Source organism: Ruegeria sp. HKCCD4315, from assembly GCF_013112245.1.
Classification (GTDB): domain Bacteria; phylum Pseudomonadota; class Alphaproteobacteria; order Rhodobacterales; family Rhodobacteraceae; genus Ruegeria.
This window is the reverse complement of sequence record NZ_WVRN01000002.1, coordinates 115,115-230,457: the sequence shown is the minus strand read 5'-3', so window position 1 is coordinate 230,457 and position 115,343 is coordinate 115,115. Positions and strand designations below refer to the sequence as shown.

Here is a 115,343-nt window from a genome sequence, read left to right as displayed (position 1 = left end):
CCGTAGTTAGCAGGCAGGTTCGGCAGCTGAATGATCTCGGGGATGACGGCTACGGCGTGCAGTTCGGCACCGTAGAACTTGGCCTGTTCCAGCGCGAGCGGCAGGGCGTTCTTCCACGAGCGTTCGTCGGTGTGATCAATGGGCAGCAGGATTTTCGTGGCCATCACGTCTCTCCTCGAGATATGGAATTCTGTTTTAAAACCGGGGGGCCGGTGTGGCCCCCCGCATTCGTCAGGGCCGAGCTTATTCGGCAGCTTTTCCGCCGGGCTCTTCCGATTGACCGTTCGAGGCGAAGAACTCTTTCGTCAGCTTGAAGACGATTGGGCTCAGCAAGGCCAGAGCGATCAAGTTCGGGATAGCCATCATAGCGTTCAGCGTATCTGCCAGCAGCCAGACAAAGCCCAGATCTGCTGTTGCGCCGAAGTAGATCGCGACGATCCACAGGATGCGGTATGGCAGCAGGGATTTAACACCCAGCAGAAACTCAACGCATTTCTCGCCATAGAAGGACCAGCCCAGGATGGTTGTGAATGCAAAGATCGACAGAGCGATTGCAATCAGATACCCACCGATACCCGGCAGAGTGGTTTCAAAGGCCAGCGACGTCAGAGCTGCGCCGGAAATCGCTTTGTATCCTTCGGTTTCACCATTGGCCACGAAATCCGCAACCGACGCATCCAACGCGCCCGAAGCGATGATCGCCAGACCCGTGATCGAGCACACGATGATGGTGTCGATGAATGTGCCCAGCATCGCGATCAGGCCCTGATTTACAGGTCCCTTGGTCTCGGCTGCGGCATGGGCGATCGGGGCAGAACCCAGACCAGCTTCGTTCGAGAAGACACCGCGCGCCACACCAAAGCGGATGGCAAGCCACACTGCTGCACCAGCTGCGCCGCCCTTGGCAGCCCAAGGCGTGAACGCATAAGTGAACACATCGCTCAGCGCTGCGCCGATTGAACCGATGTTGATCAGCAGAACCAGCAGGCCCGCAACGATGTAGGCAATGGCCATAAACGGAACCAGTTTACCTGCAACAGCACCGATGCGAGTGATACCACCCAAAATAACGGCGGCGGTCAGGATCATCAGCACAATGCCTGTGATCGATTCATTGATGCCGAAGTTTGTTTCCAGAACCTGTGCAACACCGTTGGCTTGAACGCCATTGCCGATGCCGAAGGCCGCAATGCCGCCGAACAGAGCGAAGGCAACGCCCAACCAGGCCCATTTCGCGCCCAGACCATTTTTGATGTAGTACATCGGGCCGCCGACATAGTTGCCCAGCTCGTCTTTTTCGCGATATTTCACCGCGCAGACAGCTTCGGCATATTTGGTGGCCATGCCCACCAGGGCGGTCATCCACATCCAGAACAAGGCGCCCGGACCGCCCAGGAAGACAGCAGTGGCCACACCGGCAATGTTACCTGTACCGATGGTCGCCGACAGCGAGGTCATCAGCGCGTTGAACGGGCTAATCTGCCCTTCGCCCTGACCTTCCCGCCCTTTGAACAGCAGGCTGAAGCCCGTGCCAATGCGCAGGATAGGCATGAATTTCAGGCCCACCTGTAGGAAGAAGCCGACGCCAAGGATGAGCGCCAGCATCCACGGCCCCCATACGACGCCATTAATGGCCCCTGTGATTGAAGTTAACGCTTCCATGGTTTCCCTCCCATTTGCGTTTGGTTATGCCCTGTTTGCGATGGCCCGCTGGCGGGCTTGCTTAAGAGCAGCGAAGTCTTCGTCCGCGTGGAACGATGAACGGGTCAGCGGGGTTGCCGACACGTGTAGGAAGCCCTTGGAACGTGCGATCTGTTCCAGTTGGGCGAACTCCTCCAGTGACCAGAACCGGTCAATTGGATGATGTTTCGGGGTCGGTTGCAGGTATTGGCCGACCGTCAGAAAATCGACTTGAGCGGCGCGCAGGTCATCCATGACCTGCCGCACGTCATTCAGGCTTTCACCCAAGCCCACCATCAGGCCGGATTTGGTGAAAATCTCGGGATTGGCGCGTTTCGCATCATCCAGAAGACGCAGCGAAGCATAATACCGCGCACCGGGACGTACCGTTGGGTAAAGATGCGGCACAGTTTCCAGATTGTGGTTGAAAACATCCGGTGCCGCGTCAAATACTATATTTGAGGCAGAACCTTTTCCCAGAAAATCAGGGGTCAAAACCTCGACCGTGGTGCCCGGGTTCTGATGACGCACGGCGCGAATGGTCTGCGCGATATGTTCGGCCCCGCCATCGTCCAGATCATCGCGGTCGACCGAGGTGATGACCACGTGGCGCAGGCCCAATTTTTTCACCGCCGCGGCAACCCTACCCGGTTCAAACGCATCCAGCGCATCGGGACGACCCGTAGAGACGTTGCAGAAGGAACAACCGCGTGTGCAGACCTCTCCCATGATCATCATGGTGGCGTGACGCTTGGACCAGCACTCGCCGATATTCGGGCAGGCAGACTCTTCGCAAACGGTCGCCAGATTATGTTCGCGCATCAGGCGGCGGGTTGCGTAATACTCGGCGCTATCGCCCTTTTTCTTGCGAATCCACTTGGGTTTGCGCGGGATGACACTGTCAGCCTTTTTGGCCTTTTCAGGATGGCGAGGGCGAAGCTGGATAGTCATCTGGCTGTTCTTTCTTACGCGTGGATTGCGCGGCCCAGGGCGTCCAGGCAGGCTTCTTTGACCGCCTCTCCCATCGCCGGATGCGCGTGACTGGTTGCTGCGACCTCTGTCACGGTGGCGCCCTTGGTCATGGCCAGAACCAATTCAGCGATCAGATCGCCGCCATGCGCCCCGCAGATATGCGCGCCCAAGATTTTGCCGTTCGGGTCTGCCAAAACCTTGACCGCACCGTCTGTCTCACCGGTCGAGCGGGCACGCGAGTTGGCCATGAAGGCAAACTTGCCAACGGCGTATTCGGTGCCTGCCTCTTTCAAAGCTTCTTCGGTCAAACCGACAGAGGCGACCTCGGGGTCTGTGTAAACCACACCCGGAACCGTGTTGTAATCGACATGTCCGGCTTCCCCCGCAAGCATTTCAACACAAGCAACGCCATCTTCTTCAGCCTTATGAGCCAACATCGGTCCGGGGACACAGTCGCCGATGGCATAGATGCCCGGAACAGATGTCTGGAACTTGCCGTCCACTTCGATGAAGCCGCGCGGGTCGACTGCGACGCCAAGCTCTTCCAAGCCCAGTCCACGAGTTACGGGACGACGACCAACGGCGATCAGAACCTTGTCGGCTTCGATCACCTCTTCTTTGTCTTTACCGACGCGATCCACGGTCAATGTCAGACCAGTCGCGTTTTCTTCAACGGATTTCAGGGCACGCCCCAACTGGAACTTCAAACCGCGCTTGCTGAGCGCCCTTTGCGCCAATTTGGCAATTTCACCGTCAATGCCAGGAAGGATGCGGTCCAGATACTCAACAACCGTGACCTTCGCGCCCAATCGCGCCCAGACCTGACCCAGTTCCAGACCAATCACGCCAGCCCCGATCACCACCAGATGATCCGGCACGCTGTCCAGCGCAATCGCGCCAGTCGAACTCAGGACGTTCTGTTCGTCAATCTCGATCCCCGGCAATGGCGTAGGCTCGGACCCCGTAGCAATCAGGATGTTCTTGGTCTCATGAACCTCGTCACCCACTTTGACCTGTCCTGCCGCCGGAATGCTTGCCCAGCCTTCGATCAGATCCACGCCGTTTTTCTTGAACAGAAATGCGATGCCCTTGGTCAAATCGCCAACGATCTTGTCCTTGCGCCCCATCATTGCAGGGACGTCTATGCTGGCCTCCCCGACCTCAATGCCATGGGAGGAGAGATGGGAGAGTTCGGCAAATTTGGCCGAGGAGGTCAGCAACGCTTTGGAGGGTATGCACCCCACATTCAGACAAGTGCCACCCAGTGCCCCGCGCCCTTCGACACACGCCACTTTCAAGCCCAGCTGGGCTGCGCGGATGGCAGCAACATAACCGCCTGGTCCACCGCCGATGACAATCAGGTCATAAGTCATTTCATCGTCTTTCAGTAAATCGGATAGCTGGTGCAGAGCGCGCGGACTTGTTCGCGGGTTGCCCGTTCAACGGCGGCATCGCCTTCCGGTGATTTGGCCAGTGCATCCAGAACGTCACCAATCATGTTGCCGATCTGTTTGAACTCTTCTGGCCCGAAGCCCCGGCTGCAACCGGCTGCGGTACCCAGACGGATGCCGCTGGTGATGGTTGGCTTTTGCGGATCGCCGGGCACGCTGTTCTTGTTGCAAGTGAAACCCGCACGTTCCAGCGCGGCTTCGGCGTCTTTACCGGTTACGCCGATTGGGCGCAGATCGACCAGCATCAGGTGGTTTTCGGTGCCGCCGGAAACGATGTCGCACCCGCGCGCGATCATTACATCTGCCAGAGTCGAAGCACTGTCGACCACACGCTGCATGTAGTCCTTGAATTCAGGCTTCAATGCTTCGCCGAAAGCCACAGCCTTGCCTGCGATTACATGCATCAGCGGACCACCTTGCAGGCCGGGGAATACCGCCGAGTTGATCTTCTTTGCCAGCGCCTCGTCATTGGTCAAAATGATGCCGCCACGCGGGCCGCGCAGGGTTTTGTGCGTGGTCGATGTCACCACATGCGCGTGACCGATAGGCGAAGGGTGCAGGCCGGTTGCGACAAGACCCGCGATATGAGCCATGTCAGCCAGCAACCAGGCACCGACCTCATCAGCGATAGCGCGGAAGCGGGCGAAATCGATCTTTTGCGAATAGGCCGACGCGCCCGCAATTATCAGTTTGGGCTTTTCTGCTTTGGCCAGTGCCTCAACCTGATCATAGTCGATCAGGCCAGCTTCGGTCAGACCATATTGGATTGGGCGGAACCATTTGCCGGATTGGGCAGGTTTCGCACCATGGGTCAGGTGACCGCCGGCATCCAGCGACATGCCCAGAATGGTGTCACCGGGTTGCAGCAGCGCCAGTTTGACCGCGCCATTGGCCTGCGCACCTGAATGGGGCTGAACGTTCGCATATTCACAACCAAACAGCTTTTTCAGCCGCTCAATGGCTTCAGATTCGACTTCGTCGACATATTCGCATCCGCCATAATACCGACGGCCCGAATATCCTTCGGCGTATTTGTTGGTCAGGACAGAGCCCTGCGCCTCGATCACGGCCTGAGAAACGATGTTCTCGGATGCGATGAGCTCAATCTGCTCGGCCTGGCGCGCGCCCTCACGGTCAATCGACGCAGCGATGACGGGATCAGCCTCTTTCAGCGACGTTTTGAACATGGTTTCCTCCTCCGCTTTCGAATCCTGAACTCGAAACATTGTTTCCTATAGTGGAATTTCGCTCTTCTTAGCAACATAATTCTCATATTTGTGATATTGCGTGCGTACAGGGGAATCTGTAACCTGCGATAAATCGGGAGGAAATTGATGGGCGACGACCATTGGAATGAAGGTTCTGTCCAAGACGAAGAGGACGAAGGCGCGGCGTTGGGCCGGTCCATTCGCGATGCACGGCGGGAAAAAGGCTGGACTTTGGAAGAGGCCGGGCGCGCAGCGGGAATCGGTCGTTCCACCTTGTCAAAGATTGAAAACAACCAAACCAAGCCCAGCTTCGAGATCGTGCGCCGCCTGACCCAGGCGTTGGATATGAACCCACCACAGTTGTTCTTGGAAACAGGCCAATCCGGCATATCGGGCCGGCGCGATTTCACGGCCAAAGGTCAGGGCGAGACCCGGGAAACCGCGACCTATCTGCACGAACTGCTGTGTTCGGACCTGACCAGCAAACGCATGCTGCCCTATATTGCGACGATCCGGGCAAGAGATATGTCCGAGTTCGATCCGCTTGTGCGCCATTCCGGCGAGGAGTTCATGTATGTCCTAAGCGGTGAGCTGATCTTTCTGTCGGAACACTATCGGCCGCTGCCGATGAAGGCCGGGGATTCACTGTATTATGACAGCGGGATGGGACATGGATGTATTTCGACCAGCAAGGAAGACGCAAAGGTTCTATGGGTATCTCTGGATTGAACTCGCCCCGGCCCAAGAAATTGAGTGTTTCTAATTGAGCTCCGTAACCGCAAAATCGGAATAGGAACGTCTTGTTTTTCGACCCGCTCGGGATAATGGTCGCTTCACCGGGGCCGGAATTTGCGAGGACATTATTCCATGAGCCAGAGATTTGACGCGTTCGCCGCTGGCCTGCACTATGATGATCTGGCCGAAGAAGCACTGTGGACACTGCGCAGATCATTTCTTGATACGATGGGGGTCGCAGCCGTCGGGTCCACTACAGAACTGTCAGGTATCGCGCGTCGCGTTGCGCCGCTGATTTTTGGTGCAGGCGGGGCCGGAGAGTCGCGGATGCTTATGGATGGTCGGACGGTCAGCCCGGTTGGCGCAGCTATGGCCGGGGCGTTCACTGTAGACAGCATTGACGCACACGACGGCACAACACCCTGCAAGGGTCATGCGGGGTCAGCGATCTTTCCTGCCCTGATCGCTATGGCTCAAGCCAGCGCCCCACAAATAAGCGGTCGCCGCTTTGCCGAGGTGCTGGCCACCGCTTACGAAATCTCCTGCCGCGCCGGGTTGGCACAGCATGCGACCTGCGCTGACTACCACACATCCGGGGCATGGACTGCCGTCGGCGTTGCCGCAGCAGGGGTCAAGCTGCTTGGAGGAACGGCCAAGCAAATCCGCCAAGCGGCCGGCATTGGAGAATACCACGGCCCGCGCAGCCAGATGATGCGCTGCATTGATCACCCGACCATGGTGCGGGATGGGGTTGGATGGGGCGCACCGTCTGGTGTAACGGCGGCTTATCTTGCGATGGAAGGCTTTACTGGCGCCCCTGCCCTGACCTGTGAGGGTGAGGACGCAGCCCCGTTCTGGGCTGATCTGGGATCTGGCTGGCGGTTGGTCGATCACACGCATTACAAAGCGTATCCCTGTTGTCGCTGGGCACATCCGTCACTCGATTCCGTCAAAGAGATGATGCGACACCACAACCTGTCTCATACCCAGATTGAACGCGTCGAAATCCGCACCTTCCACTATGCCACCCGTCTGGCTGGGCATGAGCCCGCAAATCAGGACGAATTTGCTTATGCGATCGCGTTTCCGGTGGCTGCAATGATTGTGCGGGGCAAGGTCGGGATCGAAGAGCTCAGCGCAGCAGCTCTGCGCGACCCGGACATCCTGCGCGTCAGCCGCACCATTGAGCTGATTGACGACCCCGAGATGACCCGCATCAGCACCGACAAACGATGGGCTCAAGTCACTTTGGTGTTGAACGATGGCCGCCGCATCCAGGATGCTGCCCGAACGCCGCGTGGAGACGCGGATATGCCCCTCAGCGACGCTGAGATTCGAGCCAAATTCCACGACCTTGCTGACCCTGTGCTTGGCGCGGAACGTGCGCAAGAAACCGCAGAACTGGCGCTGCAATTCGACGGGCTTGATAACGCGGGTTTCAAACGACTGTTGGATCTCTGTTGTCTTCCGGTCTGAGCATTCCTGAACGACTGGCAAAGTGCCGGATTTAAACTGAAAGATTTGTCTTTGGCTCGTCGCGACATCCGCATGTCGCGGGATTGGTATATTCCAAATCTGATCCGCACTAGCCATTGGGCATGATACGCGCACTAAATGAAAACTGGGCACTGTTCTTAGGGATGCTCATGCTGATGGTAGCCAATGGCCTGTTGGCAACTCTGCTTACAATTCGCGGGGCAAGCCTAGGATTTAGCGACTTTACCATCTCTGTCATGCAGGCCAGTTATCCTCTGGGCGCGCTTGCGGGAACGGCGATGGCCCCGCGTCTGGTGGAAAACGTCGGGCATATTCGGGCCTTTTCAGCGCTTGCATCTTTGGTGTCCATCGCAGCAATCGTACACCTGCTGACCAGCGACGCCGTTAGTTGGAGCGTCATGCGTTTTTTGGGAGGGTTCTGTTACCCTGGGCTCTACGTGATCACCGAAAGCTGGCTGAACGCCAAATCCGAAAACAACACGCGTGCGCAAGTGCTGTCGCTTTACTTCATTATCCAGCTTGCAGGGCCTGCGTTAGGTACCGCGCTTGTTGGCTTTCCCGATCCGACGGGCAATCTGCTGTTCGGCACCGTCTCGATCCTTATTTCTTTGTCTATCGTACCGCTGCTTCTTTCCGGCAACAAAGCGCCAGACTATACGGTTCCGGAACGCATGCCTGTGACGCGATTATACAAGGTCTCGCCCATCGCTGTAATTGGCATCGTTCTGGTCAGCATCGGCGTCTCGGCACATTACATCACCTTGCCTTTGTACGCCTTGCAACAAGGGTTTTCGGCCGCACAGGCCTCGGGTGCCCTGGTGGCGGCACTGATTGCCGGTGCTGTTGTTCAATACCCTGTGGGCTGGATATCCGATCACACTGACAGGCGCTACGTTGTCATCGGCTTGGGTATTATCGTGGCGGTGTCTGGTGCATGGATGGCGGTCAACACGTCTCCCTCATATATCGTTTACGGCTTTGTAGCGATCGCCATCGGATTGTACCCGACCTATTCGATCCTGACAGCTCATGCGAATGATCAACTCCGATTGTCCCAAATCGTACCCGCCAGCGGCACCATGGTTCTGCTGCTGAACATTGGGCTATTGGTCGGAACCATGTTGGGCCCAAACGCGATATCATTGTTCGGAGGTCGCGGATTACAGGTGCTCTTGGCCAGTATCGGGCTGTCTGTAGCGCTGATTGCGTTAATCCGACGCTTTCAAGTCGCCGCACCATCTGAAACCGGTGAAGTGCAAGTTGTGGGTATTATCGGCGCGGCACAACCCGGTGTCTTGCAAGCTGAAACCTTGGTTCAGGAAGAAGAGGCAGGTTTTGACGGGGATGCACGCATAGATGACCCTGTTGAAAAAACCTAGCGCCCCGCACCTTAACCACTGTGCGCAACCGGGCGCTGCGCCACAGACGTACGGATTTCGTCGACAAACAGGTTGATTAGTCGCTTTCTGGGACTGTCGGCACGCAGCAAGACACCAAGCGCACGGGAAACGGGTTTGCCGTCCAAAGGTATCTTACGCAACCGCCCGAATTCCGGATCGGGCATACACAGGTTCGGCACGATAGAAACGCCCAAGTTATGCGCCACCATGCTTGTGAGATCCTCCAAAGATTTCATTTCCATGGCGTATCTCACCCGGATTCCGTTTCGGGCCAGCCAAGTATCGGCCAGAACACCCACCATCCCATCCCGGGCGTGACGCACAAAAGGCTGCTCTGCAAGGATTCGCGTCGGATCGGTATCGGTCACCTCGGGAGAGGTCACCAGCACCAGTTCTTCATCCGCAAAAGGGTGCCATTCCAGTTCTGTAGTTAGGGCTTCCGGCGAACTCAATACTGCCGCGTCGATCACGCCGCGTTCAACCTGTGTCTGCAAATCTCCGGACAAGGCCGAAGTTACGTGAACGCGAAGCTCTGGGTAGGTTTCCAACAAGCGACGGACAGTGGTTGGAATCAATCTGCGGATCGTCGAAGACACAGCTCCAAGATTGAACTCACCACCAAAAGCAGCGTCACCTGCTACGCCGTCCAGGATAGTATCATAGGCACGCACCAGCTCTTTTGCCTTCGGGACCAGCGCCCAACCGGTTTGATTGAGCCTGGGGGTGCGTTGGCTGCGGTCGAACAAAGTGATCTGCAGTTGATCCTCAAGCCGCTTCATCTGCTGCCCAATCGCCGCCTGAGACACATAGACCTTGTCAGCAGCCGCAGCAAAACTGCCAGTCTCAGCGATTGCGACAAGGGTTTTGTACAGCGTGATGCTCATGCAACCATTTCTTCTCGGCGTATGACTAAACTAAACCAAAACTTTATTCTAAATAAAGCATTTTTACATTGAGTAAAGCTTAGGTTTTGGGCGATATGAATGTCAGTGAACAGAGGAACCGACAATGTCCATCCACAGCAAAATCGTTGATGATCTGGTGGCCAATGACATCAGTTTCGTGACCACCGTACCCTGCAAGCAGTTGGCCGGTGTCATCGACGAGGTCGAAGCGCGCCCTGAGATCTTTCACATCCCCTCAAACAAAGAAGACGAAGGCATGGGCCTGTGTGCCGGGGCCTGGATGGGGGGCAAACGGCCCGCCATCATCATGCAGAACACCGCGATCGGCGTGACGATCAACACACTGGCCACGTTGATCCAGTACTACCGGATGCCGCTGCCGATGCTTATTTCATACCGGGGTGAGCTGCGCGAGCCAGTGGCCTGCCAGGTTGAAATGGCCGTGCACACCAAGGCGCTGCTGGCCCAGCTGAACATCCCAACCTATCACTTCCATAAGGAAAGCGACGCGGACGAACTGGATACGATCCTGAAATACACTTTCATGTGCAACAAGCCGGTCGCCATTCTGACCGACGCATCCTTCTGGGGAGGCTACGGAGACCAATGATCCGATCCGAGATTCTGAAAGAAATTGCTCCTGTCATCCGTGACCAGTTGGTGGTCTGTAATATCGGTATCCCCAGCCAGGAACTGCACGCCATCGACGATCAGCCCACCAATTTCTATATGCTTGGCACAATGGGCTTGGCATCCAGCATCGGCTTGGGATTGGCGCTTGCGCAGGACAAAAAGGTGATTGCCATTGATGGAGACGGCTCGGTTCTGACCAATTTCGGGACTTTGCCCACGATCGCCAACAATGTGGCGGACAATTTCATCCTGCTGATCGTTGATAACGGATCGTATGGCTCCACCGGCGATCAGCCGACCTATGCGGGGCAGAAAACCTCATTGGCGGCGGTCGCTTCGGCCTGCGGCTGCGAGAATGTGGTCGAATGCCGGGCCGAGGATACAAAACAGGCTGTCGAAGACGCGCTGGCCGGAGACAAGATGACCATCATCGTGGCCAAATGCGAAAGCGGCAATGCCAAAATGCCCGTCATCACCATGGACCCTGTGGTGATCCGTGACCGCTTCATGAAAGCTGTTCAGGCCTGAGGTCTCGACCATGCTGCCGTCCGGCCAGATCCATTCCAGCGCGGACGCCAGGCGGATCGCCCGCCGGCGTCTGCCTTGGATGGTGTTCGACTACATGGATGGTAATGCGGGTGAAGAGCACGGCGCGGAGTTGAACCGGCGCGCCTTGCAGGACATTCGCCTGCGCACACGGGTGCTGGTGAATGTCAGCGACCGTAGCCTGGACCTGCCCGTTTTTGACCATGCCGCTGCTAGGCCGTTTGGCATCTCTCCCATGGGTATGTGCAATCTGGCCGCGCCCGGGGCGGACCTAATGCTGGCACGTCTGGCGGCCGATTACGAAATCCCGCATGGGGTTTCGACCGTGGCATCGACTCCGTTAGAAAAGATCATCGAAGTGGCTGAAGGCCACGCGTGGTTCCAACTGTATTTCAGCGGCGATGGCAGCAGCGCCATGAAACTTGTGGAGCGAGCCAAGACGGCGGGCTATCGCACACTGGTTTTGACGCTGGACGTGCCCGAGGTCGGCCGTCGCCCGCGCGAGTTGCGTCACGGCTTCAAGATGCCGTTTCGGATCGGACCACGGCAATTTGTCGATTTCGCCATGCATCCACGCTGGTCGCTCAGCACTCTTTTCCGTGGCAAACCACAAATGGCGAATTTCCCCGACGGCACTTTTGACCGCACCGAATCTCGCGCCCGCGCAGATTGGGATTATCTCGCTCGCCTGCGTGACCGATGGGCAGGCAAGCTGGTTGTAAAAGGTGTCCTGGATGCCGAAGACGCGCTGCGGCTAAAACAGGCTGGCGTAGATGCCATTCAAATTTCCAGCCATGGCGGTCGGCAACTGGACTCAGCCATTCCCCCGGTTCTGGCGTTGCCTGACATTCGTCAGGCCGTTGGCCCGGATTTTCCCCTTTTCTACGACAGCGGTTTACGCAGTGGCGAGGACGTCGTGAAAGTACTGGCTTCGGGCGCTGATTTCACCTTTTTAGGGCGTATCCTGTTGTACGCAATTGCCGCGAAGGGCGAGGCAGGGCTGCGGGAATTGTGGGATGTGATATCACAGGAAACCAGCCTGACACTGGCCCAGATAGGTGCCACATCACCCTTGCCCGCTCTGCTTGGACAGAGTCTCGGCCGTTCCGACAGGTCCGCTCAAGGATCCGCAGCACAATAGACTTTTCTGAGTTCTGTCTGTCAGCCCTGCAATTTACCTAATGCTGGCGCAAACTTTGCCACAAAAAACCGACCAGAATTTGTATTCTAAGTTCCGACATCTTTAGCCGGGCCCAACCCGTGAAAGCCAACTGAGCGCATCTGTAATCGGGGCCAACGTAAATCTGCGCTAAAGCAACAATCCCAAAGATTGTCAGACAAGAGCCTAGATATCTCAACCGATTAGCGGTACTAAAGCACAATTCAAAGAAGACCAATTTACTGAAACATTAACTGCCACCAGCCCAATTAGGCTAAGGTGCTGACGTATAAATGTCTGAAGAACTGGATTTGAATCAAAGCACAGGATTTGTCTGAAGATGTCACCAATCGTTCCCTCCCTGTCCAGTTGGCTGGAACAAGCCGGGCTGGGGAAATACGCCGACATCATGAAAAAGGCCGCGATTGAACCGGATATGATCGGTGAGCTTACGGATGCCGACTTTATTGAGCTTGGAATTCCAATTGGAGACCGGTTGCGGTTCCGGCGGCATTACCGGGCGTCATTTGAAACCAAGTCTGACACCGCACCTATTCGCGGATTAGACACAAATGCAGAAACCACAACTGAGCATCGGCAGATAACGGTCCTTTTCAGCGATTTGGTTGGATGGACGGCGCTTTCAAATACGTTCGACTCAGAAGATCTGAGCGAGGCGATCTCGGAATGCCGGGCGCTGTGGACCGCTGCCGTCGAACGCTATGATGGGTTTGTGGCCTTTAGACTTGGAGATGGGATGATGGCCTTTTTTGGCCACCCGCATGCCTACGAAGATGGCGCTGAACGCGCAATTCACGCCGGGCTGGATATTGTCAAAGCAATTGAAAAATACAGTGAAGACTCAAATCTTGAAATCTCCAGAAGGCTGGCTGTGCGTGTTGGCATCGCAACTGGCAAGGTTCTGCTGAACAAGAAAACAACGGGAAAATCCGAAGATATTGATATCCTGGGCTTTACGCCGAACTTTGCAGCGCGACTTCAGGGTGCGGCGCAGCCGAATTCAGTTTTTGTAAGTTCCACGACAGCCTCCTTGGCGTGGCAGAGGTTCAATTTTCAGTTGCACGAAGGAATAACACTGCGCGGAATTGAAGAGCCCCAAAAAATCTACGAAGTGTTGGGAACTGTTGGCAGCAGCGAACGCCCCTCTCATCAAAGCAGAGAGTTCCCTCGTGAGATTATTGGCCGCGCCCACGAAATTGGAATTCTGAATGACTTGTGGGCGACAACTGTAGAAGGCGACGGGCAAATCGCAATAGTTTCCGGCGAAGCCGGGATCGGAAAGTCAGCCATCACAACCGCTCTTCTGACGCAGAGCGCATCAGTGAATGCTGAAACCGTGCAGATGGAATGTCGGTCCTACTACACCAACAGCTACCTTCATCCTGTGATGGACTACGTAGCCACGAAAGCGCACATAACCGACGCCGATACAGACAAAAAGAAACTGGAAAAGCTCTACGCGTTTTTAAGCGAAAAAGGCATCCACGATCACCAGGATCGTGAAACGATCGCAAATATGCTGTTTTTCGACACCCACAAGGACGCGCCTGCGGCCATGTCGACCGAAAGGCAGAAAGCCGAGAGCATCAGGTGCCTCGTCAAGATTCTTCTGCACTCCAATGATGGCCGACCAAAGATCATCCTTTTTGAAGATGCGCATTGGGCAGACCCCACGTCTTTGGAGCTTCTGCATGCCCTTGCTGCTGAAACTCCCAACCACAGGGCATTTCTGGTCATTACATCGCGGCAGGATGAAATCGGTGAAATCAATCGCCAGAATTCCGTTTCCAGTCTGAGGCTCAACCGGCTCTCGCGCGCACAAGGCATCCAGATCATTCGAAACTGGTCTCCGGGCATGCCCATATCAGAGCAACTGGAACAGCAGATTCTGCATAAGTCGGACGGTGTTCCATTCTTTCTTGAGGAACTGACCAAGACCGTCTGTGCCAACATGGCTTCAGACACAGGTGTAAAGCAGGGCACTTTCGGTCAGCGTGACTACGTGACGATCCCGGCAACACTGTACGACTCATTGCTTTCACGTTTGGACAGGTCACCCGAGGCGCGCAAACTCGTCGGCTGCGCTGCCGTCATTGGCCGGGAGTTCTCTGAACTTCTTTTGTCCAGAATTTCCAGAGTAAAACGCGACGAAGCGCGCCGCATTCTAGCAGTTTTGATCGACGCTGGCCTGTTGGTTGATGCTTCGGACACAGTGGACGGTGTATTCAAGTTCAAACACGCGTTGGTTCAGGACGCCATTTACGATGGCCTTACACGCAAGGCCCGGCGCGAATTGCATGCGCGCATCGGATTTGTTCTTGAGAACTCCAGCACTGAGTCAATCAAGAATTCACCGGAAATTCTGGCCCAACACTTTGGCAGGGCAAACAACACAGAAAAAGCGCTGAGGTATTGGGAAGCGGCCGGGCGCCGCGCGATGGAACACTCGGCCACGACAGAAGCGATAAGTCACTTTGAGCAAGCGCTTTCTTTGATCGATAACAAGCCGTCAAATCAACAAAAGAGACGTCAAAAAATCGAATTGCTTACGAACTATGGCGCAGCACTGACAAGCGTAAAAGGCTATACTGCGCCTGAAACTGTTCAGGCATATGAAGACGCCTGGCAGCTTACCAATTCCGGTGAAGACAAGACCTGTTTGCATGAAATTCTTTATGGAATGTGGAACTCAGCGCAGGTTGGGTCGGACTATGCACGCGCGCAGGAACTTGCGGATCTTTGTTTGGATTTTGCTAAGCAGCGAGATGACGAAGTCTCAAAACTGGTGGCCCGGAACCTGTGTGGAGTAACCTCTACACTACGGGGTGATCACCGACAGGCTGAAACACATCTGTCCAAATCTGTCGAAATTTATGATCCCACACGTTTTCAATCGCTGTCCATCCAGACCGGCGAGGACCCCGGCGTCGAAAGCTTGTGCTTTTTGTCGCTCAACCGTTGGTATATGGGTCGCACGAACGAGGCCGTTGAGTTCGCGGATCGGTCGCTGGAACTGGCAAAAGAAATCGCGTATAAACAATCGCTTGTGTACTCACTGGCGATGCGCGGAGTCCTGCTGCATTTCAGTTCCGAATATGATGCCCTGATTGAGGTATCAGACGAGATAATCGAACAATCCAAACGCCACAACTATCCTTTCTTTGTCGAGTGGAGCCTTAATCTGAAAGGCTGGGCACTTGCGAAAAAAGGGCTTCATGATGAGGGGCTGGCCCTTATGTCAAATACTTGGCAGCAAGGGTTTTGCACGTTGCTTGAGGCAAAGGTTCATCTTGAAACGGGTGAGAAAAACGCAGGGCTGGACTTGGTGGACGACATTATCACCAAACAACCCTGGCTATCGCCCGAAGCGCAGCGCGTCAAAGGAGAGCTTTTGTTGCTGGGTTCAAACCAAGACCGTGATGGCGCGCGCTCGTGCTTTCTTGACGCCTTCACACTTGCGGAAGAACAGGGGGCTAAAAGCCTCATGCTCAAAACCGCGCTCAGCATGGCAGATCACGCGTCGACCCAGGATCCGGGATGGCCCGATCTGGTGTTCCTCAAGCGGGCACTGGCCGCAGTCGACACAAGCAACCCTACAGTGGACCTGAAAAGAGCACAGAAGCATCTTGAGCGGTTAGGCGGGAGATCACCGAATGTTGCGTGAAAGACAAAGCGCAGACACCGCTCAATCGAAAGAGGACGTTCTGGCGTTTTTCCGCAAGCTCAAGAAGATCGATAACGCGCTTCGGTTCCCCGAAGGATCTGGGCAAAGGCTTTTGGACATTGAATTAAAGCCCGCTCCATTTCAAAAACGGCACCTGTTCGACAACATGGCCAAACAAGCCCCAGCGCTTTACCGGGATTTCCCTCAGCCCATGGCGCGTAAAAGCGACGGTGACATCGTCTGCACACCAGAGCAGTTGGCGACCCGGTTGAGTAAGTGCACTTCCTCAGAGACTTATCCGGTTCGATTGGGAACAAGTGACGAAAAGCGGGACCTGAGTATCGCGGAAATCCTGCAACGCTGGCGGCAGTCTGGCGTTATCATGGGCGTCACAGACCTCCCGGTTAGAGACAGCGCGCTCTCCGAGTTCTTTGACGTGGATTTCCTGCAACCGTGGAATCTCATGTCCGGTGCTTCCGAAAACATTCGCGAATTGGAAATGCTGACTGCAGTGTTCAGCACAGCTGGTAAACTGACCGACTCTCATTCAGATGATATGGCGGTTTGCAATCATTGCTGCATCGGAAGCAAATTGTGGCTGGCATGGGACACTTATGAAGGGCTTGCAGCTGGTCTGGACGATGTTGAACGGATCAGTGTGACAACCCGCGCCCGGTTCGATGCCGAGGCTTTTTTTTCTCTGAAAAGTGCCTGCTGGTTCGTCATCCGCCCTGGTGAAACCCTGTTCTTGCCCGGAAAGTTCACACATCGCGTTTATACGCTAGAGAACTATATCGGCGTTGGAAGCTTTTATGTGGGCTTTAGCAACCTGTTGCACACAGCCCGCCGCTGGATGACCCATGGCTCGCTATGGGACCCGGAGCCCGACGGGCCAAAAGGGCAACGCGCGGACGACTTGCTTACGTTTGGAATGTCTTCCCTAAAGACCGTTTTGCATTCAGGTGGCGCAAATCAGCAGGACTATGGCATCGCAGAAATTGCCACGGCACTTGACCATATTGATTGGTCAGATCCTGTTGTAGCCACCCTGCTACGTGATCGACCAAATTTTGCACGAGCGGCGGACATGCTGCGCAAAGCCACCGCTCAGACATCTTGACCGGGATCAGCCTTTGTTGTTCGGGTTTTTCTTAACACCACCACCGCCATCGCGTCTTTGGCGGTTGTCGTTGATCAGCTTGATCGCTGTTGTGATGTTTTCCAGTTGCTGCACAGCGCTATCCTGCGAACGCAAAAGAATTTCTTCAATCTTGTTGAGATGGGCAATGGGCAGTTCATTCAAATCAGCTTCTTGTACAAATACAGTTAAATCACTCATGGTATCTCCCTTTCTGATCAGGAGAATGAGCTTGCGCATCCAATCGGTCAAGGTTTTAGTTTCTATCCCAGATGCCCAGTCAACGTTCTGAACGCATGCCGATATTCAATATTTCTCTGCCAGAGGCAGAGACCACACAGCAAACTTTAAGGGGGAAAAATGGCAGCCAACTACGATTGCAGCAAATGCCCCGGGTTTTGTTGCACCTACGATGAAATCGACCTGCTCGCCCCCGACGTCACCAGGCTGTGTTCGCATTTGGGCATCTCGGAAGAGAAACTGATCTCAAAATACACCAAGTTTGGGATGTTCAGTGGGCGCAGCCAATATCCGTTGAAGCTTAAGCATAAAGTTGATCGCGTTTACAAAAAGATATGCGTGTTTTTCGACCAGGACCTGCGCGTCTGCACAGTATACGACGCGCGGCCCAAGGCTTGCCGCGCATATCCACATGGTGATCGGTGCGGGTACTATGACTTTCTGTCATTTGAAAGAAATCTGCACAGTGACGAAGATCATATCCCGTCTACCTGAAAGGCGACTGACAAAGAGCAAAGTATCTCTGAACCCAGCCCGAGCAGATCGGGCTTGGCCACGATAGGTCAGAATTGCTTGGTAAAGACACTCAATTGAAGAAGTACTTTAATCCAAAGTAGGGCCCGTGTTGGGTCACATCATAGGCAAACGCACCCGTGCTCAGTGTGTCACTGTAGTCAACGCTGAAATAGCGATATCCAAATATGATCGATGTTCTGTCCCAGGGTTGATAATCGAAACCGACATTCGCGCCGATCTGAAGATCATTTCCCCCAGCCCCGAAACCACCAAGGTCGATTGACGTAACTGCCGTCCATCGTTCGTTCAATCGCCACATGCCGCGCGCACCGATGACCGGTTCGACCCAGCCTTGATCCCCTCCCAATACAGGTGGAGTGGTTGGCCCTGGTGTTGTGATGTCGATCTCTTGCCGGATCGAGTTGTATCGAATGCCACCCTGAAGATCGACAGTATAGCGTTGATTGGCGGTGCCATAGGTGCCGTCTGCAATTCGATAAGCGCCTAAGACCGCAAACCACTTTTGCCGAACGTCTACATTCACCGAAGACCCGAGCGGCCCTGGCAGCGTCGCGTCCTCTTCTATTCCCACATAGTTGGCATCAACGATAATCCCCAGGTCACCATTCCAGGCTTCGTAACGCCCGGCCGCCGCGAAATCGAGAACTTCCAAGACGTCGCCCAGATCAAGATCAAGATCAGCCGAAAGACCTGCAACCGTGGACGTTCCTGTGGTTCTGAGTGGTGTGAATAAGTAAAATCCAAGGGTATGCCGCCAGCCTTCGTCATCTTGCCCCGGCGCAGGAAGCGATTGAGCGGACGCGCCAAAAGCAAGCAGATAGGACAGAGTTATCGTGCTGACGGCGCAAGCAGGTGTATTTAAGTTCATTTACCGATCTCCTAGCTTTTCACTTCCACAGGAACAGGCCACGCTGGCGATGCTTGGGCAAAACGCACCTCATTTGCTTACCGAGGATTGCTTGATTTTGAATGCCTCAACTGCCGCGGCGGTTTCAGGGCGAATGTTTTCAATCCCCTCATAAGGGATGCCGAACGCGGGCTTCTCGTCAGGGAATTTTTCCTTCCGGGCTTGGTGACGAGCGAGAATTCGAACGAATTCCTGACCTCCCCAAGCACCGACTTCAGTCGAGACAGGATACTTTTCGTGAGTGTCGCGATAAATGTCTATGAAGTCTGCCAAAATACCGTTTGTTAGGTCCTTCGGCAGGTTCATTCGGAATTTATCCTTAATGATCGCTCCGGGTTTATCAATGTTATACACGATCAACGAGTCTCGGCGACCTTTGGATTCATCAGCGAACAAAATCGATGCTGACTGATCGACGCCATCTACCAGCCGATCGCGCGGGATGAACCCATCTGCACCAGCAATACGTGACAGTGTCGTATAGAGATCGGAGACGTGTAAGATGTTGTTAACCATTGAATCTGGGCCGATAACACCAGGCCAGCGAATAAAGGCGTCAACTCGAACCCCGCCTTCGGTGGTGTCGCCTTTGCCACCTTTGTAGATCATCGGTGTGAAGCCGGATTGAGGTGAGTATTTGGTGAAATGTCCGTTGTCACCCATGACAACAACGACAGTGTTATTGGCGACGTCCAGATTTTCCATTTCGGCGAAGATTTCCCCGAGGTATTCATCGAGCAACTGGAGCTTATCGGCGTAGAGGCCCCCATTGGGTGACTCTGGCCCAGTTCGTCCAGTACGCGTGTTATGTAGTGGGATCATCGGCCAGTATTGAAGGAAGAATGGTTGCTCACCGGTAGCAAGACGTCTTAGCTCTTCTATCGTTTTGTCTTGATACGCTTGGTTCATCTCATCGTATTTCAATGCGCCCCAACGCTCGCCTGGTTGCATTCGAATCTCCATGATTGGTCCACCTGCCTCGCCTTCGATGACGGTCATCATTGCTGAAGCGTCTGGGCGGAACCACTCGTCGAGCACGTAATCAGGTACAAAATCTCCGATACCGACTGAGACTTGCTCGCGAATGGCATCGTCGTTGAAAATCGTAAGCTGACCTTGTTGGTGGATCGCATGTTGTGCGTAATCGAAACCCTGGTTCATCGCCCAGCTCTCAGCGATGTCACCCATGTGCCATTTACCTACATGGCTGGTGGCATAGCCAGCTTCTTTAAGAACCTCAGCAAGAGTGACTTCCTTTCCTGGAAGACCGAAGCCGGCTATATCCACAGTCGTGTTGCCCATTCCCATGCGTACTGGAAGACGCCCAGTCATTTGAGCAACCCGTGTCGGAGTACAGGATGGTTCGGTGTACATTCGCACCATCCGCATACCTTCGTCCGAGAATTGATTGATGTTCGGAGTTTCAATGCCTCGTACTGCGTTGAGTTCCGGTATACCCATATCCCCGAAACCAAGATCATCAATCAGGATGGAAACGATATTTGGCGGATTGCCATTATTGCGCTCCCGGAACTCGGAAAGCAGCGCGTCAACCGCAGCATCATCCTCGGCCCATTTTTCGGCGTGTTGGGCTTGCAGTATGTAATACTCGGCGTCGTGAATGATCGGCGCCTCCTGCGCCGTTAACACTTGAGCTGCGATACATATGCTCGCGGATAGACAAACCACTTGTCTCATGTCGCCTCCACTCATTGGCTTTGTTTCGGTTCTGTTTCGGGTTCGGATACTGGAGGCTTCTGAATTTGGACTGCGTCCAATGTTTCAGTCCCTACGCGGTTGATGTCTGTAGTCGGAAAGAACTCGACCCAGACATGCCAGAACATCCCCGATCTCAGGGTTTCGACACGGCTGAGCTTTCCGTGATTTGAATTGCCGAAGAAATCAATTTTCGTTATCGGAGCGCCGCCGTCATTGTACCAGACACCCACGCTTTCATAGACCGGGTCATAGGCAACCACGACATCTCGGCCCCCAACGTTTGCATTGATCAACCCTTGATGCTCAGCAATGAAGTCATCGGTCCAGCAGACAGCATCGTCAGCTATTGTAACGCCCCAAACGTAGGTTTTGTTGGGCAACCGGTCATCACTATGGCTCATGTTATCCATGACCGGCGCTGACTCCTGATGCTGCTTCGCAATCCCCGAGGCGAAAACGGTCTCGGTGAACAGATCGAATAGCCGCAAGAAAGGGTTTGAAGAGGGTTTGTTCAAAAACACTTCGCCATCTGGATATGCCTTTTGGAAGCCTCGAAAACTCATCCGAAAGGTAGGCCAGGGCTGCATAGCAGATTGATCGGACGGATCATTGTCAAAACGGCCGTAAATCTGCTGAATGGGCTCGCCTGTCGTGTTGTCCCGCAGGATCAGGTTGTTGCCATGCTGGGCCATGACTTCAAGATCAAGCCGTTTGCCATTAATCTGCGGTTTGTAAGCCAGACCCAGATTGGCCATGGCGCAGTATGTCATCACAATATCGTCGCCACCCAGCCCCTCAGAATTTCCTGCCAAATGCGGGCGCATCAACTGCGCATCGGAATGGGCGCGGGCATGTCCGTTGTTTTCGATCACAAGAACGCTTGCCGAAGGGTTTATGAATTGCTTGGCTTCCGAGATAGGGAAGTAACGGGCGCTGTCTTGCTGGTTTCGCAGACCAACGTGTACCCAGATCCAAGGGAAAACGAACAGGAAGACTATAAGAAGCGTTACGGCAGGCGCGCCGAGGAAGAACAACCAACCCGGACCGCCGCCCATCAGATGACCCAACAGCATCAAAGCCAACCCGCCAACACCAACTGCGATATAAGTGTTTTCGTTTCGAATGAACCGGATCATATTGTTCCGCTTCACCTTCAACACCATCTGGCTGATATCCCCCAGGTCGCGGAAATACATAAAGCCGATAGACAACGATACGACCAGACCCAAATAAAACAACAAGTTAGCCAGCATTTGGATCACCTTTCCTGCGGTTTGTTAGCCTTCGGAGGAATTTGATTTGGACGCGAGGTAGAGCCGAATTTCGTCCTCAAGCCCCCGAAGGCTATCAGTTAAATCTGTGTAGGTTGGATCGCTGGCATCGCAGGGCAGCAGCGCTGTCAAGCTTTCATAGTCGGCACAGATTTGTGCAAACACTGTATCCGAACTGCGTAGCCGGCCGATTTCGTTCGTTTGTTCCGGAAACACTAATGTCAATGAAACCATGTCGATCCCCAAGGTACCTGATCTCGCTTAGGCCTCAGCGAAAAGGCTATTCCCCCTCCTTTCCAGTTAAGTATCGTCGAAATTCATTTACATATTCAGGTATCTTAACGTATGTTACGTCGTAACATGTTTATTTTCAGATGCTTACGAAAAGCGTGAAAGCGGCTGATGTGGTGACATCTAGGGGGTTACACTCAGAATCGGGCCGTGATCCGATTCCGAAAAACCTGACGGATCCTGAGATCCGGCAGGCATTGGATGCCATATTGAACAGCCCGGAATTTGAAGGGGCTGAGCGGTTACAGTCTTTTCTACGATATGTCGTTGAAACTCTTTTGGCTGGGCACGGGGACAACATCCGGGCCAAGTCGATTGCCGAGGATGTCTACGGCAGATCACTGGGTGGGCGCGGCGATCCAATGGCCGTGGTGCGCGTAGATGCCGGCCGTATGCGGCGGCGACTGGCAAACTATTACTCGAATTCCGGCAAGGATGAGTGTTTGCGCATTCACGTGGATCCCGGAGGATATGTACCCCGGTTTGAGGTGATTTCGGCCAACCATGAAAACGGCACGCCTTGGACACGTCGCAATTGGTTGCGCAGTGTTGCACTGATGGGCGTTCTGCTGTTATGCGCCACCGGATTGTACCTTCAATTCAACCCTCAGCAGTCGACGAGCGTCTCAGACCCATCCGAAGCCGCGAGAAAACAACAAGCTGTCCGGGAAGCTCTGTTTTCCACCAATCCCACTAAGCTGCAGGCGATGAATCTGGCTGACGAAGCGCGTCCTTTGATGTTCCCAGTTCTGGATCGTGCCCGATTGCAAGCTGTGAGCGGTATGTTCGAGCGCGCCATTGCGTTGGACAACTCGTATTTTGGCGGATACGCGGGCTCGGCACAATCGTTAGGGATCCTGGCGATCACCACTCCGACCGGAGCAGAGAAGCGCGATTTTCTGGTTCAAGCAGAGGCGCATGCCGATAAGGCCGTCGAACTCGCACCCGGTGAAGGCTGGAGCCACTCGGCGCTGGCTCTTGTCTCTTTTGCCAAGCGCGACTTCGAAGCGACGATGGCCCATTCGAACCGTGCGATCCGCCTCGCGCCTGATGACATCCATGTTATTAACTTTGACGCTTTGTTTGCGTTGTTTGGTGGAGATTTTGAACGTGCTACCAGGTCCGCCAAACGCGCGCAAAACTACGACACCACCAATCGCAGATTCCCATATCGAAGCGTGCTGGCATCATCGAATTTTCATTTGGGAGATTATCAGGGCTGCGTCGACCAATTCAACAGATCGATCAGGTTGGGCGACCCGGTCAGTGCCATCTCGATCGGTTACCTTGCTGCAGCCTATCAAAGGTTGGGAGAGCACGACCGGGCAAAGGCAACAATTCTTCTCTTGGATGAGGCTTGGCCCAACTACCCTCTGAGCGCTTTGCTTCGGGCCCTGTTCGCCGATCCGTCACATGCCGAAGACATAATCAGCGCCCTGAACGAGATTTAGGCATTGCGTGGCCACTCATGCACGTTTTGTGCTGTGTCGCATGAACAAACCACTCTTATAGTGCCCATGTAGGTCAAACTGGCGTGCACGCTGTCTTTGACCATGCGAGCGCCTCAGATGACAAACCGGACCCCAGCGTCTCAACCACGCGCTGGTTATACGCGTTTATCCATTCACGCTCGGCATCGGTCAGCATCTCGACCAGCAACATGTCCGTTTGAATAGGACACCATGTCAAGTTCGAGAACGTCAGAAAGCCATCATCTACCTCGACAATTTCAACCAGGTTTTCGATCCGAATTCCAAAACTGTCTTGCTCGTAATATCCTGGTTCCAACGAGAGGATCATGCCCGGCGCCAGATCAACCGGGTTATAGGGCTTGCCAATTCGCTGAGGGTGTTCATGCACGGACAGTCGGTGGCCCACTCCATGACCTGTCCCATGATCGTAGTCCAGCCCGAGGTCCCACAGCGGTCGACGACAGATTGCATCGATGTGATGACCTTGCGTACCGGGCGGAAAGCGCAGGGTCGCTATCGAATGAAACGCCTGGAACACAGCCGTGTAAGCCCGATCATATCCCTGTGGGCGTTTTGGCCCAAAAGCGAAGCTGCGGGTGGCATCGGTGGTGCCAGTCTCGTACTGACCACCGGAATCCAGCAGATATGTGTCACCAGGACGGATCGCCACCTGATTGTCCCCTCGTGTCGAGTAGTGGCACATAGCAGCGTTGCCGCCTGCGGCAGATATGGAATTGAAGCTTTGTTCAAGAAAACCGGGTTGGCGTTGACGAAAGCGCAAGATCGCCTCTTCTGCTTCGCGCTCTGTAACAGGCTGGCCCGCTTCACTGCGGCGCGGGACTTCGGCAGCAAGCCAGGCGCAGAACTCGACCCAAGCTATGCCGTCTTGGATATGGCAGGATCGCATCCCCTGCAGCTCTACAGGGTTTTTTACGGCCTTACGGGCAGTTAGGAAACTTGAATGAGGTTGCGCAATACCACCGGCTTTTTCTATGGTCGCGCGCACGGCAACCGGCGAAAACGCGGGATCGAACAAGACACTCTGCCCCTGCTCGACTTGCTTTTTTACAGCAGGCAGAAATTCGTCAGGAGCGCGGACTTGAACCGTCTCGGGCAAGAACTGGAGAACATCCGGGTGTAGCTTAGACGGCGCAACAAACCAAAGCACACTACCGTTTGCGTTCACCAACACAAAGGACTGCGGGATTGGGTTAAAGGCAACATCCGCCCCCCGAATGTTCAGCAACCAGGCGATGTTGTCGGGCTGCGTTTCAACCAACAGTTCCGCACCGCTGGCCCGCATCCAGCTTACCAGTTCATCGATTTTCTCGCGTGTCGGCTGACCTGAAATCTGAACCGGAAAAGGTTCTATTTCTCCAACCGGGGGCAATGGTTGGTTCACCCAAATTCTGTCAACCGGGTTATCTTCGACAGTGACCAGCTTGCCTTGCTGGACCGCCTTGGCAAACCGGTCGAATAAGGTTGGAGGAATATGCATCGGATCAAATCCAACCTGCCAGCCGAGCTGCGCCACACCCGCCAGCCAATCTTCGGGCGGATCATCGAACAAATGGTGGTGCGAGAACAATGGCTTGGGGCATTGGTTCACCGCCTGAACAACATAGCGCCCATCCACAAACAGCGCGACCGTATCCATGGTGATGATGGCAAGACCTGCCGATCCGGTAAACCCGGTCACGTAAGCAAGCCTTTCATCATGCGGCGCAACATATTCCGCCTGATGCGCATCATATCGCGGCAAAATAAATGCATCCAATTGTCTGGCTTTCATTTCCGCGCGCAAAGCGGCGACGATTGGAGCCTTGTTCGCGTCAGGGGCGTCAAGCATGGGTATTGATCTCTTCAACATGATGGCAGGCAACTTCGCCCTGCTCCTTGAATGGTTGCAGGGTGGGTCGAGTTGCTTTGCAGATTTCGGTGGCGTGGCGGCAGCGCACATGGAACGGGCAACCGGACGGCATATTCAGGGGCGAAGGCAGTTCGCCTTCCAGCTTGACCGCCCTGCCCCGATCATCGGGGTTCAGCGATGGGGCCGCTTGCAGTAACGCCTGACTGTAAGGGTGCGCCGGGGCGGAAAACAGCGTCTCGCTGTCTCCGATCTCGACAATCCGGCCCAGATAAATCACCGCAACACGGTTTGAAACGTGACGCACCAATCGTAGGTCATGAGCGACGAACAGGATTGTCAGCCCCAAAGTCTCCTGCAATTCAAGCAACAGATTGACCACCTGTGCTTGCACCGAAACATCCAGTGCCGAGACCAGTTCATCCGCGATCAGAACCTCGGGCTCGACCGCCAAAGCGCGGGCAATGGCGATACGTTGGCGCTGCCCGCCCGAAAACTCATGCGGCAGCTTGTGCTGTGCATCTTGCGGCAATCGCACCAGCTCCAGCAACTCGGCAACGCGCTCGGGGATGTCCGCTTCTGGGCGCATCTCATGCACGCGCAGCGCTTCGGTCAGGATTTGCCCCGTTGTCATCCTCGGATTCAGAGACGAGTACGGATCCTGAAACATCATCTGAACGCGACGATTATACACCCTGTCCGGACGCTGATCGGCCGCAAAGATATCATGACCATCAAAACGAATTTCACCATCACTGGGTTTGTAAAGCCGTACGATACAGCGGGCGAGTGTGGACTTGCCGCAGCCGGACTCTCCTACGACACCCAGTGTTTCGCCCCGGATCAGATCCAGGCTGACACCATTCAGTGCGTTCACGACACGACCGGGGCGACCGGTCAGAAAATCGCCTGGGCTGCGCCCTAAAGGAAAGCGCAGATGCAGGTCGCGGATTTCCATCACCGTGGCGCTCATGCGGCATTCCCCTGAGACGTGGCAATCGGATTGAAACAGGCCACCTGCCGCCCTTCGGTGATCAAAGACAAGGCCGGGCGATCCTGACTGCATGGTGAAATACATGACGCGCAGCGCGGGGCAAAAGCACATCCCACAGGCAAAGCGTCCAACCCCGGTGGTACGCCGGGTATGGAGTAAAGAGGTGTGCGAGGCGGCAAATTCTCGGGCACCGAGCGCATCAGACCAACGGTATAGGGATGACGCGGTTCGCGCAGGACATCCCTGACCGGCCCTTGCTCGACGATCCGGCCCGCATACATCACCGCAACTCTGTCGCAAGTCTGCGCCACGACGCCCAGATCATGCGTGACCATCACCACCCCCATATCCAAGTCCTGCGCCAGTTGAAGAATCAGATCGAGGATCTGGGCCTGAATGGTGACGTCCAGCGCCGTGGTTGGCTCATCCGCAAGCAACAATTTAGGGTTCGCTGCCAGCGCAATGGCGATCATCACCCGTTGCCTCATGCCGCCGGAAAACTGGTGCGGGTAGTCCTTCAACCGTTGTGAAGCCGACGGGATACCGACCAGATCCAGCATCTCTATAGCACGATCCCGGCGCGCTGCTCGCGACAGGTCGGTATGGGCGCGCAACGTCTCTTCAAGTTGTAGACCAACCGTCAGCAGCGGGTTGAGAGAGGTCATCGGCTCTTGAAAGATCATCGCGATCTCACGCCCCTGAATTTGACGCAGGGCGCGATCTGCCATCCCGACCAGATCGCGCCCTTGCCAACGCACTGTTCCGGTTACATCCCCGTAACGGCGCGCAAGTCCAATGATCGAACGCAACGTGACGCTTTTGCCTGATCCGCTTTCCCCGACCAGCCCTAGGACCTCACCCTGCGCGACAGAAAAGCTCACGTCACGCAAGGCAGGCAAGGCGCTGCCGTTGCGGTAGAAGGTGGTGTTCAGGCCCTCGACCTGCAGGATCGGTGTGTTGTCTTCCATCCCTTACCCCCTCGGCCTCAACAGATCGGCCAACCCGTCGCCCAACAGGGAAAAACCAAGACCGGTCAAAACAATTGCGAGCCCCGGCATCAGGCTCAACCACCACGCGGTTGAGATAAAGTTGCGCCCTTCGGCAATCAGAACGCCCCATTCGGCCTGCGGCGGTTGTGCACCCAACCCCAGATAGCCGAGCGAAGACCCCAGAAGGATCACCAGTGCCATGTCGGTCATCCAATAAACGATCACAGGCGTGATCGCGTTGGGCAGCAAGTGGCGGAAGATGATGCGACGGTCGGAATAGCCCATGACGACCCCGGCGGCCGCATAGTCATTGCCCATCTGAGCGATGACTTCGGCTCGCATCAGACGCGCGTAATACACCCAATAGACCACCGAGATGGCGATATACATATTGACCAATCCCGGCCCCAGCACAGCGACCACCGCGATCACCAGTACCAGAAACGGGAAGGTGATGACTGCATCAACAATCCGGCCAAAGATCATATCGGCGATGCCTCGGTAATAGCCGACCAGTGCGCCGATGATCACACCTGTTACCAGCGCAAACACGGTGCCGAACACAGCCATTTGCATATTGACCTGATAGGCCCAGATCACCCTCGAAAGGCTGTCTCGGCCCAACAGATCGGTCCCAAACGGGTGCGCCCATGACGGAGGTTGACGGATTGCGTTGTAATCAATCGCATTTGGATCATATGGCGCGAAGACCCCTGGAAAAATCGCCAGCAGGATCGAAAACCCGATGATCAGCATCCCGGCGACAAAACCTGGCTTTCGCAAGGCCATACGCAGGAAAGAAGGGCGGTCAGCGGCGAAGGTCACATCACTCATTGCAGGCGCATCCTTGGATCAAGGCAGCTCTGGAACAGGTCCGTCATTAGAAACACCAGCGAGACCAACACCGCAAAGGTCAGCGTCAGGCCCTGAATCAGCGGATAGTCGCGGGCAAAGATCGCCTCTAGCATCAGCCGCCCCATTCCCGGCACGGCAAACACCGTCTCGGTCACAAGCGTTCCGCTCATTAGGTTGCCGATGGACAGGCCCAGCAGCGTGACGGTCGAAATCAGCGCATTGCGCAACACGTGCCGTCCAAGGATCAGGCGCGACGGCAGGCCCTTGGCGCGGGCGAACTGGACATACTCGGCGTCAAGAACCTCGATAATCGCGCTGCGCAGGTTCCGCATGATGATGGCCGAGGTGTAAAGCGCCACCGTGACCGATGGCAAAAACAGGTGGTACAGTTTTTCTCCAAACGTATCCCCGTAGCCGCCGACCGGGAACAGGCGCAGTTGCGCTGCCAAGAACGTCAGCAGAACCAGACCGATATAGAAAACGGGCATCGAAAGGCCGATCTGGAATACAGTGCGGATTACCGCATCCGGCCAACGGCCGCGATTGAGCGCGGCGACAAAGGCCAGCGGCCCGGCAATCAGCAGCGATAGGACCACGGAATATACTGTCAGAAACACTGTTATCGGCAGACGGTCGGCGATCACATCTATCACATCCGTCCGCATCAGGATCGAACGTCCAAGATCGCCCTGCACTGTATTGCTGAGAAACAACCAGAACTGAACCAGCATGGGCTCCGTCAGACCCAGCCGTTCGCGGATCGCCTGAATATCGGCATCCGAGGCGCGGTCACCTGCCATCGCAATGGCCGGATCACCCGGCAGCATACGCACCAACATGAAGATGATGACCATGACCAGAAAGAAGGTCGGCACCATCATCAACAGGCGTTTGAAGATATAGTTCAGGCTGGACACATCCGCGCTCCGACAAAAGGCCCCGCCGCCAGGGTGCGGCGAGGCAAGGGCTTCAGCTCTTACCGGCTGACTGTTGCTTCATCGAAGATGTTATTACCCAAGGGCGTCTGAACATAGCCCTCGACCGAAGTTCCAAGCGCCACTGCAAAGGGGGTCTCGTACATAAACAGCAGCGGGGCGGCTTCGGCATAAAGGTCCTGCATCTTGGCGAATTTGGCTTTGCGAGCCTCGGTGTCCATCTCTTTCGCGGCTTCTTCGAACAGAGTGTTGAACTCGGCATTCTCCCAACCCGTGCCAACAGCTTTGGCGGTCGGAGTATATCCCAGCCAACCTACGACTTGACTTGGGTCGTTTACATCGTTGACCCAGCCATAGGTGTGGATGTCAAACTCACCGGAACGGTTCTTTGCCCCTCGCGTGGCGCCATCGACCTGTTCAACCACCAATTCGATGCCCAAAGGCGCCCACATCTGTTGCAAGGCCGCAAAGATGGTCGCGTCATCCGCAGAGCCTGCCAGCGTTGTCAGCGTAACTTCAGTGCCCGGTTCCAGACCCGCTTCGGCAACCAGCGCCTTGGCCTTTTCCATGTCATAGGAATACAGCGGGCTGAGGTCAGAGGCGTACTGAGTAGCTTTCGCCATCAGTGGCGAGCTCATTGGCTGACCCGCGCCATGCAGAACCACACCGATCAAGGCATCCTTGTTGGTGCCATAGTTCAGCGCCTGCCGCACGCGGGCATCCGCCAGCGGGTTCGGTGAGCCGTCAGCGCGCGTTTCGCGCGTGTTGATCGGAGAATAGATGATCCGTGTCGATGGGTAGAGCTGCATACTGATATTCGGATCAGCCTCCAACTCGGCCACACGGCTGAACGGGATAAATTCGGCTGCGTCCACTTCACCAGCCTGCAGGCTCAGAATGCGGGTGGCGTCATCCGGGATGATCTCGAAATGTACACCTTCCAAGTAAGGCAGCGGTTTGCCGTCCGCGCCCATGCGCCAGTAATTCTCATTGGCGCAGAAATCCATCGAGGCCCCTTGTTCAAAACCGCACAGGTAAAATGGGCCGGATCCGACGCCAGCAGATGTCGAGGCAAAGATTGCTGCGGATTTATCCTGATCCGTATCACCTGGTGCTGCGTCAAAGGCCGCTTTGGAGACAATCGCCGTGTTGAACGTTGCCAGCATAGACAGAATGGTTGGGTCTGCATCCGTCAAAGAAATCGTGACCGCATTGCCATCGGCTGACACAGTATCAATTGAACCCAACAGGCCCGCCCAAGGGCTAAGATCCGGGTTCCGCGCCCGGTCCAGAGAGAATACGACATCGCCCCCTGACATGGGTGATCCGTCGGCAAACAGAATGCCCTCTCGCAGGGTCAAAGATACCGTCTTGCCGTCGTCTGAGACAGAAAACGTTTCAGCCAAACCGGGTTCAACAGAGTTTCCATCGGCGCTGCCGCGCAGCAGCGTATCGAACAAGCTGCCAACCATCCAAATGTCAGGATTTCGATCCGCATAGATCGGGTCAATCAATCTTGATCCGTCATATCTGGCGAAATTCAGCGTGCCGCCTCGTTCCTGCGCCAACGCTGGCACCGCCAAAGATGAGGCAACAACCAGTCCAAGTACCGATTTCAAATGCATTCTCTTGTCCTCCCGCAACAGCATCTGCTTCATGCGAGGGGAGAATAACCAATTTTTAACATTACTAAAGTTTTTTTTAGCAATGACAAAAACTTTTTAAGCGCGCGCATCTTGATCAGAAGTATTGTTGATCGGCGAAGTCGTAACCCAAAGCTCAACCGCTTCGGTCTCACCCAGCACGATTGAATAGTGCAATGTTGAGGTGTCGTGATGAATCACATCGCCCGGCGACAGCGTGAAAACCTGATCACCCAAATGATATTCCAACTGCCCCGACAACAGATAGCAGAAGGCCTCACCAGTATGGCACATGCGTTCAGAAACATGCCCAGCAGGGCGATGAACGATCTGCGGGTGGAACAACGCGCCAGCAAATCCCGGACCCAGTTTTTCATAATAACGCCCACGTGTTCCAAGCGAATAGGACTGGCGGTTATCCCGCGCAACATATTGGGAATACACCTCGGGCACACTGAGCAATTGCTCGATACTGGTCTGCAAGGCCGCCGCGATCGACATCAGGGATGTCAACGACGGAGAACTTAGCCCGCGTTCCACTTGCGACAGAAATCCGGTTGTCAGCTCGGCAGATTGCGCCACCTGATCTAAAGTCTTTCCCATCGCCTTGCGCCGCCTGCGAATGGCCTGCCCCAGCTCAGTCGGCTTACCTTTCTGCTTGGACTTGGCATGCTTGGTCGGGGCTTGCATTCACGATCTCCTGGGCTTCGGAAAGTGCAAGCCATTCAATAGAATTATTCGGCGAAGATCAAAATTTATTTTTATCAGCCTAAAATGCTTAGACTGATAAGGATACCGCGCAGTGTCTCAGAGTGGAGTGGCGCGATCCAATTTATGCCCATGTTTTTGGGTGACAGTTTTGTATTTTTTCTTGCGACCCCGACAACCTAAGCAGGACGTCAACGGTGCGTGGTGCGGGTCTTTGGCTCTTTTCAGAACTGGAATGATACCTGCACATCGCCGCCGTATTACAGGTCATCCTGAGCTAAGAGTGCTTCAAGCAAAATTCGAAATTAAAGTGCTGCGCCAGCCTGTGCGGGCGCAGTCCAGGTGTAACCCTGAGGTGGAACTTACGGCAGCAGATCAGAGACCTTGCTGAAACCCGCCAGATCGTAGGTAAAGGTAATCGGTTCACCGATCCGGTTTACCCCTGCGATCGTCAACTGGTCTCCGGCGCGCATGGCAGACATCCAGTCCGAGGAAACCGTTGAGCGGGCAAAACACCCCTGCGCCTCGCAGGTCAGAAACGCGGGCTGCGCGACTTCGGTGCCATCAACACTGGCCACCAGCCCTTCGGAAAACAACAGTCCAAAAGGAAGGGTTAGCACAGCCTCAACCTCGTCTTTTCCAGCCGGTTTCACAAATGCGATCGAGGTCAGACGTTGATTGTTTTCGGCCAGAACAATGCTTTGTGTCATCTCGCAAACCAACTCGCCCCCACTGACCAAATTGCTGCAATTGACAGACCAAAGCGGTGCCTCAGTTTCCTGCGCGGCCAGCGGCAGCGCCAACCCCATCGAGACGCCCAAGACACAAATCCAAGTTTTCATTCAGCTGTTCCTCATGAGTTAGAATTGTACGCCAAGACCAAGCCCGACCTGCAAAGCCTCGGTTGAGTCTCCGAACATATGATCCACGCTCAAATTGATAAAGCGGCTGTCATCCAGTGCGAACAAACCGAGCCGGGCCGAAATGACCCCATGGCTGTCGCCGACATAGCTGGTATTGGCAAAACCGCCATCTGCTGCGCTGGCCCCCGCGAAACCGGCAGTGACCGATACTGTATCATCGGACGAGAAGATGGCACCCGCCCGCAAACTGGCGCGCAGCTTCTGCTTGCCGCTCAGGACCTGTTCGGTCCCCATTTCCAACGAAGGTGTCAGCGAGTAGATCATGTTGCTGTCGTCTTGCAGGGTGACCCCGGACAACGTGGCTTGACCGTTACTCGAAGTGGCCAGACGTGTTGCGTCAAATGACAACTCGGGGCGCAGGTAAGACGCCCCTCCAGCGAACCTGTGGTCATAGGCAAAGCTCAACCGCAGGTTCTGATGGTTGGTCTTGTGGGTGATCTCACTGACTCCCGACGTGTTCACAACAGTCCCGCCTGGCAGTACACCAACGATCCCACCGGCGCTGAGCGTATCGTAATCCGACCACCCAGCAGACAGCTGGGCTGCGAATTCCCACGCACCAGAATACTTGGTGATCGACGCGCCAAGATTGAACCGGTCGCCATTTGCAGTATAGGACGACCCGTTGCTCAGGCTCATCCGGTCGTGACCCACGGCAAATCCTGCGTAAAGCTCATCTCCGACCGGAATACGCACACCTGCCGAAAGGTTGGTCGCGTTTATGTCGAGCGCATCGTAGATTCCGGTCTGGTCGCGGTCAAAGAAGGATCTGCCACCCGAGAACCACATGCAGTTCCGCGGGTCATCACCAACCTGATAATCCGTGAAGCGCTCACAATTGTGCAGTGTGTCGGCAAACACCCGTGTGCCGTAGTAAGCATCCACCAGATCAGACGCATAGTCTGACGTCGACAGCGTGTTGATTGCAGCGATGACCTCAGCCTCGGACTGCATATTGCCGATGAGGGCAAACAACTCGCCCTGTGCCGCCGATCCCTGACCGTAAAGCACTTGGTTGATATAGTTACCGATGGCCGTTTGGTTGGCATTCATCCCTTGCGTCGAATAGTCGGGCGCAACCACCAGATCGATGGAACTGCCGTCAGACGTCGAACCATTCAAACCTATCGAATAGTCCAGAACCACCGTGTCCTGAATCGTTGTCCCGGCATCCGCTGCGGTGCCATTCGGATTGATGATCACCAAAGGCAAAGCGCGTTCCAGCGTGTTCAGCTGTGGCGTCAACGTACCGCCGATTGTTGCGTTTCCGGTCACATTGACCAGATCGCTTCTACCACCAGATGCACCTGAGGTGAGGAAATACACATCAAACGTTGACGTTGCGCTATTGCCGAAGGCAAGGCTTCCGGTCAGATCCAGCTTTTGGCTGACATTGCCGTAGAAAGCAAAGTTACTGGCCTGCACAGATGACGTGAACGTTGTGTTCAGCCCCCAGTTGGCACCCAGAACAAACTCGCCGTTCACCTGCATCATACCGGTAGACCCTAGGTCGACCGTATCCAACGCATAGAACGCAGCCCCTTGTTCAACAGTAAGACCATTAGTGCCCGCACCAAGATTCAGGTTTCCAAGCGCCGCACCCGAGAGTGTCACCTGATCGTTCCCATCCCCGCCATTCAGCAGTTGATTGTTCCCGGCCAACAGAACGCTGTTCGCCGACAGCGACAGCGCGTTGTTCGTGCCTCCGTCAACAACGATCGAAGCAACCGAGCGCGTCTGCCCAGTGCCACCCATTATCACACCATCGAGGTCAAGATTAATGGCACCTGCACCATCACGCCCCTCGGACTGCGCCAGAACACCGATACCGCCGGCGCCAACCGACATGATATTGCCGCTCAGCGCCATGTCGATGGCCCCACCGGAACCCGCGCCGCCAGCGGAACCACGGAAGACTGAATCCACCATGCCGCCACCGCCGCCCAGAGATTGCGCTAGCACACCAATCGCGTCTTGGCCGGTGGTTACGATGGTCCCGGTCTGCGTGAAATCGATATCGCCGCCATTGCCGCCATTGTTGGTCGACAGACCCACGGTGATCCGGCTTTGCGCCATGTCGGTCGAGACAATACCGCCGCCACCGCCGATGCTCTGAATGACGAAGCCATGAGAGCCTTGGCCGCTGGTGGTCATATCGCCGATATTGGTGAAGTTGACATTGCCGCCATCCCCGGTCGATCCATCCTGCGCGCCCAGGGTCACATCGGTGGCACCAAGCCCCGAGATCACAACCTCGCCACCGCCCGCACCGATGCTTTGTACCGTTTGACCAAACGCGCGGTCTCCGCTGGTAAAGACATCACCGTCCAGCGACAGGCTGATCGTGCCGCCATCGTTGTTGAAGCTGGGATCAGCACCCAGGATCACCGACGCAGCCTTGCCTGTACCGGCCACGCCACTGCCGTTGCTGTTCAGCACCAGCTTACCGCCGCCGCCACCAATCGACTGCACTGTACCCGCCGACGAGAATGCGCCATCTGTGCCAACATCACCCGTACGGTTGCCGGTTACATCTCCACCACTTGCATCGTTGGTGTTGATTGCACCCAGTCGTGCCGTGACGTCGATGGCGTCACCATCCTCGACGTCCACGTTGGTGGACGCGGTTCCACCGCCGCCGCCGACGCTCTGCACCATCAGGGCGGTCGATCTGTCACGCGTCGTGGCGATGTTGCCGTCATGCGTCTGCGTAATCTGATTGCCCGCCGTGCCTGATACATCGTCGCCGCCAAGGGCAATGTCGCTGCGCACGACCGAACCTATCGCGCCAGACGTACGGGTTGTGAAATTGACCGATGTGTTGGCATTGCCGCCACCGCCATTCACCGATTGAGCAAACACAGCCTGCGCACCTTCACCATTCACCAGAATGTCGCCAGTCGAATTCACGGTAACGGTGCCGACCGAACCGGTTGTTCCTGTACGGGCACCCAAGGCCTGTGAAATGGTGTAATCCAGCGCCGAAACCAGCGGGGACGAGACCGAGTAGCCTGCGTTGCCGCCACCGCCGCCTACGGATTGCGCATAGATGCCAAACCCGTTTTGGGCGTTCACCACAATGGTGCCGGTATGATTGACCGTGACGTCTCCGCCATCGGCACCCGATCCGCCCGAACCACCAATGGCGATCTTGGAGTAAGACTTGCCGGTCATCGTGTTCTTGAGGTCATTCACATCCATGGACACGGCCAGCCCACCGTTGCCGCCGCCGCCGCCGACCGATTGCGCCATGACACCGTAAGCCCCCGCGCCATCGACCTGAATATCGCCGCTGTTGGAGACGATTACGTCGCCCGCGACGTTACCGCTGCCGCCCGAGCCGCCGATGTTCAACTGCGCTGTGGGCGAGCTGTTGTCGCCGGTTTTCAGCCGCAGCGTCCCGGTGATGGAGCTGCCTCCATTTCCGCCACCGCCACCGATAGACTGGGCAAATATCCCATGCGCACTGGCACCCGTGGTCACGATGGTACCCGCATTGGTCACTGAAACGGTGCTGCCAATACCGCCTGTGCCACCCGAGCCGCCCAGACCAAATTGCAGCGCCCGCCGCGTGCTGGCCTCAGCCCCGCCATAACGGCCGTCGACCGAAATAGTCGAACCGCCAGTGCCGCCGCCGCCACCAACAGACTGCGCGAAGATACCGTGACTTTCAGCACCGCTGGTCAGGATTGTACCGTCGACCGTATTTGCAACCGTCACTGTGCTGCCAGCCCCGCCTGTGCCGCCGGTGCCACCAATCAGAATGGCGTTTGTCGTTGCGCCGTCTGAGGACCGACCCAGGATAATGTTGCGCACCTGTTGAGCGTCTCCGCCACCGCCGCCAACGGATTGCGCGTAGATACCAACGGATTTGTCGCCAACAGTCTGGATCAGGTCTCGGTTCGTGACCGACACCGCCGCCGAGGTCGCACCCGTGCCGCCATTGCCCCCGATTGACAGTGTGGCCGTGTTGCCGATGTCTTTGCGCAGGCTGATGATGCGGTTCTCGACCACACCCCCCATGCCGCCACCGCCGCCGACGGATTGCGCAAAAATGCCATGAGACATTGTGCCTTGGGTTGTGATGATCCCGTCGCTGTCTACGGTTACGGTGTCCGAGGTCATGCCGTCCCCGCCTGTACCTCCGACATTGATTGATGCAGTGGTCCCAACGGTCGACGGGTTGACTACGGCTTTGATGGTATCGAGGTTCGACTGACCCGCCTGAACCATACCGCCGGTGCCACCCGCGCCGCCAATGGATTGTGCCAGCAACCCGTTTGACCTGTCGCCAAAGGTCGCGACCCGCGCGGTATTGGTGAGGTCGACCTTGCCACCCAAGCCACCGCTGCCGCCGCTGCCACCGATGGACAGGGCAATCGATGTGCCCTTGCCAGCCGAGTTGCTGGCCTTGCCGCCGGTGCCGCCACCGCCACCAACGGCTTGGGCAAACACCGCATGGGCATCCGTACCCTGGGTTGAGACCGTACCAGCCACAACAGCTGTGACATCGCCGGCTTCACCGCCGGTGCCTCCTTCAAGCCCGACAGACAAACTGGCCTTGTTGCCTTTGCTATCACCGGTTTTAGGCGTACCGATGCTAACAGACGTCGAGGTCGAGTTTCCACCTCCGTTACCGATCGATTGCGCAAAGAAGCCGTAAGAGCTGTTGCCCTGCGTAGCGATGACTCCGTTCGAGCTTGCATAGACGTTGCCGCCCATTCCACCCGTGCCGCCAACGCGACCGATCTGAATGTTGACGTTGCCGCCATCCACCGAGGTAGAGGCAGAGTTGTAACCGGCGTTGCCGCCCCCGCCGCCAACAGATTGCGCGAACAGACCGTGGGAATTTGCCCCTTGCGTGGTAATGTTACCAGTATGGCGCAGATCGACTGCGCCACCGTCGCCGCCGTTTCCAACGCCACCGCCAATCGCCAGTCCAAAGCCCTTGTTGGTCGCGTCCGAGGCCAACTCGTAGGTCATCCCCAGGTTCAAGGCTGCGTTGCCGCCACCGCCACCGATGGATTGCCCAAAAATCCCGTGGCTGCCGTCCTGCTTGGTCAGGACATTGCCGTAATGGTCCACATCAATCGTGCCACCATCACCCGCTGTTCCGGCAGACCCGCCAATGGCCACCACAGCCGACACACCCGTTTTATTACCCGAGGAATCCGCCGGGTTCACCTTTCCCTCAAGCTCATCAAGTACCGCATTGTAGTTTGCGATGACTGAGTCATCGACGCCTGTGTTCGTGGGCGTTTTGCGGCCACTTGAATCGCCCGTGCCGCCATTGCTCTGACTGCCGGTTGTTTTGCTAATACCGACAACCGCGTTGATCCCGGCGTCACCGCCGCCGCCACCGATGCTGGACGCCTCGATCCCGTGTGATCCGGCCCCATCGGTTGTGATGGTACCCGCTGCCGCTGTCGACGTTCCGCGCGCTACGGTGACATTGCCCGCGTCACCGCCGCCGCCGCCAAAGCCACCAATGCCCATCGCGATCGGTGAGCTGTCTTTGGTACCCACGAACGTCGCGTTGATCCCACCGGTACCGCCACCGCCGCCAATGCTCTGCGCAAAGAGGCCACGTGCGTGATAACCGTTTGTCGAGATGTTGCCGGTTTGCGCAACAGTTACGTCGCCCGCATCCGCGCCGGTGCCTCCGTGGCCGCCAAGGCCGCCAACGATGCTGAGATCAGTCTTGCCGCTGGAATTGTTGGAATCGCCGTAGTTCAGTTGACCGGTCACGTTCAGCGCGCCGTTACCGCCGCCGCCCGCAATAGATTGCGCCAGAACACCGTGCTTCCAGTTGCCCGCAACCGAAACCGCGCCCGCATGATCCACCGCTACATTGCCCGAGACATTGCCGTTGCCGCCAAAGCCGCCAACCCCGAATGTGACCGAGGGTATTTTACCGTCCTTGCTCAGCGCGATACCGCCCGAGACGTTCAAGCCGCCATTGCCGCCGCCACCGCCGATGGACTGCGCCAGCAGACCAGCCGACCCGTCTGTATCCTGCTTTTCTTCATTGAAGACACCCATGTCGATAAACAGACGCTCAAGTCCGAAAGTTGAGGTCAGTTCCTGAGTTTGATCGACAATCGTGTTGCCCAGGAAATCGCGCAGCTTGTCCTCGAACGTTGTGGTGTTGGGGATCGAGATGTCATCAGGGTTTGTCGTGACCGTGATGTTTGCCTGCGACGTGACAGTAACGTCACCCGCTTTGCCGCCATTGCCCGCGAACCCGCCGACACCCACGATCAGCGAACTGTCTGAAACGATCCCGCCCGAAACGTTCATGCCACCATTGCCGCCACCGCCCCCAACGGATTGTGCCAGCAGACCGGACTGCCCCGTACCATGGGCCCGGATCGTACTGCCTGCGCCGATATCAACCGAGACGTCCCCAGCGTCGCCGCCGCCGCCGCCAAAACCGCCAACCCCGACAACAACTGCGTAGGACTTGCTTTGATCGGTCAAACCCGCGCCGGGTTTGCCGCTAATCGCTAAACCGCCGGATACATTTATCCCGCCATTGCCGCCGCTGCCGCCAAGCGATTGCGCAATAATGCCACTGGCTCCTTTGCTTTGATCAACAGTCGAAGTGCCGTTGGATATAACCATTGGCACCGCCTGAACATTGCCGGTGTAATCCAGATCGACAGATTGTGCGTTGCCGCCCGCGCCACCAAAACCACCGACACCCGCCGCGACTGAAAAGATCGTGCTGGAACCTGAAGGTTTGGTCAGCGACAGCGTACCAGAGATATTTGTGCCACCGGTTCCGCCACCACCGCCTACGCTTTGGGCAAACAAACCGTGCGAGCCGTCCCCTGCTGTGACGACGTCGCTTTGGACATCCAGTTTCACGGTGCCTGCGTCTCCGCCGCCGCCGCCGAAACCGCCGAGGCCCAGTCCCACAGCCGCACCGGATTTGCCAGACAAGCTTACCGCGCCGGATACATTCAGACCGCCGTTGCCGCCGCCTCCACCAACGGATTGCGCCATAACCCCGATACTTTCCGCGCCAGTTGTGACAATCGAACTGGTGCCGCCAGCGTTTGTACTGGAGCGCAGGGTGCTGATCACATCTCCGGCATTCCCAGCACCACCGCCAAAGCCGCCAACGCCAAGGCTGATCCCGCCCCCATTCTGCTGGCTGATGCTCACGGATGCCGAGATATTGGTGCCGCCATTGCCACCACCACCGCCAAGGCTTTGGGTCAGAACACCGGTGCTGCGGTCGCCGTCAGTGCGGACCCCACCCGTCACAGTCGATTGGGTCAGTGCTCCCGCGTCTGCTCCGCCGCCGCCGAAACCGCCTACGCCGATACCCACGGCCGCGTTGGTCGACCGGGACAGGGACAGCGCGGATGAAATGTTCACACCACCATTGCCGCCGCCGCCGCCAAGGCTCTGCGTCAGGATACCAACTGAATCATCCCCAGCAGTTGTCACATTGCCCATGACCTGCTGCGTGACACTGTCCGCAGCACCGCCGTTGCCGCCAAATCCGCCAACGCCAACACCGAGGCCGCCCGAATAGTTGCTGGCCACTGAAATCGCACCAGAAACGTTGGTTTCGCCGTTGCCGCCGCCGCCACCAAGGCTCTGGGCGATGATGCCCGCAGACCGTGTGCCAGAGGTGCTGATGTTTCCCGTAACCGTGCTGTTAACGGTGCCACTTGTTCCGCCGCTGCCCCCAAAGCCGCCAACGCCGATGCCTGCAGCACCGGAACCTGTACGCGCAATGCTAAGCGCGCCCGAGATATTGACGCCACCATTGCCGCCACCGCCGCCAACGGATTGCACCAAAACGCCGGTCGACGTGTCGCCCATCGTTGTCACATCGCCTGTGACCGTACCGGTTGCAGCATTGGCATTTCCGCCACTGCCACCGGACCCACCAATGCCGACGCCAACAGCGCCGCCGCCCGTGCCCGAGAGATTGACAGCCGCAGAGACGTTCAGCCCGCCGTTGCCGCCTCCACCAGCAGCAGATTGCACCAGAACACCGCCCGAGTTGTTGCCCGCAGTATTCACGTTGCCCACAACGGTGCCCGTAGCAGTGTTGGCATCACCACCGCTTCCACCGCTGCCGCCAAGCCCTACGGATGCGCCCCCGCTTCCTTTTCCGGCGACAGTCACTGTCGCTGAGACGTTCATGCCGCCATTGCCACCGCCGCCGCCAAGGCTTTGTGCGATGAACGCTCCGGATTCATTGCCTTGGGTCGAGACGTCGCCTGTCAGCGTTGCCTGTACCGTTCCGCCATCGCCGCCAGTGCCGGACGCGCCGCCCAGACCAACAGATGCACCACCCGAACCCGTTCCAGCCGCAGCCACCGCGACCGAGATATTCATGCCGCCATTGCCGCCACCGCCGCCAACGGATTGAGCCAATAACCCGGAAGAGGTTTCGCCTAACGTGACAAGGTTACCAGTGACGTCAGCCGTGACCGACGAAGCGTTGCCGCCGCCGGTTCCGCGACCACCCAAACCCACTGCAGCCGCGCCAGAGCCGGTACCTGCTCCACCTACAGAAGCCGAGACATTGAACCCGCCGTTGCCACCGCCGCCACCAATGGATTGCGCGACGACCGCACTGGATTGGTTGCCTTCGGTGCGCACGCTGTTGGCAACTGTCAGCCCAACAACGCCACCGGTGCCACCGCTGCCGCCGGACCCGCCCAAGCCAACGCTGATTGCGCCCGCGCCTGTGCCAGCCCCGGCCAGTGCTGGTGAGACGTTCATGCCGCCATTGCCACCGCCGCCACCAACGGATTGAGCAAGGATACCCACCGAAGCAGCACCCATGGTCACCACGTTTTCAGTGGTACTGGCCGTGACCGTACTGCCGTCACCACCACCCGCGCCAGAGCCCCCAAGACCAACCGAGACCGACCCCGCGCCGGTGCCAGCGCCTGAGACGGTTGGAGAAACGTTAAAACCGCCGTTGCCGCCGCCGCCGCCAATGGATTGCGCAACAAACCCGCTGGACGCGAAACCTTTGGTCAAAATGGTGCCGTTGGACGTCAAAGTGACTGCACCACCATTGCCGCCGGTATCACCCGATCCACCCAGACCGACGCTGACCGCACCACTGGCTGTTCCCGCGCCTGACAGAACAGGGGCCACGTTGAACCCGCCGTTGCCGCCACCGCCCCCGATGGATTGTGCGACGACACCCGAAGATTGATCTCCGCGCGTTTCAACAGCGTTGTTTGACGTGGCTTTGACAGTGCTGCCGTCGCCTCCGCCACCGCCATTTCCACCCAAGCCGACAGACACACCACCGCCAGCGGTGCCCGATCCCTGGACTGACGCACTGACGTTGAAGCCGCCATTGCCGCCGCCACCGCCGATAGACTGCGCCAGAATGGCCGTTGATCCGTTGCCCCGCGTCAATACCGTGCCGCCGGACGTCAAAGTAACTGCGCCACCGTTGCCACCGCCACTGCCGGTACCACCCAAGCCAACGCTCACCGCGCCTGACCCGACGCCCGCACCAGCCCCGGTACCCGAAACGTTGAAACCGCCGTTGCCACCACCGCCGCCGATCGATTGCGCGACTACGCCCGAGGAACGATCCCCAATCGTTTCTATTGAATTGGTTGTGGTCAGGGTGACAGTCCCACCGATCGCACCAGTGCCACCATCACCGCCCAAACCTACGCTAACAGCACCGCTGCCCACACCTGCACCTGCCAGCGACGCACTGACGTTGAACCCACCGTTGCCACCGCCGCCACCGACCGACTGTGCCAGGACCGCAGTAGAATCCGTGCCGCTTGTGCGGACTGTACCCGTGACTTGCCCGGTGACTGTCTTCCCGACACCACCACCAGCGCCGCCGCCGCCCAAGCCAACGGAAACGGCACCGCCGCCGGCACCAGCCCCCGCTATTCCGGCTGTGACGTTGAAACCGCCATTGCCGCCACCGCCACCAATGGACTGAAACACCACACCACTTGACGCATCAGCCAGTGTTGTAACGTTTCCTGCAACCTGACCTTCAACGATGCCGCCATCGCCGCCCGAAGCACCATTGCCCCCCAGCCCGACTCCAATCGTACCAGCTCCGGCGCCCGCTGCGGCGACACCTGCGGTGACGTTGAAACCACCGTTACCACCACCGCCGCCGATGGATTGCATCACCACACCCGTCGAACGCAGACCCTCGGTTCGGACATCTCCGTTGACACGAACACCTGAAACAGTGCCTCCGTTGCCCCCTTTGCCACCTGAACCTCCCAAACCGACGTTGACTGTTCCCGCGCCTGCGCCGCCTGCAGCCAAACCTGCCGCGACGCTGAATCCACCGTTGCCGCCACCGCCACCGATGGACTGAACAACAACCGCCCCGGAATCGTTTCCACGCGTTGTAACATTTGCACCAACCTGCGCGGTCACAGTGCCACCGATACCGCCACCGCCGGATTTACCACCCAGGCCGACATTCACGGACCCGGCAGCCGCGCCGCCGATATTAGCGCTGGCCCCGATGCTGTAGCCGCCATTACCACCGCCGCCACCGACGGATTGCGCAACAACGCCGCTGGAAAACGCGCCGCTGGTCTCGATAGATGAGCCGCCCGCGACCAAAGTGACCTTGCCTCCAGTTCCTGCCCCGCCGCCATTGCCACCGACGCTGACATTAACCCCAGCAGATGCCCCACCGCTGGCGCTGATCCCGGCCGCGATACTGCCCCCGCCGTTGCCACCGCCGCCACCGACGGATTGCGCAATAATCGCGCTTGAGTTTGTGCCGGTCGTCGTCACATCAGCATTGGTCGAGACCTGTACGATCCCACCATTCCCAGCGCTGCCCGCCTGGCCACCAATTCCGACCGAGACGTTGCCGGAAAACAGCGCCGAGGCACCGCCGGTTGCGGCAACAGCCAATCCGCCATTGCCGCCACCACCGCCGACAGACTGAAACAGCATACCGGTTGACCGGTTCCCTGTTGTGACAACCGTGCCTTCGAAACCGGCGGCAACGGCTGCGCCACTGCTGTCAAACTGACCAACCGTGACGTTACCGCCTTTGCCACCTGTACTGCCGTCACCTCCAACACCAACTGCCAGAGAGCCAGAAACCGGACCGCCGGAGACCGCAACCGAAACGGCATACCCGCCATTGCCGCCGCCACCGCCAACGGACTGCAACATGATGCCGGTTGAATCGTCTCCCCCGGTTTGCACCGAAGCCGAACCGCCGCCAGCAAGCGTTACATTGCCCCCGTCTCCTCCACTGCCTGCCGATCCGCCGACGGAAACAGAAGCAGCGCCAAAAGCGCCGACAGCAACCGAAACAGCCCCGCCGCCGTTGCCGCCACCGCCACCAACAGATTGCGCAAAAACACCCGTGGATCGCGCGCCCGACGTCTGGATCGCCGAAGGCTGACTGCTGTCTGTATTGGATAAAGTAACGTTGACGTCACCACCTTTGCCACCAGCTCCGCCATCGCCGCCGATTGCGACGCCTACAAAGGCCCCAACAGACCCGGACGAACCGCCATTACCGCCGCCACCGCCGATAGACTGGGCTAAAATGCCCATCGCATCGTCGCCACCAGTGGTGATGATTCCATCGTTAACAATGGTCACGGTCGAACCGCTGCCGCCGCCGCTGCCGTTGCCGCCAACAGACACCATGCCGCCGGACGATCCCCCGTCACCGCCACCGCCGCCAATGGATTGAGCGATGATGCCACGCGCGCCATCCCCTTGGGTCACAATGCGCCCATAGTTGCTGACGCTAACCGCCGCACCTGTACCGCCACGAGACCCGCCGCCGCCGATGGCAACTAAACCAAAGGAATTTGCACCAGTTCCACCACTGCCACCGATTGACTGCGCCATCACCCCGTCAGCCCCGTCCCCAAGGGTCAGTATGCTTCCCGACCCCTGCACAGACACACTGACGGCGCTACCGCTGCCACCATTTGATCCGACACCGCCCAGCGACAGAGAAACGAGGCCCCCAGCGGTTCCACCGGAACCGCCCCCGCCGCCGATGGATTGGGCAACGATCCCTCGAGAGAAACTGCCCCGCGTTTCAATGGCTCCACCATGCGAGACCGAGACCTGCCCGCCGTTGCCGCCGTTATCTGCGCTACCTATCAGTGAAACAAGAAGGTTGCCGCTGGTTCCGGTAGAGCCACCAGACCCACCGACGGACTGAGCAAGAATCCCGTTGGCAAAATTGCCGGTGGTCAGAATAGTGCCGGTGGACGCCGTGTTAACCACCACGCTGCCACCGCTGCCGCCGTAGCCGCCGCTGCCGGAGGATCCGACCAATCCCCATTGCGAACCGCCATTGCCGCCGTTGTTTGACACACTCAGTGCATAGATACCGTCAGCATAGTCACCGCTGGTCGAAATCGATCCAGCTTGGGTCACCGTCACGTTACCACCATCGGCCGAGTGGCCTCCGGTGCCGCCACCCGGTGCCGCAAAACCACTGCCGCCGTTCCCAGCCTGGCCGCTGCGGCTGAACGCAAAGATCCCCTCGTTGTTAGCGCCCGATGTCTGAATCGTGCTGCTGGCCGTTTGCGTTGCGTTTACCGTGCCGCCCTTACCGCCGTCGCCTCCATCGCGCCCGTCCCAAAAGCTTAGATAGGAATCCCCGCCGTCGCCGCCGTCGCCGCCAACACTGCCAATCTCCCATCCGACATTGCTGGTGGCATTTACATTGCTGCCAAGAGACTGGGTCTGTGTCGGACCAGCGTTGCCGTTTCCACCAGAGCTCGGCGGAACCACCAATGCACCGTCCCGCCCATTGCTGCCATTCTGCCCATAGACAACCTGACTCACCCCGTTAGGGCCCGAGACGTTGACAGGTGGTGTCACCGTCCCCGGCGTACCCGAGCCTTTGAAGTCGCTGTTGTACTGAGACAGCGTCAACTGGGTCGACAAATTTGCCGTACCGGTCGCTCCACCGCCGCTGATTTGCGCGGTCGTTCCAGTAATAGAGACAATATTGAAGGCAAGCGGAGGATTGTCCGAATTGTAGATTGTGTCGCCTGCGCTCTTAACCAGAAAAACGTAGCCGTCTGCGGTTTCAACGAAGGCTGTTGTACCCGCCGTTGGCGTGGATGCGGGGTCTACGATCAGTGCGCTAACTGTTGTATCCTGACCCGTCACCGGGTTTTTGACGGTATCACCAACCTTCGAGGCCGCCGTCGGCGCAGCGAGCAAAGGATTTGAAATCAGAGCTAAAAACGAAACAGTAACCAGCAAATTTGATTTCTTGATCACTCTGGAACCTCACAACCAACGCATTCAAACGACACGGCAACCGGACAGGTTCCCGAAAAGCAGTCACCTGCAATTCGAGCTTTCCCCATCACCATCTTGTGAAGAGTATCTGCAATTTTAAGACGATTGATGTGAATTTGTTCACTCATTAACGGTTTGGTAAGACTAATTGCTGATTTACAACACAAAAGTATCACTTCGATACAATGCAATGTTTCCAAAGCGATAACGAATGCCACCCGCAATGGTTGTTCGTTTCAATCTAAGCAGAGATCACAACCCAAGATTGCAGCTCTCTGTTAGGCTGGATGACCTTCACTTCCGCTCTAAGTGTCTGCGCTATGTTCGGAAGTTTTGGAATACGGGCTTAACGCAATGCAGATCGTCTGGTTCAAACGCGACCTTCGCGTGCAGGACAACTCCGCCCTTGCACGCGCTGCGGAATGCGGAGAGGTGCTTCCACTTTATGTCGTAGAACCGGACCTTTGGCAGCAACCTGATATGTCTGCCCGCCACTGGGGCTTTATCGCCGAAACGCTCGAACAATTGCGCGATGATTTGGGCAAGCTGGGTCAGCCTCTGGTTATACGAACCGGGGAAATCACTCAGATCCTGTCAAATCTACATGTTGCGGGGCACCTCTCTGCGCTTTGGTCGCACGAGGAAACCGGCAACAACTGGACCTATCGCCGTGACCTGAAAGTGGCTGAATGGTGCACTGAAAACGGGGTGCGATGGCGTGAAGTTAAAAACCACGGTGTACAACGCCGAATGACCTCGCGCGAAGGGTGGGCCAGACGCTGGGACACCCATATGGCGCAACCCAAAGCTCTGCCGCCGGTTCTGTCAGCGCTTGAAATGGATCTGGGCCGTGTGCCGTCCTCGAAGGATCTGCAGCTTGTGTCAGATTCCTGCCCGGATCGACAGCCCGGTGGGCGAAGCGTCGGTTTACAGCTTTTGGACAGCTTTTTACACAGTCGAGGAGAAACCTATCAACGCGCGATGTCTTCGCCATTACAAGGCGCGTACGCCTGCTCGCGCCTGTCGCCCTATCTGGCTTGGGGGGCCGTATCGATGCGCGAGGTGGCACAGGCGACGGTGCAGAGGCAACAAAATTTGAGTTCGGGTGCGCAAGCCTGGCGCAAGTCGCTGCGTTCTTTTTCGGGTCGTCTGCATTGGCATTGCCACTTCATCCAGAAACTGGAAGACGAACCCAGGATCGAATTCAAGAACCTGCACAAGCTTTACGACGAGTTACGCCCTGTGCAGCCAGATCCCGCGAACCTGCATGCCTGGGCCAATGGTCAAACAGGTTATCCCTTTCTGGATGCCTGCATGCGTTCACTTCGAGCAACGGGTTGGCTGAACTTCCGGATGCGGGCGATGGTGATGGCAACCGCAAGCTATCACCTTTGGCTTGACTGGCGCGCGCCGGGTTTGGAATTGGCGCGGCTATTTACCGACTATGAACCGGGCATTCACTGGAACCAGGTCCAAATGCAATCCGGCACAACCGGTATCAATGCTGTGCGGATCTACAATCCCGTGAAACAGGGAAAAGATCAGGATCCGTCCGGCGTATTTACACGGCTATGGGTGCCAGAGTTGGCCGCGATAGCCGATCCTTACCTACAAGAGCCGTGGTCCGCACCGAATGCTGCGGCGGTGGTTGGCACGCTCTATCCCGAACGCATCTTCAACCACCTTGCCGCCGCAAAGCTGGCACGCGAGAGGATTTGGGCTGTCCGTCGCACTCCGGCCTTTCGCATCGAAGCCGCCGCCATCCAGTCCAAACACGGAAGTCGCAAACGCCGCTCATCGTCTAAAGCACGATCAAAACCTTCGGCCCAACTGAGTTTACCACTGGACGGCTAACCGATGCGCATGCGCAAGAAATCTGACCTGCCCTCTAAAACTTGCATCAGATGTGGGCGACCTTTCACATGGCGTCGGAAATGGGCAAAGGTCTGGGATCAGGTTCGCTATTGCTCGGACCGATGCAGGCGCGCCAGATGATCAGCCTGTTAAAGCATTTAGCCGTGACATGCGCCTCATGTTTTCAAAAAAGTGAACTCTTGCACCCCTCAAAGAACGCGCCCTTGACTAAAACTGGTCACCGACGGTTACACGCCCTCTCGCGCTGCCATGATCGCGAGACCTTCGGCCACTGCGGTAAAAACAGATGCAAAGGAATGTTCGGCATCCGGGAAAACACGTCGCATCGTTTCGGGGACAATGGCCATCAGGCTTGAGCCGCCAACATAGACAACCCGGTCGATCTGTTCTGCAGTTACATCCGCCAGGCGCAACACCTCTTGCACCCCAGTCTCCAACCGTGAAGCATGATCGTTAAGACTGTCGGCCACCAGCGCGTCACTTAGCTGTACCGCCAACCCAGCCTCAAGCACGTCAAGTTTGATCGCCGGATCTTGTGTCCCTGAGTTCACTTCAATCTTTCCACTTTCAACAGCAAAGGCCAGTTCATGCCCCAATTCGTGCTCAAGCACCGAAGCAAGGCGGGCCAACCGTTCAGGTGACTGGGCCAGTTGTACCATGTCGCCCACCGTGCGCCGGTTCTGCGCCGTGTACAGAAACGGGATCACCTCCCAGGTCGCCAGGTCATTAAAAATGGCATTGGGGGCCTTCGATGCCCCGCTGCCAAAGACATCCCGAACCATCGAACCTTTGCCCAAAAGCGGCATCACATGATCAATACTGATCGCGCGGTCGAAATCCGTTCCCCCAATGCGCACTCCGTGATTGGCCAGAATCTCTAATTCGGCTGCATGGGACCGAAAGACCGAAAAGTCAGACGTTCCACCCCCAATGTCGACAACCAGCCCAGTACCCGAGCCGCATTCAGTGGCACCTGTCGCGATGGCCGCTGCGGCGGGCTCAGGGCAAAACTGAACATCCGTAAATCCGGCGGCTATGTAACATGCGCGCAAATCAGCTTCTGCCTGAGCCTCTCGCGGGTCGTTCACCCCATGAAATATTACAGGTCGTCCCGATACAACGCGTGTGCACGGCACACCAATTTCGACCTCTGCCTGTTCCCTCAGTTGGCGCAGAAAAGAACCGATGATTTCGACAAATGTCAGCCGCTCGTTCAAAATCTGCCGCTTTTCATGCATTAAAGCAGTACCCAAAACCCGCTTGAGCGCTCGCATGAAACGCCCCTCCAGCCCATCCAAAAGCGCTTGGTTGGCGGGTTCACCAATCAAGGTTTCGCGCGTTTCGAAATCAAAAAAGAAAGTGGTTGGAAGTGTCTTTGCATCGCCATCGAAACGTACAAGTCGAGGCGCGTTTGCATCTATGTAAGCAACAGCTGAATTTGACGTACCAAAGTCGATGCCGATCCACGGGCGGATGGGGGCCATGGCACATGTCTCCGAATTGTCTGAGCAAAGAGCGTCGGGCCTAAAGTTTTCTCAAACCGGGGTCAAGCCTCCGCTGCTCACATACATGTTGAAACCGGTCCATCAGACGATGCGCAACGCTTTTTCCGAGCGTTAACTTCATAACCCACAAACGTCCAACTCTCTGGGTGCGCAGGATTCGGGTGCCCTTCATTCACTTCTGGGCACCCCTTTTCCCGACCTATCAAAGGTGCGCGGAAAGTATGTCTGCAAGGATCAAAACAGACTAACCCGCTCTCAAAACCTAAAGCGTTACGATCCTTTGGCAGAAATTCTGAAAACCTCAATATCTTGGTCTAAACCTCGAACAGCGTGACGACCAACGGACTGAACCATGTTTCCCATGTGTTTCGCAACACGCGAAGTGATCAGGGTCTTTTCACCCAGTATCTTACAAAGATCCTGCACACGACTAGCGACATTGACAGTCTGTCCTACAACTGTGAAGTCCAACCGATCAGGGCTGCCGATATTGCCAAATGTCACAGGACCAAAGTCGATGCCGATGACAAACTCGATTGCCTCTTGGCTTCGTTCATCCGCTTGTTTGTTGTATTCGCCAAGATTGGCCAAGGCTCCAGAAGCAGCCTCGACTGCCGATCTGCAAGTGGACTCGTCGCTGTTGTCGGTCTCAAAAACTGCCAGAATGCCATCGCCCATGAATTTGAGCACATCGCCGCCTGCGTTCTGAATTGGCGAGACCACCATTTCAAAATAGTCTCCCATCATGGCCAGCAGTTTTTCCTCGGGCCAAGCCTGGGCCTTTTCGGTAAACCCCCTGAGATCCGCAAACAAGATCGCGGCTGCAACCGTTCTGTGTTCCCCGCGCTTAATATGCCCCTGACCGATCTCCACCGCTGGACCATGACCCAGATAAGTCTGTAGCAGGCTTTTTTGTGACTGACGCATCGCTATGGGTTCCAAAGCTGCCGCAAGTGCGTAACGCGACTCTTCAATGTATCGAATGTGCGTATCGGAAAACCCGATTTCAGCATTTGAAGTGAAGCTGGTGCCTTGAACCGATCCATTTCCATGTTCCAGTGGGATGGCCAGAAAATCCGTGGCACCCGCTTCGGCAAGTTCTGAATAGATCGGGTGTTCATCTTCAAGGTTGAGGTCCGCCAGCCGCTTTCGCAGAGGGCACCGACGCGTGACGATGTATTCAAATGGGCTGCCATGCCAAGCACTTGTCGACAGCACAGTCGTGGGAACCGTATAGCGACGGGTGTTTTCAGGGGTCCAGATAATACCCCATGCGCTGAGCAATGGATTTGAGTAGTTTTGTGCAATCCGTGCCCGTGCCAATGGTACACCAAGCTTTACAAGGCCTTCGCAATAGCCTTGCACGATTGCGGTTTCATCGCCCAACAACCGTCCTTCAGAAATCAGCCAATGGTTCAGTGCATCAATTTCGGACACGAGCCCCTCGCACAAAATGGACGTGTTTACAGTCTACATATCAATTCCTAGGAGAGAACCCGCACTGATGCAGACGCTTTTGAAATTCTGCATCAATGCGGTTTGCCAAACGTGCGGCGGTTTCTTTTGGGGTATGATCAACTGACAGCGGCGGCTTTGGTCGGGTCATCCTCAAGTTGTTTCAACAAGCGTGCCTGTTTAACTTTTGGATCCAAGTCCGGGTCGGTTAAATGAGCCAACATGTCCGGTACGGTCGCTTCGATTTGATCTTGCGAGGCCAGCGCCATCCCATGAGCCACAAAGGGGCGCAGATAGGTCATTCCGGCAAGGTTCGCGGTTTGCTGGAAAGGCTTAAGAAACTCGGCCATCGTGTAATTGTTGTACCCTCCCGCGTGGTAACTGTGCTCGGGCCCACCTGTAGAGACAAGGATCAGAAACTCGCGCCCCTTCAGATGATCCCCACCGGGTCCGTAGGCAAAGCCATAGCTCAGAACTTGATCCATCCACGCCTTCATGACAGGCGGCGCAGAGTACCAGTAAAACGGGAACTGAAATACAAACCGGTCATGGGCCATCAGCAATGCTTGTTCCGTTTCGACGTCAAAACGCAACTCAGCACCACCGATATCGGTCAAATCGCGTGTGGTGACTTCTTGCGCGTCTGAAAGCGCATCGAACCAGACTCGGTTGATCCGGGATTTGCTCAGGTCTGGATGCGCGGTGAGAACGAGTGTTTTCATGTGTCTGCCTCTTGCAGAAGTTTCGCTGAATGAACGGTGATGAGGGGGCGACCATCGGGACGCGTGTCAAACCGCCAGTTTTCCTGAACCCGCGCTTCGATATGTTCTCCGCTCACGGTTGTGGCACGAAACAGAACTTCGAACTCCGTAGCGCCCGGCGTGACCTTTATCTTGCTGACGTGATGTTCGGTCGGGCGCTGCAAGGTTGCAAGTACGTCTGTATACCACGCGCGCACCCGAGCGTGCCCTGTCAAGGTCGCGTCAACATCCGGCATGTCCCAATCCACATCGGGGTGTAGGTCCTCAAGGAATGCCTCGATCGGATCAAGCCGGTCAAACCGCGCGAACCAATCTGCGATAAAGGAACGTATTTTGGGATAGTCGTTCATGGAGTTCACCATTCGGCGACTTAATCAGCCAGCCGGTCCGGCAGCGGAGCCAGATCATACTGCGACCAGAAAAACGTATTTGCCGCATCCTGATCGGCAGAAAGGTTCGTCGCTTCGACGATCTTGCCCTCTTCGATGCGATAGACCAGCGCCCAGGTCGTATCTACATTCGGTTTTCCGTCTGCATTCGACCAACCGCGATGAATGTCCACGACATGTGTTTCATCCGCGCCGAAATAGATCGGCTGGGCTTGGAACCCGGCTGTGCCCAATTGTGCGAAGAAGGCGAGCACTTCCTCACGCCCGTTCTTCGTTCCAGACAATGGGTGACGACCCGGAATGTGCCATTTGACGTCCTCGTCCATCACGGCAGCAATTCCGTCCAGATCGTTCGCGCCGTAGGCGGCAAAAAAGTCTTGGACCACTTTGATGTTCTCTTCCGGTGAGGCCGCCATGGCGGTGTCTCCTGCGATGATTGCGGTGGCGAGTGCTGCGGCTTTGGTCAGGGTTTTCATCTCTTGTCCTCTCAGGCGCTTAGGCGTCGGGCAACTGCAACGCTTTCTGCCGGTCTATGCTGTGATAACGAGAACTTAGTTATTTAGCTCTTTCGTGATAATTCCCCCGAAATTCACTACTTTCATGTATAGAGTCGAACAAAGCCAAGATCGGGGATCCTATGCGCTTACCGCTTGCAACGCTTGAAATCTTCACCGCCATAGCCAGGCACGGGTCGCTGCGGGCCGCCGCAGACGCACTTGGCATCAAACCATCGACCGTGAGTCATCAGTTAAAGTCGCTGGAAGATCAGCTGGATACGGCACTCTTCATAAGAACAACGCGCTCAATCAGCCTGACCGAAGCCGGGCGTGCGCTCATCCGTGGAGCGGGCCCAGCCTTTGACCAACTGTCCGAGGCGGTAGAAAGTGCACGCAGCACAGGCCATGCCGCCCGGGGCACGCTGAAGTTGGCCATGCCTGAATTTGCGTACCATTTGTACGTGAGCCCGATCCTGAACAGCTTTTGCGCCAAATTTCCCGAGATTGAGCTGGAGCTGTCATTGACGGATGCGCTCTCGGACATTTTGGGCGAAGAATTGCATGCTGGGTTCCGGTTGGGGGACCGAGTTGCGCAAGATATGGTCGCGGTTCGACTTACTCAGCCATTGCAACTGGCCGTATCAGCAAGTCCGCACTATCTGACTGCCCGCGGCACGCCCAGAGACCCACGCGATCTTCTTGAGCATAACTGTATTCGATACAGGTTTCAGTCTTCTGGCCAGATTGCTCCGTGGCGTTTTGAAGCCAGAGAGGGACCGTATTCCGTTCAAGTGCAAGGCAATCTGATCACAAACACTTTGCCAGCTTCGGTTGATCTTGCAAAACAGGGGTTGGGGCTGGTTTATACATTCCGGGCCTTTGTGGCCGCTGAAATCAGGGCAGGCCACCTTAAGCCTGTTCTTGAAAACCATCTGGGCCAGACGCCTGGTATTTTCCTTTATTACCCGCGGGAATACAGGGGCATGATGCCACTAAAGCTGTTCATTGAGCACATAAAACAGCAAAGAGGTTCTAAGTAGAAAAATAAGAATACTATTTCCGTTCAAGCAGCATCAGTTAAGCGCTGAACTGGTGCCACTTCCGACAAATCGGGCGAGATACGCACCATGTCAGGCAGTTGCGGGACTGGCTTGGACGCCCCCTTGAGGATCAATTCAGCCGGAACGCTGGTTGCTGCTGCTAAAGCTTGTGACAGTGGCATTCCGACTTTAGTCACCAGGTTCCGTATGGCGGTTGTCAGGTCCAAATCCGCCCCTGCCAATGTACCGTCTTGCAGTGTCAGTCTGCCCTCCTCGCGCCGGATAAGCCGCCCTTCCAGATGAAACGCAGTTTGATCAGTGCCAGCCACGGCCATCGCATCGCTGACCAAGAATATTTTTCCCGGCCCGCGTTTGGCTACAAATGCAGCGCGCATCGTTTCGGAGTGAACATGCACAGTGTCTGCGATCAAACCTGCAAACAGGTTCCCGCTTGCAAGCACTGCTCCCACCAAACCGGGCTCTCGACTGCCGAGTTGGCTCATTGCGTTGAACAGATGCGTCGCGCAGCGGGCACCAGCCTTTGCGTAAGTGATGCAAGTGTCAAATGAGGCGTCGGTGTGGCCCAGCGAGACGATAATCCCCGCCTGGGTCAAAGCCTTAACCTGGTCAACCGAAACATTCTCTGGTGCCAACGTGACCATCAGCGCAGGTAATTCGCGGGCGGCAGTCAAAAGCTGATCAAGATCAGCTTCCTCCATCGGGCGGATCAGCGCGCCGTCATGGGCACCCTTGCGACGCACCGACAAATGCGGCCCTTCAAGATGCAGACCTGCAATGCCAGGAACCCTCTGGCGCACCGCCTGTATCGCAGCCTGTATGGCAGCAGTTGTTTTCGCTGGCGTGTCCGTGATCAGCGTCGGCAGAATTGCAATTGCCCCCAACCCGCGATGTGCCTGAGCGATCCGCTGCAACGTTTCGACCGAGGGAGCGTCATTGAACATCACACCTCCCCCGCCATTCACCTGCAAATCAACGTAGCCGGGACTGAGGATGTCACCTGACAGATCCTCAATCCTTGTGTAGGTCGGCAGTTCATTTGTCGGTATTATCGCGTCGACTGTGCCGTCTACAAACCGAATGGCATGATCTTGAAACAGTGTCTCTCCGTCAAAAATCGGACCGCCGGCGAAGGTGATGATTGAGCCATTCATACTGTTTCGGTCACTTTCCGAAGATGGCGCGGTGTATCAGGGTTGATGCCGCGACGCGCAGCGACGGCTTCAACCATACCATAGAAAGAAGCAATGGCAGCGACAGGATCGGTCATCCAATGCGCTGTCCGCACATGCGGCAGCGAAACAGCATCCTTTACGCGATCCGTCGTTGCAAAAACCTGTGCACCCTTGGCGGCAAGTGCATCTGCGACCTCTGCAATATTTGCCTCGGCAGCGTCGCCGGAGGAAAAGGCGAGGACCGGAAAACCTTGATCCACTATTGAAACCGGACCGTGCAACACTTCGGCAGAGGAGTAGCTTTCGGCGTGGATCTGGCAGGTTTCCTTGAACTTTAACGCCGCCTCGTTCGAGATCGCCCAGGACGTTCCGCGGCCCAACGTGAACAGCGACTGGCCATCGATCGCATCGATTACTACACCCCAGTCGCAGGCAATGGCCTGCTCCAGATCTTTGGGCAGGTTGCGGATGGCCGCCAGCAAATCTGCGTCGCCTTTGATCTCGGCCAGCAACCAAAGCCCCGCAACCAAAGACGTCACAAATGTTTTGGTCGCTGCGACACTCAACTCTGGCCCGGCATGAATGGGCAGCGCGGCCGAGGCAACATTCGCCAGGGCCGAACCGGTATCATTGGTAATCGCCACAGAATAAGAGCCGCCTTGGGTCAGCGATTGGGTCAGGCGAACAATGTCTGGGCTTTGCCCAGATTGCGACACCGATATGCACAGCGCGTTTGGACAGCGCATATCGACGCCGTAGATCGATTTGACGCTTGGCCCAACCGACGCCATGGGCAGGCCCAGCAACAGCTCTGACGCGTATTTCAGATAGCTGCAAGCATGATCGGATGATCCCCGCGCAACAGAAATCAAAAAGAGCGGATCGCGCGCGCGCACTTCTTGCGCCGCTGATTTGATGGCCTCGGATCCTTCGGTCAGCAGGCGGTCAACGGCGACAGGTACTTCGTTGATTTCCTGCCGCATAAGCGTGAGTTGGTTGGACATCAGGTCCGCCCTTTCAGTTTGATAGGCGCAGTTCGGCCACGAAATCGTAGGCATCCCCGCGATAGATGGAACGGGTGAGTTCGGCCACACGTCCGCTTTCCAGATATGACGTACGCTGAATACGCAATCCTGCCGTCCCCTCGGCGACGTCCAGCAGCCGCGCTTCGGTTGCTTCAAGATTGATGGCCGAGATCTTTTGGATCGCGCGGACCGGGCGACGACCTGACTGTTCAAGTACGGCATAAAGCGACCCGGTCACCTCGGTGGGGTTGGGTAGGATGTCCAATGGCAGCGCGGCGCGTTCTAAGGCCATCGGGCGTCCTCCGGCTGCACGCAGACGGTGGATTCGGGCCACTTGATCATTGGCCGACAGGCCCAACGCCAGCATTTCATCGGGTGCGGGCAGGAAAATTCCCCGCTCCAGCCACGTCGAGGTCGTTTCAAAACCACGCCGCTCCATATCCTCGGTGAATGAGGTCAGATGCGACAGGGACTGCTCGACCCGCGCGACTGGTTCCCGCACAAACGAACCTGAGCCTTGCCGTTGCTCGATTGTTCCTTTGCGCACCAACTCCTGAATGGCCTTGCGGACTGTTACACGCGACAGGTCGGTCAATTCCGCGATCTCACGTTCGGGCGGCAGAGAGCTGTTTGGCGGCAGGATACCTTCCTCGATCCCCTGTTCAAGCCGCTGGCGCAGCTGCACGTAACGTGGTCCGGCAGACTGGCCCAGCCAGCCCTCGGGCTTTAGGAAATCAACAACGCTCATGTTCGACCTCCTCTTTGAACGCTTGCGCCAAAGCGATTGCCCCTGAAAGCGGATCGCCTGATGGCTGCGTTAAAACTTGCTGCATGTCTTTTGGCAAAAAGGCAGCGTAGTGCGGACCTATTCCACCCGTCAGGCAAATGGGAACACCGGGGATCCAGCCCATCTTTTTCAGCCTGTCCGCCAAATAGTCGGCACCCGCCTGCATGATCGACATCGCAATTGTGTCCCCCTTCCCCGCAGACTGTGTGACGACAGGTGCAAGGGCACCAAATTCCGTAGGAGACATTGTCGATGCGGCTTTGACGATACCAGTCGCACCCTCGAACCGGCGCAGCAAGTGCCCGGACAGTTCAGACGACGCAATCACCCCGTCAGCACATTCCAGCACCTCGGACAATGCCCGTTTTCCGACCCACTGAGCCGAAGCCTGGTCCCCCAACACCGGCCCCCATCCTCCGGCAAAACTTGGCTTTCCACCCTGCTGCATGGCCAGAAACGACCCGGTTCCACAATGTGCAACAAACCCGTCACGTGGCCCTAACGCCCCGCGAAGGGCAGATGGGCGATCATCTTCTATGCGCACATGCGTAAAGGGCAGGACCGCGGCCAGACGATCAGCTATCGCAGGCCCCGTGATACCTGCCAAACCCAGGTATGCCGGCACTTTGGCGAGGTCTGCGACGTCAATGCCAGCTTGTTGACCCAAGGCGGCCAATCCTTCCGAAAGCTCAGCACAGGACGCATCGAAATCGGTCGACACGTTCGCCGACCCAACCTCAACCCGCCAGCTTCGAGCACGATCCGACAAAGCGAGGCGGCACCGCGTACCTCCACCGTCTATTGCCAAAACCAGATTATCCATGCAGCGAGTCATGAAGAGACCTTTATAATACCTTTGCCGAATTTAGAAGGCCAAAATACGACCTCATGCGAGTTAAATTGCATTATTGAGGGAAATAAACAAAATGGTAGACTAATGGTATCTAAAAGGTATGATGCCGAGAGACCGGGGGAGAATCACTTGAACACACCTGTGACAGAACAGTTGCACCCAAATGCAATCGGGCTCGACACGCGCCCACTGTCAGATGTCGCTGCCCTTCTGGCGCAGTCGCAAGCCTTGGCCGCGTCTGCGCCACTGGATGCGGTGGGGCCAATCTGTGATGGGGCACAGGCCATGGCGGCCACGGTCCGGGCGAAAGGCGTTCTGCGCTATTTGGCGGCAGGTTCCTCTGGCCTCATGGCTGCAGCGGATGCTCTGGAACTTGGGGGCACTTTTTCCATCCCGGCAAATCAGGTCCAAATTCACATGGCGGGCGGATTGCCTTCCAGCGCAGAGATGCCCGGAGATGTCGAAGACATCTCGACCACTCTTACAGATGAATTGGCCGAACTTTCCGTCCGTGACACACTGATCGCAGTTTCGGCCAGTGGAACTACACCTTACACCATCGCAGCCGCTCGCATTGCTCGCGACAAAGGTGCCCAGGTCATTGGCATCGCCAACAACGCTGGCTCCGAACTCTTGCAGCTATCGGATCATGCGGTCTTGCTGGAGACCCCGCCGGAACTTGTATCCGGCTCGACCCGAATGGGCGCAGGCACCGCGCAGAAAATTGCGTTGAATATGCTTTCCACACTGATGGCTGTCGAGTTGGGCCATATTCAGGACGGAATGATGATCAACCTACGCGCCGACAACGACAAGTTACGTGCTCGCGCCAACGGGATCGTCTGTCAGCTGACGGGCGTTGATCCCAAACAAGCGGCATCGGCGCTGAACATCACGGGCGGCGACCTCAAATGTGCGGTACTCGTCGCAGCAGGTGTCGGATCTGATGAAGCCGCGCAAGCACTTCTGGATGAAACAAACGGCCACCTCCGACCCGCAATGAACCGATTAAAGCGAAACAACGAAAACACAAACCTGGGAGAAGCAAAATGAAACGCAAAGTTCTAAGCCTGGCTCTGATGAGCACAGCGCTGGTCACAAGCGCTTATGCACAAGAGGCTACGCTGACAATCGAAAGCTGGCGCAATGACGACCTGGCCCTATGGCAGGAAAAGATCATTCCCGCCTTCGAAGCAGAGCACCCGGGTATCAAAGTCATCTTCTCACCCTCCGCGCCTGCCGAGTACAACGCAGTTCTGAACTCGAAACTTGAGGCCGGATCGGCCGGTGACCTGATCACCTGTCGCCCGTTTGACGCTTCGCTGGCGCTGTACGAAAGCGGGCACCTAACTGACCTGTCCGACCTCGAGGCCATGGGCAATTTCTCGGATGTTGCGAAATCCGCATGGCAGACCGATGACGCATCCGCCAGTTTCTGCGTGCCTATGGCGTCGGTGATCCACGGTTTTATCTACAATAAAGACGCCTTCAATGAGTTGGGCCTTGAAGTCCCCACCACAGAGGCCGAGTTCTTTGCCGCTTTGGACAAGATCAAGGAAGACGGTACCTATATCCCAATGGCGATGGGCACAAACGACCAGTGGGAAGCTGCCACGATGGGCTATAACAATATCGGCCCGAACTACTGGAAAGGCGAAGAAGGCCGCCTGGCGCTGATAAAAGGCGAGCAGAAACTGACGGACCCGCAATGGGTTGCACCTTATGCGACACTGGCTAAATGGGCGGACTATCTGGGCGACGGATACGAAGCGCAAACCTATCCCGACAGTCAGAACCTGTTTACCCTCGGTCGCGCCGCAATCTACCCGGCGGGCAGCTGGGAAATCGCTGGCTTCAATACGCAGGCCGATTTCGAAATGGGCGCTTTCAAACCTCCGGTCCAGAATGCAGGCGACACCTGCTATATCTCTGACCACACTGACATTGGCATCGGCCTGAACGCGGCCAGTGAAAACCAAGAGGCCGCAAAAACTTTCCTGTCCTGGGTCGCAAGCCCGGAATTCGCCAGCATCTTTGGCAACGCGGTTCCCGGGTTCTTCCCCCTGTCCAACACTCCGGTCGAGCTGGAAGACCCGCTGGCCAAGGAAATCGTCGGCTGGCGGGATGAGTGTGAAAGCACAATCCGTTCGACCTATCAGATCCTGTCGCGTGGCACGCCAAACCTGGAAAACGAAACCTGGGGTGCATCTGTCGCTGCCATTAAAGGCACGGAAAGCCCCGAGGCGTTGGGCCAGCAGTTGCAGGACGGTTTGGCCAGTTGGTACGCACCCCATCAGTAAAGCCTGAGCGCTAACCATCACCGGACGCGGGGTTTCGCGTCCGGACCTTTTCCCGGAGACCGTCATGCAGACCCGCCGCATCCGCTGGCACATCGCCGTTTTCCTTGCCCCTGCGGTTCTGGTCTACACGGCGGTGATGATCTTCCCTTTGTTCAACACCCTCCGTCTTGCACTGTTCAGCGAGGTTGATCAGGCGCGCGTCTATGTGGGCTTGGAAAATTTCCGCACCCTGTTTTTCGACCCGATCTGGTCCGAACAGTTCTGGAACGCGTTGGGAAACAACTTCTGGTTTTTCCTGATCCACATGCTGGTGCAGAACCCCATCGGCATCGCCTTGGCGGCAATCTTGTCACATCCCCGCTTGCGGTTCGCTGCGCTTTACCGTTCGGCGATTTTCATCCCCACGATCCTAAGCTTTGTGATCGTTGGCTTCGCCTGGAAACTGATCCTGTCACCCCTTTGGGGTATCGCGCCGTCGATGCTGGACGCCATCGGTCTAAAGTCACTGTTTGCACCGTGGCTGGGTAAAGAAGAATACGCACTGACAACGCTGGCGCTGGTGTCGGTCTGGCAGTTCGTCGGGATCCCGATGATGTTGATCTATGCTGCCCTTCTGTCGATCCCCGAAGAAATCCTTGAGGCCGGAGAGATCGATGGGATTACCGGGGCTTCCGCGTTCTGGAAAATCAAACTGCCGCTCATATTGCCGTCCATCGGCATCATCTCGATCCTGACATTTGTGGGCAACTTTAACGCGTTCGACCTGATATACGTGTCGCAAGGCGCGCTAGCTGGGCCGGATTTCTCAACTGATATCCTTGGTACATTCATGTACCGAACCTTCTTTGGCTTCCAATTGCAATTGGGAGATCCGCATATGGGGTCCGCTATCGCTGGGGCCATGTTCGCGATCATCCTCGTGGGGGTCTGCATCTACCTCTTCGGCATCCAGACCCGGATGCGCCGGTACCAGTTGTGAGGGCATGGCCATGAACAAAGCACGCCAAAACCCGCTGAACACCGCCGCCATGCACGGGGCGCTGATCCTTTACACGCTGATCGCCCTGTTCCCGGTCTTCGTCATCATCATCAACAGCTTCAAAACCCGCCGCGCCATCTTTCGCGAACCGCTTGCCCTGCCCGACGCTGAGAGCTTTTCGCTGATCGGTTACCAGACGGTGATGAAACAAGGGGATTTCTTCCTCTATTTCCAGAATTCGATGATCGTTACGGTGGTGTCGCTGGCATTCATCCTGCTTTTTGGTGCCATGGCGGCCTTTGCCCTCAGTGAATACCGCTTCAAGGGCAACCTGCTGATGGGTCTCTATCTGGCGCTTGGGATTATGATTCCAATCCGTATCGGTACTGTCGCGATCCTCGAGATGATGGTGGCCACCGGGCTTGTGAACACGCTTTGGGCCTTGATCCTTGTCTACACGGCACAAGGATTACCGTTGGCGGTGTTTATCCTGTCCGAGTTCATGCGACAGGTGTCCGACGACCTGAAGGATGCAGGCAGGGTCGATGGGTTGTCGGAATATACGATCTTCTTCCGTCTTGTCCTGCCGCTCGTCCGCCCTGCCATGGCAACGGTCGCGGTATTCAACATGATCCCGATCTGGAACGATCTGTGGTTCCCGCTGATCCTCGCCCCGGCGGAGGAGACCAAAACCCTGACGCTGGGCAGTCAGGTCTTCATCGGTCAATTCGTCACCGATTGGAATGCGGTTCTGTCGGCCCTGTCGATGGCAATCCTGCCGGTGCTGGTGCTCTATGTCATCTTCTCGCGCCAACTGATCCGCGGCATCACTTCAGGAGCTGTCAAATGACCCGAGTTCTGATTGCTGGCCTTGGCAATATGGGCCTTAGCCACGCGCTGGCCCATCACCACCATCCGGACGCGCAAATCGTGGGATTGGTGAACAGGTCCGGTCATGTGGATCACCCCGAGCTGGGCCAGTATCCTGCCTATTCGGATTTCCACTCGGCGTTGGCCGAGACAAATCCGGATTTGGTCGTTGTCGCCACCTATTCCGACAGCCATGCAGATTATGCCTGCGCGGCGATGGAGGCGGGCGCGCACGTCTTCGTTGAAAAACCACTGGCCACCACCGTGGCCGATGCCAAACGCGTTGTCGAAAAGGCCACCCAGACCAACCGCAAGCTGGTCGTTGGATATATCCTGCGTCATCACCCGTCGTGGATGCGCCTGATTTCCGAGGCGCGTGACCTTGGCGGGCCATATGTGTTTCGCCTGAACCTCAACCAGCAAAGCAGCGGGGCCGAGTGGGAAACGCATAAGGCGCTAATGCAAACCACCTCGCCCATCGTCGATTGCGGCGTGCATTACGTCGATGTGATGTGCCAAATCACGGATTCGGACCCGGTGCGCGTACATGGCATGGGCCTGCGCCTGAGCGATGAGATCGCCGAAGATATGTACAATTACGGACAGTTTCAGGTCATCTTCCAGGACGGCTCGGTCGGTTGGTACGAGGCCGGTTGGGGCCCGATGATGTCTGAGACCGCGTTTTTCGTGAAAGACATCGTCTCGCCCAACGGGTCGGTTTCGATCACCGATGGCAACACGGGCGCATCCTCAGATATCGACGGCCACACCAAGGTCGGCGGCATTCTGGTCCACCGCCCCGAGGGGGACAGTCAGATCGACATGCCCGACGAACCCGGCCATCAGGAGCTTTGCGACGCAGAGCAGGCCTTTATGCTGCGCGCTATTGCCGACGACATCGATCTAACCCGCCACATGAATGACGCCGTGCAATCGCTGGCCATCTGTCTGGCAGCAGACGAAAGCATCCGTACCGGCCAACCCATTTCGCTGAAAGAGGCACACACATGACCGCCCTGACGCTTACGAACGTGAACAAGTCCTTTGGCACTGTCGAGGTGCTCAAAGACATCAACATCGAAGTGGAAGAGGGCGAGTTCGTCGTCTTCGTCGGCCCCTCGGGCTGTGGCAAGTCCACCTTATTGCGCGTGATCGCAGGTCTGGAAGATGTTACATCGGGCGAAGTGCGCATTGGCGGCGAGCTGATGAACCTCACACCGCCTTCAAAACGCGGTATCGCGATGGTGTTCCAGAGCTACGCGCTTTACCCTCATCTGAACGTGCGCAAGAACATGTCGCTGGCGCTGAAACAGGAAGGTCAAAGCAAGCAGGTCATCGAGGAACGTGTCGCCAAGGCCAGCAAGATGCTGAACCTTGAACCCTATATCGACCGCTACCCGTCTGAGCTGTCCGGCGGTCAGCGTCAGCGTGTTGCTATCGGTCGCGCGATTGTTCGCGAACCCAAATTGTTTTTGTTTGACGAACCTCTATCCAATCTGGACGCGGCTTTGCGTATGAACACGCGGTTGGAGATCGCGAATTTGCACCAGCAGCTCGATGCCTCGATGATCTATGTCACCCATGACCAGACCGAAGCGATGACGTTGGCGGACAAGATCGTCGTACTGCGCGACGGGCGTGTGGAACAGGTTGGCAGCCCGATGGAGTTGTACAACAATCCTGCCAATCAATTTGTCGCCGGTTTCCTTGGCGCACCATCGATGAATTTCTTCCCCGCCAGCTTAGTTGGAGAAAGCACAGACATCACAATGGGGGTCCGGCCCGAAGACCTCTATCTGACAGATGAAAGCCCTTTGAGCGCACAAGTAACCCATGTCGAACATTTGGGAGGGGACACCAACGTGATCGCAATGATGCAAGGTCATCAGGTTACAGCCCGCCTGTTCGGTCAACACGAGGTCGCAACCGGCCAAGAGATACATATTGGTTTCACACCGGATCGCAGTTATCGCTTCGATACGCAGGGCGCTCGGCTCGCCTAAACCTCTGTTGAACTTCACCCGCCCCAGTCAGCCAAATGACCTGTGCGTTACCATCAGGCAAAGCGGTCTGGTGAAAAGGCCCCTATGTCGACATGAGGGCTCCGCCCGGCCATATCGGCCGCGACCAATCGGGCCGTGGTGGCCGCTAAAGTCAACCCAAGCTGACCATGACCCGTGGCGAAATGAACGTTGTCCAGACGGTCACTGCGCCCAATGATCGGACGCGTGTCAGGGGTGAAGGGGCGATACCCAATACGTCGTTCAGCTTCTTCTGTTTTTAAGCCGGGCAAGACACGATGCGCCCGCCGGACAAGCACATCCGCCCGGTTCCAGTTCGGCGCTGCATCCAAACTTGCGAACTCAATCGTTCCGGCGACAGCCAGGGCCCCGTCGTATGGCGTAACACCGAACCCTCCTTTAGGATAAAAAATCGTGTGCTTCAGTTCCAGACCCGGATCAGACAGAGCCGTTGAGTATCCGGCCACGCCTTCCAATCGGATCGGAACACCCAAATCTCGCGCCAGCACCTTGGATCGGGCGCCAGCAGCCAAAACAACGCGTCCTGTTGGCGCCACCGTGCCATCGGTCAGCCTGACCGAGCGCACCTGTCGACCTTCTCGGTCGAACCCTGCAGCCCCTGCCCGTTTGACGATGCCGCCCCGCTTTAGGAACGTTTGATGCAGAACTTCAACCAAACGTTTTGGATCCGTCACATAGCTCCAGTCGCGCAACAGCACGGCATATTTGAAATCAGGTGCTATGGCGGGGTCGAGTTCATGAGCTTCATGGCCCGAAATCTCGTCAATAGTGCATCCAAGTTCGCGCGCAAGATCAAAGGCAGCGCCCATAGTCGCCTTGTCAACGTCATCGTCAAACAGCTTGATTATCGGGCGCTCGATCAGCAATTCCGGGTGGCCGATGTCATCCAATTGGGCTTTGAAATCCGCCGTGGCCAAGAATGTCAGCCGCGCCAGATCCGCCGCGATGGCGCGCATCTTTGACGGGCGAGCGTTCGCTGTGAACCGCGTGAACCACGGCAACAACTTCAACGCTGAACTGGGACGCAACGACAAGGGCGCTTCGCTGTCCAGCAACCACCCGGGCACTTTCAACATCATTCCGGGTTGCGACAACGGAACAATTTCACCTACGGCAATACAACCGCATGACGCCCAACTTGCCCCCTCACCGATGGTGTTGGGCTCAAAAACCGTAACCTGATGTCCCTCAGCCTGCAGCGCCAGCGCACATGAAATGCCAACAATGCCGCCGCCGACAACCGCGACCTCTTCCATCTGAAGCATTCCTATTGCAAATCATGCAGTTGCGACAACAACTCCGTACTAACAACTACGCCCTGTTCCTGAGCGGTGGCGCGGTTTTTCAACCGTCCGTCACCCGGAACACGGGCCGAGCCGTTGCCTTCGATTTCCGCACAGATACGCTTGACGTAGTCATTGAAACCCGGGTTTCCAAAGCGCGCAGGATCAATGGCGATCAGTGTGGCCCCGCCTTTGATGTTCAAAGCGCCATGCTCTACGCGCTCGGTATTGTCGACCGATAGCGTGCCACCGGCCAACGCCGCGCCTAAGACTTCGATCAGAAAGGCAATCGCGGCCCCTTTGTGCTCGCCAAAGGGCAGCAGGCTTCGGGATTCCAGAATGGCATTTGGATCGGCAGTGGGCTGACCATCCAGGGCCAAACCCGCCGGGCGCGGAAGATCGTGCCCCTCTGCCGCGGCCATACGAATATCCATCAGCGCAACCATCGATGACGCCTGATCCCAGACAACCGGCTCGGCCCCCTCGCGCGGGCAGGCGAAAGACATCGGGTTCGTTCCGAATACCGGCCGCACACCGCCCTGCGGCACCACCATAGACAATGAGTTCACAACTCCCAGCGCCACCAACCCCGCCTCGGCCAGTGGTTCGGTGTCAAAACGCAACGCTGCAAGGTGGTGGCAATTGGCACAGGTGAAAGAGGCAATGCCGTTTTCACGCGCCATCGCAATCAGTTCATCCCGCGCCATGCCGGCTGCAAGTTGATAGTACCCGTTGTCACCATCCCCGCGTAAAACGCCGGGGGCAATACGCTCAACCCGGGGCGACGCCGTCGGATTGGCATATCCCGAAGTGAAGCTTTGCACGTAGACCGGCAACATGCGCAGCCCGTGGCTGCGGGGACCGTCCCGTTCGGACCGGGTGACAATTTCCGCCAAAACAGCACTGCTATGTGCATCCATGCCCGCAGCCACAAGGACCGATTTGGCCAGTTCCCTAACCTCTGCGAGTGAGAGCGTTTTCGTCGAGATTTCCGTCATCTGGGTGATCCTGTCCTTGTAGGGCGCAATGGGGCGCGCCAGCGCCCACGTCAGGGTTAACTGCTGTATTCCCGGCGCTTTTTGGCAACAAACTCGTCCAGCGCACCGCGTTGATCGTCAGGCATCGGAGGCTGCACATAGTTGTCCAGCATACGCCGCGCGGCTTCATTGCCAACAACCTCAGCCGTTTTCGATCCTTCTGCCTCCCACTGTTCAAAACTATCGTTGTTTTGCAAGTGGTTCATATGCATCGGGTTTTCGCGCGTGTGGTCTGTACCCAGGAAATGCCCTCCGGGGCCGATGCGGGCGATGTCATCCAGCAACGGGTCCAGATCTTCGTCCTGAAGTCCGCTGAAGAAGCGATGGAAATTCTCAAGCTGCAACGTGTCCTGCACCCATTTCGAGTAGCTGACCCCCAGCGCTCCTTCCAGAAAACCGGCCGAGTGCACAATGTAATTTGCCCCGCCAAGCAGCACGGGCCACATCGTGTTGGCCGTGTCAAAACCGGCCTGCATGTCGGGCGATTTTGACCCGGTCCACATTGTGCAGGTCCGCCACGGCACCTGATAGAACCGCGCCATCTGACCCACCAACAGGTTCATCAATCCCGGCTCAGGCGACCCCATCATCGGCGCGCCGGTTTTCATAGACACGCCCATGATTGCCACACCCAGAACCATCGGCGCGCCGCGTCGGATGATCTGGCTATAGGCCATTCCCGCCAAGGATTCCGCAATCAACAGCGCCACGCCGCCTTGCGGGCTGGCCGGGGTCGAAGCGCCTGCCAAAACAAAGGGCGACAACAGGCATGGCTGGTTGGCCGCTGCATAGACGCGCAGGCTTTCCAGCATGGTCTCATCCCAGACCAGCGGCGTGTTGCAGTTCAGCAGCGCAGCCATGACTACGTTATTATCTACAAACTCTTCTCCGAACACGATCCGGGTCATATCCACCGAGTCACGCGCCGCCTGTTCTGACAATACCGAACCCTTGATCGGCTTGTCGGTCAGCGTCAGCGCCGCGTGGACAAGCTCAAGATGGCGCTGCGGAACCGGAACATCCTGCGGTTCCACCGGCAATATGCCCGGAACCATCATCGACTGGCTCATCTGGCTCATCTTGAAGAAGTTCTGCGCATCCTCCAGCTGTGAGGGGCGACGCACGCCGTCAAGGTCATAGACAAAGGGTGCGCCATAGGCGTTCGCGAAGACCGAGTGCTCGTTACCCACACGCAAAGACCGCTCTGGGTTGCGTGCCGCATAAGCCCATTCCGACGGCACCGACGAAATCAGATCCATCAGCATGTCGCGACCGATACGAACGCGTTCGCCCTGCACGTCCGCGCCGTATTTCTTCCAGTCAGCCAACGCCACCGGATCGCGGAATTCAATGCCGGTGGTTTCCAGAATGGTCATCGCAGCATTGTGGATACGCTCGACCCCCTCAGGACCCAGCAGGTCAATGGGTCCGACCTTACGGTTCAGGGTCGGCAGGTAGACCGGGGGTGGGTTTGTGCGGGCCTGAACGCGTGCCGCGCGCCCACCGCCACGGCTGGACCGTCCTCGTGCTTGTGCCATGTCAGCTCTCCTTCTCAGGCCCGGGCGCGCGCGCTGGTTGGGTCAACAGCGCAAACGTCGATCACCTCGGCATCGCGCATTTCATTGTGAACCATCACCTGCATTTTCGTGCCTGGTGCGGTCATGTCCTGTGGCACCAGGGCCATCGCGATGTCGTGGTTGCAGTAGTAGGAAAATCCACCCGAGGTGACGCGCCCGATCAACTTTCCATCGGCGTACACACCTTCGTCAAACATCACCGAGGTATCGCAGAACGGCAGTTTCAGAGTCACCAGCGTGTTGTAACCACCCTCTGCCTTTTGCTTTTGCAGCGCAGCCTTTCCAATGAACTCCCGCTCGACCACCTCGCCATTGACCTTTTCAGTCATGGCCACAAAGCGACCCAGATCAGCTTCGTAAGGTGTCATGTCCTTGCAAATCTCGCGGTTGATCGCGCGATAGGATTTCTCAAGCCGCATCGACTCCAAGGCTTCCAGGCCAAAGGGCTTCACCCCAGCCTTGAGAAGCAGATCGACCAGGTGGCGGTTATATCCAACCGGATGGTGCAGCTCCCATCCCAGCTCGCCGGTATACGAGACGCGCAACAGATGAACGCCCTTGGCATACCCTACCTCACCCATCTGCGCCGACAGCCACGGGAAAGCTTCGTTCGACAGGTCGTTGTCGGTCAGCGGTTGCAGAATCTCACGAGCTTTCGGACCGGCCAAAGCAATCACGCCCAGCTGTTCCGAGATATCCTCCAACACGACCGAGCCGTCCTTGGGCAGCAAGCGCTGCAACTGATCCCAGTTGTATGCGCGCCAGTTCGGGGTCGAAATCAGATAGAAATCATCCTCGGCATATCGAACGATGGTGTATTCCGCATCCATTCCGCCCTTGTCGTTCAACATCAGCGACAGGGTCATGCGGCCAATCTTCGGCAATTTGTTGGCCATCAGGCTGTCCAGCCATTTTGCGGCACCGGGGCCGCGCACGGTGAACTTGGTCATCGGCGACATTTCGATGAACCCGGCCTCTTCGCGGGTCGTGCGGACCTCGGCCTGTACCAGTTCCATGTGGTCGGTGCGGCGGAAGCTGTGTTCGGGGATCGCCTCCGCGGGGGATTTGGCAAACCACCGGGGGAACTCGTATCCGTTGAAGCTGGTCCAGACTGCGCCATGTGCGGTTAGCAGATCATAAGACCCCATGGTTTTCATCGGGCGCGCGTCCGGGAAGTCCTCTCCCGGAATATGCGCGTCCATGTGGGTGCCCCAGGTTTCGCGCACCTTGTCCATCGTCCAGCGCTTCGAAGCGTAGTCGGAAAAACGGCGTGGGTCGAGTTCGGACATGTCCATACCCGGATCACCGTTCACGATCCATTTCGCCAGGCGGTTGCCGACTGTGCCGCCCCACAGAATACCGCCCGGCATACCTTCGGCCAGCCACAGATTGTCATGCCCCGGCGCGGGGCCCGCCAACGGCAATTCGTCCGGGGTCATCTGAAACGGCCCGCGTGTGTTGGCCTTGATACCAACCTCGCCCAGGGTCGGCACACGCTCAATGGCGCGCTCCCATTGGGTTTCCACCGCATCGAAATCCTCAGGCAGCAGATCGGCTCCGAAATCAGGCGGCACGCGATCCTCGGCAAACAGTTTGAGGTCCTTGGTGAATTCATAAGGACCGAACTGAATCCCGCCCACATCCTCGCGCAGATATGCGCCGTAATCCTCGTCGCGCAGGATCGGGAATTCCGGCAGCCCCTGTGCACGACGTTCCTTCAGCAGCGGCACGGTCTCGGTGGTCCAGTATTGGTGTACGATTGGAATACAAGGCAGATCCAACCCCACCCGCCGTGCGTTTTCGCGCGCGTAGTTGCCGGTGGCGAAGATCAGATGCTTACAGGTGATCTCACCCTTGTCGGTGGTCACTTTCCAAAGCCCGTTCTCCAGCTTTTCGTAAGATTGCGCTTCGGTGTTCTGGTAAACCTTTGCTCCCGCATCACGCGCCAGCTTTGCCATTGCCATGGTAATGTCAGCGGGGTTCACATAGCCGTCTTCAGTATGCAGGATACCGCCCCGGATATGTTCAGACTGGTTCAACAGCGGGTGAACCTCGGCCACTTGTTCCGGGGTCAGCAGTTTGCACGGCACGCCGGCGGCTTCGGCAATCGAGATATAAGACTGGAATTCGTCCCAGCGTTTTTCGGTGTTAGCAACGCGCAGCTGGCCGACTTTGCGCAACCCAACCGAGCTGCCCATCTTTTCCTCGACCTCGGTATAGATGCGGATGGTCTCCATCGTCATCTTAGACACGTTGTGAGAGCGTACAAAAGTCACCAAAAGGCCCGCCGCATGCCAGGTCGACCCCGAGGTCAACGTCGTCCGTTCCAACATAACGGCTTCGGTGCACCCATGCTCGGTCAAGCCGTACAGAATCGAGGCTCCGACACAGCCGCCCCCTACAACAACAACTTCGGCATGTGACTGCATTTGTTTTCTCCTCTCCCACTGCGCTGAAACCCCGGCCAACGCCGCTCCGCAAGGCGGAAACTTGGTGGGTCAGGGATTCAGCGCAGCACATGCTGCTTTACCCAATTCTTTGCGCTCACGGGCCAAGACCGCAATCGCAAAAAAATTCACTCTGGGCAAATTCAGCTAATGCGAATACGCCTAGGATAACGTAAATACACCGAAACCTCATAATACAGGTCAAACCACCTTGCCCTATGGTCCCTACGATTTCCCACCGCTCAGCTCGCTGATCAGTTTCGAAGCCGCCGCCCGCCATGTCAGCTTCAAACAGGCCGCCAGTGAACTGAACGTTACTCCGGCCGCCATCAGCCATCAGGTCAAAGCACTCGAGGTCGAACTCAATTGCGCGTTGTTCCAGCGCCATCATCGCGGTGTGGAACTCACCGAAAGCGGTGCTTATTTGCTGGTTGCTTTGCAACGCGGGTTTGAGGGGATCAGCGAGGCACTCAAGCAGTTGCGCTCGCAATACGATCGTTCAGGTGTGACGATACGATCCAGCACGGCGGTCAGCTCATTGTGGCTGACACCGCGCTTGGCACAGTTTTGGAAGAATTTCGGGCATATCTCTGTCACGCAAGTCGTCACTGATTTGGGATACGACACGCAAAAATGTGACATAAGCATCAGGTATGGTGACGCATCACGCGAACGTGGCACATATCATGTTTTGTTCCGGGACCGGATCATGGCTTTGGCCAGCCCTGAATTTGTCCGGCAAAATAAAGTCGAACAACTACAGGACCTGCCCAAAATCCCACTTATACATCTGGACGCGCCCGGCACCGATTGGACAGGTTGGCAGGAATGGGCGGCTGGTTTGGGTTACTCCGGCTCACTCAAATCGGGGCACAGGGTGAACAACTACACCATTGCCCTGCAAGCAGCACAGGATGATATGGGCGCTGTACTGGGATGGGAAGGGCTGACCGCAGGTTTGGTTAGGTCAGGCAAACTGGCCAAGTTATTGCCACAGACACTGTCAGCCCCTTTGGACTTTTATGTCGTGCTACACAACACCTCTTCGGATCGGGCTGCATTGGTCTACAAATGGTTGGTCGAGGATTCCAACTGATCGCCAACACTTTGCTGAAATGTTCGCTCGTCAACAAAAGGGGGAACCGGAATCAGAGCCAAAGTGGTCGTTTCTTTTCCCCTTCTCAGCACCCATTTGCGGGCACCGATTCCGTTCAAATCCGGTTCAGGTACTATGAGCCAGAAGCACGCTTGTAGCGCGGGTCATGCCAGCGGCGTATTGTTCGCTGGTTGTGGTCTTTAGCAAAAGACCGGTTGATACAGTCGTGAGCAGAAAGGCCAAATCCGCCGCCGCTTCGGGTGTTGGCACCACGTTTGCTTTCACCAAATAACCCGACAGGGCTTTTTCGAACTCTGCGTTGTAATCCATTTCGGCATCTGACGCGGATTCGATGGCAAATTCCATAATCTCGGCACCATGAGGCGTGCCCCGCCATATGGCCACGTGATCTCCGATCCAAGTCTGATACGCCCGGGCCAGAACATCCCGGGGCGAACCTTCTGACTGGCTCAGAACATCAAGGGCCGCATTGGTCATCGATGTCAGCACTGTTCTGACAGCCCATTCCAGAACGGCTTCTTTCGATCCGAACTGGTTGTAGATCGACTGACGCGACAAACCAGCAGCTTCGGCAATGTCATTCATGGACACTTTGCGAAAGCCATATTGCGCAAAGACAGACAGGACTTCGAAAGCGTTTGACGATTTTTTCATTTTTACCTTGTTGACATTTTGGGTCGTGTTTGTAAATAGAGTACACAAGAATATACCCGTCTGCAACCTATATCGATTGGATCCCCTCGGATGGAACAGAAAATCACTGACTCGGGCTTCAGTAGCTGGAAGCCCTCGCAACTCCCGGAACTGAATGGCAAGACCTATGTCATCACCGGCGCAAATTCGGGCATCGGTTATGAAGCCGCCCGGATGCTGGGTGAAAAAGGCGCGAACGTTGTAATGGTCTGCCGCTCACGCGCAAAAGGTGAAACCGCACAGCGCAAGCTGTCAGCGTCCTCGAAGGGCAAGGTCGACCTTATCCTGATGGACCTCAGCGATCTGTCGTCGGTTCGCAAGGCGGCCGAGGAACTGCGCGGTCGCTATACCAAAATCGACGGCCTGATCAATAACGCAGGCATCATGATGACCCCGCAGGAAAAGACCGTTGATGGGTTTGACCTGCAGATGGGAGCCAACCATCTGGGGCATTTCCTATGGACCGGCCTGCTGCTGGATCTGGTTGAAGCTGCCGAAGGCCGTGTTGTCGTGCTATCCAGCCTGGTTCACAAGTACGGACCTCTGGATCTGGATGATTTCATGACCGACACCAAATACACGCCGATGAAGGCCTATACCCAGTCCAAACTGTCGAACCTGATGTTCGCGTTTGAACTGGATCGTCGCCTAAAGGCGGCCGGCAGCAAGGCCATCTGCGTCGCCTGCCACCCCGGCTATACCGATACCAACCTGCAATCCACCGGCCCGACCGGCTTTATGAAAGCCATGCTGGCCGTGATGAACAAACTGGTCGCGCAACGCCCCGAAGCCGGAGCCTATCCGACGGTGCTTGCCGCCGTCGGGAAAGAAGCGAAACGTGGCGCATATTACGGCCCGCAAAAAATGGGTGAATCCCGCGGCCCGGTTTCCGACGCCAAGGTGAAAGATCACGCACTGGATCTCGAAAAGCAACGTCAGTTGTGGGCAAAAAGCGAGCAGCTGGTCGGTTTTGAATTCAACCTGCCTGCCGTCGCACACGCGGCATAACCACTTAAAGACAGACCCCCTCGATACACCCCTCACTCACGAAACAGGTCCGGGCGGCGCAAAAGCTTCGCCCGGACCATTTGTAAATTCTCCCATCACACGGAGCGGCTCGTGATCATAACGCTGTTTGTCTGGCTCTTTGCCCTGTTCCTGATGGCGGGCGGGATAACCCATTTTATTTATCCGGCTGTATTTGATGGGTTCATGCCATCATTCACCCCCAAGATTCCGGCGCATATTCTGGCCGGTGTCGCCGAGATCACAATTGCCGTTGCCCTGGTCTTACCTAAATTCCGAGCCTTTGGCGGGCTGTTCGCAGCAATGCTGTGCACCGCCTATTTGCCGTTCCACATCTGGGACTTGTTCCGGCCCGATCCGGTTGTCGCACCTTTTTGGGCCGCGATAGCGCGCCTGTTTGTGCAATTTGCTATGATCGGATTTGGCATCCATCTTTGGCGTACGGAACCAAAGGTCAGGTCAAACTGAATTCCCTCCAGCTGCAGGTAACACAACCTCTTCGAACGCAGCACCAATCAGACTTTAGTGGCGATGGTCGCGGCTGGGGCCGGATGGACCATAAAGACGCCTTTGATGTTTGCTCACGCCCAACGGTTTTAAAACAGACTTCGACTGCTCCGCCCTCCGGTCAAAAGCTTTTCCCGCACCTAGTCCATCGTGGCGACACCGCACTGTTCCCAATTTTTGTGGGAACTGGTCGATCGAAAGATGCGAAGATTGATCATCTGCCCCGGCCATCTGGCAATGGCTAAAACGGGCTGAGAATTTTGAACCTCGCGCGAATTTCGCGCTCTTGCTCGGGCGTCAGATATTGGGGTTTGTGTTCGGCCAGGATGTCCTGCGCACGGGCTCGGGCTCGGGCCCAGGCATCCTGCGCCCCGTTTTCCGCCCATGTGCGCGGCTCATCACGGTCGGCAAGCGTGGGATAGAAATAATCCCGCTCCATCGCCGCATAGGTGTGTTGACCGCCCAGAAAATGCCCCTCACCCAAGACCGCATCGCAGATCGCGTCAAAGCCCAGGTTTTCATCATTCACCTCTATCCCCCGCAGCGCGCGGTAGGTGTTCGAGTGCATTTCGTCGTCCAGCACAAACGCCTCAAAGCTGGCCCCTAACAGGGATGCTGTCATGCCCGAGCTTTCATAGATCAGGTTTCCTCCGGCCAGGGCCGCCGCCATCGAGGTGATGCCCTTCTCCATGCCATATTGCGCGTCAATCGCCTTGGCATCGGTCATCGAACAAGCCACGCCTGAGGGTAAACCCAGCCAGTTCGACAGCTGCGCCGAGGCCGCATTGAGCACAGCCGTCTCGCCGCTGCCCCCCGAGAACGCACCGGTGCGCAGGTCAATCACCAGTGGCCAGTTGGAAAAGACCATCGGAAAACCGGGCTGGATCGCATGGACCATAAGCAAGCTGGCCAGTGTTTCCGCCAGTGATTGCGCCAGAAACCCGGCCAGCGTGGCAGGCGCGGTCGCCCCCGCCTGCGCGGCGGTGATGCACGAAATCGGGATATTGTGCCGGATGCACTCGTAGACCACATCCACCGCATCCTCGCCATAGCGCATGGGCGAGATCATCGGGCTGATATGCGCCTTCATGAACGGACGCTTGGCAAATTCGCCCGGCCCACCAGCTGCAATGTCCAGCATCTCGACAATCGGAGCGACATATTCAGCCAGCGTGAACGAGGTTGCCGTGGGTTTGGTTGTGTTCTTGATCAGCGCGAAAGCTGTATTGACGTCCAGATCGAAATTGTCCGGCACATCCGTCGCAACACAGCAGCGGGTGTACCAACTGACATTGGCCAGCGTGTCCTGCAGCAGTGTGAAGTTGTGCAGGTCTTGCAATGTCGATGGCCGGTACAGCCCGCTGTCCAAATCCAGTGTCTGCACCGCCGCGCCACCGGTGCCGAAATAGACCTTGTTGCCACCCACCTCGATGGATCGGGCCGGATCCCGGCCATGCAGTATGAACGTCTTTGCGGCCTGATCGATGGCCTCCTCCACCAGCTTTGGCGGAAACAGGATACGCCCTTTGCCATTGTCGATGGCACCAATCGCCAAAAAGTCTTTTTGCAGACGTTTCGGCACCTCTCCCACGCCCAGCTGTTCCAGCAGGTCAAGGGCGGTGTCGTAAATGCGTCGCAGATCCGCATCGCTAAGCGGTTTGTAAGCTCCGCCAACCTGACCCGGAGGGCACGGATCAACAGCCGGTTTCGCCGCACGCGCAGCCAGCCGTTCGCGGCGGCCTCCTCTCTTTCCACGCTGCCCTGCCATGGCTGTTCCTGTTATCGAGATTACCGCACGATAGAAGCGGCCCCTTCACCGCAATTTCAACACCGCCTCGCACTAATATCAAAACTTCGAATTCAGAGTTCGATTTAATGCGAGAGACGCGTAAATCATTGCAGCCAAAAGCATTGTGCATGCCTATCACGACTAAACTTCTGTCGGAGGATTGCGTCACATGAAGTCCCGCACCAAGGTTGTCGTCATTGGCGGTGGTATTGCCGGATGTTCAACGCTCTATCACCTGACCCAAGAGGGGTGGAGCGATGTTGTTCTGGTTGAACGCAACGAATTGACAAGTGGCACGACCTGGCATTCCGCCGCGCAAGTGACCAATTTTGGCATGAACCAGACGATGGTCGGGCTGAAGACGCATTCGATCAACCTGTATAAAGAGCTGTCGGAAAACCCAGAATACCCGATCAACTACCACCATGCCGATGGCGGCATCCGCCTCGCGAATACCGAAGCGCAGATGCAGGGCTACCGCCACTTTGCCTCGATGGCGCGCGGCATGGGTGTCTACTTCGAGGTGATCGATGCCGAGGAATGCGCCCGCCGCCATCCGCTGATCTCGACTACAAATCTGCTGGGCGGGCTCTGGGATCCGCTGGATGGCGATATTGACCCGGCGCAGCTGTGCCAAGCACTGGCCTATCACGCCCGTAAGGCCGGGGCCGAGGTCTATCGCAACACGCCGGTCACCGCGCTGACGCAACACCAGGACGACACCTGGACCGTGCATACAGAACAGGGCGATATTGATTGCGACATCGTGGTCAACGCCTGCGGTTACCGCGTCAACGAAGTCGGCGCGATGATGGGTGTACATCACCCGGTTGCGTCTATGGAGCATCAATATTTCCTGACCGAGGACATCCCCGGCATCGCCGAGGCAGGCCACCGGATGCCACTGTTGCGCTGCCCGATCAGCGACTATTACAGCCGTCAGGAAAAGGGCGGTCTGCTGGTTGGCTTCTACGAGCAGGATTGCAAACCGTGGGGCATGGACGGGATTGACCCGAACTTTGTCAACGCGCTGTGCCCCGATGATCTGGACCGGGTCATGGATGTGCTGGAAGGCGCGTTTGAACGCATGCCCGCCTTGCGCGAAACCGGCATCCGATCCGTGGTGAATGGCCCGATCACCTACACAATCGACGGTGCACCGTTGGTCGGGCCGATTCCGGGTAAGCGCAACGCTTTCTGTATCATCGGTCTGCGCGCCGGGCTGGGCGAAGGCGGTGGCCACGGCTGGTTGCTGGCGCAACAGATCGTGCATGGCGAGGCGTGTTATGACACTTGGTGCCTCGACCCCCGCCGCTTTACCGGGCACGCGAATGTCGAACTGACCTCGCTGAAAGCCATCGAGGACTACCAGAACGAATTCCGCTTCCACTTTCCCCATGAACACCGCCCCGCAGGTCGTCCGGCGAAGACCACGCCGCTAACACCAGTCATGGCCGCTGAAGGGGCTGAGTTCACCGTGGTGAACGGGTGGGAGCGGGTCGATTACATCAAACCCTCACCTGACTTTCACCCCAGTCTGACATTTAATTTTGACGAAGCCTTTGACGTGGTCGCGGCTGAGATCAAGAACGTGCAGGAGAATGTTGGCCTGTGCGAGGTCAATGGCTTTAACCGGTTTGAAATAACCGGTACTGACCGCCATGCTTTCCTAGACCGCATGTTCTGCGGCGCGGTCACCAAACGTGCGGGCCGGGTCGGTTTGGGCTATCTGCTGAACCATCACGGCATGATCAAGGGCGAGGCCACCGTGGCCAACATCCCAGCCAGCGACCGGGGCCCCGCGCGGGTCTGGTACGGCTCGGCAGCAGCCAGTGAGTACCACGACACGGATTGGCTGACCCGGCACCTACGCGATGGAGAGGACGTTCAAATACGCTCTCTGACCAACGACCAGACAATCCTTGTTCTGGCCGGTCCCAAGGCGCGCGATGTCCTGTCCGCTTGTTCCCGCGGTGATTGGTCGAAACAAGCTTTCCCCTGGCTATCAGTCCGAGAGTGCTTCATCGGGTTTGCTCCGGCCACTGTCATGGGCGTCAGCTTCTCAGGCGAGCTCGCCTATGAAATCCACGTGCCAAACGCTTCGCTCTACGCTGCCTATCTGGCTCTGCGTGCGGCGGGCGAGGCGCACGACCTGAAGCTGTTCGGGGCCCGCGCGGTGGAGTCCATGCGGATGGAGAAAGGCTTCTTACATTGGAAAGCCGACTTGCTAACAGAGTTTGACCCGTTCGAGACAGCACTGGACCGCTTCGTCAAGTTGAGTAAAGGCGATTTTATCGGCAAAACGGCGCTGGAAAAACGCCACGCCAGCGGCCCCAACAAAAAGCTGGTGACCCTGAAAGTCGACGCGACCCACGCCCCAGCCCACGGCGGCGCCTCACTGATGCAAGGTGAAACCGTTGTCGGCACCATCACCTCGGGCGATTGGGGGCATCGGGTTGGCTTGAACCTGGCCTTTGCCTTCGTGAACCCCGATCTGGCTGCTGTTGGCAGCACAATGCAATTGGATTTGTACGGGGATCTGGTCACGGCAGAGGTCATCTCGTCTTCCCCCTACGATCCAGACCACACCCTCATGCGCAGTTGAGGTCGCCATGACCACCTTGCCAGTTTTAACTCTGGCAGGCACGGGCATTACTCGAAAAGACTGTCTGGCTACTTAATTTCGTTGGGATCGTAAGAACAAATATGCGCGTTCAGAGCTTTGCAGTAGAGCTCTGTCAGATGCCAAAAGCATTCAGCGTGTGCATGACCCCGCGCAGTTCGGCCAATCCGCGAAGCCTCCCGATTGCGGGATAACCTGGAACTGAGTCTCGTTCTTGATCGTGAAGGATGCGATGCCCGTGATCCGGGCGCATTGGGATTTCAACGCCCGTCACACGCTCAATACGCAAGAGCTCGCGCGCAACCCCAATCATGTCGAGATCGCCGGCCAAGTGTGCATCCTCGTGGAAACTCCGTGGATCGGCTTCCCGTTTCACTGCGCGCAGATGGGCAAAATGGATGCGGGGCCCGAGCTGACGAGCAATGGCCACCAAATCGTTTTTGGAATGTGCACCCAGCGATCCGGTGCACAAGGTAAATCCCGACGCCGGAGATGAAGAGATTGCGGCAATGGCTTCGAGATCGGCCTGGGTCGAAACAATCCGCGGCAGGCCGAACAGATCCATCGGCGGATCATCGGGGTGGATCGACAACTTTGCCCCTTCGGCTTCTGCCACTGGCAGAACGATTTCCAGAAACGCGGCGAGCTGCCGCCTGAGTGTCGCGTGATCGCAATCGTCATAGGCGGCAAGTCGGGTTCGGAACGTATCCAGCGTATAGCTTTCCTCTGACCCCGGCAGTCCGGCAATCACCGTGCGTGACAACCGATCGATCATCGGCTGATCTGCCCTCGCAAACCAATCTTCCGCCGCCGCCAGATCCTGTGCCGTATAACTGTCCTGTGCTCCGTCGCGCCGCAAAACAAATAGGTCAAAGGCAGCGTAGGCAGTGAAATCGAACCGCAGCGCCAGAGACCCGTCCGGCAAAGCAAAATTCAGATCGGTGCGCGTCCAGTCCAGCACTGGCATGAAGTTGTAGCAGATGTTGCGGATGCCCTGACGGGCCAGACGCCGCAGGTTTTCAGCCCAGATATACGCGTAACGCTCCCAATCTGGCGCGCCAGTCTTGATGTCCTCGTGCACCGGAATGCTTTCGGTCACGACCCAGCGCAGCCCGGCCGCCTCAATCAATTCGCGCCGGGCCGCGATCTCTGCGTCCGGCCATTCTTGCCCGTTGGGAACCTCATGCAAAGCAGTTACGATCCCCTGCGCGCCGGTCTGACGGATATGAGCCAGCGGAATAGGGTCTTTCGGCCCGAACCAACGCCAACTTTCCAGCATGACTGCCCCCTGTTCCCTGCGCTTAACCTGACACCGATTTGGAGTACAGAAACCCATCAAACTCGGGGTCTTCAACATCCGATAGTTCCAAAAGTGTCAACCGAACGTTTTCAAGATGCTGCCACATCGCTTGCCGCGCGCCTTCCGCATCGCGACGACGCAGGGATTCAAGAACAGCTGCGTGATCGTCCAGCCACTGACTGCGATACCCGATGTCAAATATGCGAGAATGCAACCTGTCCCACATCGGACTGGATTCCCTGAGATGCCAAAGCGTATCGATCTGATTGACCAGAACCGAATTTTGCGTGGCCTCGGCAATCTGCAAATGAAGCTGACGATCCGCCCGATAGTCGTCTTCACCGGCTTGGATCGAGCGTTTCTCCAACTCAAGCGTTTCACGCTGCGACAGAATATCGGCTTTGGTCACCGAGGTGGCCGCGAACCCGGCGATGCTGCTTTCCAAAAATTGCCGAGCTTGCAACAGCTCGAACAGGTTTTCCCACCGATCTGGCGGCCGAACCCAAGTTTCGCGCCTGCTTCAGAACGCCTATCGGGCAGTTTCAAAACAAGGCGCAAGAGCAGCTCTGTCCCAAGCCATGCAGCCGAAGAACGACGGTCCATAACCGGTTTCCCGGACCATAGTTTTCTGTGGCATTCCATTTGGGCTGAATGCGGTTTGCAAAGAACACATTAACTGCGCGCTCATCACGGCGGAGGCGCGCCACGCCGATTGACCCAACGTGTTCGAAGCAATTGTTCCGCGCCCGGGCAGCTCGGTCTTTCGCCGTAAGGTCCCGCCCCCTCACATGACGGTTCTTTGTTCGACATGCGCTGGAACGAGGGCGCGGACGAGGTCTTTCATGTTGAGGATGCCGACCTGTGTGTTGCCGCTCATAACGCGGTAGGTTTTGTAGGTGTCGCCACCCGAGATCGAGATCAGGTGCTCGAGGTTGTCGTTGACATCCACGTCGCCGTCAAACTCACCTTCGTGGGTTCCGTCCTTGTCCATCACCGAGCGCACGCGCAGCACGCGGGCGCGGTTGATGTCGCTCACGAAGTCCTCAATGTAAGGATCGTTCGGGTTCAACAGGATGTGCTGCGGCTCGCCCTGTTGCACCACGTAGCCATCCTTCAGGATCACCAGGTGATCGGCTAGTTTCAGTGCCTCGTCCAGATCGTGGGTGATGAAGATGATCGTCTTGTGCAGGTCCTTCTGCAACTCCAGCAACAGGTCCTGCATGTCGGTGCGGATCAGTGGATCAAGCGCCGAGAACGCCTCGTCCATCAGCATGATCTCGGAATCCGAGGCCAGCGCCCGGGCGATCCCCACGCGCTGCTGCATCCCGCCTGACAGCTGGTGCGGATAGTGGTCCTCGTATCCCGCAAGGCCAACGCGCGCGAGCCACTTCTTGCCCGCCGCCACGATCTCGTCCTTGGTATCGCCGCGCACGGCCAGCGCCATGCCCGCGTTCTCCGCCACCGTCTTGTGCGGCAGCAGCGCGAACTTCTGAAACACCATCGACATTGTGTTCAGCCGCATGTCGCGCAGCTTCAACGGGTCATAGTCCAATACGTTCTGCCCATTGACCCAAACCTCTCCGGCCGTGGGTTCGATCAGCCGGTTCAGGTGTCGGATAAGGGTCGATTTGCCCGACCCTGACAGACCCATGATCACTGTGATCTCACCGGCCTGCATGTCGACATTGATGTCTTGCAGGCCCAGCACGTGGGCTTCCTTCTCCAGCAGGTCGGTCTTGCCCATACCCTGGCGCACCTGTTCCATCGCGCGATCAGGATGCGCGCCGAAGATCTTGTAAAGGTTGCGGATCGAGATTTTAGGTTCAGCACTCATGTCCCGCCCTCCTTAATGCTTCTGTGCCGCTGCGACACGGGCCAGCGCCGCCTTGGACACCCGGTCCAGCACGATTGCCAGCAACACGATGCCGAGACCAGCGATCAGGCCGACGCCCAGTTCAAGATTACGGATGCCGCGCAACACCAAAACGCCCAGACCGGGCGCCGAGACCAGCGAGGCGATCACCACCATCGCAAGGCTCATCATGATGGTTTGGTTCACACCCGCCATAATGTTTGGTAAGGCCAGTGGTAGCTCGACCCCCCACAGTTTCTGACGCGGCGACATGCCGAAGGCATTCGCCGCCTCAACCACATCCTTGTCAACCAGACGAATGCCCAAGTCGGTCAGGCGGATCACAGGCACGATGGCGTACACAATGATCGCAATGCCGTAGAGTTTCGGTTCGGTAACGCTGAACAGGAAGATCAGCGGGATGAGATACACAAAGGTCGGTAGCGTTTGCAGCAGGTCCAGAACCGGCAGGATCATACGCTGGAAGCTATCGGATTTGGCCATGGCGATGCCGATGGGCACCCCCAGCAGAATACAAAGCCCGGTACAGACCAGCACAATCGACAGTGTCTGCATCGCCGGCTCAAGATGATCGATGAAGCCCAAAAAGCAAAATACGAAGATCACGAATCCGGTTACGATGGCCGAGCGTGAAACATACCAAGTCAGCACAAACAGCGCCGGCAGCATGATCCACCACGGCACCGCATCCACCGCAAGCAGCGCCCATTCCAGCATCCATGACAGCGGTTGCGTCAACGGGTCCAGCACCAGCTTCAACCCGTCCTTGATGGCAAGAAAGCCATCCTCAACCGCAGACACAAAATCCCGCGATTGTGGGATCGCAGGACAGGCTTCGTTCAAGGCATCAAGAGAGGGAAAGGGAAAAGTCGGGCCATTGTCGACATTCTCAGCATTGGCCTGCGCCAGCAAATCGGCCATCGAAAGATTTGCCCCGCCGCCAGAAGACTCGCACCAGTCACGGAGTCCCAACGCATCGAACATGCGGTCATAAAAAGCCATATCGTCCCCTTCCAACAACACCCGGGCGCCCCGTTGTATGAGGCGCCCAGATCCTTACCGTGTTTTATTGTTATTTCAGCAGCGCTGACAGTTTCGCGCGCGCGTCGTCATTCAGCCACTCACTCCAGGTGTCCTGGAAGTTGGTCAGAAAATACACCGCAGCCTCTTCTCCGGACGCGTTGTTCTCTTCCTGCCAGGCAAGCAGACCGTTCATCACGTCATTGGTGAATTGAACATTCTCCATCAGCGCCGTCTCTTCGGGGTGCGAATCCGCGAAAGTGTTGGTCACGACCGTGGTCACGTCACTGGCCGGGAACGCACCAAGCACCGGTTCTGCACATTCTTCCTGACTGTTGCACTCATGCGCTTCTGCCACATGTGGGCCTACATCGACCTGCACCATCGGGTAGCGGCCTAGAATCGAGGTTGGAGCCCAATAGTAGCCAAACCAGGGTTCTTTCGAGTCATAGGCCGAGGCAATGGACGCTGCCAGAGTCTCTCCCGATCCGTGGATAAAGTCCTCAATCCCTGCATCAGCAAAACCGGCCGCCTTTGCCATGTTGGTGCTGACCCGTTGACAGGTCCAGCCCACCGGGCAGTTGTGGAACCGGCCACCGACCAGTTCAGGATTAGCTAGGATGCCTTCCATCGTGGTCAGTTCCGGATGTTTTTCGGCCAGATAGGTCGGAATCCACCACGCTTCGACACCGCCATCGGACAGCACCTTGGCGCGTTCGATGATCGCACCGCTTTCGATCAGACCCGGATAAGCTGGGGCACCATTGGTCCACAGCTCGGTCAGAATGTCTGGCTCGCCAGTTTCCGCAACCGAGGCCAGCGCGGGCGTCGTCGCCGACGGCACAACAGTCACCGTGCAACCATAGCCTTGCTCTAGCAGGAACTTGCTGACCTGCGTCACAATAATCGCCGAACCCCAGTCCATCTCGGTAATCGAGATTTCACCGCAATCAGCCTGCGCCGCACCAGCTACGCCCATGGATACCGCAGCACTCGCCGCGAGCAGCTTAAAGTTCATTCAAAATCTCCCTAGTTGGTCACGCCCCAGCGCTTGATGGCCGTTTGGGCTCTACGGATCAAAAGGTTTCACAGATTCTGGCGGCGCTCGAAAACAAATCTTCTATTTCGAAAAAATGGTACTATTACTTTTACACGATCGAACTAAGAGTTTTCGATTTTCGGTAGGAAGGAACGACAAAAATGCGTCGACAGTCTGCAGTTAAAGACCTGAGCCTGCGATGGCTGGAACTGTTTCAGATCTGCGCGCATAAGGGGTCGTTGCAGGCGGCGGCCAAGGAAACCGGTCTGACTATAAGTACCGTTTCGCATCATTTGCGCAACCTCGAAGACCATCTGGGTGTCGAGCTGTTTAACCACTCTCGCAGGCCTATGGTGTTGACACCGAAGGGAGAGGTTTTTCTACGCAATATTGACCAGGCTCTCTACGCAATTCGAAAAGCCAAGGCCGAGGCGTCAGCCGGAAGCATTGCTGAAGCAAGCCTGTTGCGCGTCGGGTCGGTCGAGGATTTCGACAGTGACATAATGCCTGAACTGGCCGTGTTCCTGTCGCAGCACATGCCAAGCTGCAACTTCATGTATCTGACGGATTCAAGTCACACGATAGCAGACATGTTGCGTGACCGGCATCTTGATCTGGGGATCACAACCTCTTCGAATGAGCGTATGCGCGACCTGCAGGAACGGCCTTTGCTGCGCGATCCGTTTGTAGTCGTTCTGCCACGAGGGTGCGACGCAGCTGTAGACAAAATCGTAAAGGGCCAAACCACCCTACCCTTTCTGAGATTCTCGGGAAATCTGATCATTGCACGGCAAATCGAGTCGCAGATGCGCCGTCTTGGCTTATCCCCTGCGTCCAATTTCGAATGCAGCAACAACCAGACGTTAATGGCAATGGTCGCAGCCGGGGCGGGATGGACCATCACAACGCCATTGCTGTTTTCCCGCGCCAAACGGTTTCAGAAAAAACTCAGCATGCATCGCTTTCCCGGCAAGAGTTTTTCGCGCAGTTTGTCCATTGTTGCGACACCTGATTGTTCCCGGTCGTTGCTGGAACTGGTAGATGGCAAGATGCGAGCTCTGATCACCGAGCACGCCATTTCCCGGCAGACCCAAAGCAGGGCTTGGCTGGCCGAAAGCTTCCGGCTGATCACCTGACAGAGCTGACCTAGACGAACAGCTTTTTTACCACGGGTTCAGAATATTGAACCGCGCGAATTTGGCGTTCCCGATCCGATGTAAGGTATTTCGGCTTGTGTTCCACTAAAGTTCGCAGCTTTTTGCGGATTAAGAAGTTTTGATGGCGACTGGCTGGAACAGGCGCTTCTGTAACGCCGTTGCTTAAGACAACCAGCCGTTCAGGCTTCTTTGTTCCGGTCTGTCTGACGTCAGCACCAATGGGACAATTTAGGTCGATTTGATAAGAGAGGGTTTCTGGCTCATCGTAACTGCCAAGGAGTGGCGATGAGAAAGAAACCCGGAACCAAGCAGAGCCACGGCGATAAAGTTGTCAAAAACATCCGCCGCGCGACGCGCAAGCAATATACAGCTGAAGAGAAGATCAGGATCGTGCTGGACGGTCTGAAGGGCGAGGACAGCATTGCGAAGCTGTGCCGTCGAGAGGGCATCGCCCCATAGGCACAACAATAGGCGACATGAGCGCCATTGAACCGACCTGTGAATATATCCGGGAACGGCAGTTCCTTCACCGTCGTCAAGTGATCCAATCTGGATTTACTGGCCGACGCCCGCCACCAAGTGCCCTCAAGGATCAAAACATCCGGAATGCCTCCAAGCGACGGACCCAAGGCGTCAAACCAAACAGAACTTTCGAAATCCAATATTGCCAAACCGCTACATCCCAACCAGTTATCAAAATCCACACAAGAATACTCTTAGCTGAAAAGAGCTCAACTTGAACTGCGCGCGCTGGATCCGGAGGGACTCTGCCCGGCGCTAAAATTAAAAATTGTGTAAATCTAAATTTGGCGAAGAGTCGCGCAACTGAAACGGTTAGTTGCTCAAAACATCACTTAACCCACTGACCTATGGCGATTTTTTGCGTAGCCATGCGCTGATCTGGGCTCTTATCCGCGCAGAACAACCCGTTAACAAACTCTTAACGTTTTCCGAACATCTGAGTTGTTACGCAAGTTAGGCCCGACACCACCGGGCGAACAGAGCCGCAGCATTTTGGCCAAAAAGACAAGATGGGAGTCTTTGAAAATGAGCAATGGAACATACGAAGAGTTTCGCGATGACTTACGTGCGTTTGAGTCCGGTTGGGACCGCGAACGCTATGACTCCGGGAGCATTCAGGACTGGCAATTGAACCAATGGGCCGGGGGCGAAGTCACCGACTTTTATCCAAACTATTCCAGTTGGTCGGACCTAACCGCCGAAGAATGGGATGCCATGTCCTACCGATCCATGAACTCACTGGGTTTTGTGGGGTATCAGTTCGGTGAGGCGCTGTTAATCGACCTCGGGTATTACACAGACGACGTCTATTACGGGAACGGCGCAGCTTCGAATACATGGGATGGAAACTGGACCGGCAAGAACGGCGTGAACTCGCTTGAGGACTTTATGACAGAGGCCGCACAGGAGCGCGCGATCCAAGAGGCGTTTGGGTATAACCTTCAGGTGATCGAAACTGGTTTGGGCTATCAGGGCGAGAGCCTCGACGACTATATCGGGACCACGCGGACTTACATCGACAACGGCCAGGAAGTGACCGTCACACTGACCATGACGGGTATAATGGCAGCCGCGCACTTACGCGGCGCATGGGGAACCCTGTCTCTTCTACAAGGCGGAGATGTCTCTGTTGATGAATATGGCACGTCTATTCTGCGCTATATCGACCAGTTCGGCGGCTATGACGCCCCTTCGCTTGCAGAGGCCATCCAGGCCTATACCGATGGCATTTTGCCCACAGAAACCGGAGGTGGAACGGACGGCGGAGATGTCTCTCCTCCCTCCGAACCACCAGCGCCGACCGACCCCGCCGGGAACGGCACTGCAAATACCGACGAAAGCGCGGCGGATGTGGTCATAACATGGGCGTGGGGCACGGATGTCACAATTCCGGACTTCGACCCGGCGACGGATACGATATTCATCTCGTGGGTGGGTGCCGATGCTTTGGACGTAAGTGAGGTTAACGGATCGGTCGTGTTTGCCATCCCGTCCAACAACCAATCCACCACATTGAGCGGCGTAACCCTGGCAGATTTGAGCCCTGCAAACTTCACCATTCTGGACAGCACCGCAGCAACCGAAGTGCTGGGTCTAGTGGGGTCGGATGACACAAACTCCGGCCATGACGGGCATGGAAGTGAAGGTGGCCACGAACACCAACACATGCATGTTACGCTCGACTTGGCATCCGACGCGCAGGTGATTGATGGCTTTTTGCCGGCGATGGGCGATGTTATCGAGCTGGGCCCGGACGTAACGGCCGAAAGCTTTGCCATATTTGAGGAAAGCGGAGATGCTCTGGGTCAGACTGTCCGTATTGAATTGACCGTTGGCCAAACGACCAAACAGATCATTTTCACCGGATTTGGTTTGTCGGATCTGGACATCAGCAACTTTTCAATCTCGGATCAGGCGGTTCTGAACGAGGTCTCGTCGGCGTTGGGTCAAATCATCGTCACCCCGGGCGCGGGAGAAGGCTATGATCTGAGTTACGATTCTGATGGGTCGAACCCCCCTGCCTCGACAGGAGCAACAGACACGGGTGGCATCAAATACAGGGCCGATAGCAACGCCGATGACATTACCGGGTTCCGCCCCGGCACGGATCAGTTGGATTTTGGCGGAACCTCGGTGCATGGGATGATCGTCACCAAGTCACCGTCGGGCGAGATTGTGATCGACAGCCCGTGGTCGGAAGCAGCGCAAATCGTACAGGGCGTCACCTATCAGGATGTCACCATCGACGATTTCGGCGTGGTTGGAAACGAACACTTCCGTCAAGACATGGGGGGTGTTGTCAGTTGGGAACAAGGTGTTGGTCCACGTGACGCTAACACGGTCTATGTGCGTAGCCACGAATATGGCGTCCACGAAGTGATTGACGGTTTCGATCCGACCACCATGAAGATCAGTTTTCTGTATTTCGGCACGCGCGAACGACTGAGTGTCAAGGACACGAGCGAAGGTCTGGTCATATCCTCTTTGCCAAGCGGGCAGAGCGTCACGCTGACAGGGGTCACCAAGGCGGACCTGATCCCCGGAATGGTGGAGTTTCACCACGATCAGGCGATGGAGGACAACCTGGAGGTGCCATTTGGCTTCGACCAAGACGATGTAACTCTGGTTGATCGCACCATGTTGCTGACACCCGAAGCGCCCGCCGGAGCCACGACAGATGGCCATCAGACCAGAACCGGCGATCTCACCGGAGGCTCCTCTGGCACAGACAATGGTGGTGTTACAGATGACGGAACCACGGACACCGACAATGGCGAGACAGCAGGCGCTGTCACATTCGGTGCAGGTGCCGATGTGGCCGAGCTAACCTGGGATTGGGGTGTTCAGACAGAGATCAACGGTTTCGACACCAGTGAGGATGTTCTGGACTTCAACTCTCTGGGTGCAGCAGATGTCACGGTGAACGAAATTGGCGATGATCTGGTGTTTGAGGTTGTTGGAAACGGAGGCCATACCGTGACGCTCCGGGATATTCAGGCGGAGGACCTGAACCTCGGCAACCTCACCGCAGATGACTGGAACTCTATCGACGAGGTTAACAGCACGCTGGTTAACCAGCTGGAAGCATTGGGAATGTCCATAGCCTGAAGAAGAACTCAAAACGCACTCGGCCGGTTTGCCGGTCGAGTGTTAATTTGTGAAACGGCATCCTTCATTTTCCTTCAGTCAGCGGATGCCCAATGTGCAGGGGTCGTTTCTAAAGAGAGGACCCCGACCCGACTGGCCCAAATTTCTGATTGCTGAGCTGGCGGCAACGCGGCGTCTGGCAGGTCCGAGGCAGACAAGCGCTCAACGTCAAGTAAACAAGTTGGCATATTCCACTCAACCGACTGGAAACAAGCCAGGGCACCCACTAAGCTCAAATCGACCCTTCAGAAAAACCGATTGAACCGTCTGCTATTTTGGGTCGTTGTGGAGCTGGAATGCGTGTCAGTGTAGGGATCGCCGTATCTATACTTGTTGCCCTGTCGATCGGCGTGTCGACCTTTGTCGTGCATTCTTTGTGGTGGACAACGGCGCGAGAAAACAGCCGCATGCTGGCGGCTGAAATCAACGGACAGATCGCCAATACCGTACGCATCGAAGTTGGGCTGACCCTCAGGTCGGCCGAAGCAGCTTGGGCGGCAGTCCGCACGATTTTCATCCAAGACGTTATCCAGACGCGCCAGGCAGACAAGCGCGAGTTTGTGTTTCTGTCGCAAATACAGGCGCAGCCCAACATCTCGTGGATCACCTTCGGCTGGCCCGACGGGAATTTCTTCGCCGCACATCGCCTGGGTGACAGCGGTCTGGAGATGATGGAAATCGATGAGAACATTCGCAACCGGATGCTTCGCAACGACCGTTATATCTTTATCCCTGGCGACATTCAGTTCGAGGAGCGGACCTTCACCGACACAGATTTCGACCCACGCGAACACGCCTGGTATCGCAACTTCATCGACCGCGATACACCGGATTGGATTGAAGTCAGGGATCTGCCGGGAAGCGACAAGACCCTATATGCCTTTGCTGGTCCCATCGACGTGCGCCGCCAACGGCAAGGCGTGTTGACGGTAGCGATTGATACCGACCGCCTTTCCCGCTTTCTGGGATCGCTGCGCCCCGGAGAGTTCGGCGCGGCCTTTATCATCAACGCAGACGGCAAAGTGATTGCCATCCCCGACCCCGAGGCGGACGAAATCACACCAGCACGGATGGGCGAAGGGGAGCTCTATGAGGTTGCCAAAATCTCGGGTGAGAGGCTGATGGCCGATGCAGAAAACAAAACGCCCGGGCCAGTGACGAAACGGATCGTTTTTGAGGATGTACCCTATGCGGTGGCGTTGACGCCTCTTGGGTTCTATGGCTGGCGGGTCGCCACTGTGATCCCGGAATCAGCCTTTCTGTCGGGCATCGACAAGACCCTGCTAAACTTGGTTTACATCCTGCTTGGCGTCGTCGTCGTGGCAATAGGTTTGGCCATCTGGTTTGTCCGTCGGGTCGTTGCAAACCCACTGTCCCGCGTGGCCGAAGACCTCAGTCGGATCGAACGTTTTGATGTCGAACAGGTTTCTCGCAGACCCTCTCGGCTGAAAGAGCTCGAAAACCTGTCCGCCGCAACAGCCAGTATGGCCGCGGGTCTGTCGGCATTCCGCAAATACGTACCAACCGATCTGGTCCGCATGCTGGTGGCGGAAGGTATCAAAACCCAACCCGGCGGCGAGACCAAACAGATATCGGTTCTGTTTTGCGATGTATCGGGGTTCACAGGTCTGACCGAAAAGCATGGCCCCAAGATCGTCGAACTTATGGAGCCATTCTTCAGTGCCGCGACAACAACCATCGAGCGTCACGACGGAACCATCGACAAATTCATCGGTGATGCGGTTATGGCATTCTGGGGTGCGCCGCGACAAAATCCAAACCATGCCGAACATGCCTGCCGCGCAGCACTTGAACTGGTGGATGTGGTCGAATCCTCGAGTTTGCAGAGCCAATCCGACAGCGCGCTGCATGTCAGGATCGGGTTGAACAGCGGAGAAGCGCTGGTTGGAAATATCGGTTCCGAACAGCGGCTGAACTACACCGCAATCGGCGACGTGGTGAACGTCGCCAGCCGTCTTGAAGGGACAAACAAAACCTACGGCAGTGCGATCATCATAGGCCCCGAAACACGGCAAGAAGCAGGTAGTGCCATTGTCGTACGCGAGCTGGATACAGTTGAGATACAAGGCCGTTCTGAAGCGCTGGTGGTGTATGAGTTGATCGCTATGGCGGACAGTTTCAAAGGATCGCGCGACTGGATTGATGCCTATGAGACCGGGCTGTCGCATTTTAGGGCCAGTCGTTTCCCAGAGGCCATCACCGCATTTCAGACTGCTGACACATTGCGCGGCGGCGACATGGCATCACAAGTGATGATCAAGCGCGCAGCTGCCTATGAGGCTCGCGCTTCATAACCGGGAGTACTGCTCAAAAAACGTTTGGTCGGACAAGTAAGGTCCATTGCCATCGATGCAACGCAAACGACAAATGCAGTCGAACCGGCTCAACGGTCCCTAATGGAAAGCCTGCCTTTGTATGCGCATGTTTGACACGCATACTTCATAGAAGTATTTTCGCGTATACGGAGGCCCAAAGATGAACGCGCAGACGCGAAAGCCAACAAATCTGTCGCTTGATAGTGCGTTACTTGCAGAGGCAAAAGCGCTGAAAGTAAACCTGTCCCGTGCAGCCGAGGAAGGCGTGCGCGCTGCTGTTGCCACGGCAAAGTCTGAACTATGGAAATCAGAAAACGCGGCTGCGCTGAGAAGCTCAAATTCTTATGTTGAGCAGAACGGCCTTCCTCTGGAAAGCTTCAGGCAATTCTGATGCCGAAATACGATGTTTTCCCGAACCCTTCAGGGGATGGGTTTCTTTTGGATATTCAAGCAGATCTACTCAGCGACTTGAATACTCGCATTGTGGTGCCACTCTTGCCCAAATCGATCGCGCCCAAACCAGCGACGCGGTTAAATCCGGTTTTTGAAATCGAAGGTATGCCTGTCGTGATGGTAACCCAATTCATGGCGGCTGTTCCCGTTGGGCTACTAAAGTCGCAGGTGTGCAATCTGAACGACGATTTTGAGCAAATCACCGTCGCGGTCGACATGCTGATGCAAGGGTTTTAGTCCGATTTTGCTCCGATCGCGGTATGATTTTTAGGGCCGTAGGAAATGAGAAAGCACTTAATCTGGGGATAGACCCCCGCAGCCCCCAGAAACTGTAATTTACACCACGTTACCGCCCGGTGCAGGGCGCGCTAAAACAAGTGGGCTTCAGGACCGAAACTCTGGCAAAGACTTGCGTTGGACCAAATCGGACATACAAACGGGTACCGCGCATCTCCCAGCAGGACGAACAAACATCTGGATCGCTCATGCTATAAATCGCGAACCAAATCCCCCAGCCGATGTAAACCGGCTAGGGTTGTTCGTCAGGTTGGTCGCCCTCGGGTCGGGGTAATGCTGGAGCGTAGAGGAACGATCATGTGTGGTCGGTGGGCTTCCTGTCTGACAAGTTCGGGGCATCGCACCGGCTCCGTATCCTCAGGGCTGGCTATGACTGTTGTCAGAACGCCTGATCGTATTCATGGCCGCTCGCAGGAATGTTATTGACCCCAGGGGTCAATGCCGACCGTTTGCGCATGGCGATCAATCGACAACGCTGACAGCTTTGTACAACCGGCGAAATCGCTGCAATCGTTCAGACAAAGCGGCCATCTCGTCAGGTTCAAACCTGTCAGTTGTGGACGGCTGAACTGCAAGGTCCGCCTCTTGCAAAGCACCAACACCGCAGGCCGCAAGACGGGCAGCGCCAAAGGCTGGACCTGAATCGGACCCTTGTGAGCGCACGATGGGTTTCCCCGTGACCGTGGCGATCAGGCGCAATAACAGATCTGACTGGCTGCCCCCTCCGATAGCGGCCAATTCTGGCAAGCTGTCAATTGTATCGCCGAAACTCTGTGCTGCGTCAGCAAAGCAAAATGCAATTGCTTCTACCACAGAACGACAGATTTCAGCGCGTGTTGTCGAATCCTCAAGACCAAAGAAGCTCGCGCGGATATGGGGATCTCCCAAAGGGCTTCGCTCACCAGTCAGGTAAGGCAGGAAGATCGGCAAACGCTCTCCGCTGGCCGTTTCGGCAAGTGCAACAACCTCGGCAGCGGAAAGCCCCAGCTGCCCACCTATCCACGAAATTGGCCGCGCACCGTTCAGCATTGCGGCCATTTGATACCAACGGCCCGGCAACGTGTGCGCAAATGCGTGTACATAACGTTCTGGATTGGGTTTGTATTCGCGATCTGCAACGAACAGTTGGCCGGATGTTCCCAGTGAGATAAACCCACGTCCCGGTTCGGTAGCCCCCAGAGATACAGCACCTGTTGCCGCGTCACCTCCTCCGGCCACCACGGGAACACCTTCCTTCAACCCGGTCATCGCGGCAGCTTGTGCTGTTACACTTCCTACAACGTCGGTGCCGTTAAAAATCGGTGGCAACCAGCTGGGTAAGACGCCAGTGGCCTCAGTAATCCCGACATGCCAGTTGCGCGCGGCCTGATCCAGCCAAAGTGTTCCCGCAGCATCTGAGGTATCGGTTGCCAATTCTCCATGCAGGCATAAGCCGACGTAATCCTTGGGCAGCAGCATATGAGCGAGACGCGAATAGTGTTCGGGTTCATTCTGTTTCAGCCACGAAATCTTGGGCGCTGTAAACCCTGGCAGCGGAAGAACACCTGCGATCTGCCCGATTTTCGGCTGGACCGCGCGCAGTTCGTCGCATTCTCGTGCTGATCTGCTGTCATTCCAAAGGATTGCCGGGCGGATCGGACGCAGATTGTGGTCCAGCAACACGGCCCCATGCATCTGACCAGACAAACCGATGGCTTTCACGCCCGACAGCGTGACTTGTCCGGAAAGTTGGTTCAATGCGTCGCGTGTTGCATCCCACCACAGATCCGGGTGCTGTTCTGACCATCCGGGCCGCGGCGAGGACGTGTCGATCCCTACCGAGGAAGTGGCGAGAATCCGGTCGGTATCCGTGCAGACAAGTTTGACTGCTGATGTTCCGATATCAATCCCAAGATACATTCAGACCTCTTGCACCGCTCATGTCTGGCTATTGATTTTTTGTCGCGCGCAAAGAATATGTAAAAATATGATAAGATCAAGGCGGCTGGAATCCGCAGGCAGACTGGAATGACCAAGATAAAAAACATGGAAGAGTTCGCGGCCCTCAGCGGGATCTCGCGACCCACGGTGTCCAAGTATTTCCACGACCCCGACAGCGTACGCCCGACAACAAGGGCGCGCATCGAAGAGGCGCTGGAACGGTTTGACTACCGCCCGAATATCTATGCTGTGAACCAGAACCGGAAACTGACCAAGAACATTGGCATCGTCGTGCCCTATCTTGCCGATCCGTTCTTCGCTGAGATTGCCAGGTATCTGGAACAATCCTGCATTGCGGCGGGCTACCGACCGTCCCTGTTCAGCTCACACGGGGAACAAAAACTAGAAAACGAAATTCTGGACGGGCTGCAATCCATGAAACCCGCAGGGGTTTTGCTGGCACCATTGGGGCGCATCTCGGACCGATCCGCAGTCGAAAAATTCTGTGCCAATGTGCCAACCGTCCTGTTCGACAGTAATCTTGATGGTCTGGGGGCAGCTTTTGTTGGTTCGGACAATTTCAGCTTTGTTTCGCAGACCGTGGAATACATGACACGGACAGGCGAGCCGCCTTCATTCTTTGAAATGCGCACACCTGCAAACCCAAACGCCAACAAACGACGGAAAGCCTATATTGAGGTTATGGAACGCCTGGGGTTCGAGCCTCATATCATCAAAGTCGATGGCAAAGGCTGGGCTTTTGAAGAGATTGGGCATCGGGGCGCTTTAAAAGTTCTGGCAGAGCGTGGGCTGAAAACAAACTCGGTTTTGTGCAGCAATGACAGGCTGGCCATTGGATTTCTTGCGGCCTGTTTTGAACAGGGGATTCGGGTAGGGCGCAAAGATGATTGCACGCTGCGCGTGGCCTCGAATGACGATCACCCCTTTGCAAAGTTTACGTGCCCGTCTCTGACGACTGCTGCACATGACTACGACAACGTTGCGGGGCGCAGCGTAGAGACTTTGTTCGAACTTATTGAAAATGGTGGAGAATTTGAAACACGCAGTGAAACCCTTTTTCCCGCAAGGCTGGTTCTGAGGGATTCTGCATAAGCGAATTATTTTAACGCGCGTAAAGTTTTTATTGACGGCGCGACAATTTACGATCTAGGCTCCCTGCACGACATCCAAGCTCAGGGAGGACAGGGATGTATCTGAAGCACGCACTTCGTGCGGCGACTGCATTGACTTTCGTCGCCACGGCAGCGGCCCACGCGCAATCCATTACCATCGCCACTGTGAACAACGGCGACATGATCCGGATGCAGGGCTATACCGACAAATTTACCGAAGCGACCGGCATTGATGTGGAATGGGTGACACTGGAAGAAAACGTGCTACGCCAGCGCGTGACCACCGACATCACCACCAAGGGCGGTCAGTTCGACATCATGACCATCGGCATGTACGAAACGCCAATCTGGGGCGCGAATGGCTGGCTGGTCCCGTTAGAAGGCATGTCCGCCGAATATGACGTGGACGACATCCTGCCCGCGATGCGTAACGGCCTCAGCAACGACGGCACACTGTATGCAGCCCCGTTCTACGGCGAAAGCTCGATGGTGATGTACCGCACCGACCTGATGGAACAGGCCGGGCTGGAGATGCCTGATGCGCCGACGTGGCAGTTCATCCGTGAAGCTGCGGCAGCCATGACCGACCGCGACAACGACATCAACGGCATCTGCCTGCGCGGCAAGGCCGGTTGGGGTGAGGGCGGCGCGTTTATCACCGTGACTGGGAATTCCTTCGGTGCCCGCTGGTTCGATGAGGACTGGAAACCTCAGTTCGATCAACCCGAATGGAAAGAAGCGCTGACCTTCTTCGTCGATATGATGAATGAGTCTGGCCCAGCGGGATATGCGACCAACGGGTTCAACGAAAACCTCTCGCTGTTCCAGCAAGGCAAGTGCGGCATGTGGATCGACGCCACCGTCGCGGCATCCTTTGTGACCAACCCGAATGACTCGACCGTGGCTGACCAGGTTGGCTTTGCGCTGGCACCAAATTCGGAAGGTGTCGACAAACGTGCCAACTGGCTGTGGGCTTGGGCACTGGCCATTCCTGCGGGCACGCAGCAGGAAGATGCGGCCAAGCAGTTCATCGAGTGGGCAACTTCGAAAGATTACATCGAGTTGGTGGCCGAAAATGAAGGCTGGGCCAATGTGCCTCCGGGTGCACGGACCTCACTGTATGAGAATCCGGAATACCAGAAGGTTCCATTCGCCAAGATGACGCTGGATTCGATCCTTGCGGCCGATCCGGACAACTGCTGTGCACAACCGACGCCCTATGTTGGCATCCAGTTCGTCGCGATCCCGGAATTCGCAGGCATCGCCACGCAGGTGAGCCAGGAGTTCTCGGCAGTCTATGCCGGACAACAGACGGTGGACGAGGCGCTTGAAAAAGCGCAGGCCTTCACCGCTGAAGAAATGGAAGCCGCAGGGTACTGACGTCTTCTCCCCGCGGGTGGGCAGCGCTCTGCCCCCCGCCTCAACCCTTCCACAACCCGCGTTTTTCTCGCAGGCTAAGCTACGCCTGAACAGAGAGGTCTTGCGTCATGGCTACTCAACATTCCCGATCCGTTGCTCGCCTGATGATGGCACCCGCAGTGGTCCTGCTGCTTGGCTGGATGCTGGTGCCTCTGACGATGACGCTGTATTTTTCCTTCAAGAAGTACCTGCCCCTGCGTGGCGGTGATCTGGGATGGGTCGGGTTCGACAACTACGTCCGCTTTGTCTCGTCCAGTTCGTTTTGGCCTGCAGTTCAGGCAACGCTGATGATCGTCGGCGGTGTTCTGGTCATCACCGTTGTTCTGGGCATCCTACTGGCGATGCTTCTGGATCAGCCGATGTGGGGCCAAGGAGTTGTCCGTATCCTTGTGATCGCGCCCTTCTTCGTAATGCCTACAGTATCCGCGCTGGTCTGGAAGAACATGTTCATGGACCCGGTCAACGGCCTGCTGGCGCATCTGTGGCGTTTCTTTGGGGCCGAGCCGATCTCATGGCTGTCCGAGGCGTCGATGACCTCGATCATCATGATCGTCTCGTGGCAGTGGCTGCCCTTTGCAACATTGATCCTGTTGACCGCGATCCAGTCGCTGGACAGTGAGCAGTTGGAAGCGGCAGAGATGGACGGCGCACCGGTCCTGAAACGCTTTTACCACATCATCCTGCCGCATCTGAGTCGCGCGATCACCATCGTGATCCTGATCCAGACGATTTTCCTGCTGTCGATATTCGCCGAGATCTTCGTGACCACTGGCGGCGCATTCGGCACCCGCACGCTCACCTACCTGATCTTCCAGCGCGTGCTGGAGAGCCAGAATGTCGGCCTCGGATCAGCCGGAGGTGTCTATGCCATCATTCTTGCCAATATCGTTGCAATCTTCCTGATGCGCATCGTCGGCAAAAACCTGGACGCGTGAGGAGGTAAGACCATGGCCCGCGCCGTCACAACCCGCCGCAAATCGCTGAACACTGCCCTTGCCTGGGCCGTCGGACTGCTGATCTTTTTCCCGATCCTCTGGACCATCCTGACCAGCTTCAAGACCGAGGCGCAGGCAATTGCCAGCCCACCGATTTTTCTGAACTTCAACTGGACGCTTGAGAACTATGCCATCGTGCAGGAACGATCTGATTATATGCGGTTCCTGTGGAATTCGGTCATCATCGCGGGTGGCTCGACCATACTGGGTGTGATCATCGCCGTCCCCGCCGCATGGGCCATGGCCTTCGTGCCGTCCAAGCGCACCAAGGACATCCTGCTGTGGATGTTGTCCACCAAGATGCTGCCTGCCGTCGGCGTACTGTACCCGATTTACCTGCTGTTCATCCGGTTGGGCCTGCTGGACACGCGTGGAGGGTTGGTCGTCGTCTTGATGCTGATCAACCTGCCGATCATCGTCTGGATGCTTTACACATACTTCCGTGAAATTCCTGGTGAAATTCTAGAAGCTGCGCGGATGGATGGCGCGACACTCAAAGAGGAAATCCTCTTCGTCCTGACACCCATGGCTATCCCCGGCATCGCCTCAACGGTGCTGCTGAACTTCATCCTCGCGTGGAACGAGGCGTTCTGGACGCTCAATCTGACGGCCGTTGATGCGGCACCGCTTACGGCTTTCATCGCCAGCTACTCCAGCCCCGAGGGCCTGTTCTTCGCCAAGCTCAGCGCGGCCTCGACCATGGCTATCGCACCGATCCTGATCCTTGGCTGGTTCAGCCAGAAACAACTCGTCCGCGGCCTGACCTTCGGCGCTGTGAAATAAGGAACACGACACATGGGACGCATTCAACTCAAGTCCGTGACCAAAAGCTTCGGCGACGTGCAGGTCATCCCGCCGCTGGACCTAACCATCGAAGATGGCGAGTTCACCGTCTTCGTCGGCCCCTCGGGTTGCGGCAAGTCCACCCTTCTGCGCCTGATCGCGGGGTTGGAGGATATCACCTCAGGCTCCATCGACATTGACGGTTCGGATGCCACAGACGTGCCGCCCGCCAAACGTGGATTGGCGATGGTGTTCCAGTCCTACGCGCTCTACCCGCATATGACAGTGCGCAAGAACATCGCCTTTCCCTTGCGCATGGCCAAGCTGGATCAGGCCGAGATCGACAAACGTGTCGAAGGCGCTGCAAGCGTTTTGAACCTGACCGACTATCTGGACCGCCGCCCCGGCCAACTGTCCGGTGGTCAGCGCCAGCGGGTGGCCATTGGCCGCGCTATTGTGCGCGAGCCTGCGGCGTTCCTGTTCGATGAACCGTTGTCGAACCTCGACGCGGCTCTACGGGTCGGCATGCGGCTGGAGATCAGTGAGTTGCACGAACGGTTGGCGACCACGATGATCTACGTGACCCACGATCAGGTCGAAGCCATGACCATGGCCGACAAAATCGTTGTTCTACAGGCCGGAGTGATCGAGCAAGTCGGCAGCCCGCTGGAGCTATACCGCACACCGCGCAATCTGTTCGTAGCTGGCTTCATCGGCTCGCCAAAGATGAACTTCATCGAAGGGCCAGAAGCGGCAAAACACGGCGCTCAAACCATCGGAATCCGGCCAGAACATATTGCTGTCTCCGAAACGGAAGGTGAATGGTCTGGGGTTGTAAGTGTTTCAGAGCACCTTGGATCCGACACCTTTTTCCACGTTCACGAAACCGGATTGGCGGAAACGATCACCGTCCGTGCGGATGGCGAGGTTGGGTTCCGCCATGGGGACCGCATCCACCTGACACCAAGGGATGACGTCATTCACCGGTTTGACGCAAAAGGTCTGCGGATCGAATGAAACGGCTGGCAGGCAAAACCGCCCTGATCACCGGGGCCGCGCGTGGCATTGGATTGGCGTTTGCCAAAGCATATGTGGCAGAGGGCGCCCGCGTAGCTATAGCCGACATTGAAATCAAGCGTGCGCAGGACGCAGCCGCCGGGATAGGCGAGGCCGCCTTTGCTATCGAAATGGACGTAACCAGCCAACAGAGCATGGACGCGGCTGTTGCCAAGACGGCCTCACTTCTCGGCCCCATCGACATATTGATCAATAACGCAGCCATCTTCTCAGCGGCACCCATCGTCGAAATCGAGCGCTCAGATTACAACCGTGTTTTCGAAGTCAACGTCGCAGGTGTTCTGTTCACAATGCAAGCCGTTGCGCGCCATATGATCGAGCACGGAACCAAGGGTCGGATCATAAACATGGCATCGCAGGCCGGGCGCAGGGGCGAGCCTTTGGTCGCTGTTTACTGTGCCAGCAAAGCCGCGATTATCTCCCTCACGCAATCTGCGGGACTGAACCTGATCTCTCATGGGATCAACGTGAACGCCATTGCCCCAGGTGTCGTCGACGGCGAGCATTGGGACGGTGTCGATGCTTTCTTCGCAAAACATGAAGGCAAACCGCTCGGCCAGAAGAAACGCGAAGTGGCCGCATCCGTTCCGTACGGCCGGATGGGTCGCGCCGACGATCTGACCGGGATGGCGGTGTTTCTAGCCTCGGATGAGGCCGAGTACATTGTCGCACAAACCTACAACGTCGACGGCGGAAACTGGATGAGCTGATGGACCCTCTGGCGAACGCAAATCTCCCGGTCAGGTTACAGCGCAACACCCTGTCAGACCTGCCAGAAACCGTTGGGACGCCCGCGTATGACCGCGCTGACCTTGCGCCGGGCATCGTTCACATCGGACTTGGTAACTTTCATCGTGCGCATCAGGCTTGGTACATTCACCAACTGATGCAGCAAGGTCTGGCATATGGCTGGGCGATCATAGGTGCCGGTGTACGAAACTATGACGCCAAGATGCGAGAACGCCTGCTGGAACAGGACTGCCTGACAACGTTGATCGAGCTGGATCCCAACGGGATAACCGCAGAGGTAATCGGTTCGATGATTGATTACCTGCCGATTGAACCCGGAAATGGTACTTTGATCCAATGCATGGCTGAGCCATCCACGAAAATCGTGTCAATGACGGTAACGGAAGGCGGGTATTTTCTGAACGCCAACACCGGTACGCTCGGCCTTGATCACGAAGATATTCGGCATGATGCAAAAAATCCGGATCGACCCCGTACGGTTTTTGGCGCAATCGTTTCGGCCTTGAAAAAACGCCGCGACGCAGGCCTCAGACCTTTCACCGCGTTAAGCTGCGACAACCTTCAGGGCAATGGGGCAATCCTGCGAGAATGCGTTGTCGGGCTGGCGCGCCTGTCTGACACTGATCTGGCCGACTGGATTGACCAAAACGGCGCGTTCCCCAATTCCATGGTGGATTGCATCGTTCCGGCAACCACAGACCAAGTGATATCGCAGTGCCGCGCGCTTGGCATCGACGACCGCGTGCCAGTCTCTCACGAAAACTTCCGCCAATGGGTGGTCGAAGATGATTTCTGCGCAGGACGACCGCCACTCGAAAAGGTTGGGGTAACGCTAACCCGCGATGTCCACAGCTACGAGACAATGAAACTGCGCATATTGAACGGTGGTCACCAGCTGCTTGCGAATGTCGGTGAAATTCTAAATGTTTCGACAATATCTGATTGTATGTCGGACCCAGACATCCTGGCATTTTTTCGGAAAGTTCAAGCAGATGATATTTTGCCGTTTGTCGAAGCCGTTCCCGGAACGACCCCGAAAGAATACCTAGAGCTGGTTGAAAAACGGTTTGCAAACACTGCAGTTCATGACACGACGCGCAGGGTTGCGTTCGACGGATCGGCTCGGCATCCGGGTTTTCTGCTTCCATCGCTGCGCGATGCGACAGCATCTGGGTCTTTCGCAAACGGGCTTGCACTTGCCGAAGCTTTCTGGTGCCGGATGTGTGCGGGTATTCGTGAAGACGGCTCGGAGATTGAGCCCAACGATCCGCAATGGGACACTCTTCACAAAGCTGCTTTGGCCTCTAAAGCCGATCCGGAAGCATGGCTCGAACAGCGTCAGTATTACGGCGACCTTGGGCGCGGAACGCGATTTGCCGAAGTCTTTGCCATGTGGCTGAACGCGATTTGGCGGAATGGGAGCCGGGCAGCTATAGCTCGATACATCGCATGATTGATCCGGTCACTTAAGGCGAACTGGCAGCCGTGTTTCGGGGTATCGGTTTCGATTTCAGCACCATTTCATCAGTAAAGTGGTCAGAACTTGGCAATACAATTGGCCAACGGGAAAAATTGCAAAAACAAACCCTACGTCGAAGCAGCAGCTGCGCGTGCTGCAGTTTGAAAGGCTTGATAGGTTTGAAACCGTCTTTGATGAAGATCTGAAATCCGTCCGCCCGAGGGCCGATAAACATCAGAAACGCGTGACATCTCTGACATACATTTGGACAAACTCGCACCGTGCTGTCCGGCTGCGCAGGCCCCAAGGATCGCCGCGCCTAAAAGAACCGGCTCTTCAGTTTCCGGGCCAGAAATTGAGATGCCCGTTGTATCCGCCAAAAGCTGCCGCACGGGCTCTTGTCGGCTGGCCCCTCCGGAGACAACTATGTTCGAGATTTTGGCACTGTGTTCCGCCTGCGTTTCGATGATTTGCCGCAGCCCGTAGCCCAACCCACAGAGACCGGCGATATAGAGGCTGACAAGACTGTCCAGCGATGTGTCCATGTCCAGCCCTGCAATCACCGCGCGTGTGCGCGGGTCGGCAAACGGTGCGCGGTTGCCGAGGAACTCGGGAACAACATGCAGGTCACGGGCGAGGTCAACAAGATGGCCAGAGCTGTCGACCATTTCCGTTGCCTTCGTCATCAGCCAGTTGGGAACGGAAAGGTCCGCATTTTTGGCGTGATCTGCCGCTTGCTGGACTGCGGGGTGCATCGCAATCAGCCGTTCTATTCCAGCACCAGCAGCGGACTGACCACCTTCATTCAGCCACATGCCCGGCAGCATTGCCGAGTAGTACGGCCCCCAGACACCAGGAACAAAAGTAGGATCGGCGGTTGTTGTCATTGTACAAGAAGATGTCCCGAACACATACGCCATGTTTTCGTTCGCAGGACCAAGACCCTTTGCGCCCACCGTTCCGACACCGCCAGCATGAGCGTCGATCAACCCGGCGGCAACAGGGGTGCCCGCGACAAGACCAAGCGATTTGGCCGCATCGGCAGTAAGTCCATTCGCCAAAGGCTGCCCCGGGTCGGTTATTTCATTGCCAATGCGACGAAAGCCTTCTTCCGCCAGTTCGCCTAGACCTGTTTGTTTGAAAAAGCTTTCATCCCAACCGCCGCTTCGCGCGACGTAGGTCCATTTGCATGTCACCGTGCAACTTGACCGCGCCGTAGATCCTGTGGCCTTCCATGTCAGGAAATCCGTCAGGTCAAAGAAATGCTCGGCAGCAGTAAATGTTTCGGGCATGTGGCGTTTGAGCCAAAGAAGCTTCGGTAACTGCATTTCGGGTGAAACAGCTCCGCCCACATAAGCCAGAACAGCATGCTTCGTTGCGTTGATTTCATCCGTCTCTGCCATGGCACGATGATCCATCCAGACGATGATGTCCCGCGCTGCGTCCCCGCTGGATCCCACGGGTAACGGTGCCCCGTTCTTGCCTACAACGACGAGAGAACATGTGGCATCGAACCCGATGCCGGCAACATCCTTCGGGTCGACGTTGCTCTGGGCCACTGCTGCTTGCACAGCCTTGCAGACTGCGGACCAAGCTTGCGTCGAGGATTGTTCGACAATATCCGCGCCTTCTTGAAACAGCGCAAGTTCACACACACCGCAGCCTTGCAGGTGACCTTCTGAATCGAATATTCCTGCGCGCGCACTGCCGGTCCCGACATCAACCCCCAAGAAAAATCGCATTGTTCCCGTCTCTTCTGTTTTCTCTGGCGTTGTTAGATGCGTGGCCTCGCAACATCGTTGCTGCCCTCGGACTCGGGGCCAAAACCATACTTCATACGCTGCATCTGGTCGATAACACGTGACATTTCATCGTCCGACAATATCGGTGGTTCCCCCAACGGCAACGCCTGCACGTAAAGGCGCGACAAGGTCTCGACTTCAGTCGCCAGCCAAAGAGCTTCGTCCAAAGTCTTGCCAATCGTGATCTGCCCGTGTTGGGCCAATAGACACGCGGTTCGGTCCTTAAGCGCAGTCAGCACCGCGTCAGACAAATCCTGAGTCCCAAAGGTTGCATATTGTGCGCAAGGGATCGTTGTACCCCCAGCCACACCCACCATGTAGTGAAACGCCGGAATCTGACGATGGTGACAGGCAAGCGTGGTTGCGTAGACCGAGTGGCAGTGCAGCACGACATCGATATCCGCCCGCTTTTGCAGAATATCACGGTGGAACCGCCATTCCGACGATGGCCTGCGCCCGACATAGGTGCCCTCGAAATCCATCTCGACCAGATCTTCGGGTTTCATCTTGTCATACGGCAGAGATGATGGCGTGATCAGGAACCCGCGCTCGAAACGGGCCGACAAATTGCCTGCCGTACCCTGATTAATTCCGGTGGCATTCATTTTTAGGCATGTCTCGACCATGCGCTCGCGCAATTCTCGTTCAGTCATTGAGGCGGGCTCCTTGTCCGTTTGCGGCCTTGCGCCACTGCTTCGCGTATTCTGCCAGACCAGGCATCACAATAGGGGTTACCGGATCAAGCGCCAGAGGTGGCGGTGAAGATCCAGAGTGTTTGCAAGCCAGTTGCAACGCACCGGCGACAACACCATGCGTTTCATGTGACGCTTCGGTCCGACGTTCCGGGCGCAGAGCAGCAACAATGGGCGCATAAAGCGGCTCATTCAGAAAGGTCCCATCCAGAATAAGCCTGTCCCCACCGTTCAACACATCAGAACAGGTCACTGTCAGCAACGCCGAATGAAGCACCGCCAGCGCTTTGCGTTCTAACTCGTCTGCCGGAGGTGCCCCAACGAAATGCCCTTGCCTTGCCGAGCCGGGAAACTGCCCTTCGTTTTCTCCAAAACTTGGTATCGCCATGGTTCCGCGACTAATCAATCGTTCCAAGACCTTGCGATCGGCAGCCTGTTTATCGGGGTCTGGTCCTGCTATGGCCGAGAATTCGCGCCCACCCATCGTCAATGCACCTCCGACCGGGTCGCCATCCATATCGGCGTTGATTGTTGTTCCGAGCGTTTGATCAAGACTTGCAATGTCTGCTTCGCGCGACAATGCAACCACCCAAGTACCCGTGGAAACAAGTGTAAAGTCAGCAATCTGAGCAGCCAGATACCGGAAGAAATTCGCGGAAGAGTCATGCGCGCCAGTCAGTACAACCATGTTTTGAGGCAAGCCGAAACGCTGCACCAGAGTGTTGCGAACCGGCCCAAGCGGTTCCCAGGCCGCCCGAAACTCTGGGATCATTCTCTGCCAGCCATGGTCTTGAACTATTGGTGTCCAGCGGCGGCGCGGGACGTTCCACAGATGCGACTGCGCGCCCATCGCAGAGTATTCCGAAGCCGCAACACCGGTCAGCCACCATCCCCAGAATTGCGCAATATTCAGAAAATATCGGGCCTTTCCGAACTCAGTTGGGCAGGCGCGTTCCATCCACAGCAACTGTCGGGCGGAGTGAGTGGAGGCCATCATTATCGGACTGCCACGGTCCTCGAACGTTCCCGCCTTTCTGCGATATTCCACATCAATTTCGGGTGGACATGCCTGTTCATAGTCGATCATGGGCAAGACGCATCCGGCGCCGGTGCTATCCGGATCGGAACTCACAAGCACACCGCCCGAACCGTGACCAACAGGTACAATCGTCCGAATTGGGTGCCGTTGGCAGAGCTCGGAAAGAGTACCGATAAGCCAGGCTGCGATACCATCCAGGTCGTGAAACCGCCAAATCTGGCCATCCAGCACAGTGTTGGGGGTCGACCAATTCTCCAGCAAAGTGCCATCTTCGCTGGCGACCCAAAGTTCGACATTGGTTTTACCAACGTCAAGAACCGCGATATCACCCTTGCCCGTCAACGTCTTACCACGGGGGTTGTGGGACGGCCTCTCTCATGTCCGGGTGAACCTTGCACCGCAGTCATATGAGCCGGTATTGGGCGGCCTTGTTCCTGAGGAACGGCAAACCCTTGTCCATAACATCCTTGAAAGAAGGGGCAACGGGTCGCCAAATCGCCAGTCCGTACCCGATCTGTGGCGGCATATTGATGAAACTCTCCATTGCGAGCCCGCCCTTGAACCCAATCGCCGCCAATGTGGCGTAGATCTCGTCCCAATCGCAGGTCCCCTCACCCGGTGTGCCGCGGTCGCTTTCCGACAAATGAATGTAACGCAAGTGTTCGCGTGCATCGAGGATACCATTGCCTGCGCCCTTCTCTTCGATATTCATGTGATAAGTGTCGAGATGGATGAAAATATTATCGGCACCTACTTTCTCGATCATCTCGACCGCCTGCCAACCCGTATTGATCAAGTGGTTCTCATAGCGATTCACGGGCTCGATACCAAAGGCGATGCCCAGGGTTTTTGCGTGTTTCGCGGCGCCCTCCAAGGCGCGTGCGATATTGTCATACTCGGCCTGAGTGGGCGGCACACCTGTGCGTTCTCCAATGCCACCATACGTGACACCAGACAGAGCTTCTGCGCCCATTTCTTTGACTTTGTCCATAGCATTGACAAGGTGCCCGATTGCGCCATCGGGATTGACCGAGGCCCAGTTTTGTTCGGGCAGCCCCAGCGAACAAACGGCTCGCATCTCGTATTTTTCAAGTAAGTCACGCGTATGGGTTGCGTCGACAACGCCTGTATCCAGCAGGGCAATCTCGATGAAGTCCATCTTATAGGCGGCCGCGGCGGGTATTGTCCGCTCGGCCCCATCGCGATCCCAGTGCATCGTCCACATGCTGGTATGTACGCCGAAACCTTCCATAATCATGTCCCCCTTCGTCGTTTTAATTGCCATCGCGCGCCAACCCACCGCAACGCCATCACGCCAATCAGAAACAAACCCCAGACAGCCGTAGACAGATGCTGGTTGGCTCCGATCAGGTTCAGACCTGATGAAAGAGCCTGCAGAATAATCAGGGCCAGAACCACTGGCAGCACGCGCCCGAACCCTCCGAACGGATCGATCCCGCCCAGAAAACACGCCAGAACAGTTACCAAAAGCAACGCCTCACCATGGCCGACACGGACTGAATTGAAGCGCGCGGCCATCAGGATGCCCGCCACAGCGCAGATCATGCCTGAAATGGCATAAATCAACACAAGGGTACGACGTGTCGGCAGCCCGGAATACTCAGACGCCTGAATGTTCGAACCGATCATGTAGACCGAGAACCCGTGCCGCGTGCGTTTGAGCATGATGTGCCAAACAAACGCGGCCAGCAGGAAGATGATCATCGGAACCGGAATGCCCAGAAAACTGCCGTGACCCAGTACATTCATATATTCCGGGAAACCCGAAATATCGCCGCCGCGCGTCAGAAATTCACCCAAACCACGCAGGAAAATCATCATGGCCAGCGAAACCAGGATAGGGTGCGCGCCCACATAGGCCACCACGACCCCCATAACAGCACCAGAAGCGGCGCCAGCCAGCAAGGCAAGCGCTGCTCCAAGAACGAAAGCCCCTGGCCCCGCTTCGGCCCCTCCGAACGCGATGAGAACCCACGCCAATGCGAGCCCCGAAATGTTGGCCTGAAAGATGATCGCAAGGTTCAATCCGCCCGACAGGATCGGCACAAGCATGGCCAATGTCAGCAGACCCAATACCGGCATTTGAAAGGCCATTGAGCGCAAGTTAGCGCCCGTCAAAAACAACGGTGTCGCCAGGGAAAACGCCAGAAAGACCAAGCCGAGAAAGACAAGCAATGGCAGGGTTTCGGCCCCAAGTGCCGCATGTATTCTTTCGCGCAGGTTCATCCCGTTTCTGCCTTTGCAACACTAGTGGCAGCACGCGGACGCCAACCAAAGCTCAGGTTCGATGACGAAATCGCCAACAGGATCGCAGCGCCGATAATCATCTGGAACGCAAAGGGAGAGATCCCCAGAAGGTTCAGACCGTTTTGCGTGATCGCGACAAACATAACCCCCAGAATGCATCCAAAGACGGTGCCACGACCGCCGCCCAACCGGGCACCGCCAAGCACTACCGCGGCCAACACGTCCAACTCTCGACCGTAAAGCGCATTTGGCACCACCTCTTGCGCAATGTTTACCTGCATCAACCCACCGATCCCGGCCATCATTCCGCACCATCCAAAGGCGACGATCTGCATTTGCCAGATATTCACACCCGCACGCCGAGCGCCCTCGGGATTATCGCCAAAAGCATAAAGCTGGCGACCAAGCGTAGTCAGGCGAATGAGACCCCAAGTCGCGACCACACAGACAATCATGACAGCAACCGAGAGATTCAGTTCTGACCAGGTCCCGTCCGCCGCCTGCCGTTCGAAGATGAAGATGCGGTCGGTCCACCAATCCGGCAGGTTGTAGATGTTTCGGCCTTTGGTGAAGAACATCAGCAATCCAAAGAACGCATTGAAGGTGGCGATGGTGATAACGATGGAAATCACCCGAAATCCGTGGATCAAAAGCGCGTTGACCAGTCCGAGACCGATCCCGAGCAGAGCTGCAACGAAAAAACCAATCGCCCAATTGCCGCCGCCAATGCTCATGAAAACCTGAGCTGCCACATATTGAACAACCGAAGCAGCCACCGCGAAGGAAATATCGATACCGCCAGCAATTAGGACAACCAGCAAGCCGACCGCCCAGATCAGATTGACTGCGTTATTGTTCAACAGCGACGTGACATTTCCCATTGTCAGGAATGTGTCGGTGCCAAGCGACAAACCGAAGATCATCAAAAGCAGAACGACGCTGAGGCGCGCTTCGACGGGGTGTGTTCGAAAGTGGTCACGCATAGATACGTGCCTCTAGTTCAGACACGCTGGTGGTGCGTGGATCGTATTCGCCCACAATCTGCCCATCCGCCATGTGAAGGACACGATCCGAATTGAACATCGCTTCGGTCACCTCGTCCGAGATCAGAAGGATCGCCAGCCCCTCATCGGCCAACTGACGCACGATCTTAAATATGCCGGCCCGCGCCCCGACATCCACACCGACAGTCGGACTGTCCAGGATCAAAAGCCGTGGTTCGGTTGCCAGCCATTTTGCCAAAACAACTCTTTGCTGGTTGCCTCCTGACAGTGTCGAGACTGCGTCTTCTGGCCTTCCAATTTTCACGGCAAGTTCTCTGATCCAGTGCCCAACAAGGTCGGATTGGCGTTTGGGAGACAACAAGCCAAGGCCATTGAGAATGCGGTCCAGCACAGAAATAGCGGTATTGTCCGCAATGGATTGCGGCTGGATAAGTCCTAAAGACAGGCGGTCTTCGGACACATAGGCAACACCGCGTGCGATGGCCTCGCGAATTGAGGCAAAGCGGACCGGTGTACCCTCCAACCGGATTTCGCCCACATCCAACGGGTTCATTCCGATCAGTGCATGGGCAAGTTCTGTTCGGCCAGCACCGATCAAACCGGTAAGGCCAAGTACCTCTCCGCGCCGTATGGTCAGGGAGACATTCTGGAATTCGCCGTGCCGACACATCCCCTGAACTTCCAGCACGGGTTCCGCCTGTGCGCGGTCCTGCGCATTGACTGTGTGCTCCAACAACGCCCCGGTCATCAGTTCACCTAGGCGGGATTGTGTCATGTTTTCCGTAGAATACACGCCGACAAGCTTACCGTCGCGCAGAACTGTGACCCGCTCAGAAATGTCGATAACTTCGGCCAGACGGTGACTAACAAAAACAACAGCGATCCCTTGTGAGGATAGCGTGCGCACCACCTCCAACAATGCATCTGTTTCGGTTTGGGTCAGCGAAGCCGTCGGTTCATCCATGAACACCAGCCGGGCTTCACCCATCAAAGCACGGGCAATGGCAACGATCTGGCGTTGCGCGATCGGTAGGTCTCCCAGTCGGGTATCAAGGTTCAATGGTACATGCAAACGATCAAGAACCGATTGGACATGGCGTCTGTAGTGGCTTCCAAAATTCAGGCGCGGTATCAGCCCGACCATCTCATCAAAAGCGATGTTTTCCGCCACTGTCATATGCGGAAACAGCGCAAGATCCTGCCATATGACGGCAATACCCAACGCCCGCGCTTTTGTTGGAGAAATCGTAGTAAAGCTGTGGCCGAACAATTCCAATTCAGCACCGGGGTCAGCTGTATAAACACCTGTAACGATCTTGATCAGCGTTGACTTCCCGCAGCCGTTTTCTCCGGCAAGGCAATGTACCTCGCCCGGCCGCACTTCGAAATCGACGGATTGCAGCGCCTTTACCCCGCCGAAGGTTTTCGAGACGTTTCGCAGCCTCAACGCCGGGGCCGTATCAGGATCAGTTTTCATTGTGTTCTATGCCTGAGTGGAGACCCACGTTTCGCGGATCTCCAAACCGTCGAACCACGACCTCAGAGACCTTTCGCAGCCAACTCGTCGACTGTGCTTTTGTTGATCTCCAAAAGGTTATCCGTGATGATATTGCGGGTCGCTTCATCCGGGCTGACAACACCCAAACCTTCAATCTCGGTGCCTTCTGTGATTTCCTCTCCATTCACAAGCATATCACCCAAGGTGACAAAAACACGGCCCGCCTCGGCTGGATTCCACATAAACCCGCCGGATATGACATCATCTTTCAACAGTTTCTGACCCTGGCCCGGCGAGAACGGACCAAGCACATGGACTTTGCCACCCAGACGACGTTCTTCAATCGCGCGCCCTGCCCCAATCGGACCCTGGCTTCCAAAAGCAAGGAACCCGCGCAGATCTGGATTGGCTGCGATCAGATCAAGTGCGGTGGAACGGCTGTCGTCAACACTTTCAGCAACGCCATAACGATCACCCACCGGTTGCAATTTGTCAGAACAGTTTTCAGCCAGCCAGGCGATACCTGCATCCGCCCACGCGTTGTGTAGTGGTACGGTCAGTGACCCGACATAAACAGCGTAGGTGCCGGGCTCTTCGGTTTTCTCGCACAGCAATTTGGCATGTGCCTCTCCAAACCCATCTGCTGAGGCCAGCTCGAAGTTCCAGTCCACATTGTTAAGGCCCGGACCTTCATGTGCAATCACCTTGATCCCGGCATCCATGGCCTTTTGCAACACAGGTTCGAGCGCGGCTTCATCATTTGGCACCACCCCGATCACATCAACGCCCTTTGCGATCAGATCTTCGATTGCACGAACCTGAAGGGCTGGGTCGGCAGACGTCGGACCAATCATTTCGGCACTGACACCCAACTCACCGGCGCGCTCCTTGATGCCTTCTTCCATCGCGTTGAACCAGGGAATCCCTCCGATCTTTACTACGATTCCCATCGTGGTCTCGGCGGCAGCCGAAGTCGCCGTTAGGGCAAGTGTGCAGACAGAAGCTGCGAGTATCATTTTTGTCTTCATAACTTCCTCCCTAATTGGCCAGCGCCAAACAGCAGCACCCGGCCTATAAATAATTGCACCATCGGTTGTTCTTTGTTGCGCAATCGATGGTGCATAGGCTATATTGAAACCGCTAATTTTGTCAAAGGGATATATTTTTGGCGAAAACCGATACAAATAAGCAGGTCACGATCTACGATATCGCGGACCGCGCAGGCACTTCGGCAAGCACGGTCGGGGCAGTACTAAACGGATCCTGGCGCAACCGACGCATTAGCGAAGAGCGTGCAAATACCATCCGAAAACTGGCAAGCGAGATGGGGTATGCACCAAATATGCAGGCGCGTGCGCTGCGCAGTGTCAGATCAAGCATGATCGGTATGATCATCCCAATGTATGACAACCGTTATTTCGGAGCTATCGCAGAGCGCTTTGAAACAGCCTCGCGCGCCAGGGGCCTGCTACCGATGACCTCGTGCACACATCGCGAACCTGAACTGGAATTGGCCACCGTCAGGCAAATGCTGTCCTATAACGTGGATCACATTGTGTGCACCGGCGCATCCGATCCCGATGGTATTGCCGAGATTTGCCGTGCGCAGAACGTGCCAACGATCAACCTTGATCTGCCGGGAACTGCTGCACCTTCCATAATATCCGACAATTACAGCGGCGCTTATAAGCTGACCGAGGCATTGATAGAGCGTGCTGATGCGAAAGGGCTCAACTGGCAAGATGAGTTTCTGTTCGTTGGGGGACGTCCGACTGACCACAACACAAGTGAACGGATACGTGGCTTTAAAGATGCGTTTAATCATGCTGGTGCGCGTCCGATAGAAGACAACATCCTGGCTTGCGGCTACGCGGCGTCGAAATCCAAAGCTGCATTTTCGGCAAAAGTGAAAGCTTCGGGCCGCATGCCGACGGCTATGTTCGTAAACTCTACGATTTCATTGGAAGGTGTCTTCGAATGGTTGGCACAGAATGACAGAGCCGCGCTGGACACAATTCTCTTTGGAAGTTTCGACTGGGATCCATTTGCGCAATATATGGCACAAAACCTGTTCTCGGTTCGCCAGGATGTCACCGCCATGGTGGACACCATGTTCCAGGTCATCGACAACGCAGCGCCATACGGTTCCGACGTGATACACATACAGCCGATTGTGATGTCTGAAGGTACGTAAACGAACCGGAACCCTGCCTTTTGCTTCCGCAGCTCACTTGAGAAAGTGACGTGATCGGCCTTCGCAATGCACTTTGTTCGCCTTTCGCATGTTTCAAAATTTGTGTCCGTGAACTCTTGTCGTTCTAAAAACACGATGCGCAATTCCGCAACCTCGACTCAGAACACAGTGAGTTCTGCCTCGTCGAAGCGTCCACCCGCCAACGAAACGAACAAACTAGCGCACCCAAACGGTCTGTATCAGCCTTTCCCTTAGCGTCTGAAACGCAGCATAGAGTACGGGGATCATCAGGAGGCCCAATGTGCTATCCACCACCATGCCAAATAGTACCGGGTAACCGATGGACACGCGCGCCTCTGCACCGGCACCGCTGGACAATACCAACGGCAGAACTCCGACGATGAAACACAGACCCGTCATCGTCACAGGACGAAACCGGATTTCGGCAGCTTTGATCGCCGCCTCGTGAATATTGGTGCCGGAACGCCTTTCCTGATTGGCGAACTCAACAACCATGATGGCCTTTTTGGCCGCCAGCCCGATGAGCAACACCATTCCAATCTGCGCGAATATGTTGCTTGTCAAAAACGGAAACAGCGCCAACGGAATAAGCGCGCCCAGCAATGCAAAGACGGCCGACGTGATGATCGACAAGGGCAATATCCAGCTTTCATACAGAACCACCAGAAACAAGTAGGCCAGTATCAAGGCAGACAACATGATAAATGGCACCATGCCTTGAGATTCTACTTCTTGCTGCGTCACACCGGACCACTCGATCCCAAAGCCGTCCGGTAGTGTTTTGTCTGCAATCTCTTGAATCGCTTTGATGCCCGCACCCGAACTGACCCCTTCGGCCAATTGCGCGCTGATAGACGCCGCAGTGAACAAGTTGTACCGGGGGATCGTGTCTGGCGCGAGTACCGGCTCACTGCTTAGAAAATTTCGCAACGGCAGCGACTCGCCCGAACTGTTTTTGACATAGATGTTGTCCACATCCTCCAGTGTTTGACGGAATGGCGCATCAGCTGAAAGGACGACCCAATAGACCCGATCCGACACGATAAAGTTGTCGACAAAAAACGAGCTGAGATTGGCTTGTAGCGCCGTGAATATGTCAGACACGCTTACGCCAAGAGTCTCGGCCCGGTCCCGATCCACTGACAGATGATACTGTGGTGTCTGACCCGAAAAACTACCATGTGCGCGGGTAAATTCGGGTGCGGCATTCAACGCGGTCACAAATGCGTTCATCACCGCATCCAGTTGCACACCGTCCCCTTTTTCATACTCCAAAAGCTCGACCGAAATTCCGCCCGCCGATCCTAGCCCGTGGATTGTTGGGAACGGAAACACATAGCTTTCCGCCTCTGGCAGGGTGGCCAGCTGTTGGTCCAGGTCTCGCATAATCGCATCCCAGTGCAGATCCGGGCTGGTGCGTTCGTCCCACGGCTTAAGAGTAACAATCGCCATACCGACATTCGACCGGCCACCTGCCAGCATGCTCGCCCCGGACACCGTGGTGACAGTGTCCACTCCGGGTGCTTTTTCGATCACCGTACCGGCCTTGGCCATAAAGGCCTGTGTACGCTGTAGCGAGGCGCCATCAGGAAGCGTCATGGCCGAGAGCAGAACACCATTGTCCTCTTGCGGGATAAGGCCGGTTGGCACCGTTCTGAACAGATAAATTGTCGCCCCGATACAGGCGGCGAAGAAAAGCAGTGACACCGCGATGTATCTTAACATCCACGACACCAAACGCATGTACTGCCGCCTACCCCATGAAACCGCCAACGGCACAAAACGCAATGGACCAATCGGTTGCATACCTGATTTCAGGACCATCGCGCACAGCACCGGGGCCAGGGTCAGTGCATTCACCGCCGACAGCACAAAAGCAAAGATAATTGTCGCCGCAAACTGGTAATAGATCGTTCCGGTCAAGCCGGGGAAAAAACAGACCGGTGTAAAGACTGCCGCCAGCACAAAAGTGGTTGCAATGATCGGGCGATTGACTTGTGACATCGCCTTTAGCGTAGCCTCGCGCGGTTCAAGCCTTTCTTCGGTCATGATCCGTTCGGCGTTCTCGATGATGATTATCGCGTCATCGACCACAAGTGTGATGGCGAGGACCAAGGCAAACAACGTGATCATGTTTGCACTGAATCCAATCGCATAAATCAGTGCGATTGCGCCCAGCAGAGAGACAGGAATCGCAATTGCGGGAACAATGGTCGCCCGGATACTGGCCAAAAAGAGAAACGTGACCGCGATCACCAATCCTGCGGTCAGCGCCAGAGTTTTAAGAATATCTTCGATTGAAACACGCACGGCGTCAGTGACGTCATAGGTGATCTCATACGAGACTCCTTCGGGAAACTTTTTTGACAGTTCACCCATCAGGTTGTGGACGCTGTCTGAAATCTCAAGCGCGTTGGCGGTACTCTCCTGATGCACCGCAATGGCCGCTGTGTCCTTGCCATTGAGTTGCGAAGAGCCGCTATAGGTGGCCGAACCGAGCTCGATCCGCGCTATGTCCTCCAGTCGGGTTATCGACCCGTCATCGCCAGTGGAAATGATGATCCGGCCGAACTCTTCCGCGCTTCGCAACAGGCCCTCTGCACGCAGTTTAAACTGGAAATCCGTGCGCGCATCGCCAAATGGCGGAGCGCCAACCTGACCGGCCGCTGCGACAACATTTTGGTTTTTAATCGCATCGGCGATCTCTGACGCGGTGACGTTCAGCGCGGCCATACGAACCGGGTTGATCCAGATCCGCATACTGTATTCCAGTTGACCGAACTGCGTGACCCCACCCACACCTTGCAGACGCTGTAAGGGATCATGCAGGAAATCGGCCGCATAATTACTCAGATACAGCTCATCACGCGAACCGTCCGGTGAGGTCAGGTTGATCACAAGGATCATGTTGCCGGATTGTTTGGTGACCTCGATGCCCTGTTGCTGAACAACGGACGGCAGTTCTGAGCTTGCCAGCGCGATGCGGTTTTGCACCTCGACCGCAGCAACATTGGGATCTGTTCCCAACTGGAACGAAACACTCAGAACATAGCTGCCATCGTTCGAGCTTTTGGACTTCATGTACAACATGCCATCGATTCCGTTCACACGTTCCTCGATGGGAGTGGCCACGGATTCCTGTATCACCTGCGCATCCGCGCCGGGGTACTTTGCAGACACATAGATCTGCGGTGGCGTAATGTTCGGATATTCCGAAATAGGCAAAAGACGCACACAAACCGCGCCGAAGAGAACCATCAAAATCGCGATGACTGCAGCAAAATGCGGGCGATTGATGAAATAGTGAGAGACCAAGCCAAGCCCTAACTCTGACTATCGACCGGTTTCACGAGAAGGCCGTCATGAATTTTCTGCAACCCCTGCACGACCACGCGATCTCCGTCCTTCAGGCCGGATTTTACCTGGGTTCTGGTTGCCGTCTGAGTGCCAATTTCGATGTCAATACGATGAACCGTGTCTTTGCTATCGACAGAGAACACGAAGTAGCCTTGCTTATCGAATTGAACCGCATTGCGCGGCACGGTCAACACCCTGGAGTCGTCCGGCCCGCTGAGCGTGACGTTGACAAACTGCCCAGGAATGAGAAACCCATCGGGATTTGAGAATGTGGCCCTCAACTCAATAGTATCGGTGTCCTGACTGACACTGTCGCCCACATACGTCACCTTGCCTTCTGTCTCGTAGGCCTGACCGTCGGCCAAAGTGATCCGCGTCGCAAGCTTGATACCTTGGGGGGAGATTGATCCATTGCGGCGTTCGCGCAGCAATACAGGCTCACTGACAAAAAAGCTAACCAGAATGGGGTCAACACTTGTGACGGTCGCCAAAACGCCGCTGTCGGTATTGACGATATTCCCTGCATCAATCGCCGACAAACCGATCCGCCCGTCCAAAGGGCTGATGATGTCCGTAAGGTCCAGCGCGATCTGTGCGATCTTCAAATTGGCCTGCGCTTCATCCACCGAAGCCTGACCCTCGTCATAGGCCGCCTTGGCCGTGTCCAGAACGGACTGGGGAACATCGCCTTTCTCAAAAAGCTTCTGCTGCCGGTCGAGTTCCGTCTTGGCGCTGAGCGCAGAAGCCTGGGCACTTTTCAAAGCAGCCTGCGCGCCTTCAACACTGGCCGCATATTTCCTTTTCTCAATGCGGAACAGAACGTCGCCCTTTGTAACTGCCCCCCCTTCGATAAAGTTGACCTCAAGCAGAACGCCTTCCACCCTGGCCTGAAGGTCGACACTCTGATCAGCAACCACACGACCCACGAAGTTATCCTGCTTCTGCAGCTCCTCCAGTTTTGCAGAAGCTACCACCACGCTGGGTGCCGGTGGATCAGATTGCGCAGCTGCGGGACCCACCAATCCAAGGGCGATCAGAACACTAAGTAACTGGGCCGTTTTTTTCATCCGATGCTCGCTTATCCGCAAGTACATGGCTGCCAGTATACTATTGATGGCTGAAGGCGGCACTGCAACGGAATTCTGGTTTGGCTGAATTGCCGAACCGGAATATGTCACGTGCTTCAGAATACTGAACCGGCGGCAACAGAAACAAATGTGGATCGCATGTCTTTGACTGATGGCCGGGATCCTTTCAGGTATCCCTGCAACAGGAACCGAAACGCTCCGTCCAGACGCATATATAGTCGCTCTTGATCTGTCCGATCCACTGCCAAAGGTGCCATCATCCTGATCAAAAGCTCTTCGATTTCTGTCACGACGGGCTCAAAAGTGTCGTCAAACATGGCTTGGTTGCGGATGTCGTACCAAAGCCTGTGCAGTTCAGCCTCTTGCTGGATCGTCTCGGCGAGAGCATG

General features: G+C 56.4%; 87 protein-coding genes and 1 pseudogene (2 of these 88 running past the window's edge). 37 read left to right on the top strand and 51 right to left on the bottom strand.

Annotated elements, in window-relative coordinates; genetic code table 11:
- The 5 genes from GS646_RS18980 to glyA all read right to left on the bottom strand — a co-directional run.
- Positions 1-164, bottom strand: partial view of a universal stress protein gene (locus GS646_RS18980; protein ID WP_171187494.1) — the 5' end (the start) only. It extends 259 nt beyond the left edge of the window; the window shows 164 of its 423 coding nt (coding positions 1-164); it begins with the start codon at positions 162-164; the stop codon falls past the left edge of the window.
- Positions 165-243: 79 nt separating this feature from the next.
- Complete coding sequence (locus tag GS646_RS18975; protein ID WP_171095665.1) at positions 244-1,662, bottom strand: sodium:alanine symporter family protein; 1,419 nt, start codon at positions 1,660-1,662, stop codon at positions 244-246.
- 24 nt (positions 1,663-1,686) lie between these two features.
- Positions 1,687-2,631 carry a lipoyl synthase gene (lipA, locus tag GS646_RS18970; RefSeq protein WP_171647874.1) on the bottom strand — a complete coding sequence of 315 codons (945 nt, stop codon included), beginning with the start codon at positions 2,629-2,631 and terminating at the stop codon, positions 1,687-1,689.
- Positions 2,632-2,645: 14 nt separating this feature from the next.
- Positions 2,646-4,025 (bottom strand): dihydrolipoyl dehydrogenase, encoded by a 1,380-nt coding sequence (lpdA, locus tag GS646_RS18965; RefSeq protein ID WP_171187491.1) that lies wholly within the window; start codon positions 4,023-4,025, stop codon positions 2,646-2,648.
- Between the two features lie 11 nt (positions 4,026-4,036).
- A complete protein-coding gene (gene glyA, locus GS646_RS18960; protein ID WP_171187489.1) occupies positions 4,037-5,290 on the bottom strand; it encodes a serine hydroxymethyltransferase in 1,254 nt (417 codons plus the stop codon).
- Positions 5,291-5,437: 147 nt separating this feature from the next.
- Between glyA and GS646_RS18955 the strand changes: the two genes are divergently transcribed.
- The 3 genes from GS646_RS18955 to GS646_RS18945 all read left to right on the top strand — a co-directional run bounded on the left by GS646_RS18955 (position 5,438) and on the right by GS646_RS18945 (position 8,922).
- Positions 5,438-6,040 carry a helix-turn-helix domain-containing protein gene (locus GS646_RS18955; RefSeq protein WP_171095657.1) on the top strand — a complete coding sequence of 201 codons (603 nt, stop codon included), beginning with the start codon at positions 5,438-5,440 and terminating at the stop codon, positions 6,038-6,040.
- Positions 6,041-6,178: 138 nt separating this feature from the next.
- The gene (locus tag GS646_RS18950) at positions 6,179-7,522 is read left to right on the top strand and encodes an MmgE/PrpD family protein (protein ID WP_171187487.1); all 1,344 of its coding nucleotides are present in this window, start codon (positions 6,179-6,181) and stop codon (positions 7,520-7,522) included.
- Between the two features lie 122 nt (positions 7,523-7,644).
- Positions 7,645-8,922, top strand: coding sequence for an MFS transporter (locus GS646_RS18945; protein WP_171187485.1), 1,278 nt, complete (start codon positions 7,645-7,647; stop codon positions 8,920-8,922).
- A gap of 11 nt (positions 8,923-8,933) precedes the next feature.
- On the opposite strand, the gene GS646_RS18940 is transcribed toward GS646_RS18945, so the two are convergent.
- Positions 8,934-9,827: a LysR family transcriptional regulator gene (locus GS646_RS18940; RefSeq protein ID WP_171647876.1), complete on the bottom strand. Its 894-nt coding sequence runs from the start codon at positions 9,825-9,827 to the stop codon at positions 8,934-8,936.
- A gap of 124 nt (positions 9,828-9,951) precedes the next feature.
- Between GS646_RS18940 and comD the strand changes: the two genes are divergently transcribed.
- From comD to GS646_RS18915, 5 genes are all read left to right on the top strand, one after another.
- The gene (comD, locus tag GS646_RS18935) at positions 9,952-10,458 is read left to right on the top strand and encodes a sulfopyruvate decarboxylase subunit alpha (RefSeq protein ID WP_171095649.1); all 507 of its coding nucleotides are present in this window, start codon (positions 9,952-9,954) and stop codon (positions 10,456-10,458) included.
- Positions 10,455-11,009, top strand: a complete 555-nt coding sequence (comE, locus tag GS646_RS18930; protein ID WP_171187480.1) for a sulfopyruvate decarboxylase subunit beta — start codon at positions 10,455-10,457, stop codon at positions 11,007-11,009. Before comD ends, comE begins: the two co-directional genes overlap by 4 nt.
- Positions 11,010-11,019: 10 nt before the next feature.
- Positions 11,020-12,168: an alpha-hydroxy acid oxidase gene (locus tag GS646_RS18925; protein WP_371732114.1), complete on the top strand. Its 1,149-nt coding sequence runs from the start codon at positions 11,020-11,022 to the stop codon at positions 12,166-12,168.
- Positions 12,169-12,526: 358 nt separating this feature from the next.
- On the top strand, positions 12,527-15,871 hold the full coding sequence (locus GS646_RS18920) for an adenylate/guanylate cyclase domain-containing protein (protein WP_171647879.1): 3,345 nt from the start codon (positions 12,527-12,529) through the stop codon (positions 15,869-15,871).
- On the top strand, positions 15,861-16,991 hold the full coding sequence (locus tag GS646_RS18915) for a hypothetical protein (RefSeq protein ID WP_171187476.1): 1,131 nt from the start codon (positions 15,861-15,863) through the stop codon (positions 16,989-16,991). The genes GS646_RS18920 and GS646_RS18915 overlap by 11 nt, the downstream gene beginning before the upstream one ends.
- Before the next feature lie 6 nt (positions 16,992-16,997).
- Here GS646_RS18915 and GS646_RS18910 read toward each other — a convergent pair whose 3' ends face one another.
- Complete coding sequence (locus tag GS646_RS18910; RefSeq protein WP_171105850.1) at positions 16,998-17,210, bottom strand: hypothetical protein; 213 nt, start codon at positions 17,208-17,210, stop codon at positions 16,998-17,000.
- 159 nt (positions 17,211-17,369) lie between these two features.
- Between GS646_RS18910 and GS646_RS18905 the strand changes: the two genes are divergently transcribed.
- Complete coding sequence (locus tag GS646_RS18905) at positions 17,370-17,744, top strand: YkgJ family cysteine cluster protein (RefSeq protein ID WP_171187474.1); 375 nt, start codon at positions 17,370-17,372, stop codon at positions 17,742-17,744.
- Between the two features lie 91 nt (positions 17,745-17,835).
- Here the strand turns inward: GS646_RS18905 and GS646_RS18900 are convergent, their stop codons facing one another.
- The 3 genes from GS646_RS18900 to GS646_RS18890 form a co-directional block, all read right to left on the bottom strand.
- The gene (locus GS646_RS18900; RefSeq protein ID WP_171187471.1) at positions 17,836-18,654 is read right to left on the bottom strand and encodes a hypothetical protein; all 819 of its coding nucleotides are present in this window, start codon (positions 18,652-18,654) and stop codon (positions 17,836-17,838) included.
- A gap of 69 nt (positions 18,655-18,723) precedes the next feature.
- Positions 18,724-20,391: a sulfatase-like hydrolase/transferase gene (locus GS646_RS18895; protein WP_171187469.1), complete on the bottom strand. Its 1,668-nt coding sequence runs from the start codon at positions 20,389-20,391 to the stop codon at positions 18,724-18,726.
- Positions 20,392-20,402: 11 nt separating this feature from the next.
- Positions 20,403-21,665: a DUF3179 domain-containing (seleno)protein gene (locus GS646_RS18890; protein ID WP_171187467.1), complete on the bottom strand. Its 1,263-nt coding sequence runs from the start codon at positions 21,663-21,665 to the stop codon at positions 20,403-20,405.
- Positions 21,666-22,057: 392 nt separating this feature from the next.
- Here GS646_RS18890 and GS646_RS18885 point away from each other — a divergent pair, with 392 nt between their 5' ends.
- Complete coding sequence (locus GS646_RS18885) at positions 22,058-23,425, top strand: hypothetical protein (RefSeq protein ID WP_171676241.1); 1,368 nt, start codon at positions 22,058-22,060, stop codon at positions 23,423-23,425.
- Positions 23,426-23,498: 73 nt separating this feature from the next.
- On the opposite strand, the gene GS646_RS18880 is transcribed toward GS646_RS18885, so the two are convergent.
- The 9 genes from GS646_RS18880 to GS646_RS18840 form a co-directional block, all read right to left on the bottom strand.
- Positions 23,499-25,295 (bottom strand): aminopeptidase P family protein, encoded by a 1,797-nt coding sequence (locus tag GS646_RS18880; RefSeq protein WP_171647883.1) that lies wholly within the window; start codon positions 25,293-25,295, stop codon positions 23,499-23,501.
- A complete protein-coding gene (locus GS646_RS18875) occupies positions 25,288-26,286 on the bottom strand; it encodes an ABC transporter ATP-binding protein (RefSeq protein ID WP_171187461.1) in 999 nt (332 codons plus the stop codon). The genes GS646_RS18880 and GS646_RS18875 overlap by 8 nt, the downstream gene beginning before the upstream one ends.
- Positions 26,283-27,275: an ABC transporter ATP-binding protein gene (locus GS646_RS18870; protein ID WP_171647885.1), complete on the bottom strand. Its 993-nt coding sequence runs from the start codon at positions 27,273-27,275 to the stop codon at positions 26,283-26,285. The genes GS646_RS18875 and GS646_RS18870 overlap by 4 nt, the downstream gene beginning before the upstream one ends.
- A gap of 3 nt (positions 27,276-27,278) precedes the next feature.
- Positions 27,279-28,130, bottom strand: coding sequence for an ABC transporter permease (locus GS646_RS18865; protein WP_171187457.1), 852 nt, complete (start codon positions 28,128-28,130; stop codon positions 27,279-27,281).
- On the bottom strand, positions 28,127-29,068 hold the full coding sequence (locus tag GS646_RS18860; protein ID WP_171187455.1) for an ABC transporter permease: 942 nt from the start codon (positions 29,066-29,068) through the stop codon (positions 28,127-28,129). Before GS646_RS18860 ends, GS646_RS18865 begins: the two co-directional genes overlap by 4 nt.
- Positions 29,069-29,127: 59 nt before the next feature.
- Positions 29,128-30,711 carry an ABC transporter substrate-binding protein gene (locus GS646_RS18855; RefSeq protein WP_171187452.1) on the bottom strand — a complete coding sequence of 528 codons (1,584 nt, stop codon included), beginning with the start codon at positions 30,709-30,711 and terminating at the stop codon, positions 29,128-29,130.
- A 96-nt stretch (positions 30,712-30,807) separates the two neighbouring features.
- A complete protein-coding gene (locus GS646_RS18850) occupies positions 30,808-31,419 on the bottom strand; it encodes a helix-turn-helix domain-containing protein (RefSeq protein WP_171187451.1) in 612 nt (203 codons plus the stop codon).
- Positions 31,420-31,799: 380 nt separating this feature from the next.
- Positions 31,800-32,279 (bottom strand): invasion associated locus B family protein, encoded by a 480-nt coding sequence (locus GS646_RS18845; RefSeq protein ID WP_171187449.1) that lies wholly within the window; start codon positions 32,277-32,279, stop codon positions 31,800-31,802.
- Between the two features lie 18 nt (positions 32,280-32,297).
- Positions 32,298-45,620 carry a hypothetical protein gene (locus GS646_RS18840; RefSeq protein ID WP_171647887.1) on the bottom strand — a complete coding sequence of 4,441 codons (13,323 nt, stop codon included), beginning with the start codon at positions 45,618-45,620 and terminating at the stop codon, positions 32,298-32,300.
- A gap of 375 nt (positions 45,621-45,995) precedes the next feature.
- Between GS646_RS18840 and GS646_RS18835 the strand changes: the two genes are divergently transcribed.
- Positions 45,996-47,495: an FAD-binding domain-containing protein gene (locus tag GS646_RS18835; RefSeq protein WP_171187444.1), complete on the top strand. Its 1,500-nt coding sequence runs from the start codon at positions 45,996-45,998 to the stop codon at positions 47,493-47,495.
- A 3-nt stretch (positions 47,496-47,498) separates the two neighbouring features.
- A complete protein-coding gene (locus GS646_RS18830; RefSeq protein ID WP_171187442.1) occupies positions 47,499-47,636 on the top strand; it encodes a DUF2256 domain-containing protein in 138 nt (45 codons plus the stop codon).
- 107 nt (positions 47,637-47,743) lie between these two features.
- Here GS646_RS18830 and GS646_RS18825 read toward each other — a convergent pair whose 3' ends face one another.
- From GS646_RS18825 to GS646_RS18805, 5 genes are all read right to left on the bottom strand, one after another.
- Positions 47,744-49,000, bottom strand: a complete 1,257-nt coding sequence (locus GS646_RS18825) for an Hsp70 family protein (RefSeq protein ID WP_171647889.1) — start codon at positions 48,998-49,000, stop codon at positions 47,744-47,746.
- A 291-nt stretch (positions 49,001-49,291) separates the two neighbouring features.
- Positions 49,292-50,458, bottom strand: coding sequence for an adenylate/guanylate cyclase domain-containing protein (locus GS646_RS23250; protein ID WP_171187438.1), 1,167 nt, complete (start codon positions 50,456-50,458; stop codon positions 49,292-49,294).
- Positions 50,459-50,595: 137 nt separating this feature from the next.
- Positions 50,596-51,198: an NAD(P)H-dependent oxidoreductase gene (locus GS646_RS18815; protein WP_171647891.1), complete on the bottom strand. Its 603-nt coding sequence runs from the start codon at positions 51,196-51,198 to the stop codon at positions 50,596-50,598.
- A complete protein-coding gene (locus tag GS646_RS18810) occupies positions 51,195-51,587 on the bottom strand; it encodes a nuclear transport factor 2 family protein (RefSeq protein ID WP_171647893.1) in 393 nt (130 codons plus the stop codon). Before GS646_RS18810 ends, GS646_RS18815 begins: the two co-directional genes overlap by 4 nt.
- Before the next feature lie 20 nt (positions 51,588-51,607).
- Positions 51,608-52,102 (bottom strand): nuclear transport factor 2 family protein, encoded by a 495-nt coding sequence (locus GS646_RS18805; RefSeq protein WP_216600462.1) that lies wholly within the window; start codon positions 52,100-52,102, stop codon positions 51,608-51,610.
- A gap of 161 nt (positions 52,103-52,263) precedes the next feature.
- Between GS646_RS18805 and GS646_RS18800 the strand changes: the two genes are divergently transcribed.
- Positions 52,264-53,163, top strand: coding sequence for a LysR family transcriptional regulator (locus tag GS646_RS18800; protein WP_171187433.1), 900 nt, complete (start codon positions 52,264-52,266; stop codon positions 53,161-53,163).
- A 23-nt stretch (positions 53,164-53,186) separates the two neighbouring features.
- Here GS646_RS18800 and nagA read toward each other — a convergent pair whose 3' ends face one another.
- From nagA to GS646_RS18780, 4 genes are read right to left on the bottom strand one after another with little or no spacing between them, the layout of a single operon-like run.
- A complete protein-coding gene (gene nagA / locus GS646_RS18795) occupies positions 53,187-54,335 on the bottom strand; it encodes an N-acetylglucosamine-6-phosphate deacetylase (RefSeq protein WP_171647895.1) in 1,149 nt (382 codons plus the stop codon).
- Positions 54,332-55,360, bottom strand: coding sequence for an SIS domain-containing protein (locus GS646_RS18790; protein WP_171187428.1), 1,029 nt, complete (start codon positions 55,358-55,360; stop codon positions 54,332-54,334). Before GS646_RS18790 ends, nagA begins: the two co-directional genes overlap by 4 nt.
- A gap of 13 nt (positions 55,361-55,373) precedes the next feature.
- Positions 55,374-56,129, bottom strand: a complete 756-nt coding sequence (locus tag GS646_RS18785) for a GntR family transcriptional regulator (protein WP_171187426.1) — start codon at positions 56,127-56,129, stop codon at positions 55,374-55,376.
- Positions 56,116-56,991: a BadF/BadG/BcrA/BcrD ATPase family protein gene (locus GS646_RS18780; RefSeq protein ID WP_253746631.1), complete on the bottom strand. Its 876-nt coding sequence runs from the start codon at positions 56,989-56,991 to the stop codon at positions 56,116-56,118. The genes GS646_RS18785 and GS646_RS18780 overlap by 14 nt, the downstream gene beginning before the upstream one ends.
- A 159-nt stretch (positions 56,992-57,150) precedes the next feature.
- On the opposite strand from GS646_RS18780, the gene GS646_RS18775 reads away from it, so the two are divergent.
- The 6 genes from GS646_RS18775 (at position 57,151) to GS646_RS18750 (ending at position 63,173) form a co-directional block, all read left to right on the top strand.
- A complete protein-coding gene (locus tag GS646_RS18775) occupies positions 57,151-58,074 on the top strand; it encodes an N-acetylmuramic acid 6-phosphate etherase (RefSeq protein ID WP_216600463.1) in 924 nt (307 codons plus the stop codon).
- The gene (locus GS646_RS18770; protein WP_171187420.1) at positions 58,071-59,321 is read left to right on the top strand and encodes an ABC transporter substrate-binding protein; all 1,251 of its coding nucleotides are present in this window, start codon (positions 58,071-58,073) and stop codon (positions 59,319-59,321) included. The genes GS646_RS18775 and GS646_RS18770 overlap by 4 nt, the downstream gene beginning before the upstream one ends.
- Before the next feature lie 64 nt (positions 59,322-59,385).
- Positions 59,386-60,300: a carbohydrate ABC transporter permease gene (locus GS646_RS18765; protein WP_171095593.1), complete on the top strand. Its 915-nt coding sequence runs from the start codon at positions 59,386-59,388 to the stop codon at positions 60,298-60,300.
- 10 nt (positions 60,301-60,310) lie between these two features.
- Complete coding sequence (locus tag GS646_RS18760; RefSeq protein WP_171187418.1) at positions 60,311-61,150, top strand: carbohydrate ABC transporter permease; 840 nt, start codon at positions 60,311-60,313, stop codon at positions 61,148-61,150.
- The gene (locus GS646_RS18755; protein ID WP_171187415.1) at positions 61,147-62,181 is read left to right on the top strand and encodes a Gfo/Idh/MocA family protein; all 1,035 of its coding nucleotides are present in this window, start codon (positions 61,147-61,149) and stop codon (positions 62,179-62,181) included. Before GS646_RS18760 ends, GS646_RS18755 begins: the two co-directional genes overlap by 4 nt.
- Positions 62,178-63,173, top strand: coding sequence for an ABC transporter ATP-binding protein (locus tag GS646_RS18750; RefSeq protein WP_171095587.1), 996 nt, complete (start codon positions 62,178-62,180; stop codon positions 63,171-63,173). Before GS646_RS18755 ends, GS646_RS18750 begins: the two co-directional genes overlap by 4 nt.
- 53 nt (positions 63,174-63,226) lie before the next feature.
- On the opposite strand, the gene GS646_RS18745 is transcribed toward GS646_RS18750, so the two are convergent.
- From GS646_RS18745 to GS646_RS18730, 4 genes are read right to left on the bottom strand one after another with little or no spacing between them, the layout of a single operon-like run.
- The gene (locus GS646_RS18745) at positions 63,227-64,468 is read right to left on the bottom strand and encodes an FAD-binding oxidoreductase (RefSeq protein ID WP_171187414.1); all 1,242 of its coding nucleotides are present in this window, start codon (positions 64,466-64,468) and stop codon (positions 63,227-63,229) included.
- An 11-nt stretch (positions 64,469-64,479) separates the two neighbouring features.
- The gene (locus GS646_RS18740) at positions 64,480-65,493 is read right to left on the bottom strand and encodes an Ldh family oxidoreductase (protein ID WP_171187412.1); all 1,014 of its coding nucleotides are present in this window, start codon (positions 65,491-65,493) and stop codon (positions 64,480-64,482) included.
- Between the two features lie 56 nt (positions 65,494-65,549).
- Entirely contained in the window at positions 65,550-67,070 is a 1,521-nt protein-coding gene (locus tag GS646_RS18735) for a trimethylamine methyltransferase family protein (RefSeq protein WP_171187410.1), read from the bottom strand.
- 14 nt (positions 67,071-67,084) lie between these two features.
- Complete coding sequence (locus GS646_RS18730; RefSeq protein ID WP_171187408.1) at positions 67,085-69,538, bottom strand: FAD-dependent oxidoreductase; 2,454 nt, start codon at positions 69,536-69,538, stop codon at positions 67,085-67,087.
- 229 nt (positions 69,539-69,767) lie between these two features.
- On the opposite strand from GS646_RS18730, the gene GS646_RS18725 reads away from it, so the two are divergent.
- On the top strand, positions 69,768-70,652 hold the full coding sequence (locus GS646_RS18725; RefSeq protein WP_171095580.1) for a LysR family transcriptional regulator: 885 nt from the start codon (positions 69,768-69,770) through the stop codon (positions 70,650-70,652).
- 126 nt (positions 70,653-70,778) lie between these two features.
- Here GS646_RS18725 and GS646_RS18720 read toward each other — a convergent pair whose 3' ends face one another.
- Positions 70,779-71,327: a TetR/AcrR family transcriptional regulator gene (locus tag GS646_RS18720; RefSeq protein ID WP_171187404.1), complete on the bottom strand. Its 549-nt coding sequence runs from the start codon at positions 71,325-71,327 to the stop codon at positions 70,779-70,781.
- A gap of 90 nt (positions 71,328-71,417) precedes the next feature.
- Between GS646_RS18720 and GS646_RS18715 the strand changes: the two genes are divergently transcribed.
- Together GS646_RS18715 and GS646_RS18710 are read left to right on the top strand one after the other, a co-directional pair.
- Entirely contained in the window at positions 71,418-72,374 is a 957-nt protein-coding gene (locus GS646_RS18715; RefSeq protein ID WP_171187402.1) for an oxidoreductase, read from the top strand.
- 111 nt (positions 72,375-72,485) lie between these two features.
- A complete protein-coding gene (locus tag GS646_RS18710) occupies positions 72,486-72,860 on the top strand; it encodes a hypothetical protein (RefSeq protein WP_171187400.1) in 375 nt (124 codons plus the stop codon).
- Positions 72,861-73,140: 280 nt separating this feature from the next.
- Here the strand turns inward: GS646_RS18710 and GS646_RS18705 are convergent, their stop codons facing one another.
- Complete coding sequence (locus GS646_RS18705) at positions 73,141-74,667, bottom strand: trimethylamine methyltransferase family protein (protein WP_171647899.1); 1,527 nt, start codon at positions 74,665-74,667, stop codon at positions 73,141-73,143.
- 190 nt (positions 74,668-74,857) lie between these two features.
- Here GS646_RS18705 and GS646_RS18700 point away from each other — a divergent pair, with 190 nt between their 5' ends.
- Positions 74,858-77,293 (top strand): FAD-dependent oxidoreductase, encoded by a 2,436-nt coding sequence (locus GS646_RS18700; RefSeq protein WP_171647901.1) that lies wholly within the window; start codon positions 74,858-74,860, stop codon positions 77,291-77,293.
- Between the two features lie 133 nt (positions 77,294-77,426).
- On the opposite strand, the gene uxuA is transcribed toward GS646_RS18700, so the two are convergent.
- From uxuA to GS646_RS18675, 5 genes are all read right to left on the bottom strand, one after another.
- Complete coding sequence (gene uxuA, locus GS646_RS18695) at positions 77,427-78,590, bottom strand: mannonate dehydratase (RefSeq protein WP_171647903.1); 1,164 nt, start codon at positions 78,588-78,590, stop codon at positions 77,427-77,429.
- Between the two features lie 22 nt (positions 78,591-78,612).
- Positions 78,613-79,074, bottom strand: coding sequence for an FCD domain-containing protein (locus tag GS646_RS18690; RefSeq protein WP_256368448.1), 462 nt, complete (start codon positions 79,072-79,074; stop codon positions 78,613-78,615).
- A gap of 321 nt (positions 79,075-79,395) precedes the next feature.
- Positions 79,396-80,445, bottom strand: a complete 1,050-nt coding sequence (locus tag GS646_RS18685) for a glycine betaine/L-proline ABC transporter ATP-binding protein (protein ID WP_171187392.1) — start codon at positions 80,443-80,445, stop codon at positions 79,396-79,398.
- Between the two features lie 12 nt (positions 80,446-80,457).
- Positions 80,458-81,486: a proline/glycine betaine ABC transporter permease gene (locus tag GS646_RS18680; RefSeq protein WP_171095564.1), complete on the bottom strand. Its 1,029-nt coding sequence runs from the start codon at positions 81,484-81,486 to the stop codon at positions 80,458-80,460.
- 70 nt (positions 81,487-81,556) lie between these two features.
- Positions 81,557-82,522, bottom strand: a complete 966-nt coding sequence (locus tag GS646_RS18675; RefSeq protein ID WP_171187391.1) for an ABC transporter substrate-binding protein — start codon at positions 82,520-82,522, stop codon at positions 81,557-81,559.
- A gap of 182 nt (positions 82,523-82,704) precedes the next feature.
- On the opposite strand from GS646_RS18675, the gene GS646_RS18670 reads away from it, so the two are divergent.
- The 6 genes and pseudogenes from GS646_RS18670 (at position 82,705) to GS646_RS18645 (ending at position 90,395) form a co-directional block, all read left to right on the top strand.
- Positions 82,705-83,679, top strand: a complete 975-nt coding sequence (locus GS646_RS18670; RefSeq protein ID WP_171187389.1) for a LysR family transcriptional regulator — start codon at positions 82,705-82,707, stop codon at positions 83,677-83,679.
- A 306-nt stretch (positions 83,680-83,985) separates the two neighbouring features.
- Positions 83,986-84,153: pseudogene (locus GS646_RS18665) on the top strand (IS3 family transposase); the annotation flags it as partial.
- A gap of 594 nt (positions 84,154-84,747) precedes the next feature.
- A complete protein-coding gene (locus GS646_RS18660; protein ID WP_171647905.1) occupies positions 84,748-87,330 on the top strand; it encodes a hypothetical protein in 2,583 nt (860 codons plus the stop codon).
- A 335-nt stretch (positions 87,331-87,665) separates the two neighbouring features.
- Positions 87,666-89,684, top strand: coding sequence for an adenylate/guanylate cyclase domain-containing protein (locus GS646_RS18655; protein WP_171187383.1), 2,019 nt, complete (start codon positions 87,666-87,668; stop codon positions 89,682-89,684).
- Between the two features lie 181 nt (positions 89,685-89,865).
- A complete protein-coding gene (locus GS646_RS18650) occupies positions 89,866-90,096 on the top strand; it encodes a type II toxin-antitoxin system CcdA family antitoxin (protein WP_171187382.1) in 231 nt (76 codons plus the stop codon).
- Positions 90,096-90,395 (top strand): CcdB family protein, encoded by a 300-nt coding sequence (locus tag GS646_RS18645; protein ID WP_171187381.1) that lies wholly within the window; start codon positions 90,096-90,098, stop codon positions 90,393-90,395. The genes GS646_RS18650 and GS646_RS18645 overlap by 1 nt, the downstream gene beginning before the upstream one ends.
- 522 nt (positions 90,396-90,917) lie before the next feature.
- Here GS646_RS18645 and xylB read toward each other — a convergent pair.
- The gene (xylB, locus tag GS646_RS18640; RefSeq protein ID WP_171187379.1) at positions 90,918-92,354 is read right to left on the bottom strand and encodes a xylulokinase; all 1,437 of its coding nucleotides are present in this window, start codon (positions 92,352-92,354) and stop codon (positions 90,918-90,920) included.
- 108 nt (positions 92,355-92,462) lie between these two features.
- Here xylB and GS646_RS18635 point away from each other — a divergent pair, with 108 nt between their 5' ends.
- The 7 genes from GS646_RS18635 to GS646_RS18605 all read left to right on the top strand — a co-directional run bounded on the left by GS646_RS18635 (position 92,463) and on the right by GS646_RS18605 (position 99,985).
- Positions 92,463-93,488, top strand: coding sequence for a LacI family DNA-binding transcriptional regulator (locus GS646_RS18635; RefSeq protein ID WP_171095549.1), 1,026 nt, complete (start codon positions 92,463-92,465; stop codon positions 93,486-93,488).
- Between the two features lie 95 nt (positions 93,489-93,583).
- Positions 93,584-94,888, top strand: a complete 1,305-nt coding sequence (locus tag GS646_RS18630; RefSeq protein ID WP_171187377.1) for a sugar ABC transporter substrate-binding protein — start codon at positions 93,584-93,586, stop codon at positions 94,886-94,888.
- Positions 94,889-94,995: 107 nt separating this feature from the next.
- Positions 94,996-95,862, top strand: a complete 867-nt coding sequence (locus tag GS646_RS18625) for a carbohydrate ABC transporter permease (RefSeq protein WP_170534370.1) — start codon at positions 94,996-94,998, stop codon at positions 95,860-95,862.
- Between the two features lie 12 nt (positions 95,863-95,874).
- Positions 95,875-96,705: a carbohydrate ABC transporter permease gene (locus tag GS646_RS18620; RefSeq protein ID WP_171187375.1), complete on the top strand. Its 831-nt coding sequence runs from the start codon at positions 95,875-95,877 to the stop codon at positions 96,703-96,705.
- 12 nt (positions 96,706-96,717) lie between these two features.
- Positions 96,718-97,722, top strand: coding sequence for an ABC transporter ATP-binding protein (locus GS646_RS18615; protein ID WP_171647907.1), 1,005 nt, complete (start codon positions 96,718-96,720; stop codon positions 97,720-97,722).
- Positions 97,719-98,492, top strand: a complete 774-nt coding sequence (locus GS646_RS18610) for an L-iditol 2-dehydrogenase (protein ID WP_171647909.1) — start codon at positions 97,719-97,721, stop codon at positions 98,490-98,492. The genes GS646_RS18615 and GS646_RS18610 overlap by 4 nt, the downstream gene beginning before the upstream one ends.
- On the top strand, positions 98,492-99,985 hold the full coding sequence (locus GS646_RS18605; RefSeq protein ID WP_171647911.1) for a mannitol dehydrogenase family protein: 1,494 nt from the start codon (positions 98,492-98,494) through the stop codon (positions 99,983-99,985). Before GS646_RS18610 ends, GS646_RS18605 begins: the two co-directional genes overlap by 1 nt.
- Before the next feature lie 134 nt (positions 99,986-100,119).
- Here GS646_RS18605 and GS646_RS18600 read toward each other — a convergent pair whose 3' ends face one another.
- The 8 genes from GS646_RS18600 to GS646_RS18565 form a co-directional block, all read right to left on the bottom strand.
- Positions 100,120-101,733, bottom strand: a complete 1,614-nt coding sequence (locus GS646_RS18600; RefSeq protein WP_171647913.1) for an FGGY-family carbohydrate kinase — start codon at positions 101,731-101,733, stop codon at positions 100,120-100,122.
- Between the two features lie 32 nt (positions 101,734-101,765).
- On the bottom strand, positions 101,766-102,446 hold the full coding sequence (locus tag GS646_RS18595; RefSeq protein ID WP_171647915.1) for a class II aldolase/adducin family protein: 681 nt from the start codon (positions 102,444-102,446) through the stop codon (positions 101,766-101,768).
- Complete coding sequence (locus GS646_RS18590; protein ID WP_216600464.1) at positions 102,439-103,866, bottom strand: FGGY family carbohydrate kinase; 1,428 nt, start codon at positions 103,864-103,866, stop codon at positions 102,439-102,441. The genes GS646_RS18595 and GS646_RS18590 overlap by 8 nt, the downstream gene beginning before the upstream one ends.
- Before the next feature lie 61 nt (positions 103,867-103,927).
- Positions 103,928-104,776 carry a sugar phosphate isomerase/epimerase gene (locus tag GS646_RS18585; RefSeq protein ID WP_216600465.1) on the bottom strand — a complete coding sequence of 283 codons (849 nt, stop codon included), beginning with the start codon at positions 104,774-104,776 and terminating at the stop codon, positions 103,928-103,930.
- Positions 104,777-104,778: 2 nt separating this feature from the next.
- Positions 104,779-105,771 carry an ABC transporter permease gene (locus GS646_RS18580; protein ID WP_171647919.1) on the bottom strand — a complete coding sequence of 331 codons (993 nt, stop codon included), beginning with the start codon at positions 105,769-105,771 and terminating at the stop codon, positions 104,779-104,781.
- On the bottom strand, positions 105,768-106,775 hold the full coding sequence (locus tag GS646_RS18575; RefSeq protein ID WP_171647921.1) for an ABC transporter permease: 1,008 nt from the start codon (positions 106,773-106,775) through the stop codon (positions 105,768-105,770). The genes GS646_RS18580 and GS646_RS18575 overlap by 4 nt, the downstream gene beginning before the upstream one ends.
- Positions 106,768-108,273 carry a sugar ABC transporter ATP-binding protein gene (locus GS646_RS18570; protein WP_171187360.1) on the bottom strand — a complete coding sequence of 502 codons (1,506 nt, stop codon included), beginning with the start codon at positions 108,271-108,273 and terminating at the stop codon, positions 106,768-106,770. The genes GS646_RS18575 and GS646_RS18570 overlap by 8 nt, the downstream gene beginning before the upstream one ends.
- A 62-nt stretch (positions 108,274-108,335) precedes the next feature.
- Positions 108,336-109,322, bottom strand: a complete 987-nt coding sequence (locus GS646_RS18565; RefSeq protein ID WP_171187358.1) for a substrate-binding domain-containing protein — start codon at positions 109,320-109,322, stop codon at positions 108,336-108,338.
- A gap of 137 nt (positions 109,323-109,459) precedes the next feature.
- Between GS646_RS18565 and GS646_RS18560 the strand changes: the two genes are divergently transcribed.
- Positions 109,460-110,488, top strand: coding sequence for a substrate-binding domain-containing protein (locus tag GS646_RS18560; RefSeq protein ID WP_171647923.1), 1,029 nt, complete (start codon positions 109,460-109,462; stop codon positions 110,486-110,488).
- A gap of 216 nt (positions 110,489-110,704) precedes the next feature.
- Here GS646_RS18560 and GS646_RS18555 read toward each other — a convergent pair whose 3' ends face one another.
- The 3 genes from GS646_RS18555 to GS646_RS18545 form a co-directional block, all read right to left on the bottom strand.
- Complete coding sequence (locus tag GS646_RS18555; RefSeq protein WP_171187354.1) at positions 110,705-113,824, bottom strand: efflux RND transporter permease subunit; 3,120 nt, start codon at positions 113,822-113,824, stop codon at positions 110,705-110,707.
- Between the two features lie 8 nt (positions 113,825-113,832).
- Positions 113,833-114,933: an efflux RND transporter periplasmic adaptor subunit gene (locus GS646_RS18550; RefSeq protein ID WP_171187352.1), complete on the bottom strand. Its 1,101-nt coding sequence runs from the start codon at positions 114,931-114,933 to the stop codon at positions 113,833-113,835.
- 116 nt (positions 114,934-115,049) lie between these two features.
- Positions 115,050-115,343, bottom strand: the final stretch of a protein-coding gene (locus GS646_RS18545; RefSeq protein ID WP_171187350.1) for a TetR/AcrR family transcriptional regulator. It continues 303 nt past the right edge of the window; the window shows 294 of its 597 coding nt (coding positions 304-597); its start codon lies beyond the right edge, outside the window; the stop codon is at positions 115,050-115,052.

Coding starts and splice junctions, on each gene's coding strand:
- GS646_RS18565 (WP_171187358.1), bottom strand. CDS start 109,322: ATGAAGACAAAAATGATACTCGCAGCTTCTGTCTGCACACTTGCCCTA.
- GS646_RS18885 (WP_171676241.1), top strand. CDS start 22,058: ATGCTTACGAAAAGCGTGAAAGCGGCTGATGTGGTGACATCTAGGGGG.
- GS646_RS18660 (WP_171647905.1), top strand. CDS start 84,748: ATGAGCAATGGAACATACGAAGAGTTTCGCGATGACTTACGTGCGTTT.
- GS646_RS18755 (WP_171187415.1), top strand. CDS start 61,147: ATGACCCGAGTTCTGATTGCTGGCCTTGGCAATATGGGCCTTAGCCAC.
- glyA (WP_171187489.1), bottom strand. CDS start 5,290: ATGTTCAAAACGTCGCTGAAAGAGGCTGATCCCGTCATCGCTGCGTCG.
- GS646_RS18730 (WP_171187408.1), bottom strand. CDS start 69,538: ATGCAGTCACATGCCGAAGTTGTTGTTGTAGGGGGCGGCTGTGTCGGA.
- GS646_RS18595 (WP_171647915.1), bottom strand. CDS start 102,446: ATGACTGAACGAGAATTGCGCGAGCGCATGGTCGAGACATGCCTAAAA.
- xylB (WP_171187379.1), bottom strand. CDS start 92,354: ATGTATCTTGGGATTGATATCGGAACATCAGCAGTCAAACTTGTCTGC.
- GS646_RS18615 (WP_171647907.1), top strand. CDS start 96,718: ATGGGACGCATTCAACTCAAGTCCGTGACCAAAAGCTTCGGCGACGTG.
- GS646_RS18620 (WP_171187375.1), top strand. CDS start 95,875: ATGGCCCGCGCCGTCACAACCCGCCGCAAATCGCTGAACACTGCCCTT.
- GS646_RS18890 (WP_171187467.1), bottom strand. CDS start 21,665: ATGCTGGCTAACTTGTTGTTTTATTTGGGTCTGGTCGTATCGTTGTCT.
- GS646_RS18950 (WP_171187487.1), top strand. CDS start 6,179: ATGAGCCAGAGATTTGACGCGTTCGCCGCTGGCCTGCACTATGATGAT.
- GS646_RS18605 (WP_171647911.1), top strand. CDS start 98,492: ATGGACCCTCTGGCGAACGCAAATCTCCCGGTCAGGTTACAGCGCAAC.
- GS646_RS18700 (WP_171647901.1), top strand. CDS start 74,858: ATGAAGTCCCGCACCAAGGTTGTCGTCATTGGCGGTGGTATTGCCGGA.
- GS646_RS18945 (WP_171187485.1), top strand. CDS start 7,645: ATGATACGCGCACTAAATGAAAACTGGGCACTGTTCTTAGGGATGCTC.
- lipA (WP_171647874.1), bottom strand. CDS start 2,631: ATGACTATCCAGCTTCGCCCTCGCCATCCTGAAAAGGCCAAAAAGGCT.
- GS646_RS18600 (WP_171647913.1), bottom strand. CDS start 101,733: ATGCGATTTTTCTTGGGGGTTGATGTCGGGACCGGCAGTGCGCGCGCA.
- GS646_RS18705 (WP_171647899.1), bottom strand. CDS start 74,667: ATGGCAGGGCAGCGTGGAAAGAGAGGAGGCCGCCGCGAACGGCTGGCT.
- GS646_RS18830 (WP_171187442.1), top strand. CDS start 47,499: ATGCGCATGCGCAAGAAATCTGACCTGCCCTCTAAAACTTGCATCAGA.
- GS646_RS18915 (WP_171187476.1), top strand. CDS start 15,861: ATGTTGCGTGAAAGACAAAGCGCAGACACCGCTCAATCGAAAGAGGAC.
- GS646_RS18845 (WP_171187449.1), bottom strand. CDS start 32,279: ATGAAAACTTGGATTTGTGTCTTGGGCGTCTCGATGGGGTTGGCGCTG.
- GS646_RS18815 (WP_171647891.1), bottom strand. CDS start 51,198: ATGAAAACACTCGTTCTCACCGCGCATCCAGACCTGAGCAAATCCCGG.
- GS646_RS18670 (WP_171187389.1), top strand. CDS start 82,705: ATGCGTCGACAGTCTGCAGTTAAAGACCTGAGCCTGCGATGGCTGGAA.
- GS646_RS18630 (WP_171187377.1), top strand. CDS start 93,584: ATGTATCTGAAGCACGCACTTCGTGCGGCGACTGCATTGACTTTCGTC.
- GS646_RS18610 (WP_171647909.1), top strand. CDS start 97,719: ATGAAACGGCTGGCAGGCAAAACCGCCCTGATCACCGGGGCCGCGCGT.
- GS646_RS18900 (WP_171187471.1), bottom strand. CDS start 18,654: ATGAACTTAAATACACCTGCTTGCGCCGTCAGCACGATAACTCTGTCC.
- GS646_RS18770 (WP_171187420.1), top strand. CDS start 58,071: ATGAAACGCAAAGTTCTAAGCCTGGCTCTGATGAGCACAGCGCTGGTC.
- GS646_RS18740 (WP_171187412.1), bottom strand. CDS start 65,493: ATGACGGAAATCTCGACGAAAACGCTCTCACTCGCAGAGGTTAGGGAA.
- GS646_RS18650 (WP_171187382.1), top strand. CDS start 89,866: ATGAACGCGCAGACGCGAAAGCCAACAAATCTGTCGCTTGATAGTGCG.
- GS646_RS18955 (WP_171095657.1), top strand. CDS start 5,438: ATGGGCGACGACCATTGGAATGAAGGTTCTGTCCAAGACGAAGAGGAC.
- GS646_RS18880 (WP_171647883.1), bottom strand. CDS start 25,295: ATGCTTGACGCCCCTGACGCGAACAAGGCTCCAATCGTCGCCGCTTTG.
- GS646_RS18905 (WP_171187474.1), top strand. CDS start 17,370: ATGGCAGCCAACTACGATTGCAGCAAATGCCCCGGGTTTTGTTGCACC.
- GS646_RS18940 (WP_171647876.1), bottom strand. CDS start 9,827: ATGAGCATCACGCTGTACAAAACCCTTGTCGCAATCGCTGAGACTGGC.
- GS646_RS18855 (WP_171187452.1), bottom strand. CDS start 30,711: ATGCATTTGAAATCGGTACTTGGACTGGTTGTTGCCTCATCTTTGGCG.
- GS646_RS18800 (WP_171187433.1), top strand. CDS start 52,264: ATGCGCTTACCGCTTGCAACGCTTGAAATCTTCACCGCCATAGCCAGG.
- GS646_RS18850 (WP_171187451.1), bottom strand. CDS start 31,419: ATGCAAGCCCCGACCAAGCATGCCAAGTCCAAGCAGAAAGGTAAGCCG.
- GS646_RS18680 (WP_171095564.1), bottom strand. CDS start 81,486: ATGGCTTTTTATGACCGCATGTTCGATGCGTTGGGACTCCGTGACTGG.
- GS646_RS18550 (WP_171187352.1), bottom strand. CDS start 114,933: ATGAAAAAAACGGCCCAGTTACTTAGTGTTCTGATCGCCCTTGGATTG.
- GS646_RS18635 (WP_171095549.1), top strand. CDS start 92,463: ATGACCAAGATAAAAAACATGGAAGAGTTCGCGGCCCTCAGCGGGATC.
- GS646_RS18655 (WP_171187383.1), top strand. CDS start 87,666: ATGCGTGTCAGTGTAGGGATCGCCGTATCTATACTTGTTGCCCTGTCG.
- GS646_RS18780 (WP_253746631.1), bottom strand. CDS start 56,991: ATGGATAATCTGGTTTTGGCAATAGACGGTGGAGGTACGCGGTGCCGC.
- GS646_RS18645 (WP_171187381.1), top strand. CDS start 90,096: ATGCCGAAATACGATGTTTTCCCGAACCCTTCAGGGGATGGGTTTCTT.
- GS646_RS18575 (WP_171647921.1), bottom strand. CDS start 106,775: ATGCGTGACCACTTTCGAACACACCCCGTCGAAGCGCGCCTCAGCGTC.
- GS646_RS18825 (WP_171647889.1), bottom strand. CDS start 49,000: ATGGCCCCCATCCGCCCGTGGATCGGCATCGACTTTGGTACGTCAAAT.
- comE (WP_171187480.1), top strand. CDS start 10,455: ATGATCCGATCCGAGATTCTGAAAGAAATTGCTCCTGTCATCCGTGAC.
- GS646_RS18975 (WP_171095665.1), bottom strand. CDS start 1,662: ATGGAAGCGTTAACTTCAATCACAGGGGCCATTAATGGCGTCGTATGG.
- GS646_RS18925 (WP_371732114.1), top strand. CDS start 11,020: ATGCTGCCGTCCGGCCAGATCCATTCCAGCGCGGACGCCAGGCGGATC.
- GS646_RS18720 (WP_171187404.1), bottom strand. CDS start 71,327: ATGAAAAAATCGTCAAACGCTTTCGAAGTCCTGTCTGTCTTTGCGCAA.
- GS646_RS18675 (WP_171187391.1), bottom strand. CDS start 82,522: ATGAACTTTAAGCTGCTCGCGGCGAGTGCTGCGGTATCCATGGGCGTA.
- GS646_RS18865 (WP_171187457.1), bottom strand. CDS start 28,130: ATGAGTGATGTGACCTTCGCCGCTGACCGCCCTTCTTTCCTGCGTATG.
- uxuA (WP_171647903.1), bottom strand. CDS start 78,590: ATGCTGGAAAGTTGGCGTTGGTTCGGGCCGAAAGACCCTATTCCGCTG.
- GS646_RS18835 (WP_171187444.1), top strand. CDS start 45,996: ATGCAGATCGTCTGGTTCAAACGCGACCTTCGCGTGCAGGACAACTCC.
- GS646_RS18585 (WP_216600465.1), bottom strand. CDS start 104,776: ATGGAAGGTTTCGGCGTACATACCAGCATGTGGACGATGCACTGGGAT.
- GS646_RS18895 (WP_171187469.1), bottom strand. CDS start 20,391: ATGAGACAAGTGGTTTGTCTATCCGCGAGCATATGTATCGCAGCTCAA.
- GS646_RS18805 (WP_216600462.1), bottom strand. CDS start 52,102: ATGAAAACCCTGACCAAAGCCGCAGCACTCGCCACCGCAATCATCGCA.
- GS646_RS18875 (WP_171187461.1), bottom strand. CDS start 26,286: ATGAGCGCCACGGTGATGGAAATCCGCGACCTGCATCTGCGCTTTCCT.
- GS646_RS18910 (WP_171105850.1), bottom strand. CDS start 17,210: ATGAGTGATTTAACTGTATTTGTACAAGAAGCTGATTTGAATGAACTG.
- GS646_RS18790 (WP_171187428.1), bottom strand. CDS start 55,360: ATGTCCAACCAACTCACGCTTATGCGGCAGGAAATCAACGAAGTACCT.
- GS646_RS18570 (WP_171187360.1), bottom strand. CDS start 108,273: ATGAAAACTGATCCTGATACGGCCCCGGCGTTGAGGCTGCGAAACGTC.
- GS646_RS18760 (WP_171187418.1), top strand. CDS start 60,311: ATGAACAAAGCACGCCAAAACCCGCTGAACACCGCCGCCATGCACGGG.
- GS646_RS18920 (WP_171647879.1), top strand. CDS start 12,527: ATGTCACCAATCGTTCCCTCCCTGTCCAGTTGGCTGGAACAAGCCGGG.
- GS646_RS18745 (WP_171187414.1), bottom strand. CDS start 64,468: ATGGAAGAGGTCGCGGTTGTCGGCGGCGGCATTGTTGGCATTTCATGT.
- GS646_RS18750 (WP_171095587.1), top strand. CDS start 62,178: ATGACCGCCCTGACGCTTACGAACGTGAACAAGTCCTTTGGCACTGTC.
- GS646_RS18765 (WP_171095593.1), top strand. CDS start 59,386: ATGCAGACCCGCCGCATCCGCTGGCACATCGCCGTTTTCCTTGCCCCT.
- GS646_RS18735 (WP_171187410.1), bottom strand. CDS start 67,070: ATGGCACAAGCACGAGGACGGTCCAGCCGTGGCGGTGGGCGCGCGGCA.
- GS646_RS18810 (WP_171647893.1), bottom strand. CDS start 51,587: ATGAACGACTATCCCAAAATACGTTCCTTTATCGCAGATTGGTTCGCG.
- GS646_RS18870 (WP_171647885.1), bottom strand. CDS start 27,275: ATGGAAGACAACACACCGATCCTGCAGGTCGAGGGCCTGAACACCACC.
- GS646_RS18685 (WP_171187392.1), bottom strand. CDS start 80,445: ATGAGTGCTGAACCTAAAATCTCGATCCGCAACCTTTACAAGATCTTC.
- GS646_RS18785 (WP_171187426.1), bottom strand. CDS start 56,129: ATGAGCGTTGTTGATTTCCTAAAGCCCGAGGGCTGGCTGGGCCAGTCT.
- comD (WP_171095649.1), top strand. CDS start 9,952: ATGTCCATCCACAGCAAAATCGTTGATGATCTGGTGGCCAATGACATC.
- GS646_RS18580 (WP_171647919.1), bottom strand. CDS start 105,771: ATGAACCTGCGCGAAAGAATACATGCGGCACTTGGGGCCGAAACCCTG.
- nagA (WP_171647895.1), bottom strand. CDS start 54,335: ATGAATGGCTCAATCATCACCTTCGCCGGCGGTCCGATTTTTGACGGA.
- GS646_RS18625 (WP_170534370.1), top strand. CDS start 94,996: ATGGCTACTCAACATTCCCGATCCGTTGCTCGCCTGATGATGGCACCC.
- GS646_RS18715 (WP_171187402.1), top strand. CDS start 71,418: ATGGAACAGAAAATCACTGACTCGGGCTTCAGTAGCTGGAAGCCCTCG.
- lpdA (WP_171187491.1), bottom strand. CDS start 4,025: ATGACTTATGACCTGATTGTCATCGGCGGTGGACCAGGCGGTTATGTT.